The organism is Halobacillus sp. 12SKB, assembly GCF_052941655.1.
Map to the genome: position 1 here is coordinate 305686 of NZ_JBRFWR010000001.1, position 115343 is coordinate 421028.

105 protein-coding genes and 2 riboswitches (2 of these 107 only partly in view) are annotated in these 115343 nt (G+C 45.6%); of the genes, 35 read left to right on the plus strand and 70 right to left on the minus strand.

The annotated features are described in order from the left end of the window. The 8 genes from ACQ4XT_RS01555 to ACQ4XT_RS01590 form a co-directional block, all read right to left on the minus strand. Nucleotides 1-1138, minus strand: partial view of a Na+/H+ antiporter NhaC family protein gene (locus tag ACQ4XT_RS01555; RefSeq protein ID WP_446852207.1) — the 5' portion only. 182 nt of this gene lie to the left of the window's left edge; only the first 1138 of its 1320 coding nucleotides appear in the window; its start codon is at nt 1136-1138; its stop codon lies off the left edge, out of view. Nucleotides 1139-1275: 137 nt separating this feature from the next. Continuing rightward, nucleotides 1276-1383, minus strand: a riboswitch (SAM riboswitch). A 70-nt stretch (nt 1384-1453) separates the two neighbouring features. Next, complete coding sequence (locus ACQ4XT_RS01560; RefSeq protein ID WP_446852208.1) at nt 1454-2527, minus strand: ABC transporter substrate-binding protein; 1074 nt, start codon at nt 2525-2527, stop codon at nt 1454-1456. A 27-nt stretch (nt 2528-2554) separates the two neighbouring features. Beyond that, nucleotides 2555-3328 (minus strand): ABC transporter ATP-binding protein, encoded by a 774-nt coding sequence (locus ACQ4XT_RS01565; RefSeq protein ID WP_446852209.1) that lies wholly within the window; start codon nt 3326-3328, stop codon nt 2555-2557. 22 nt (nt 3329-3350) lie between these two features. Further along, nucleotides 3351-4172, minus strand: a complete 822-nt coding sequence (locus ACQ4XT_RS01570; protein ID WP_446852210.1) for an ABC transporter permease — start codon at nt 4170-4172, stop codon at nt 3351-3353. 205 nt (nt 4173-4377) lie between these two features. After that, the gene (locus ACQ4XT_RS01575; protein WP_446852211.1) at nt 4378-5082 is read right to left on the minus strand and encodes a hypothetical protein; all 705 of its coding nucleotides are present in this window, start codon (nt 5080-5082) and stop codon (nt 4378-4380) included. Then, nucleotides 5079-5825 carry a hypothetical protein gene (locus ACQ4XT_RS01580; RefSeq protein ID WP_446852212.1) on the minus strand — a complete coding sequence of 249 codons (747 nt, stop codon included), beginning with the start codon at nt 5823-5825 and terminating at the stop codon, nt 5079-5081. The genes ACQ4XT_RS01575 and ACQ4XT_RS01580 overlap by 4 nt, the downstream gene beginning before the upstream one ends. Continuing rightward, a complete protein-coding gene (locus ACQ4XT_RS01585; RefSeq protein WP_446852213.1) occupies nt 5797-6714 on the minus strand; it encodes an ATP-binding cassette domain-containing protein in 918 nt (305 codons plus the stop codon). Before ACQ4XT_RS01585 ends, ACQ4XT_RS01580 begins: the two co-directional genes overlap by 29 nt. Further along, entirely contained in the window at nt 6711-7088 is a 378-nt protein-coding gene (locus ACQ4XT_RS01590; RefSeq protein ID WP_446852214.1) for a GntR family transcriptional regulator, read from the minus strand. The genes ACQ4XT_RS01585 and ACQ4XT_RS01590 overlap by 4 nt, the downstream gene beginning before the upstream one ends. Nucleotides 7089-7256: 168 nt before the next feature. Here ACQ4XT_RS01590 and ACQ4XT_RS01595 point away from each other — a divergent pair, with 168 nt between their 5' ends. Beyond that, on the plus strand, nt 7257-8591 hold the full coding sequence (locus ACQ4XT_RS01595; RefSeq protein ID WP_446852215.1) for a short-chain fatty acid transporter: 1335 nt from the start codon (nt 7257-7259) through the stop codon (nt 8589-8591). A gap of 88 nt (nt 8592-8679) precedes the next feature. Here the strand turns inward: ACQ4XT_RS01595 and ACQ4XT_RS01600 are convergent, their stop codons facing one another. The 3 genes from ACQ4XT_RS01600 to ACQ4XT_RS01610 all read right to left on the minus strand — a co-directional run bounded on the left by ACQ4XT_RS01600 (nt 8680) and on the right by ACQ4XT_RS01610 (nt 10878). After that, nucleotides 8680-9459: an ion transporter gene (locus ACQ4XT_RS01600; RefSeq protein WP_446855545.1), complete on the minus strand. Its 780-nt coding sequence runs from the start codon at nt 9457-9459 to the stop codon at nt 8680-8682. A gap of 76 nt (nt 9460-9535) precedes the next feature. Next, a complete protein-coding gene (locus ACQ4XT_RS01605; RefSeq protein WP_446852216.1) occupies nt 9536-9916 on the minus strand; it encodes a hypothetical protein in 381 nt (126 codons plus the stop codon). Next, nucleotides 9913-10878, minus strand: coding sequence for a hypothetical protein (locus ACQ4XT_RS01610; RefSeq protein ID WP_446852217.1), 966 nt, complete (start codon nt 10876-10878; stop codon nt 9913-9915). The genes ACQ4XT_RS01605 and ACQ4XT_RS01610 overlap by 4 nt, the downstream gene beginning before the upstream one ends. Before the next feature lie 140 nt (nt 10879-11018). Between ACQ4XT_RS01610 and ACQ4XT_RS01615 the strand changes: the two genes are divergently transcribed. The 3 genes from ACQ4XT_RS01615 to ACQ4XT_RS01625 all read left to right on the plus strand — a co-directional run bounded on the left by ACQ4XT_RS01615 (nt 11019) and on the right by ACQ4XT_RS01625 (nt 15336). After that, nucleotides 11019-13436 (plus strand): putative bifunctional diguanylate cyclase/phosphodiesterase, encoded by a 2418-nt coding sequence (locus ACQ4XT_RS01615; protein WP_446852218.1) that lies wholly within the window; start codon nt 11019-11021, stop codon nt 13434-13436. Nucleotides 13437-13738: 302 nt separating this feature from the next. Continuing rightward, nucleotides 13739-14548, plus strand: a complete 810-nt coding sequence (locus ACQ4XT_RS01620; RefSeq protein WP_446852219.1) for a CAP domain-containing protein — start codon at nt 13739-13741, stop codon at nt 14546-14548. 515 nt (nt 14549-15063) lie between these two features. Continuing rightward, complete coding sequence (locus ACQ4XT_RS01625; RefSeq protein ID WP_244157096.1) at nt 15064-15336, plus strand: hypothetical protein; 273 nt, start codon at nt 15064-15066, stop codon at nt 15334-15336. Nucleotides 15337-15376: 40 nt separating this feature from the next. Here the strand turns inward: ACQ4XT_RS01625 and ACQ4XT_RS01630 are convergent, their stop codons facing one another. Beyond that, nucleotides 15377-15499: a Ger(x)C family spore germination C-terminal domain-containing protein gene (locus ACQ4XT_RS01630; RefSeq protein ID WP_446852220.1), complete on the minus strand. Its 123-nt coding sequence runs from the start codon at nt 15497-15499 to the stop codon at nt 15377-15379. A 479-nt stretch (nt 15500-15978) separates the two neighbouring features. Here ACQ4XT_RS01630 and ACQ4XT_RS01635 point away from each other — a divergent pair, with 479 nt between their 5' ends. Further along, entirely contained in the window at nt 15979-17076 is a 1098-nt protein-coding gene (locus ACQ4XT_RS01635) for an oxidoreductase (protein WP_446852221.1), read from the plus strand. A gap of 62 nt (nt 17077-17138) precedes the next feature. Here ACQ4XT_RS01635 and ACQ4XT_RS01640 read toward each other — a convergent pair whose 3' ends face one another. After that, the gene (locus ACQ4XT_RS01640) at nt 17139-18359 is read right to left on the minus strand and encodes a hemolysin family protein (RefSeq protein WP_446852222.1); all 1221 of its coding nucleotides are present in this window, start codon (nt 18357-18359) and stop codon (nt 17139-17141) included. A gap of 288 nt (nt 18360-18647) precedes the next feature. Between ACQ4XT_RS01640 and ACQ4XT_RS01645 the strand changes: the two genes are divergently transcribed. Both ACQ4XT_RS01645 and ACQ4XT_RS01650 read left to right on the plus strand, forming a co-directional pair. Further along, nucleotides 18648-20300: a DUF2207 domain-containing protein gene (locus ACQ4XT_RS01645; RefSeq protein ID WP_446852223.1), complete on the plus strand. Its 1653-nt coding sequence runs from the start codon at nt 18648-18650 to the stop codon at nt 20298-20300. Nucleotides 20301-20471: 171 nt separating this feature from the next. Next, a riboswitch (purine riboswitch) is annotated at nt 20472-20573 on the plus strand. A 130-nt stretch (nt 20574-20703) separates the two neighbouring features. Next, nucleotides 20704-21801 (plus strand): NupC/NupG family nucleoside CNT transporter, encoded by a 1098-nt coding sequence (locus ACQ4XT_RS01650; protein ID WP_446852224.1) that lies wholly within the window; start codon nt 20704-20706, stop codon nt 21799-21801. Nucleotides 21802-22031: 230 nt separating this feature from the next. Here the strand turns inward: ACQ4XT_RS01650 and ACQ4XT_RS01655 are convergent, their stop codons facing one another. The 3 genes from ACQ4XT_RS01655 to ACQ4XT_RS01665 all read right to left on the minus strand — a co-directional run bounded on the left by ACQ4XT_RS01655 (nt 22032) and on the right by ACQ4XT_RS01665 (nt 24511). Next, nucleotides 22032-22820, minus strand: a complete 789-nt coding sequence (locus ACQ4XT_RS01655; protein WP_446852225.1) for a SurA N-terminal domain-containing protein — start codon at nt 22818-22820, stop codon at nt 22032-22034. Between the two features lie 178 nt (nt 22821-22998). After that, the gene (locus ACQ4XT_RS01660) at nt 22999-23469 is read right to left on the minus strand and encodes an NUDIX hydrolase (protein ID WP_446852226.1); all 471 of its coding nucleotides are present in this window, start codon (nt 23467-23469) and stop codon (nt 22999-23001) included. After that, nucleotides 23462-24511, minus strand: a complete 1050-nt coding sequence (locus tag ACQ4XT_RS01665; RefSeq protein WP_446852227.1) for a MerR family transcriptional regulator — start codon at nt 24509-24511, stop codon at nt 23462-23464. Before ACQ4XT_RS01665 ends, ACQ4XT_RS01660 begins: the two co-directional genes overlap by 8 nt. Before the next feature lie 252 nt (nt 24512-24763). Between ACQ4XT_RS01665 and ACQ4XT_RS01670 the strand changes: the two genes are divergently transcribed. Further along, nucleotides 24764-25021: a hypothetical protein gene (locus ACQ4XT_RS01670; RefSeq protein WP_160914068.1), complete on the plus strand. Its 258-nt coding sequence runs from the start codon at nt 24764-24766 to the stop codon at nt 25019-25021. Nucleotides 25022-25580: 559 nt separating this feature from the next. Here the strand turns inward: ACQ4XT_RS01670 and ACQ4XT_RS01675 are convergent. The 3 genes from ACQ4XT_RS01675 to ACQ4XT_RS01685 all read right to left on the minus strand — a co-directional run bounded on the left by ACQ4XT_RS01675 (nt 25581) and on the right by ACQ4XT_RS01685 (nt 30842). After that, nucleotides 25581-28007: an EAL domain-containing protein gene (locus ACQ4XT_RS01675; RefSeq protein WP_446852228.1), complete on the minus strand. Its 2427-nt coding sequence runs from the start codon at nt 28005-28007 to the stop codon at nt 25581-25583. Nucleotides 28008-28120: 113 nt separating this feature from the next. Next, nucleotides 28121-30316 carry a Z1 domain-containing protein gene (locus tag ACQ4XT_RS01680; protein WP_446852229.1) on the minus strand — a complete coding sequence of 732 codons (2196 nt, stop codon included), beginning with the start codon at nt 30314-30316 and terminating at the stop codon, nt 28121-28123. A gap of 88 nt (nt 30317-30404) precedes the next feature. Continuing rightward, the gene (locus ACQ4XT_RS01685; RefSeq protein WP_446852230.1) at nt 30405-30842 is read right to left on the minus strand and encodes a YkvA family protein; all 438 of its coding nucleotides are present in this window, start codon (nt 30840-30842) and stop codon (nt 30405-30407) included. A gap of 259 nt (nt 30843-31101) precedes the next feature. Here ACQ4XT_RS01685 and ACQ4XT_RS01690 point away from each other — a divergent pair, with 259 nt between their 5' ends. Both ACQ4XT_RS01690 and ACQ4XT_RS01695 read left to right on the plus strand, forming a co-directional pair. Beyond that, complete coding sequence (locus tag ACQ4XT_RS01690; RefSeq protein ID WP_446852231.1) at nt 31102-32361, plus strand: ATP-grasp domain-containing protein; 1260 nt, start codon at nt 31102-31104, stop codon at nt 32359-32361. 29 nt (nt 32362-32390) lie between these two features. Next, nucleotides 32391-34352 (plus strand): hypothetical protein, encoded by a 1962-nt coding sequence (locus ACQ4XT_RS01695; RefSeq protein ID WP_446852232.1) that lies wholly within the window; start codon nt 32391-32393, stop codon nt 34350-34352. Between the two features lie 353 nt (nt 34353-34705). On the opposite strand, the gene ACQ4XT_RS01700 is transcribed toward ACQ4XT_RS01695, so the two are convergent. The 3 genes from ACQ4XT_RS01700 to ACQ4XT_RS01710 form a co-directional block, all read right to left on the minus strand. After that, the gene (locus tag ACQ4XT_RS01700; protein ID WP_089651440.1) at nt 34706-34903 is read right to left on the minus strand and encodes a cold-shock protein; all 198 of its coding nucleotides are present in this window, start codon (nt 34901-34903) and stop codon (nt 34706-34708) included. 172 nt (nt 34904-35075) lie between these two features. Next, entirely contained in the window at nt 35076-35396 is a 321-nt protein-coding gene (locus tag ACQ4XT_RS01705; RefSeq protein WP_446852233.1) for a hypothetical protein, read from the minus strand. A gap of 48 nt (nt 35397-35444) precedes the next feature. Beyond that, nucleotides 35445-36656: a GNAT family N-acetyltransferase gene (locus ACQ4XT_RS01710; RefSeq protein ID WP_446852234.1), complete on the minus strand. Its 1212-nt coding sequence runs from the start codon at nt 36654-36656 to the stop codon at nt 35445-35447. Between the two features lie 148 nt (nt 36657-36804). On the opposite strand from ACQ4XT_RS01710, the gene ACQ4XT_RS01715 reads away from it, so the two are divergent. Further along, on the plus strand, nt 36805-37767 hold the full coding sequence (locus ACQ4XT_RS01715; RefSeq protein WP_446852235.1) for a GGDEF domain-containing protein: 963 nt from the start codon (nt 36805-36807) through the stop codon (nt 37765-37767). 17 nt (nt 37768-37784) lie between these two features. On the opposite strand, the gene ACQ4XT_RS01720 is transcribed toward ACQ4XT_RS01715, so the two are convergent. Further along, nucleotides 37785-38648 carry a pirin family protein gene (locus ACQ4XT_RS01720; RefSeq protein ID WP_446852236.1) on the minus strand — a complete coding sequence of 288 codons (864 nt, stop codon included), beginning with the start codon at nt 38646-38648 and terminating at the stop codon, nt 37785-37787. Nucleotides 38649-38696: 48 nt separating this feature from the next. Next, nucleotides 38697-39125, minus strand: a complete 429-nt coding sequence (locus tag ACQ4XT_RS01725) for a MarR family winged helix-turn-helix transcriptional regulator (RefSeq protein WP_226593904.1) — start codon at nt 39123-39125, stop codon at nt 38697-38699. A gap of 144 nt (nt 39126-39269) precedes the next feature. On the opposite strand from ACQ4XT_RS01725, the gene ACQ4XT_RS01730 reads away from it, so the two are divergent. After that, a complete protein-coding gene (locus ACQ4XT_RS01730; protein WP_446852237.1) occupies nt 39270-39704 on the plus strand; it encodes a hypothetical protein in 435 nt (144 codons plus the stop codon). Between the two features lie 201 nt (nt 39705-39905). On the opposite strand, the gene ACQ4XT_RS01735 is transcribed toward ACQ4XT_RS01730, so the two are convergent. From ACQ4XT_RS01735 to ACQ4XT_RS01765, 7 genes are all read right to left on the minus strand, one after another. Beyond that, nucleotides 39906-41390 (minus strand): protein adenylyltransferase SelO, encoded by a 1485-nt coding sequence (locus ACQ4XT_RS01735; RefSeq protein ID WP_446852238.1) that lies wholly within the window; start codon nt 41388-41390, stop codon nt 39906-39908. Between the two features lie 126 nt (nt 41391-41516). Beyond that, nucleotides 41517-42365, minus strand: a complete 849-nt coding sequence (locus ACQ4XT_RS01740; protein WP_446852239.1) for an amidohydrolase family protein — start codon at nt 42363-42365, stop codon at nt 41517-41519. A 1-nt stretch (nt 42366) separates the two neighbouring features. Continuing rightward, a complete protein-coding gene (locus ACQ4XT_RS01745; RefSeq protein ID WP_446852240.1) occupies nt 42367-45444 on the minus strand; it encodes a GNAT family N-acetyltransferase in 3078 nt (1025 codons plus the stop codon). Nucleotides 45445-45666: 222 nt separating this feature from the next. Beyond that, the gene (locus tag ACQ4XT_RS01750) at nt 45667-46404 is read right to left on the minus strand and encodes an amino acid ABC transporter ATP-binding protein (protein ID WP_446852241.1); all 738 of its coding nucleotides are present in this window, start codon (nt 46402-46404) and stop codon (nt 45667-45669) included. Nucleotides 46405-46413: 9 nt separating this feature from the next. Next, entirely contained in the window at nt 46414-47112 is a 699-nt protein-coding gene (locus ACQ4XT_RS01755) for an amino acid ABC transporter permease (RefSeq protein WP_446852242.1), read from the minus strand. Beyond that, complete coding sequence (locus ACQ4XT_RS01760; RefSeq protein WP_446852243.1) at nt 47099-47929, minus strand: amino acid ABC transporter substrate-binding protein; 831 nt, start codon at nt 47927-47929, stop codon at nt 47099-47101. Before ACQ4XT_RS01760 ends, ACQ4XT_RS01755 begins: the two co-directional genes overlap by 14 nt. A gap of 140 nt (nt 47930-48069) precedes the next feature. After that, nucleotides 48070-49056: a DUF3231 family protein gene (locus ACQ4XT_RS01765; protein ID WP_446852244.1), complete on the minus strand. Its 987-nt coding sequence runs from the start codon at nt 49054-49056 to the stop codon at nt 48070-48072. A gap of 169 nt (nt 49057-49225) precedes the next feature. On the opposite strand from ACQ4XT_RS01765, the gene ACQ4XT_RS01770 reads away from it, so the two are divergent. Further along, nucleotides 49226-49399: a hypothetical protein gene (locus ACQ4XT_RS01770; RefSeq protein WP_446852245.1), complete on the plus strand. Its 174-nt coding sequence runs from the start codon at nt 49226-49228 to the stop codon at nt 49397-49399. Between the two features lie 54 nt (nt 49400-49453). Here ACQ4XT_RS01770 and ACQ4XT_RS01775 read toward each other — a convergent pair whose 3' ends face one another. From ACQ4XT_RS01775 to ACQ4XT_RS01790, 4 genes are all read right to left on the minus strand, one after another. Next, complete coding sequence (locus ACQ4XT_RS01775) at nt 49454-49597, minus strand: hypothetical protein (protein WP_446852246.1); 144 nt, start codon at nt 49595-49597, stop codon at nt 49454-49456. Between the two features lie 43 nt (nt 49598-49640). Further along, nucleotides 49641-50105, minus strand: a complete 465-nt coding sequence (locus tag ACQ4XT_RS01780) for a divergent PAP2 family protein (protein WP_446852247.1) — start codon at nt 50103-50105, stop codon at nt 49641-49643. 168 nt (nt 50106-50273) lie between these two features. Beyond that, on the minus strand, nt 50274-50702 hold the full coding sequence (locus ACQ4XT_RS01785) for a cell wall hydrolase (RefSeq protein ID WP_446852248.1): 429 nt from the start codon (nt 50700-50702) through the stop codon (nt 50274-50276). Nucleotides 50703-50772: 70 nt separating this feature from the next. Further along, nucleotides 50773-51468: a phosphatase PAP2 family protein gene (locus ACQ4XT_RS01790; protein WP_446852249.1), complete on the minus strand. Its 696-nt coding sequence runs from the start codon at nt 51466-51468 to the stop codon at nt 50773-50775. Between the two features lie 187 nt (nt 51469-51655). On the opposite strand from ACQ4XT_RS01790, the gene ACQ4XT_RS01795 reads away from it, so the two are divergent. Further along, entirely contained in the window at nt 51656-52111 is a 456-nt protein-coding gene (locus ACQ4XT_RS01795; protein WP_446852250.1) for a hypothetical protein, read from the plus strand. A 336-nt stretch (nt 52112-52447) separates the two neighbouring features. On the opposite strand, the gene ACQ4XT_RS01800 is transcribed toward ACQ4XT_RS01795, so the two are convergent. After that, nucleotides 52448-52909, minus strand: a complete 462-nt coding sequence (locus tag ACQ4XT_RS01800) for a UPF0158 family protein (protein WP_446852251.1) — start codon at nt 52907-52909, stop codon at nt 52448-52450. Between the two features lie 22 nt (nt 52910-52931). Then, nucleotides 52932-54122 carry a YecA family protein gene (locus tag ACQ4XT_RS01805; protein ID WP_446852252.1) on the minus strand — a complete coding sequence of 397 codons (1191 nt, stop codon included), beginning with the start codon at nt 54120-54122 and terminating at the stop codon, nt 52932-52934. A gap of 271 nt (nt 54123-54393) precedes the next feature. Here ACQ4XT_RS01805 and ACQ4XT_RS01810 point away from each other — a divergent pair, with 271 nt between their 5' ends. Next, nucleotides 54394-55452, plus strand: a complete 1059-nt coding sequence (locus ACQ4XT_RS01810) for an SDR family oxidoreductase (RefSeq protein WP_446852253.1) — start codon at nt 54394-54396, stop codon at nt 55450-55452. A gap of 130 nt (nt 55453-55582) precedes the next feature. Here the strand turns inward: ACQ4XT_RS01810 and ACQ4XT_RS01815 are convergent, their stop codons facing one another. Both ACQ4XT_RS01815 and ACQ4XT_RS01820 read right to left on the minus strand, forming a co-directional pair. Next, nucleotides 55583-56038, minus strand: coding sequence for a flavodoxin (locus ACQ4XT_RS01815; RefSeq protein ID WP_446852254.1), 456 nt, complete (start codon nt 56036-56038; stop codon nt 55583-55585). Further along, the gene (locus ACQ4XT_RS01820) at nt 56035-56382 is read right to left on the minus strand and encodes an IDEAL domain-containing protein (RefSeq protein ID WP_446852255.1); all 348 of its coding nucleotides are present in this window, start codon (nt 56380-56382) and stop codon (nt 56035-56037) included. The genes ACQ4XT_RS01815 and ACQ4XT_RS01820 overlap by 4 nt, the downstream gene beginning before the upstream one ends. Nucleotides 56383-56635: 253 nt before the next feature. Here ACQ4XT_RS01820 and ACQ4XT_RS01825 point away from each other — a divergent pair, with 253 nt between their 5' ends. Next, nucleotides 56636-58420, plus strand: a complete 1785-nt coding sequence (locus ACQ4XT_RS01825; protein ID WP_446852256.1) for a S9 family peptidase — start codon at nt 56636-56638, stop codon at nt 58418-58420. Between the two features lie 48 nt (nt 58421-58468). On the opposite strand, the gene mmuM is transcribed toward ACQ4XT_RS01825, so the two are convergent. The 3 genes from mmuM to ACQ4XT_RS01840 form a co-directional block, all read right to left on the minus strand. After that, entirely contained in the window at nt 58469-59398 is a 930-nt protein-coding gene (gene mmuM / locus ACQ4XT_RS01830) for a homocysteine S-methyltransferase (protein WP_446855546.1), read from the minus strand. Nucleotides 59399-59730: 332 nt separating this feature from the next. Then, nucleotides 59731-60318, minus strand: a complete 588-nt coding sequence (srtD, locus tag ACQ4XT_RS01835) for a class D sortase, LPxTATN-specific (RefSeq protein ID WP_446852257.1) — start codon at nt 60316-60318, stop codon at nt 59731-59733. 187 nt (nt 60319-60505) lie between these two features. After that, nucleotides 60506-62695 (minus strand): ATP-dependent helicase, encoded by a 2190-nt coding sequence (locus tag ACQ4XT_RS01840; RefSeq protein WP_446852258.1) that lies wholly within the window; start codon nt 62693-62695, stop codon nt 60506-60508. A 194-nt stretch (nt 62696-62889) separates the two neighbouring features. On the opposite strand from ACQ4XT_RS01840, the gene ACQ4XT_RS01845 reads away from it, so the two are divergent. From ACQ4XT_RS01845 to ACQ4XT_RS01855, 3 genes are all read left to right on the plus strand, one after another. Beyond that, entirely contained in the window at nt 62890-63063 is a 174-nt protein-coding gene (locus tag ACQ4XT_RS01845) for a hypothetical protein (protein WP_226593866.1), read from the plus strand. Between the two features lie 175 nt (nt 63064-63238). Then, nucleotides 63239-64399, plus strand: a complete 1161-nt coding sequence (locus ACQ4XT_RS01850) for a DUF4317 domain-containing protein (RefSeq protein ID WP_446852259.1) — start codon at nt 63239-63241, stop codon at nt 64397-64399. Nucleotides 64400-64722: 323 nt separating this feature from the next. Then, nucleotides 64723-65916 carry a cation:proton antiporter gene (locus ACQ4XT_RS01855; RefSeq protein WP_446852260.1) on the plus strand — a complete coding sequence of 398 codons (1194 nt, stop codon included), beginning with the start codon at nt 64723-64725 and terminating at the stop codon, nt 65914-65916. Between the two features lie 42 nt (nt 65917-65958). Here ACQ4XT_RS01855 and ACQ4XT_RS01860 read toward each other — a convergent pair whose 3' ends face one another. Next, on the minus strand, nt 65959-67332 hold the full coding sequence (locus tag ACQ4XT_RS01860; RefSeq protein WP_446852261.1) for a hypothetical protein: 1374 nt from the start codon (nt 67330-67332) through the stop codon (nt 65959-65961). Nucleotides 67333-67692: 360 nt separating this feature from the next. On the opposite strand from ACQ4XT_RS01860, the gene katG reads away from it, so the two are divergent. The 5 genes from katG to yxiS all read left to right on the plus strand — a co-directional run bounded on the left by katG (nt 67693) and on the right by yxiS (nt 71858). Further along, a complete protein-coding gene (gene katG / locus ACQ4XT_RS01865; RefSeq protein WP_446852262.1) occupies nt 67693-69927 on the plus strand; it encodes a catalase/peroxidase HPI in 2235 nt (744 codons plus the stop codon). A 255-nt stretch (nt 69928-70182) separates the two neighbouring features. Next, nucleotides 70183-70554 carry a group-specific protein gene (locus tag ACQ4XT_RS01870; protein ID WP_446852263.1) on the plus strand — a complete coding sequence of 124 codons (372 nt, stop codon included), beginning with the start codon at nt 70183-70185 and terminating at the stop codon, nt 70552-70554. Between the two features lie 16 nt (nt 70555-70570). Further along, nucleotides 70571-71086 carry an RNA polymerase sigma factor gene (locus tag ACQ4XT_RS01875; protein WP_446855548.1) on the plus strand — a complete coding sequence of 172 codons (516 nt, stop codon included), beginning with the start codon at nt 70571-70573 and terminating at the stop codon, nt 71084-71086. Beyond that, on the plus strand, nt 71067-71309 hold the full coding sequence (locus ACQ4XT_RS01880; protein ID WP_446852264.1) for a hypothetical protein: 243 nt from the start codon (nt 71067-71069) through the stop codon (nt 71307-71309). Before ACQ4XT_RS01875 ends, ACQ4XT_RS01880 begins: the two co-directional genes overlap by 20 nt. 249 nt (nt 71310-71558) lie before the next feature. After that, a complete protein-coding gene (gene yxiS, locus ACQ4XT_RS01885) occupies nt 71559-71858 on the plus strand; it encodes a protein YxiS (protein WP_446852265.1) in 300 nt (99 codons plus the stop codon). A 333-nt stretch (nt 71859-72191) separates the two neighbouring features. Here the strand turns inward: yxiS and ACQ4XT_RS01890 are convergent, their stop codons facing one another. Then, entirely contained in the window at nt 72192-72362 is a 171-nt protein-coding gene (locus tag ACQ4XT_RS01890; RefSeq protein WP_446852266.1) for a hypothetical protein, read from the minus strand. 196 nt (nt 72363-72558) lie between these two features. Between ACQ4XT_RS01890 and ACQ4XT_RS01895 the strand changes: the two genes are divergently transcribed. Beyond that, entirely contained in the window at nt 72559-73284 is a 726-nt protein-coding gene (locus ACQ4XT_RS01895) for a polyphosphate kinase 2 family protein (protein WP_446852267.1), read from the plus strand. A 1101-nt stretch (nt 73285-74385) separates the two neighbouring features. On the opposite strand, the gene ACQ4XT_RS01900 is transcribed toward ACQ4XT_RS01895, so the two are convergent. Continuing rightward, on the minus strand, nt 74386-74514 hold the full coding sequence (locus ACQ4XT_RS01900; RefSeq protein WP_446852268.1) for a hypothetical protein: 129 nt from the start codon (nt 74512-74514) through the stop codon (nt 74386-74388). 341 nt (nt 74515-74855) lie between these two features. On the opposite strand from ACQ4XT_RS01900, the gene ACQ4XT_RS01905 reads away from it, so the two are divergent. The 7 genes from ACQ4XT_RS01905 (at nt 74856) to ACQ4XT_RS01935 (ending at nt 82940) form a co-directional block, all read left to right on the plus strand. Continuing rightward, nucleotides 74856-75863 (plus strand): putative 2-aminoethylphosphonate ABC transporter substrate-binding protein, encoded by a 1008-nt coding sequence (locus tag ACQ4XT_RS01905; protein WP_446855550.1) that lies wholly within the window; start codon nt 74856-74858, stop codon nt 75861-75863. A 93-nt stretch (nt 75864-75956) separates the two neighbouring features. Beyond that, the gene (locus ACQ4XT_RS01910) at nt 75957-76997 is read left to right on the plus strand and encodes an ABC transporter ATP-binding protein (RefSeq protein WP_446855551.1); all 1041 of its coding nucleotides are present in this window, start codon (nt 75957-75959) and stop codon (nt 76995-76997) included. A gap of 10 nt (nt 76998-77007) precedes the next feature. Further along, nucleotides 77008-78774 (plus strand): putative 2-aminoethylphosphonate ABC transporter permease subunit, encoded by a 1767-nt coding sequence (locus ACQ4XT_RS01915; RefSeq protein WP_446852269.1) that lies wholly within the window; start codon nt 77008-77010, stop codon nt 78772-78774. A gap of 1 nt (nt 78775) precedes the next feature. After that, nucleotides 78776-79585, plus strand: a complete 810-nt coding sequence (gene phnX / locus ACQ4XT_RS01920) for a phosphonoacetaldehyde hydrolase (RefSeq protein ID WP_446852270.1) — start codon at nt 78776-78778, stop codon at nt 79583-79585. Next, nucleotides 79578-80951, plus strand: a complete 1374-nt coding sequence (pbfA, locus tag ACQ4XT_RS01925; protein ID WP_446852271.1) for a (R)-1-hydroxy-2-aminoethylphosphonate ammonia-lyase — start codon at nt 79578-79580, stop codon at nt 80949-80951. The genes phnX and pbfA overlap by 8 nt, the downstream gene beginning before the upstream one ends. Then, entirely contained in the window at nt 80938-82056 is a 1119-nt protein-coding gene (phnW, locus tag ACQ4XT_RS01930; protein ID WP_446852272.1) for a 2-aminoethylphosphonate--pyruvate transaminase, read from the plus strand. Before pbfA ends, phnW begins: the two co-directional genes overlap by 14 nt. 104 nt (nt 82057-82160) lie before the next feature. Beyond that, nucleotides 82161-82940 carry a DeoR/GlpR family DNA-binding transcription regulator gene (locus ACQ4XT_RS01935; protein ID WP_446852273.1) on the plus strand — a complete coding sequence of 260 codons (780 nt, stop codon included), beginning with the start codon at nt 82161-82163 and terminating at the stop codon, nt 82938-82940. 74 nt (nt 82941-83014) lie between these two features. On the opposite strand, the gene ACQ4XT_RS01940 is transcribed toward ACQ4XT_RS01935, so the two are convergent. Further along, nucleotides 83015-83176 (minus strand): hypothetical protein, encoded by a 162-nt coding sequence (locus ACQ4XT_RS01940; protein WP_446852274.1) that lies wholly within the window; start codon nt 83174-83176, stop codon nt 83015-83017. Between the two features lie 230 nt (nt 83177-83406). Between ACQ4XT_RS01940 and ACQ4XT_RS01945 the strand changes: the two genes are divergently transcribed. Further along, on the plus strand, nt 83407-84108 hold the full coding sequence (locus ACQ4XT_RS01945) for a hypothetical protein (protein WP_446852275.1): 702 nt from the start codon (nt 83407-83409) through the stop codon (nt 84106-84108). Nucleotides 84109-84214: 106 nt separating this feature from the next. Here ACQ4XT_RS01945 and ACQ4XT_RS01950 read toward each other — a convergent pair whose 3' ends face one another. The 17 genes from ACQ4XT_RS01950 to ACQ4XT_RS02030 form a co-directional block, all read right to left on the minus strand. Continuing rightward, nucleotides 84215-84502 carry a YkvS family protein gene (locus ACQ4XT_RS01950; RefSeq protein ID WP_160913950.1) on the minus strand — a complete coding sequence of 96 codons (288 nt, stop codon included), beginning with the start codon at nt 84500-84502 and terminating at the stop codon, nt 84215-84217. A gap of 292 nt (nt 84503-84794) precedes the next feature. After that, entirely contained in the window at nt 84795-84980 is a 186-nt protein-coding gene (locus ACQ4XT_RS01955) for a hypothetical protein (RefSeq protein WP_446852276.1), read from the minus strand. Between the two features lie 48 nt (nt 84981-85028). Further along, nucleotides 85029-86411, minus strand: coding sequence for a 23S rRNA (uracil(1939)-C(5))-methyltransferase RlmD (gene rlmD, locus ACQ4XT_RS01960; RefSeq protein ID WP_446852277.1), 1383 nt, complete (start codon nt 86409-86411; stop codon nt 85029-85031). 172 nt (nt 86412-86583) lie between these two features. Next, complete coding sequence (locus tag ACQ4XT_RS01965; protein WP_446852278.1) at nt 86584-87504, minus strand: diacylglycerol kinase; 921 nt, start codon at nt 87502-87504, stop codon at nt 86584-86586. Nucleotides 87505-87660: 156 nt separating this feature from the next. Further along, nucleotides 87661-89091, minus strand: coding sequence for an Asp-tRNA(Asn)/Glu-tRNA(Gln) amidotransferase subunit GatB (gene gatB, locus ACQ4XT_RS01970; RefSeq protein WP_394219494.1), 1431 nt, complete (start codon nt 89089-89091; stop codon nt 87661-87663). Beyond that, entirely contained in the window at nt 89091-90560 is a 1470-nt protein-coding gene (gene gatA, locus ACQ4XT_RS01975; protein WP_446852279.1) for an Asp-tRNA(Asn)/Glu-tRNA(Gln) amidotransferase subunit GatA, read from the minus strand. The genes gatB and gatA overlap by 1 nt, the downstream gene beginning before the upstream one ends. Nucleotides 90561-90572: 12 nt before the next feature. Beyond that, nucleotides 90573-90863, minus strand: a complete 291-nt coding sequence (gene gatC, locus ACQ4XT_RS01980) for an Asp-tRNA(Asn)/Glu-tRNA(Gln) amidotransferase subunit GatC (RefSeq protein WP_446852280.1) — start codon at nt 90861-90863, stop codon at nt 90573-90575. A 550-nt stretch (nt 90864-91413) separates the two neighbouring features. After that, nucleotides 91414-92925 carry a sodium/proline symporter PutP gene (gene putP / locus ACQ4XT_RS01985; protein ID WP_160916099.1) on the minus strand — a complete coding sequence of 504 codons (1512 nt, stop codon included), beginning with the start codon at nt 92923-92925 and terminating at the stop codon, nt 91414-91416. 495 nt (nt 92926-93420) lie between these two features. After that, nucleotides 93421-94971 (minus strand): L-glutamate gamma-semialdehyde dehydrogenase, encoded by a 1551-nt coding sequence (gene pruA / locus ACQ4XT_RS01990; protein WP_446852281.1) that lies wholly within the window; start codon nt 94969-94971, stop codon nt 93421-93423. A gap of 1000 nt (nt 94972-95971) precedes the next feature. Then, entirely contained in the window at nt 95972-97147 is a 1176-nt protein-coding gene (locus ACQ4XT_RS01995; protein ID WP_446852282.1) for a CamS family sex pheromone protein, read from the minus strand. An 89-nt stretch (nt 97148-97236) separates the two neighbouring features. Continuing rightward, a complete protein-coding gene (gene ligA / locus ACQ4XT_RS02000; RefSeq protein WP_446852283.1) occupies nt 97237-99237 on the minus strand; it encodes an NAD-dependent DNA ligase LigA in 2001 nt (666 codons plus the stop codon). Nucleotides 99238-99251: 14 nt separating this feature from the next. Further along, nucleotides 99252-101486 (minus strand): DNA helicase PcrA, encoded by a 2235-nt coding sequence (gene pcrA / locus ACQ4XT_RS02005; protein ID WP_446852284.1) that lies wholly within the window; start codon nt 101484-101486, stop codon nt 99252-99254. Then, nucleotides 101483-102193 carry a heptaprenylglyceryl phosphate synthase gene (pcrB, locus tag ACQ4XT_RS02010; protein ID WP_446852285.1) on the minus strand — a complete coding sequence of 237 codons (711 nt, stop codon included), beginning with the start codon at nt 102191-102193 and terminating at the stop codon, nt 101483-101485. Before pcrB ends, pcrA begins: the two co-directional genes overlap by 4 nt. Before the next feature lie 256 nt (nt 102194-102449). Further along, nucleotides 102450-103037: a YitT family protein gene (locus ACQ4XT_RS02015; RefSeq protein WP_446855553.1), complete on the minus strand. Its 588-nt coding sequence runs from the start codon at nt 103035-103037 to the stop codon at nt 102450-102452. 126 nt (nt 103038-103163) lie between these two features. Then, on the minus strand, nt 103164-103466 hold the full coding sequence (locus ACQ4XT_RS02020) for a YerC/YecD family TrpR-related protein (RefSeq protein ID WP_089651501.1): 303 nt from the start codon (nt 103464-103466) through the stop codon (nt 103164-103166). 13 nt (nt 103467-103479) lie between these two features. Next, on the minus strand, nt 103480-104547 hold the full coding sequence (locus ACQ4XT_RS02025; RefSeq protein WP_446852286.1) for a DUF3048 domain-containing protein: 1068 nt from the start codon (nt 104545-104547) through the stop codon (nt 103480-103482). Nucleotides 104548-104576: 29 nt separating this feature from the next. Continuing rightward, nucleotides 104577-106322 (minus strand): adenine deaminase C-terminal domain-containing protein, encoded by a 1746-nt coding sequence (locus ACQ4XT_RS02030; RefSeq protein WP_446852287.1) that lies wholly within the window; start codon nt 106320-106322, stop codon nt 104577-104579. A 73-nt stretch (nt 106323-106395) separates the two neighbouring features. On the opposite strand from ACQ4XT_RS02030, the gene ACQ4XT_RS02035 reads away from it, so the two are divergent. Together ACQ4XT_RS02035 and ACQ4XT_RS02040 are read left to right on the plus strand one after the other, a co-directional pair. Then, nucleotides 106396-106650, plus strand: coding sequence for a YgaP family membrane protein (locus ACQ4XT_RS02035; protein WP_115823670.1), 255 nt, complete (start codon nt 106396-106398; stop codon nt 106648-106650). A 168-nt stretch (nt 106651-106818) separates the two neighbouring features. Continuing rightward, nucleotides 106819-106935, plus strand: coding sequence for an EYxxD motif small membrane protein (locus ACQ4XT_RS02040; RefSeq protein WP_446852288.1), 117 nt, complete (start codon nt 106819-106821; stop codon nt 106933-106935). Here the strand turns inward: ACQ4XT_RS02040 and purD are convergent. The 7 genes in view from purD to purQ are tightly spaced (at most 18 nt apart) and all read right to left on the minus strand, a layout consistent with a single transcriptional unit that may run on beyond the window. Continuing rightward, the gene (gene purD / locus ACQ4XT_RS02045; protein WP_446852289.1) at nt 106897-108180 is read right to left on the minus strand and encodes a phosphoribosylamine--glycine ligase; all 1284 of its coding nucleotides are present in this window, start codon (nt 108178-108180) and stop codon (nt 106897-106899) included. The genes ACQ4XT_RS02040 and purD overlap by 39 nt on opposite strands. 18 nt (nt 108181-108198) lie before the next feature. Then, on the minus strand, nt 108199-109731 hold the full coding sequence (gene purH / locus ACQ4XT_RS02050) for a bifunctional phosphoribosylaminoimidazolecarboxamide formyltransferase/IMP cyclohydrolase (protein ID WP_446852290.1): 1533 nt from the start codon (nt 109729-109731) through the stop codon (nt 108199-108201). Beyond that, a complete protein-coding gene (gene purN / locus ACQ4XT_RS02055; protein WP_446852291.1) occupies nt 109728-110306 on the minus strand; it encodes a phosphoribosylglycinamide formyltransferase in 579 nt (192 codons plus the stop codon). The genes purH and purN overlap by 4 nt, the downstream gene beginning before the upstream one ends. Continuing rightward, nucleotides 110303-111307, minus strand: coding sequence for a phosphoribosylformylglycinamidine cyclo-ligase (purM, locus tag ACQ4XT_RS02060; protein WP_446852292.1), 1005 nt, complete (start codon nt 111305-111307; stop codon nt 110303-110305). The genes purN and purM overlap by 4 nt, the downstream gene beginning before the upstream one ends. A gap of 12 nt (nt 111308-111319) precedes the next feature. Further along, a complete protein-coding gene (purF, locus tag ACQ4XT_RS02065) occupies nt 111320-112732 on the minus strand; it encodes an amidophosphoribosyltransferase (RefSeq protein WP_220585861.1) in 1413 nt (470 codons plus the stop codon). After that, nucleotides 112708-114933: a phosphoribosylformylglycinamidine synthase subunit PurL gene (purL, locus tag ACQ4XT_RS02070; protein WP_446852293.1), complete on the minus strand. Its 2226-nt coding sequence runs from the start codon at nt 114931-114933 to the stop codon at nt 112708-112710. The genes purF and purL overlap by 25 nt, the downstream gene beginning before the upstream one ends. Continuing rightward, on the minus strand, nt 114917-115343 hold the 3' portion of the coding sequence (gene purQ / locus ACQ4XT_RS02075; protein WP_446852294.1) for a phosphoribosylformylglycinamidine synthase subunit PurQ. The gene runs 257 nt beyond the window's last position; 427 of the gene's 684 nt are visible here — the last part of the coding sequence; its start codon lies beyond the right edge, outside the window; it ends in the stop codon at nt 114917-114919. The genes purL and purQ overlap by 17 nt, the downstream gene beginning before the upstream one ends.

The following is a 115343-nucleotide window of genomic DNA, read 5'->3' on the forward strand; positions in this document are numbered from 1 at the left end:
TTCCCTGCACGGAACTGGCAAAGATGTCGAGAATACTCGCAGAACGTCGTCCTTCAATCCCATATTGATCAGAAATTTGTTTGGCCAGTGGGCCTGCTGTAATGATGGAGATTGTATTGTTCGCTGTAGAAAAGTTGATGGCGGTCACAATCCCTGCAATGCCGAGCTCCCCACCACGATTGGAGTTCACTTTTCTGCTCACGGCCTGCAACAAAAATTCGATGCCTCCATTCGCCCGGATCAATTCCACAAGACCCCCCAGCAAGATCGCGATCATCGCAAGCGTCTGCATGTTCGAAAAGCCATCACCAACGAAGGTGATGAATTCCATGCCGGAAAACTTACCAAGCAGAAGTCCGACTCCGCCGGCAAAAATAATGCCTCCGATCAATACATAGATGACGTTTACTCCAGCAATAGCAAATCCTAGTACACCTAAGTAAGGTGAAATTTCCAAAGTGTTGTACGTGTAGTTCTCATTCAGGCTGGCCGATGCATCCGCCGTCATCACACCAAAAATAACGGCCGTGATGATGGCTGCAGGTAGAACAATAAAGAAATTTGCTTTGAATTTCTCTTTCATTTCCGTACCCTGAGTACGTACAGCGGCAATGGTTGTATCCGATATGACAGAAAGGTTGTCCCCGAACATCGCACCACTGACAATCGCTCCCATGACTAAGGCAAGACCGATGTCTGTCTGCTCGGCTACGCCTACTCCAATCGGTGCAAGGGCAACAACCGTACCTGTGGACGTCCCCATGGATATCGAGATAAAGCAGCCGATGACAAACAATCCGACGACCATCCAGCCGCCAGGCAGGTAGGTTAAGCCGAGATTGACCGTCGATTCAACAGCGCCCATTCCAGACGCTACAGCAGCGAAAGCACCCGCAAGCAGGAAAATAATAACCATTAAGATGATATTGGGGTGCCCTCCCCCTTTCGTCAATTGGGATATTTTCGTTTGAAAATCTGTTTTGCGGTTCATGGCTAAGGCGAAGAGAATCGCAGCGAACAGGGCGACAAGAACTGGCATTTTATAAAAATCACCTATCACAATACCCGATCCGATAAATAGTAAAATAAAGATCGCAAATGGAATGAGTGCGAAAGCGTTGCTCAATGGTTTTGTCATGATTTGACCTCCTTTATTATATAACTCATCAGAATAGTTGGTTTTATCCTGAGAAAAGTCCCTGATCCAAAAGAAGGCGACCATTAAAAAAGAGCCTTCTCACATAAGAAGGCTCTTGAATCGTATCCGTTCATTCCTTCTTATCTCTCAAGCGATCATCACTTGCTGGAATTAGCACCGGCCAACCGATGTTGGTGGTTGCTGAAGCTTCACAGGACCAGTTCCTCTGCTTCTCTTGATAAGAAATATTCAATTGAGTTAATGGTAACTTTACAATAAAAACCATACGAAGACAAGCTTTTTTCAGAAAAAATGTTATCGATCGTAACGCCCGATCACTTCCATCGCTTCTTCCGAAAGAGAGGTGTCGATTGCATCATTGAAGTCAATATCTCCACGGATGGCGCCGTTTGCGTCATACATCTCGAACTGTTTCTTAATATCGTCAATAAACATTTCCCCGTTCGGATCAAGCCCCGTCACACCGACTTTCTTCCAAACTTCTGCGTCCTTCAGCGCTGTGTGTTTCGTCATGATATCAATCACTTCATCCAGACCTTCATCGTGAAGGAATGCATCATTGTAATCACGCACACCCTTCAAATAGGCAGCCATAAAGCGCACAGACACGTCGGTTTCTTTTTCGATGAAATCAGGCGATCCAAGCACCATGGCAATCTGTGCATCCGGAGCGAAATCTGTGGCGTCACCGAAACGAACGTGCAGGTTCTGTGCTTCCCCTTGAGTGATCAATGGCTCGATTTGAAGAGCGGCATCAATCGACTTGTTGCCCATAGCTGCAAGCATGTTTCCAAAGTCAGACATGAGGACGAATTCTACGTCGGATTCGGTTAGACCCGCGTGCTCGAGCATCCGCTGGAAGATATAATCATCCACGGCATTCCTTGATGAAACCGCAATCCGCTTTCCTTTCAAGTCGCTGTACTCTTTGATTTCATCCTGCAGATCTTCACGGATTACAAAGCTGAAATACGAGCTGCCATCAAAATAGTGCCCTTTATCAGCGATGATCTTTACGTCTATGCCCTGGGCGATGGCATTGAAAAAGGAAGCTGTGGAAACGCCCCCGGCAATATCCACTTCACCCGCTGCCAGCGCTGGAAGCATGTCGTCACTATTCGCAAACGTCGTGAACTTTATATCGATATTGTAATCATCAAAATATCCCTTTTCCTCGGCGATATAAAAGCCGGCTCCCGATGCAGCCCCGTCTTCGGCTATGACCACCGTCGCCTCCTTATCCAATGGAGCAAAATCACCGTCGATGATTTCACCGTTGCCCGTACCCTCCCCACTATCCCCGGAGCCACAGCCGAACAATATGAAAATGATAAACAAAAAAGAAAATAGATGACATACTTTTCTCATCATGGGATTCCAATCCCCTTTCTTCCACTATTTGCGCGAACGCTGCACTTCATCCTGAAGATGATTCCAAATCTCGACAAAATGTTCCGCCATCAAAGGATCTGCCCGTACCTGCTCCATATTCCTCGGCCGCGGCAGGTCAATACGCTTTTCATCAATGATAGTGCCGGGCTGCGAGCTCATTAACAGGATTCGATCGCTAAGTAGGAGCGCTTCATCTATGCTATGGGTAATAAATAAGACTGTTTTCTTCGTCTCTGACCAAATATTCAATAATTCTTCCTGCAAAATGAATTTGTTCTGCTCATCCAGTGCAGCAAATGGTTCATCCATGAGAAGGATTTCTGGATCGTTTGCAAACGCTCTGGCAATACTGACGCGCTGCTTCATCCCGCCTGACAACTCTTTTGGATAGAGTTTAGCGAATTTTTCAAGGCCCACTTTGTTCAAATAATAAGCCGTCCGCTCCTTGATCACATCTGAAGGCATATGCCTCATTTTCAATCCGAAACTGACATTGCCTTCAACCGTCAACCACGGAATGACCCCGCGTTCCTGAAAAACCATCGACTGCAGCGGACGTTCTTTTTTACTTTTCGCAATTGAAAACGATCCCCCGCTCGGCTTTTCTAAATCAGCTAAAATCCGGAGCAGCGTCGTTTTCCCACACCCACTCGGTCCGACGAGACAGACAAACTCCCCGTCTGCAATATCAAGCGAAATCCCTTCTAATGCCGTCACGCGGCTCTCTTTTTTATAAAACACTTTCGTTAAATCCTTAATCGATATTTTAGCCTCCATCCCCTGTCGCTCCTCTCATTAGTTAGCGCCATGGCAGCAGTTTGGTCTGCAGTCCCCGGAGAATGATTGAAAACAAGTAGCCGAAGAACGAAATGAGCACAAGCCCGACAAACATTTCCTTCAACAAAAAGGCCTTATACGACGTCCAGATCAAATACCCAATCCCTGAGTTGGCTCCCATCATTTCCGCTGCGACAATTGTCAGCAGTGCAATCGCCTGCCCCATCTGAATACCTTCAAGCATGACCGGAAGGGAACCCGGTAGAGCAATTTTGAAGAAGAACTGTTTCGAATCCGCTCCATAATTTTTCGCAACATCCAAATAAATGCGGTCAATGTTCACAACACCCGCCACCGTATTAATGACAACAGGAAAAAAAACACTCCCGGCGATCGTCACCACTTTAGATACTTCACCGACTCCGAATAAAATGATGATAATTGGCAGAAGCGCAAGCGTCGGAATCGGCATCAGTGCCATGATGAGTGGCGACAGGAAATGCCGGATCGGTCCGTAAAGCCCCATTAAGAGACCAATCACAATGGCCGGTATGACTCCGAGCAAAAAGCCTGCAAAAATACGAAACAAAGAAATCCCGACATGATGGAACAGCTCTCCGCTCATCCCCATCGCCCAGAACGTTCCGACAATCTCTGTCGGAGGCGGGAAGAACCGGGCATCGATCAGTCCCGTCCGTGATAAGAACTCCCACAGCAAAACAATGAAAATCGGCGAGGATATGGTTAGTATCTGCTTCAGCCGATGCTGCATCTGTCGCTTTTTCCACTCTTGTTTTTCCATTTGTAAAGGGTCCGTCATAGATTCCCTTATGGCATCTTTCATTCTCACCACCTCTACCGCTAATTTATGTGCGAACGCCCAATTGTGTGAAAAAGGGTCTGTCCTTGCTTTACAGATGGTTCCAACAGAAAAGAATTCATACCCATGTATCTGAAAAAGAAGAAGACTCCCCAAAAGTAACAGGGATTCTTCTTCTTACATCTTCAATATAATGAAAAAACAGCCTCTCTTAGAGAAGCTGTTTCTTTTATGATGGATTCACTTCGGTATAAGCACTTTGATCAGCAAATACATCTAGTCCTTCAGGTACACGGATATAAAGAGCAGAACCGTTCCAGTGGGAAACCATTGTATCCATCCACATCGATCCTTTCTCTCTATTAAACAAACGAAAAGGAAATTCTGAACCAAAGAGTTTGTAGTTTACGTCCATTGGCTCTCCTGGATAAATCGAGAGGGTTGTCATATCCATGTGAACTGCCGGTGTGTACTTTTCTTCCACTTCATATCCGTTGATCATCAGTGGCGTCTGGTAGTAAAAAACTTCTACGTTCTCTGTCAATTCATCCGTACGCTCTACAAAAATATTGACTCCGTTCACATCATTTTCTATGGCTTGAAGAATCAATTGTTCTTCATTAAAAGGAAAGGACCATTCATGGATGAGCCACTCTTCCATTTCGTCCATCTTCCCTTGATGAACGGCTTCATAAAACTGCTGGGACTTTTGTTCTTCCTCCTCATTCTCCTGTCCCTGCAACTCAATGCTTCCAATGGGAAGAGCAAGGAAAATAATAGCTGAGACCATTAACAGGAACGAATAACCGATCAGCATCCATAGTCCTGCTCTGCCCCTACCAAAACGGAATCGGGAACTTTTATTTATGAGAAGGATCAAACCGATGATGATAGCCAACAATAGAAAAATTGGCAAGAACGCTGCAACAATCATCGTTTCACCTCCAAACGATTGGAAACGAGGACAGCCAATGCATAGAAAATGGTAGTCACAGCAATCGTTTTCAGTGTAAAAAGCCATGCGTTGTTTTCTTCAAAAATGAATTGAAAAAAATACTCCTGCACTTGAAAGCCGCCTCTGGATAACAAAATCATCAAGCCCACCACCACGACAGGAAGAACAATGGTGAGCATTTTGTTTAACTGTATGATCATGCCAGCCAAGTAGCCTAAACTGCTGAACATAAAAACGATGAGAATGGTGGCAAGTATTCCCTGCAACCATGTACCCACATCCCCTACCTCTTGGGTGAGAAGCATTTCTTCTCCTGGCAGGATGACATACGCAAGCAGTTTCAGGGCAAAACTGGAGAGCAAAGCGGTCAACGCACCGATGACACAAATCGCAAACAAGAAAGCAATCGTAGACAGTGTACTCGTTTTCCTATTCGTCACAAATGCAAAATCATCTTCTCGATAAGCTTTCGTCGTTAATAAAAAGGCTGTTAGAAACCCCCAAAAAATCGTGAAGCCAACGACGATATCTGCGGTGAAATAGGTGATTTTAACATCGTATCCTGTTCTCCCGCTGCCCATCTGCCCTGTCCCGTTCAGGGAAAACAACAGGCCGAGAAGCTGGATAACGACAAGAGAAGTGAAGACGCCTGTATAAGCTCTCCACTTATATCCGATTTGCCGCTTGACGATTTCAGACGTCTGCACTTCGATCAAAGACATCATCCACACTCCCCTTCCCATTTTGGGATTCAGTCAGGTAGATACATAGATCATTCGCTTTAACGGTGGAGACTTGAATCCCAGATTCCTTCAGGCGCTGATAGTCATCACCCGTAAGATCATTTTTTATCACGGCATAACATGTATCAAACGCCTGCTCCTTTTTCCACAGAATCTCTCTTTCTTTCAGGAATGATTCAACCTCACCCTTCTTCCCATTGAGACCCACTCCATATTCCTTCAACTCATCCATCGATATGTGCAGCTTCAAAGCTCCCTCATGAATCACGAGTACCTCTTCAAGAAGATCTTCCATTTCTTCTAAGTGATGCGTCGATAATAGAATCGTTCTAGGGTGTTCCAAGTAATCCTTCAACAACGCACGGTAAAAGTCTTTTCGAACCGCCGCATCCATCCCTGTCGTTGGTTCATCAAAGATTGTAAGCGGTGACCTTGAAGCAAGACCTATAATCATGTTGAACGTGCTTTCTTTTCCTTTCGATAGTTCATTATGGCGCTGCTTCGAATGAAACCCGAAGTAATCAAACAAACGTAGTGCTAAATTATGATCCCAATGGTGATAAAAACGCTTCCCCTCCTCAAGAATCTCTTTCAAGTTGAGAGCCGTAGGGAAATTTATAGCATCATCGATATAAATCGTATTCGCAGAAACAAACAAATTGTTAAACGGTCTTTTCCCGTAAACTTCGATGACCCCCGATTTCTCCTTTAATAATCCCGAGAGGATTTTCAGCAGTGTCGTTTTTCCTGCCCCATTTCTGCCGATCACACCGACAATTTTATTCTCATCAACAGAAAAAGAAAGGTCGTTCAGCGCGGTTTTCCGATAAAAACGCTTATTTAAATCCTTACATTTAATGGCCTTCATCCCTTTTCCCCTTTCCAAGCATCCTGAACAAGCTTAATAGTGTCTTCCTCTGTAAGCTCCAGTCTTCCGGCTTCTGTGACCAGATCCTCGACTAAATTTTTCAGTGTCTGATTTTTGCGCTTTTCGACAATAATTCGTTTAGCGTTGGTCGAGACAAACTTACCGAGGCCTCGTTTGTCATATAGAATCCCTTCTTCAGCGAGCTTCGTCAGACCTTTGGCGGCTGTTGCCGGGTTGATGTTATACAAGTCGGCGAGTTTATATTGTGAATACACTTTCTCATCTGCCTGGAAATTCCCATGCAGGATTTCGCTTTCCAGCCACTCGGCAATTTGAATATAAATCGGCTTTAAACCGTCGGTATCGAGAATCAATGGATCACCTTCTCTCTGAATGGGTGCATTAGTGTTGTAATGTAGTATATGACTATTTCTAACTTTTTACAAGGAAAAAATTACACTTGGGTCTTGAAATTTCCTTCTCACTCAAGGACACTTAATAAGAAGGTTGAAAGCGATTACATAATTAGGAGGTTGTTTAGAATGCTTCGAGGAATTACAAACTTTTTCGACCGGATGGTGCAGCGTTTCTTACCCGATGCGTTTTTGTTTGCCATCATTCTGACACTCGTCGTTTTTGGATTAGGGCTTTTCTTCACAGGCAGCTCACCAGGGCAGATGGTGCAATTTTGGGGAGATGGCTTCTGGAACCTGCTCGCATTTGCCATGCAGATGTCTTTGATTGTTGTGACGGGATACATACTTGCCAATACTCCTTTGGTTAAAGCCGCTCTATCTAAAATTAGTACGCTTGCTAAAACTCCGGGACAGGCTATTTTATTAGTGACTTTCGTAGCTGGAATTGCCTGTGTAATCAACTATGGTTTCGGACTTGTAGCTGGTGCGCTCCTGGCCGTCCATGTAGCGAGACGAGTGCCAAACGTGGATTATCGTTTATTGATGGCCAGTGCTTATAGTGGATTCATTCTTTGGCACGGAGGGTTTTCAGGATCCATTCCATTGACTATTGCGACAGAAGACCATTTTCTAGCCGATTCGATTGGCTCCATCGCTATTACGGACACCTTATTCAGCAGCATGAATATTTTTATCATCGTGACTTTACTTCTATCTCTTCCTCTACTTAACTTGTGGTTACTGAAATCCAGTGGTGACCTGAGTAAAAACAATCTCGATTTCTTAGAAAACGAAGATAAGCCCGAGCAGCAAATGGCCGCCACAACGGCGGACCTGACCCCTGCAGAACGGATGGAAAACAGCAAGATCATCTCTTACTTGATTGGGGCTCTTGGCCTGGCATTCATCATCTATCACTTTATTAGGAATGGGTTTGACCTCAATATTAATATTGTGAACTTTATCTTCTTATTCCTCGGCATCCTGTTTCACCAGACACCAAGAAGATTTTTGAACAGCGTAAATGACGGAGTGAAAAATGCTGGCGGAATCATCATTCAATTTCCTTTCTATGCAGGGATCATGGGCATGATGGTTGCTTCCGGTTTATCTGAACAGATGTCGAACTGGTTTGTCAGCATTTCCACCGAATTCACGTTTCCTGTGCTCGCCTTCATCAGTGCCGGGATCGTTAACTTTTTCGTTCCCTCAGGGGGCGGACAGTGGGCCGTTCAAGCCCCGATTATGATTCCAGCTGCGATGGACCTTGGCGTAAGCACCGCCAAAACGGCAATGGCTGTCGCCTGGGGGGATGCGTGGACAAACATGATCCAGCCATTTTGGGCATTGCCTCTTTTAGCGATTGCCGGATTAAAGGTTAAAGACATTATGGGATTTTGTGTCATCATTCTGTTTTGGAGCTTCATCCCAATCTCCATCGCCCTTCTATTCTTCAACTAAGCCCACAATTTCAGTATAGGTGCTGCGGGAAAAGATAGGGGAATTAAAAAAGATCGCTGTCCAATGGCTGGACAGCGATCTTTTTGGGTTAACCTGTTTTATTATTCTTATGATCTTGCTCACGTATCATTTGCTTCAGCTCATCAAGGTCATTCATAATCTTCGCCATATCTTTACTTTCTTCCTCCGCATGTTCAGAAAGCTGCTGGGCATTGTTGACGATTTCACCAATAATCAGATTCAAAATGATGAAGGCAGAAATCACAATAAAGGAAACGAAATAGACCCATGACCATGTGATTTCAGCAAAAATGGGACGGAAGACTCCGCTTGCCCAACTCTCCAATGTAAACACTTGGAATAATGTCAACGTACTGAGGCCAACATTTCCAAAATATTCAGGAGCGATGTCTCCAAAGAAGGTGACCCCGATAATCGCATACACATAAAAGATGATGCCCATCAGAATCATGACAGACCCGATAGCAGGAATGGCAAGGAACAAGGCGCTCGTTAATCTCCTTAAAGAAGGGACAACTGAAATCGTCCTCAATACACGGAGCACCCGTAAAATCCTTAACACGCCGACGAAGTGAGTGTTATAAAGGACGAGACTTCCAAATACGATGACAAAGTCGAAAATGTTCCAACCATCTTTAAAGAAATGCCTTCGGTAAACGACAAGCTTTAAAATGATTTCAACCGTAAAGATGGATAAAACTAAAATGTCTAAGAATATGAATAACGACTGATTGCTTTGATAAATTCTGTCATCCGTAGAGATTCCGATAATGACAGCATTGATCAAGATAACCGTTAAAATAAAGCGTGAAAAACTTTTATGTTCAATGAAATGACGTAACTTGATTCTCTTCTCCCCACTTTCTCCCCAATAGAACTCTCTCGTCTTTTATATAGGATTTAAGCCCAGACGTCAATCACCTTTATGCCCACTTTTGGACATCGACACACAATTGCTGATAAGCTTTTGATTCATCCATCATTTGTTTATCTGCATACACTTTCGAAAGCCACCTGAGCGGCTCGGGTGTACTCGGTTTCAGCTCCATTTCCATTTGAAAGCATTCGATGGATTTCTCAAGCTGATGGAATCCGTAGTACAGTTCTCCGAGCTCCTGCATACAATCCAGGTCTTCCCGAATTTCGTTCATCCGTTCCACTTTCCTTATAAGCGAGCTCTTTTTTGGAAACGCCTGCAGGGCGACGTGGACCTGTTCAATCTCCATCGTTTCAAGCAATCTTATAACGAATGCATCCAACAACTCCCTCGTATGTCCCGGGTGCTGAGCTGTGATCCGTATCATAAAAGGGAGAGATCCTCAGGGTTCTCACGAAAACGATCTTGTTCGAGTAAGACCATCACCTGTTTGAATTGTTTATCATTCAGCATGAGCTCCCGTTCTGTGTATAGACGTGCCACTGCACTTATATTTTCATTTACTAGATAGTGTTGGAAAAGATCTTCTGTTACTAATGGAAAGGATGGAATTGTTTGAGACACTTGCTCAAGTAAGAAGGTTCGGCTATCGCAATCGAAATGCCTGGACAGAGCGGATTGATACAATTGGTAGTTTTCCGGGGTCGGTTGGTTGTAAAAATGAGATAAGAGATGAGAAGACGCTTCAATCCATCGATTTTCTTCTTTTAAAAGACGTTGATGGTCTTCAAATGATGCACACGTTTCCTTAAACAGAAGGTCGCGCTCCATTAGCGTGTGCGATTGTTCTAAGTATAGGTCCGCAAAATCCCGATAAGCGAGGTCGTTGGCCATTTCTTTCACGAATCGATTATTCGGTGCAAAGTCACGCATCACCCGGATTACACGATAAGCTCCGGACATGTTTCCTTCACGACGGTGTTGATAAAAGAGAGATTTCATATCTTGGAATAATTGTTTCTTAGGAATGAATGATTCAAAAAAAGTGAGGATTTTCGCCTGTTCCTGCCTGGAATATAGACGTACGATTTTCTTTTTCAGCTGAGGATAGCTGATTTTATGAAGAGGAGAATTCATTTCAATCAAAGCTTGTAAAAATGGATGCGGGGAGTCATAAACCTTACCTTCCTTGAATGCACGGGCCACATAAGATTTGAGCTTTAGCCGTGTTGTCCGGACGGTCGTAAGATATTTTTGTTTATAGAAGAAAAGCATGTAACATTCGGATTGATCATTGAACGTTTCAACCAGCTGCATCTGCTCGTAAAAAACAACACGGGATGGATCGAGCGCTAAATCTTTCTTTTGTTGCTTGACATGAATGGTCATAGAATTCATCACATCCGCCTCCCTCTTTTCTTCACTATATCACAACGGACGTTCTATGGTAAAAATAAGTCTTTATGTAGAATATTTTAAATAATACGATTATAATAGTTCTAAAGATCTATAAAAAGGAGTGAGAATACATGGGAGCCCAACTACTGTTTCTCATCGTAGGTACCCTCAGCTGTATCACACTGATGAAATTGATCATGTTTGTGACACGAGGGCAATGGAAACAAAAATTCAATGAAGTAAGCCTTTCTTTCATCCTTGCCTTCCTGTGTGGATTTATTCTGACATGGATTCCCACCCTTGCGATGGCGTTTCAACAATCTATTCCTTTCACCACATACTCTTTCTTACTCTTTGGAAAAACCATCCTTATTTTTACTGCTTTCTTTTTCCTTACCTTCCTCGCTATGAGTTTTATCGGAAACAAGAAATTAAAAGCGGATCCCCTTCAGCAAAAAAACGTACAGATGCACCTATTCTTAAGCTTGGCCATCAGTTTATTTCTACTATTCTATACATATATCCTGACGAACTTTTATACCCATACCCTTATGCTCAACAAAGAGAATATTGTTTCTTCGTTACTTTTGATGGTCGGCACCATCTATACGGCGACAAGAATTTTTGAACATATTCATATTGAAGAAGTATTCATTAGAAGGACGAAATCCTCGCTAAGCACTCATGCCCTTTTTGGCTTGATAGGCATCGCTCTCTGCTCGGTGCTCTATTCATTCATAGAACGCCTTTTCACTGAAAGCAGTTTTTTGATGACCACCGTAGAATGGACGAGTGTGCTCACCTTGTTCACGATCACCATCACTTATATCGAACATCAATTCACCCATCAGCAAGACCAATTACAAAGGAAACACGTAGAGCTTCAGGAACAAGAACAGAAATACCGGTCCCTGCACGATTACAATCCTGATGCCATTTTTCACTTGGACATGGAGGGGCGCTTTACAGCGTTTAACCATTATGCCTATGAACTTACCGGATTCCCTCATAAAGAATTGATCCAGCTCAGTATTCCGGATTTGATCGTTCCTGAGGAAGCAAAGCGTGTGGTTCACTTTTACGAGCGAGTGAAAACTGGTGAGACAGCCAACTTCGAGTCTACTTTATTGACGAAAAAAGGAGAACGGCGCTATATCCTTGTCACTGGAATTCCTATAAAAGTTCAACGTCGCGTGACCGGAGTATATGGAATTGTGAAAGATGTCACCGAAGAAAGAATGGCACAGGAGAAAATCAATTTTCTCGCTTATCATGATGAACTGACTTCTTTACTCAACCGAAGGGGAATGAAAAAGGAAATTGAAAAGCTGACCATGGATGAAAAACGCCCTTTGGCCACCATCCTGATCGACATCGACCTTTTCAAACACATCAATGATCATCTCGGCCACATGGCAGGCGACGAACTTCTTCAGCTGGTTGCCGAAAGACTAAAGACCATTGTCCGGGACGAAGATTTGATTGCCCGCATCGGCGGAGATGAATTTTTATTGTGTTTCCCCGAAATTGAGGATCGGTACATGGTCCGACAAACGATTGAAAATATCCACGAAACCATGAAGGAAATCTTTACGATCGGTGATTATTATAAGGATGTCACGTTAAGCGTCGGTGTTTCCTACTTTCCTGAAGATGGTAGAGATTTTGACACGCTCATCAAGCATGCGGATATGGCCATGTACGAAGTAAAACGCAACGGCCGGAACAACTATATGGAGTATGCCGCCGCTTTTGAAGAAAAAAACGTCTCTGAGATCGTCCTTCTTGAAGAGTTGAAAGCGGCCATCGACAAAGAAGCCTTCCACCTTCACTATCAGCCTAAGATTCATTTGAATTCTGGTAAAATCCAAGGTATGGAAGCACTGATCCGATGGGACCACCCGGAAAAAGGAATGATCAGCCCCGGATCCTTCATTCCACTAGCCGAACGAAGTGACCTGATTATCCCTCTTGGTTTGTGGGTTTTACAGGAAGCCTGCCGGCAATATGTCGAATGGGAAAAGAATCACGCCCTCGACTTCCATCTGTCGGTCAACATTTCAACAAAACAATTCTTACATCCAGACTTCACTCAAATGGTTCTTCATATCTTGAAGGAAACAGGCATCTCCCCACATAATCTTGATTTGGAAATTACCGAAACGCTGGCCATTGAAAACACCGAAGAAACGATAAAAAAAATAAAAATCCTGCGTGACATTGGCGTGCAAATTACGATGGATGACTTCGGGACCGGATACACGTCCTTAAGCTACCTCTCTATGTTTGCGCTCGACCGAATCAAAATCGACCGCTCCTTCATCAGCAGTTTATCCAGCAATCGTAATCACGCGGTTATCGTCCAATCGATCATCTTCGTTGCGAAGAACCTTGGAATTACGGTAATCGCAGAAGGAGTGGAAGACGAAGACCAGGTGAGGATCCTAAGAGATTGGAATTGTGAAGAAGCGCAAGGGTTTTACTACAGTAAACCATTGCCTGCAGAAGTCTTAGCAGGTGTCTTGCAAAAGGAGTCTATCCTCTCATAAAGGCTTTAATCCTACACTAATCTTTGTAAAACTGCTGTCACACTCGTAAAAAACAGACCTTTCTCAAAAGTCTGTCAACCCAGGTAAACTAGTAAAATATCTACACTAAGGAATTTTATTCCAAAAGAGCATTTTCCATGGATTTTAAAAAAACCCTGAGATAAAAGGAAGGAAAGGTCAACTTCAAATCTAACAATCTTCTCTTATTATCTTATGGAAATATCATCCTCCTATGTTACAAAAGTTCAGTGGTACGATAGAGTCGTTCCAAAAAACAAAGGTTTCAAGGAGGAATTTTCAACATGATGAAAAAATCATTGATTGTAACAGGAGCGCTTGCTCTATCCTTACTAGCATCACCAGCTACTTCCCTGGCATCCACAGGTGAATTTCAGCAAAACGTACAAGTAGAAACAAAGACCATTCAAATAGATTCTGGCCAATTGAACAATTGGATCACTGAAAATGAAGATGCTTTGAAGAATAACAACCTTCAACAAGTAGATTTCCAGTCTTTCTTTGATCAGTTCGCACAAAAATATCAACAAGAGTCACCAGAACAACCGAAACAGGAAGAACCAAAAGCAGAAGCACCTGTAATGGAAGAACCTAAGCAAGAAGAGCCTAAACAGGAAGCACCTGCTCCCCAACCTGAAGCTGAAAAAGCACCAGAGCAGCCTGCTGAAGAAGAAGTTCAAAAAGAAGAAAACACAAAAGAAGAAGCAACATCTGAAGTTTCTGCATTCGAAAAGCAAGTCGTTGAGTTGACGAACCAGGAACGTGAAAAACAAGGACTCGCTCCACTGAAACTAGACACGGAGCTAAGTACCGTAGCTAAAGACAAGTCTCTTGATATGCAGCAAAACAACTATTTCTCTCACAACAGCCCGAATTACGGTTCTCCATTTGACATGATGAAGTCTTATGGCATTGACTACCGTACAGCTGGTGAGAACATTGCCATGGGACAAACAACTCCAGAAGAAGTTGTCCAAGGCTGGATGAACAGCCAAGGTCACCGTGAAAACATCATGAACCCTGACTTCACTCACATTGGTGTAGGTCATGCAGAAGACGGAAACTACTGGACACAAATGTTCATCGGTAAATAATAGAATGATAGGCAGTCGCCACCGGGATTTCCCGGTGGCTTTTTTTGTGCGTTGATTCGAGGGCTCTTTGGCGCGATTCGAGGACTCTTTGGCGCGATTCGAGGACTCTTTGGCGCGATTCGAGGACTCTTTGGCGCGATTCGAGGACTCTTTGGCGCGATTCGAGGACTCTTTGGCGCGATTCGAGGACTCTTTGGCGCGATTCGAGGACTCTTTGGCGCGATTCGAGGACTCTTTGGCGCGATTCGAGGACTCTTTGGCGCGATTCGAGGACTCTTTGGCGCGATTCGAGGACTCTTTGGCGCGATTCGAGGACTCTTTGGCGCGAAATCATCCTCAAATCGGATGACCTTTCGCTTACAGAAATTCTTCTCCCACTAGACTAGCAGTAGGCATTTTTCACAAATCTGTGAACGAATGACTTTTTTTCTTTTTTATTTGTCCAAAACCTATTGCAATTAGTCTGAATATTCCATAAAATCAATCATAATTTAACTATATCAAATCAAAAGGATGTGTTCTTTTTGAATACAAAAACGGTGAGTCATCTTTACAACGTCTGTCCCCTTTGCCATGGAACCGGAACTTATAAGGAATATGATGACAGTAAAGCGAATATGATCATGGATCACTACAGCCGCGTGAATCATGCGAGTGAAAAGACAGCGTGGAAAATGGCGGTGGAAGAAACGAGTTACAGCACGGAATGTGGACGTTGCCATGGAAATGGCCATGTATTGAATGATGAAGGTGAGGAAATGTACCGCGCTTTGAAGCAATTTGCTTAAACAAAAATCCTGTGTGAGAAACTCACACAGGATTTTTTATTTAAAGCAATCCCCCTGTCTTCTCAACCTCCACTTCTACATTCATATTGATTTCCATCTCTTTATACTCTTTGTCCCAATTGAGTCCTTTCCATTCCTTCGGGTACTTCGCCGCTATTTCCATACCGATTCCTATCGCCTTCTAAAAATAAGACACAGCTTCCGCTTAGGAGTTCACAAACGAGTACGTGAACCGTTGCTGTCTGCTTGTCCTTAGAAACATGGAGTGCTTCCAAAGCATTTTTGACTTTGCTTGATTTTAGAGGTCGAATATTATCCATTACTTTATCTTTCGCGACAAGTGAATGGATATAAAGGATCTGTCCCTTTTTTATGTCCAAAAATAACGGATTCCACGACTAAATCTTCGGTGTGAAAAAAAGCTTGTTGAATAAGCTCGACGTTCTGATCCAAATTATTTGTAAGTACCCGGTGTTTGTTCTCCTCCTAAAGCAAATTTATACGGTAAGCAGTCGGCTGGAAGCTCGCTGAAAGTTCACATGTCTTAAGACCCGAATATGTTCAACATGAGCATTTACTTTGAAGTCGAAATAAAGATCAGCTAAGCTTTAAAACAATGATTTGAAGAAAGGTGGATGTTCCATGTTATTTGATTCCTATAAACTAGACAGCAAAAAATTAGACAACCGTTATGTCGTAGCACCAATGACTAGAATTAGTGCCGAAGCGGACGGCCGGGCGAACGAGCGCATGAAGAAATATTATCAGCGTTTTGCCCAAGGTGGTTTCGGTGCCATCATTACAGAAGGCATCTATACAGACCAAAGCTTCAGTCAAGGCTATAACAACCAGCCAGGCCTCGCGACTGATATTCAAGCAGACGCTTGGAAACCTGTAGTGAAAACCGTGCAGAACGAAGGTTCAATCATCATCGCACAGTTGATGCATGCCGGCGGACAAAGCCAGGGCAATGCGTACACGAATGAAACCATCGCTCCTTCTGCAATTGCTCCAAAAGGGGAGCAGCTAGGATTCTATGGAGGTTCTGGTCCTTTCCAAACACCTAGAGCGATGGATGACCAGGATTTTGATGAGGTGAAAATGAGTTTTGTCGATAGTGCTCGTCGGGCTAAAGAAGCTGGTTTTGATGGAGTGGAAATACACGGAGCCAACGGCTATCTTCTGGATCAATATTTAACCGATTACTTGAATAAGCGTGAGGATGAGTACGGGGGATCTGTTGAGAACCGTCTGCGTTTTGTATTGGAAGTCGTTGATGAAATCCTGGCAGAAGTTGGAGAAGACTTCATCATCGGAATCCGTATCTCTCAAGGTAAAGTCGCTGATCAATCTCACAAATGGGCCGGTGGTGAAAAAGAAGCCGAACAGATCTTTGGAGCATTAGGAAAGACGGGACTGGATTACATCCACGTCACAGATGGCGATGCGACAGCCCCTTCCTTTGGTGAAGGATCAAAGACGCTTGCCGGTGCAGCTAAGACTTTTGGCGGCATCACAGTCATTGCTAATGGGCAGCTCCAAGAGAAAGAACGTGCCGAAAGCCTTCTCGACTCAGGCCAAGCCGATTTAGTATCCATAGGTACTGGAGCACTTGCTAATCCAGATTTACCGAACAAAGTGAGGGACAATGTTGAACTGAATGCTTTCGATTTTGAAAAGATTCTGCTGCCACAGGCCGAAGTGAAAGACCACGAACTCGATGCACCTATAAGAGAATAAACGTCAAAAAGACCCGGTCCTATGCGATATCGACCGGGTCTTTCCTTTTTTTCATTCTAAAATCACTTAATGATTTGTACTTTCCGTACCATACGTCCTTCAATTTCCAACACTTTGAAGGTTAGATTATCTTGTTCCAATACATCCCCTTCGTCAGGAAAATCATTGAATTCCTTGATAAGATAACCCGCAAGGACATCTTCCTCTTCCGGAATTTCCGTGTCAAAGATAGAGTTCAGGCGGCGTAAAGTAATCTTCCCATCACAGATCAACTCTGTTTCTGAAATCTTTTCAATGATGGAGTCACTCTCTACGTCCATTTCATCTTCTATTTCCAAACCAATCATCGCTTCAATGACATCTTCATGGGTTAGAACTCCCTCGGTTCCCCCATACTCATCCAAAACAATAGCCATGTGCTTCTTCTCTTTCGTCATTTTCCTGAACACCCATTCGATCTTATGGAACTCATAAACGACCAGGGGATCTTTATACGTATAGTCCATAAACGGTTTTTCAGGTTCCATCGCCCACGAAATTAAATACTTCGAGTGGAAAACGCCGATGATATCATCAATGTCCTCCCCATAGACCGGGTACCGGGTGAATGGGTGTTGCACGACCATGTCCCGGACCTCCTCGAAGGAAGCTTCCTGGTCAATGGCAATCATGTCGACACGCGGTGTTTTCAGCACATCTTTTACGTTCAAATTATAAAAATCAAGCACACCTTTAATGCGGTGGGACTCCGCTTCATTGAACGTCCCCTCAGAGTCCGCAATGTCCACCATCGTGCGAAGCTCTTCTTTTGAAATGGAAGATTCATTCGCCTGTCCTTTTGATAAAGCATTAGTTATAAATCCTGTTAAACGATTCAGGACTATAGTAATGGGTTTGAAAAGGATCACAAAAAAACGAATGACTGGGTAAACAGTCAAAGCGATGCGATCTGGAAAAGCAGCGGCCACCGACTTTGGAATGACCTCTGAGAAAATAATAATGGTCACTGTCAGGATGGCAGACGCCAGCCCCACGCTGAACCCATATTGGATAGCTAGTGTTGTCACAAGTGTCGGAAGCAGGATATTTGCAATATTATTCCCGATTAAAATCGTAGTGATGAACTCACTGGGGTGTGAGAGTAAATCTAGTAACTTACCTGCTTTTTTATCGTCTTTCTTAGCTCTCGATTGGAGCTTCATTTTGTTAGCTGCCGTAAGAGCCGTTTCACTTCCTGAGAAGAAAAGCGACACAAACAACAAAAAGATGATCGCAATGATCACGAGACTATTCCTCCTTGAAAAATGGACATAGATTTTAAGTAAGAGGAATCGAAGTTAGCGCCCCTCTTCTTATTCACGTTTAGATTTCTAAAAGTCAAAAAAGACACAAACGAAACGTCAGTAGCACCTATTGTACACTACATTCTCTTCCCTTAGAATAAATATGATAACCAGCCTTCCGATTACTGGAGAGCTCAAGTTTTGGAGAGTCTCCCCTCATATAGGAGTTTTTCTATGAAACCTTTTATTGAAATGAAACGTAGAGAATAAGGAAAGCAGGTGACGGTTATGAAAAAATTATTGTGGAGCGTGTTTCTGTTTACCCTTCTCTTATTCATCCCCACACAAGTATTTGCGGTTGAATTTACGATCGAAGAATCAAACATCCATGCGACTCTAAAATCAGATGGGTCCGTGGAAGTGAAAGAGACACACACGTATGATTTCAGTGACGAGTTTAACGGCATCACCCGTACGCTCATTCCGAAAAAGACCTCCTCCATCACAGGTGTAAAGGCTACGGAAAATGGGTCAAAGCTTACGGTTGAACAAGAGGATAACCTGTATAAAATTCACAGGAAAGGCTCAGACGAAACCATCACGATTGATCTTTATTACACCATCAATGATGGCATAGAAGTTTTTACAGATGTTGCTCAGTTCTATTGGGCGTTTTTTGATAAAAGTAATGAATCGACTTACGAGGACTTGACGATCACCGTTGAACCCCCGGTACCTACGGAAGCTTTGTCCGCATACGGATTTGATGCTGCTTACGATACAGCCTCCCCTTCATCTGACGGGAAAGTCGTTTTTCATTTAGGTGAAGTCAGTGATGGATCAAATGGAGATATACGCGTGGCTTATGAAACTGCCCTCTTCTCTGATGCTCCTGTCACGAGTTTCGAAGCCATGTTAGAAGAAATACAAGCAGATCAAGCACAATTGGACGAGAAAGTAGCGGCAAGAGCAGAATCGAAGGAATGGTGGGGAAATTTCGCTGTTTATTTCAGTAGCGCTCTCGCTCTCGTTGCATTGGGACTTTTCATCTACGCCCTCCGGAAAAGAAACGAAGCGGGTAGAGAAGTAGAAAGGCAAAAAAGCAGTACGGGTAGCTTTCCTAAAGAAAAAATGAGTCTGCCTGCGTTGATGCTTTTTACCAATCATGGACAATTGCCCATATCTGCATTGACAGCTGCTCTGTTGGACCTCGTGCGTAAGGGGAATATCCAAAAGATATCGGATCAAGAGTTTAAACTGAGTCATCGGCATACCGAATATCCACACGAACAACGATTGATAAAATGGCTTTTTGATGACATCGCGAATTCAGATCACCTTCACCTGGAAGACGTTGAAGCCTATGCGGAAGAAAAGGCGAACCATGAGAAGTATCAAATGAGTATTCAAGCATGGCAGGAAAATGTGAAACAGGAATTCCGGCAATATGAGCTTAAGCAACAAGCACCCGTCCCACGCTGGATTGCAGGCATCGCATCCTTTGTGACGCTTCCATTCATAGGATTGTTTCCTTTATATGACCACTTCCTATGGATGTTTGTTTCTATCATGTTTTTCACCTTTTTCCTCAGCTTCAGCATCGCTTACCGACCTCTGAACGTGGAAGGACGCAAACTGAAAGAAGAATTAAAACCATTAAAGATCAGTGATCAGTGGAAAGAGTGGGAAAAAGAAGACCAAACCCTCGCCCTCCTTTACCAGGTCGGAATGGGAAAACGCAATCTGCCCCATCACTCCTCTGCTCCCCTATCGAACTCCAGCGATGACTGGATCATGTTCCTGGCACTTAGTGCAGCGGTGCAAACAAGCTTTGAAAGAGCTAGTGGGCACGCTTCCGTTTCCGCCTCTACAGGCGGGATCAGCGCCGGCGGTGGCGGCGCAGGAGTCGGTGGCGGTGGTGGTGGTTCCGGTGGTTTTTAAACTAGAAATGTCTCTACTTTTTCAAGTAGGGACGTTTTTTTTATGTAGACCAATCAATGTTGTAACCTTTTCAGTTATACCGGCATTTATATTCATTTAGAATATTCCGCATTTTACAACATTACACGATTGTCTTGTCACACTCTGCTTCGTCTGCTAGAATTTCAAACTATCAACTTCATACGGATTCCTTATATAAATGTGGAAATATGGTCCACAAGTCTCTACCCGGCTACCGTAAATGACCGGACTATAAGGAAAGATACACTCAGGCTGTTTATTTATAACCTGTTCTACCTCTTTCCTTTTTTCTATGGAAAGAGGTTTTTTATTTATCATAGGTTGTCAGACATCCTACCTCCAATGAAAGGAATCCGTAAACTATTCCAAGGAGGAACACATCATGAACATTCTTACAGGACTACTCTCTTTACTCGTCATCGTTGCTTTAGCTTGGCTGCTCAGCAGCAACCGGAAAATGGTGAAATGGCATACCATTCTTGTCGGTTTAGCTTTGGAAGGGATCTTTGTGTACACCATGCTCAATGTTTCTATCGGACAAAAGCTGTTAAAGAAAGCTGCCCTCTTTATCCAAAGCGTGATTGATTACAGCTCTGCGGGAATTGAATTTGTATTTGGTCCGTTATTTGCTCAAACAGATATCGACTTTTTGTTTGCGATCAACGTGTTAGGCGCACTAATTTTTATATCCGCCCTGATTTCTGCTCTTTATCACATCCGCCTGCTCCCTTTGATTGTGAAATTCTTAGGAACCGTAATTGGAAAGTTGCTGAAAACATCCAAGGTTGAGTCCTTCAGTGCTGTCGGAAATACGTTTCTCGGTGTGGCAGAGGCACCTTTACTCGTTAAGCCATATTTGGCACGAATGACCCGCTCTGAAACCTTTGCGATTATGGTAGGAGGAACTGCTTCAGCAAGTGGAGCCATCCTGGTCGGTTATGTAGGAATGGGTATAGATTTGAAGTATCTATTAATCTCTATTTTCAGCGTGCCATTCGTGTCACTGGTGGTAGCCAAGCTGCTTGAGCCTGAAGTGGAAACATCTGAACTGAATGAGGAAATACAGATGGCTGAATCTGGTCACGCCAATGTATTTGAAGCTATTTCCGATGGTGCCGTAAGCGGGGTGAAGCTTGCGTTAAATATCGGTGGACTATTGATTGCTTTCATCAGTATGATCGCCCTTGTCAACGGACTGTTAGGTTTCGTCAACACTGATCTATCGACTATTTTCGGATTCTTATTCTACCCTTTCGCCATTCTCATCGGAATTCCTATAGCAGATGCCTTCCAGGCCGCTTCCATAATTGGAACGAAACTTGCCGCGAATGAATTCATAGCTTATGGGAATTTAACAGAGATGGTTGATCAATTATCACCGAAGACCGTTGCCATCATGTCGGTCGCTCTATGTAACTTTGCTAACCTATCATCCATCGGTCAATTAATTGTCGGTCTTAGGATCTCTAGCCCCCAATAAACAATCACAAGTCGCCAAACTGGGACTAAAAGCTATCGTCGGAGGAACACTAGCCAGTTTCATCACAGCCATCTTCGTATCCATGTTTATATAACGAATTGGATATGTAAGAATATGTAAGACCTGATCACCCATAAAATGGGTGACCAGGTCTTACAATTTCATCCAGCATCCAAATGAAATTCATCAAAAAAACCAGACCCTGCTGGGTCTGGTTTTTGTATTTGGTTTTACAGATTAACTGTAACGTCTGCTTCTTCGCGAAGATTATCGACAAGTTTTTGAGTAGCTTGTCCTTCTTTTTGACGAGTCAACTGCTGCTCAATTGTTGGTTTTGCTTCTTCAAAAGATGGCACTTCTTGTTCGGTTTCCATGCTTTCTTGCTGTTCTTTCATTTTGTCATAAGCTTCCTTGATTTCTTTCTCGGAAGGTTTCACATCTCCAGCTTCTTCAGCAATCAACTTGTCAATTTTAACTTGAGTCTGAACCTGAGATCTTACTTCTTTCTCACTCATACCCTGTTCTTTAAGCGCAGCAAGAAATTCATCAGCAGAACCGACTTGCTGTTGTTTTGCATAATCTTCAAGCATCTGGTTTACCTCTTTTTCAGACGCCGTAAATTCACGATTGTTTGCTTCCTGTACCAACAGCTCTTGTCCTACCAGGCTTTCTGCTACTTGCTTCTTCAATTGATCCTGATCAAGTTCCTGCCCTGTCATTTGAGACTGCATCGCGGCTTGTTGGAACTGTCCTTTATAATTCGTTTCAAATTCTTCTTTTTTAATTTCGGTACCATTTACACTAGCAACAACTTCCGGTACACCTTCAAGATCTGGCTCAGGTGCTTCAGGCTGTTCACCGGATTCGGCTTGTTCGGTTTTCTCTTCTTTTTCTTTCTCGTTTTCCTTATCATCAGAAGCGCCTTCATCGTTACCGCAGGCAGCAAGTAAAGAAACGAACGCTACAAATAGTAAACTTAATAACCACTTTTTATTCAATGTCATTACTCCTTTATTCATCGTTGTGTTAGCCATTGTAACACGGAACCACCCTCTGTAAACACACCCATAACGGTGGTCACACCTTCCTGCCTGCACCAAACATCCATAGAACACTGTTATGACAAGGCTTTTTCAAGGAATATTTTGTCTTTCTTACAAATGTGGAAAATTTGTGGAAAGTAAGAAAAGGATTTCATTAGCGAATGACAGGTGGATGTATCCCTTTCATCCAATCACGTATAAACGGCGCCTGATGAGGGTTCAGGAGATTCTCATGTATCTCTTCAGCACGAAAGAAATCTTGCTTTTTACTCTCGTGATTGTTCGTCAGGGTACCTTCATAAGAGCTGGTGCGAAAGACGATCTGCACACCAAATACTCTGTCGCCATTCTCATAAGTAGCAAAGCCTTCTTCCCCTGAGTAAATGCCGAATAAATCCACCGACTTTATGTCCAGCCCGGTTTCTTCTTTCACTTCCCGTTTAACAGCCGAATCGAAAGACTCTCCAATTTCAAGAAGCCCGCCCGGAATCCCCCACACTCCATGATCAGAACGTTTTTGCAGGAGAATACGGCCATAAGCATCTTCAATGATTGCGCCACAACCGACTGTCAGCAATGTTTCGTTGCCGATCATTTGGCGCATCGTCTGAATATAGTCATTCATGAGGTGCCTCCTTTCCATGCTTTTGAGCATATAAAAGGTGGAGAATTGAATTGAACTGATGGGCTTTCACCTCATATCCCCGTTTTTCCCACCATCTGATTAAACGTGAACGATCGGCATAATACTCATCTTCAATCGCCTCCACCGCTTCTTCATTCCCTGATTCTTGATAGCTTTTGAGTACGTTTTTTCTTTGCGAATCATCTCGGAACATTAAATCCGCAATGACTACACGGCCCTTATCTGCCAAAATCCGGTCCATTTCTGCAAGGGCAAGCTCCTTATCCTCATCTGTTAAATGATGGAGTGCATAGCTTGAGACAACGAAATCCGTCTCTTTATCATTTAGAGGAAGAGAAAGGAAATGACCGAGACGTGTGTCCGTTTGAGGATGCTTCTTAGCACATACTTTCAACATCTCTTTAGACTGATCAACGGCTATCATAGAATTTTCCTGCCTTAGAAAAAGCCCGGTCAGGTTTCCAGTCCCTGCCCCAATATCTACACCCCGTTCCCCTGGAGAAGCACCCACCCATGCATGTACCTTGGCAAGTGCCTCCTCATAATGTTCATGAACATTAAAGCGGTAACCCGTCGTTTTTATGTTGTCATCATAATCTTCCGCTTGGTCGTCAAAATTCCAACGATCGCGCCAGTTGGTTCGCTTTTCTTTCAATCCCTTTAACTCACGTGCCATATCCATCATATGTTCCTCCTCATCTGTTTTCCCACTTTTCTCGATCATACGGTCTACCGTTGCCACCATGTCTCTGATCTGGAGCATTTCCTCATAAAGGAGTGAGCGCTGTGTATGTAAATATTCCGTGAAGTCATCATTTTCCGCCAATGCTTTTTTTATCGCGGCTGTCGAAAGACCGACCTCCCTCAAGGCCAAAATGGTATGCAATCCTCTTACATCTTCGTTTGTGTATATACGATATCCATTGCTTGCTTTTTCAGGTGAAATCAAACCTTTTTCTTCATAAAAGCGAATCGTTCTTGGCGTTGTTTCTAATTTCTTCGCTACTTCCGTAATCTTCATGAAGCATTCCCCCTTTTCAAACCCAACTATAAAGGGTAACGTTACGTAAAGGTAAAGTGTATTTTCAAAACTTCCCTTAAAAATAATACTCACTCAAAAACGACTAATAATCTAGTTCATATTCTCATAAGCTTTTAGAGGTTAAGGAGAGAGTCATATTTTTAGGATAGTAGTTGAAAATCACTGTGAGCTTTTATAGTATAATGGTAACAAACAGTTTCATAGCTTTGATTTCCTTAGAGGAGTGAGCAAATGTTAAAAGAATCTGACTTTCCAACAGAAGAACTAAGAGACCAATGGATCAAGGTACGGAATAAGAAACTGGAGGAAATGGCCCAGTTCATCCAAAGATACTTCCATCTCACAAAAGTCAGAGAAAACCCGGGCAGTTACGAGGTTCAGGGATATTTCTATCAACCTGGATTTGGTGAAGTCCGTATGGCGTTCGAATTCAGTTACGAGAACGTCGCCAAGTTTACAGATTTATTTGATGAGCCTATTGAGAAATAAGAAATAGAAAAAGACCCATGCGTTGGGTCTTTTTTTCTATCCTAAAACTTCAAGAAACGCCGCTCCCGTTTGTTGAAGACTCAGTTTCGAGACTTTTTTTGATTGGATGGGGGCTGCGGGGAATAGCTCGCTTTCCGCGGGAGCGCCATTCCCCTACGCCCCTTTGCCAAGGAGGATTCTCGAAACAGTTACCAAAAGGTCAGCTCATATAATTATGGGAAATGGATTATAGAACACCTCCATAACACTTAAAAGCTTAATCCGCAGCGCTTGGCACCTCTAACAGTTGGATAATGGGAGCCTCTAACTTCGTACAGGGGTTCGTTTCTCACTTACATCGAAAGGGGTGGTTGGGAAGCTGCGAGACTCCCGCGGGAATGGATGGACTGGCGAGACCCCGCAGTGCGTAGCACGAGGAGGCTTGCCGTCATCCCCGCAGGAAAGCGAGTAGCTTCCCAGCCACCCCTGACGCTCCACAAGGCAACGAACCCCAGACACACCTCGGAACTGAGTCTTCCACAATCCTGCCATATTCTTTAATAACATACCCATGCGTTTACTATATAGCCATCGAACGAGTTAAAAGAGCACTCGCTTCTGTTTTGTTTAACGGCTTGCTGAATACATAGCCTTGATACTCTGCACACCCACGGCTGCGGAGGTAATCCAGCTGGACTTCTGTTTCGACCCCTTCAGCGATGACACTTAAACCGAGGCGCTCTGCTAATTGAATGACAGTGTCCACAACCGCCCGGTCCTTTTCATTTTCATGAATGGTCTGAATAAATGAACGGTCCACTTTCAACGTATCTAACGGGAAGTCTTTCAAATAACTGAGTGATGAAAACCCTGTTCCGAAATCATCCAAGGCGAGTTGAATCCCCATGTTTTTCATCCGGTTCATAACGGGCAGTGCCTGTACGGAATCCTGTACAATACTTTCAGTAAGTTCAATCTCCAAATGTTCAGGTCGGATCTCCGTTTCTTTAACTACACGTTCAACCGTAGATACAATCGTTGGATCCATAAACTGGATCGCTGATAAATTGACGCTGATTCTTTCCAGTTCATGCCCTTCATCCATCCATTGGCGATATTGGTGACAAGCTTCGAACAAGATCCGCTCTCCAAGAGGAACGATTAATTTCGTCTCTTCTGCCAGAGGGATGAATTCATCCGGGCCTATGAAACCAAGCTCGGGGTGGTTCCAGCGAGCAAGGGCTTCGAAGCCAATGATTTTTCCGGAGGAAACGTCCACTTGCGGTTGGTAATACACATCAATACCTTCTTGTTCGACGGCTTTCCTCAGCCCGTTTTCCAGCTGGAGTTTCCGAGTGATGTGCTGATCCATTTCTTCCGTATAAAAACAATACTGTCCTCCACCATTCTGTTTTGCCTGATACATCGATGTATCTGCGTGCTTGATGAGCAGATCGGGAGTGGTGCCATCCTCTGGATAGAGACTGATTCCTATCGAACCTGAAATATAAAGATCTCTATCTTCTATTGTAAAGGGAGTGGCAATGGTCTCTATGATCAACTCCGCCACTTTTTCTGTCTCTTCCGCACCTGTGTCGGGGAGAACAATGATAAACTCGTCCCCACTCTGCCTGGCCAGGAGATCTCTTTTTGACAGGAGGGATTTTACCCGTAACGCCCCTTCATTCAGCAATAAGTCCCCCATCCTGTGGCCATACACGTCATTGACCTGCTTGAAGCGGTCAAAATCCAAAAACATGACAGCCAGGTTTTCTTGGACGTCCTGGATATACCGGGCCAATTGTTCATAAAGAGCTCGGCGGTTAGGTAAATGTGTCAGGTCATCTCTGTACACCAACTCACGGATTCGTTTCTCATTTTCGAAACGCTCCGTAATATCCCGGATCATACCTGTGAAGTACGTGCTTTTTTCATCTTCCACTGTTGATAAGGAGAGCTCCATTGGAAACGTCGATCCATCTTTATGTAAACCCTCAAGTTCAACGGTCTTTCCGATCACATGAGCATTTTTGGTTTGAGTATATCTCTCAATGGCTTGTTGATGCGCCTCCCTAAAATGGGCGGGCATCACTTTCGTTAAAAGATCACCGATCATTTCATCAGCCTTATATCCAAATGTTTGCTCAGCTGATTTGTTCCAGGCAAGCACAATCCCATTTTCATCAGAAGTTACAACAGCATCGTTGGCGGATTCCAAAATAGAACGATACATCTCGTTCGCCACTTCAAGCCGTGTGTTTGTCGTTTCCATCTCTGTATCAAATTTGATCAACGCAATGAGGAATCCGATGGTTAAGAGCACTCCCCCAGCGATCAACCAGGCGAGCATTGTTGGGTCAACAACAGGACCACTTATTGGCGATCGGCTTGATTCCATATAAAAGGTTGCCGATTCCATCCCCGTATAATGCATGCCACAGATAGCCATTCCCATGAAAGAAGAACTTCCCCACCCTTTTAGGTGGTCCTTTTTGCTATCACCCTTCTCTTTGTGCGCATACAAGGAAAAGAGTCGTAACCCTACGAAGGAAACAGCTAACGCAATGGCTCCGGATGCCGCCACCAGCCATGGATTATACTCGATCCAAGCATTCATCTTCATGGCATCCATCCCAATGTAATGCATGGACACGATGCTCAAAGCAATCAACAGCGCACCCGTAAAACGCCACACCTTCATATCCAATCCTTTACTTATAATAAAAAAGGCGATGAAACTGGAAGCAACAGCAGCTACTATGCTTAATACAACCAATGCAACGTCATATACAACGGGCATTCCCATGTCATATGCAAGCATGGCTATAAAATGCATCGACCAAATGCCACCACCGAAAGTCAGACTTCCTAGGATCAGCCATTTATACCTCGTACGCTGAACGGAGGCCATGCGGTTCACGATTTGTAAAGCTGTATAAGAAGACAAGATCGACACGACTACTGACAAAAGCACCAACCATCCGTTGTATTCACCAACCACTTCCATTGCTTCCACCTCCATCCTTTTTTCGACATTATTATTCTCCTATTATACAACAACCCGTATGAACGGAATAGAAAAAAGCCTGTACCAATCGTCCCATTGGCCAGACTTCTTTCCTAGTCCTGGATCGTCTTATTCGCGTACACAGTTGGAGTTGTCTCTGCCTGAGCAACGAGGACCGGCCACCAGAATGGAGCCCCACGCCAACCATGTTCTTTTTTCCCTTCCTGACGAAGCATGATCAAAGCCGGATATTGTTGAGCGACTTTTCTTGCCACTGTCAGTTCTCCTGTTCCTTTACCTGGGGTATCAGGGGAATTTTCGAACTTTCCATCCTGTTTGAAGCGACGAATCTGCCTGTTTGTTTTTGTAAGCAGCCAGACAAAGGCATCTCCCTGCGCTTCCGAACTCAAGTATTCGAGAACCCCTTCATATTCATCGAGATGAAAATCATGGCCTGTTTCCATTTCCAGCGTGTCATGAACGAGACGGAGTATTTCCTTAGCACTTGTTACTGGAATAAGATAGGCACCATCTTCGGTTGCACGGGCATGATTCACAGCTTTTTTAATTAGCTGATCTATCCTGCGTATCGTTTTTTCGATATGCGTTTTATACCCCGTTTGGAAACCAACTGGCAGCATCCGCTTGTGTGGTTTAATCATCGTAAGGCTTGATAATAATATCTTGTTCGGATTGCAGGGCATAATGGTATCGTTTAGATCTCTTTGTATAAAAACAACACCTTTATGATGCCCGCCACGTTCAAAAGCGTTCCTCAGTTCCCTGTCGAACTCATGAATTCGTTTCATAACAGCGTAGATCTTTTGTGTCGTGTAAAAACGAGTGACGGCAAGATCCGCGACTGGTCTTGCTCCATACATTCGGGAGTGCTGCAAAACCGTATCCTGCTGAAATGATTTCGGGTTCCTTCCATAGAAAAAGCCGATCAGATTGTGAATCGTCACTCCACGGTCCAGGATTTGTCCGCCGATAAAAATGTTCATCGGCGCTCTTAGCTTCAGCTCCCCCTTATGATCGAGCAGCTCCGTCACATCTTTTTCAGAGTTGACGACACTGCTCACTAAATATTCTTCATCTAAAGAATAACGGACCTCTTCATAAACATCGTCAAAAGTAGGAGCCGGTGTCTTTTTCAGTGTGTTCACTGATCGGATAAGGTCGTCATACGACTCACGGACGAGCCTTCGAAACTCTTCTGACTCCGATCGGGCAGCCTCAATAAGTAACGTTTCGAATCCTTGGATCAGTTCGGCCTGCCAGGCGTGTGCATTTTTCCCGCGTTCGGTGTGGATGATAAAGGAATACTTTTGCTCTCTCCGGCCTTTCATCCGCTGCTGAAAACGACGGATGCTCGTTCCTACGATGAAGTTCACAACCGCCCTCCGAATGTTTGCAATATTTTTCTGACTTAACAAACGATCCATCTTCACACGACGGCCATCCATCTTTTTCATAACCTCAAGCTCTTTTTCCTCGACTTCATGATAAAGGTAGGAGGCAAGGTGGCCGCCTTTCTCACTTTTGTCAAAATAGACATTCCCACCGATATAACGGTCATGGACAGGAACAAGTTCTGTAAACGCCGGTCGGATCGGTTCGAACACTTTCCCTTCATGGACCTTCATTTCTTCCGGCTGCAAATAAAGGGAATATGGGGTCGCGGTTACTTGTAAAAACGCGGGGCGATCGAGCGCATTTCTAAGCGTATTGATTTTTGATGCGATCACACGCATTTGTTTCACATTTTGCTCCCGTTTGTATTCGTAGGCGACACTTGCGAAGTCGGCTTCATCATCTATGAAAAGCACGCGTTTCTCTTGTAAGGATGGATATTTTTCCATCACCGCCTGTTGCAGGCGATCGAGATTATGAGTCTCCTTTTTCACGATAAGGGCCAGTTTTTGAGACAATTCGTATTTTCGTAGATTATCAGGCATGTTCATAATATCAAAAACCTGTAAAGCATCCTGTTCGATGGCCCCTTCGAATTCTTCGTGAAGACGGGCATACGTCTGTTTGACGAGCGCATTCGTCCCTTTTGTAAGAAGAATCACTAGATCAAAGCCATGATCATAAGCGAGGCCCATCACACCAATGAATGTACGTGTCTTCCCGGATTGGATCTTTCCGAGCAGCATCCCTGGGCGGTGCTCCGTCGTGTTTGTATCTTGGAGCTTCGCCATTGTCCGCAGCATACACTCCCGGACAGGCTGTTTATATTGATTCTTTTTATTTAAATACTTGAAAAAGGCTCCATCCGTTTTCAAGTGCTGGAATGTAGTTGTCATTCTATCTTCTCCCTTTTACAAAACACGCTTATTATACATGATTGTGGAACATGAAAAAAGCAAGGCAACCTGGAAATGGTCTCCTTGCTTACTCTTCTTTCTGTACGGGATCTTCTAGATCTTCGACATCCACTTGTCCGTTAAAGATTTTTAATAGCCTGGCTTTCGCCTGCTCTTTCACCTGTTCATCAATATGAGAGATGACTTGATAGACAGCATATATGATAACTGCACTATCATCTGTAAAACCAACCACCGGAATGAAGTCTGGGATGACATCGACAGGTAAGATCAAATACCCTAATGCGCCTGCTATCGTCAGCTTGGCTTTTTTCGGTGTATCTGGACTTTTGAAGGCATAATACAAAAGCAGGCTGTAATAGACGATTTTAGTCCCGATTCTACTGCTGTACGTACGAAGCTTTTCTCCATACTCTTTCTCAGAGAAATAGGCCCGCCCACGCTCCACTGCTTTACGAGGGTCCAGGTTCTTCAAACGATCCTGATAGGTCTTTTGTTTATTCATAGGCACCTTCCTTTTTTCAGTATTATACTTTTTACTTAAACCCCTTCTTCTAAACTTCCTGAACGATCATTCGGCTTATTTCCCGGGAAATCGACTCTCCGTAGAGGCAGATTTATAAACCAGTACATTGTAGAAGGAACACTAGTTTTGTCGAATGGGCGGTTAAAGCTTACAGTTTTTGGCCTATTCTGATACTTTAAGAGTAACAGTGTCAAAGTTTCCTATACTTATATTTTCACTGACAAAGGAGAGGTTCGTAATGGATTTAGATCAACTTGAACTGAATGCGACTGTAGATGAGACGGTTCAAACAAAACCGTATTACACGGCTTTAGTCGGCTGGAGTGTGCAGGCCATCGAGGCTGCAGCTCGCATGAATCGTCCATTCGTGGTTGTCGGACCTGCAGAATTCGAGGGATATGCAGAAAAGCACGAGATTCCGTTTGTAGGATGGGACTTTAACAAGCTCAATGAAAGCTCTGATCACTTGTATAAACAATTGAAGGACATGGGTGTTGAGCTTGCTGTTCCTTTATATGAAGAATGTGTGGAATGGGCGGGTGCTCTCAACGCTCGTTTCCGAGAAGATCCTCGTGTATTCAACCGTTCTTTATTGCTTCGTGACAAAGGAATGATGAAACGGAAAGCACAAATATCCGGCATCAAAGTCGGCGTATTTGAAGAAGCCCGTGACAAAGATGATGTCCAGCGTTTCCTGAAACGCGTCAACGAAGCTTTGTTGAAACTAGAAGGCGATCACCTCGATCCGATACACGTCAAACCATTGGACAAGGCAGGTTCTGTCGGCCACTTAGCGATTTATAACAATGAGGATATTGAACGTATTCAAGATGTTGATTTCCCATTATTGATGGAAAGTCACCTTGACGGACAGGAATTCTCCTGTGAAGCGTTCATCCATAAAGGCAAGGTGCGCTTCCTCAATATTACGGAGTATGTGAAGCTTGGCTATTCCAACTTCGTCCCGGCCTCCCCGAGCTTAGAGGAAAAAAGGCCGCTGATTGAGCGCGCAGTCCAACAACTGGTCGATGCTTTTGAGATCGAGTACGGAGTCATCCATCCGGAATATTTCATTACCCAGGACGGAACGCTTCACTTTGGAGAAGTAGCCGCCCGCGTACCTGGAGGTCATATTTTCGAGTTGATTGAGCGCGCTTATGGATTCAGCGCATACGAAGCTCAAATCCTTTGCAGTGATCCGAATACAACAGAAGAAGAAATCCGCGAATTTTTCCCGGATCCTTACGATTATCAAAACTATGCCGGGTGCCTAATGGTACATCCGAATGTGGATTATGTCGAAGACTTGAAGATTCCTGAAGAGCTTGAGGACCACCCTTACTTTGAGAAGCATGATATGTTCACACCACCTCAAGGAAAAGTCGCCGAACGCGTCGGCTTCGGAAACCATTATGGAACGATCTTTTTCTATGGCCGTGACAGTGAAGAAATGACCGATTTGCTGAAGACGTACGAGCAATACAATTTCTACGTATAAGCGCAAGCGATAGAGAAAGGAGAGGTTTTATGCCTCAAACGACGAGTGCCCTTGTCGAACGTTTCATCTATGCTTTAGATCAATTAGATAAAGCTCCATCCTTCGCCAAATCCAAGTATCAGACAGATGTCTACCAGGAAGCGAACCGCCTGATTGAAGCAGAGGAAGGTTTTGAAAGTTTATATCAACATGCAGGACGGCTGGAAGAAGCCGGAGTGTTTCAAGATGGTCCATGGGAATCAGCAGAGAAACTGCAGCCCCCACTTGTCGCAGGTTCTTTGAAAGCGAAAGGGCTGCCTATGATCATCGAAGTCCTCAGCGAACTTCGTATGCTTGCCCTTGCCAAAGGACAAGCGACAAACCCGAATGTTTCGCCTGAAATGGCGGAGGAATTTTTGAATGAAGTGATGGTCCTGAACCTGAACCTGCTCTTCCCGGATGCCAGTGAAAGTTCCAGAATCGAAAAACATGAAAATGATGAAAAAGCAGGGAAATTGTTTCAATTCCTATCTAATCACCTTTCATCAAGCGCTCTGATCCAAACCCTTATCAATGAAATCAAGCGTCTGACTGCCCAACGTCCGATTATGGTGAAGCGAATTGTATCCATGATTAAGATGGCCAAGGAAATGCTCGATCACGATTCGGATGATCAAGGGAAGAACGAACTGAAACAATTCATCGCAGCCATTGAGGGTCCTTCTAAATTGAGTGCTCAATTTAATGATGTCCATGCGTATCGGTCCCAGTTGAAAACCCTTACGCGTACGGATCTTATTTCTGAAAGTGTCGCACTCGCTCAATCCATGCGGGAAACGGGACTGGTAGCTCCGCATCACGCGACGCTGATTCGCTTTTTGAGTAAAAGAAACCCTGCACTTCTCGCCTACGCACTCAACTTGAACAGCAAAGGCAGTGCGAACCTTGAAGAGCATCGTGAACTCGTTATCCAGTTGATTCGGGCTTCCATTTTCCCTGGTACTCGTCAAGCCGTTTATGGCCTTTCGATGTTACTTGAGCGTGGGGTTCTGTCACACTCCCCTGTCGCACCAGGTCTAAGACGATTGGTCGAGCTTGATATCCGCCCGGATGTACGAAACGCTCTATATTCGACGACCAATACGGGCGAAGGTGTCACAGCGAACAGCATTCTCGTCGCTGGCACCATCCAGGTACTCGGTCAACCGCTCGGCGTCGGGCAGGGATTCAATCCGACCTGTCAGGCCGCCCGCGGCATCAGCTTATGGGCACAGCATGCGCCAGGATTTTTACTCGAAATTATCCCGCGTGCAGCACGTGATGGCGACCTTGATTTCACGTTTGAAGGAACGCCTATTCATTCCAAAGAGCTAAAAGGTGGACTTGCTCCGGACCTTGATAAAGAGCTTGATCCTGTCTCCCTTGTCCTCGTGCCACATTTGGACAAGATCTACAGTGAAATGATGACAAGGGTAGCTTTGCGAGGAGAAGACGGTCATCGCTGGGTCAACCCGGCTTTTTATGGAAACTGGGTACAGAAAGGATTCAGCTCCGTGTTCGATCCAATTACCGGATATGTGCTGGATTACCCTGGATTCGTTAAACTTTTCTATGCCACACATCACCCGGAATACAATGATGACTATGAGTTGATCTATCCAAACCCTGTGGGCATTTTCATTACCAATGTTCACGGCAAACTGCTTGGTCTCCACGCTGTTTCGATTACGAGAATTGCGAAAGACCCAAGTGGTGAGGAAAGGATCTACTTCTATAACCCAAATAATGACGGCTCCCAAAACTGGGGTCAGAACATTGAACCAAGCGTCATCGGGAATGGCGAAATGGAAGGCGAAAGCTCCCTTCCTTTCCACGAATTTGTTTCCCGATTATACGCCTTCCACTACAACCCTTACGAACAAGGGGATGCGTATGCAGTGGAAATTTCCATTGTTGATGGCATCCGCCAACTTGCTCAGGAAAGCTGGGGAAAAGATTATACGTGGGTGTAAACAGAATGAAGCCAGACTCTTAATGGAGTCTGGCTTTTTTGTTGGAGCAATAGGGGTGTAGGGTTTATTAGCAGGTTTGCGCCATATATTAGTAGCTTTAGCCCTTTTATTAGCAACTTCAGGCCAAATATTAGCAGGTTTCGCACTTTTATTAGCGACTTCCGACCTTATAGTAGCAACTTCTGATTCTATCAGTGACTTTTGTCCGTTTATCGGTAGGTTTCCGCCATTTATCCGTTGGTTCGGCGTATTTATCGGTGGGTTTTGCGCTTTTATCAGTGGCTTCCACAAATATATCAGTATTTTGCCAAAAAAAAAGACTTCCGAACGAGTCGGAAGTCTTTTTCACTTACTTATTTTTGAACGTTAGCCGCTTGTGGGCCACGGTCGCCTTCAACGATTTCGAAAGAAACTTGTTCGTTCTCTTCTAGAGTTTTGAACCCTTCGCCTTGAATAGCAGAGAAGTGTACGAATACGTCGTCTTGACCTTCTACTTCAATAAATCCGAAACCTTTTTCTGCGTTGAACCATTTAACTGTACCTTGTAACATGTTGTTACCTCCTGCGTGGATGAAAATCCACATTGTATTACTATAATTGCTCTGCCTATTCATTCAAGACGAAAGTCACTTTCAAGTTCCTTTAGCTTTCATTCCTAACCGAACAAGAATAATTAACTTTATTATATACCCATATCCACCCCTCGTCAACCTTTGGGCAATGTTATTTATCATCCGAGAGTGGAACGGTTTCCTTGCCAAAATACACGCTCAGCAACTGTTGAAGCTTTACACCGGGGTATTTTGTCTGCAATTTTTCTTCAAAATTCTTTATAGAAAGTTTCCTTTGTAAATCCAAAGCGTACACACTCACATCCATAAATTCGGCCAGTGCAGCAAGCTCTTCATATGAAAGCGGGGTCGTGTAAATGGTTCCTGCTGCCTCCCCTATGCTTTCATACCGTATACGGATAGCCTCGAGCACTTTTTCAAAAGGGCCCTTTTCCAAATACTCCACAGCTCCTACTACATTTTTCTTTCTCATCGATCCCTCTCCTCATACCTTTCACATGTTATATAGGTATGGTTTCAGTTAGAAAAATGTCCAGCTTTTCGGCTGTTCCGGATGTTGAAAAAGGGAAACGGTACGTCCATCACTGACAGCCGCCCCACTTCTCTCCAGACTTGCAAGCGAGACGCAGCCCATCATTAGAGAAGAAAAATGGCCGATATCCATCTCGATCGTCACCTCAGCCTCTCCATCAGCAGCCTCCGGTTTTCCGTTCGTAAACTGCCAGACCGCATCATACGTTTCATTTAGAAAAGAATCCTTCACTTTCCAGCCTACTTTGACTGTATCCGTTCCGAAGCTGACCTCACCTATTTTTTCAAGAAAAGCAGGAATATCCAAGATTCGATACATCAACCCCCGTCCTTCTTCACTGACTTTATGGTAGATGGAAAAGATGAGCTGTTCATCCATATGAACAGGGTCATTCAATGAATAAGCAAATTCCTGATCAAATGTCGGGAAATAAATGGTGCGCACCTGGTCTTTTTGATTATGTAGATAGTGAATAAGCGCTCGATAGGATTTTGTCGACGTGTAAAAAAAGTTTTTGACGAGGACATCGTTTTGTAAGAAGTGATCGCCTTCCTTAAATTCAAGCGTCACATACCCTGTCAGCCTGCCTTCTTCTCTCACTCCGAATGTGTGAAACTCTTCTTTCTCGAGGAAAGCAAATCCGTACGGAGGAATGGCTGTTGCCCCATGATTTTCTTTTGCCCATGTGTGATAACATACCTGTACTTCATCCTGATGATCCATATTCAATACTTCGACCTTCTCTACTTCACTGTAGGATGGAAGCTGTGAGGGATGAAAATGATAGGTCGACAACCGTGGCCCCAATCCAAAGCCCATTCGCTTATAAAAAGACGGCTGAAACGGGTATAGGTGGGCGATGATTTGCCCTTTATCTCTAGCTTCTGAGATGAAATGCTGAATGATCCGCTTCGCATGCCCTTGTTTTTTGCAAGGAAGATCGACCGCTACGGTCCCGATGCCACCAGCTTGTACTTGTTGATTATATACATTCATGACGTGATCATAAGCGATGTATCCACCTATGAGCTGTTCTTTTTCATAAAGACCGATCGTGTGAATGTCACTCTTCTGAGACATTTTCCTCCGGTGTTCTGCGTATCTTTCCTGTTCTTCTCGAGTATTCAATTTCATTCCAGGGTAACAGCGTCGCGATAAGTTTGTGAATGCGGTGAAATCTTCTACTTTTGAAAACCCCATCCCATTTCCTCCTTTGTGAACAATTCTGTACATCAAACCTAGCATTTTCCAAATATTTCATCTATTCTATTATAAAGAACATTATATAGAACTTGTGCTCAAGTCTGAAGACCTTAGAAATAAAATCCCTTTCAGGCAGGTGAAAAAAATGGAAAGTTCCATCGCATGGGACATGTTAAGCCACACTTACGCTCATGCTTTACACGCAAACATACCGGAGGCTGTTGAAGATCATCTACTGGATATGAGACATATCCATGAATTTATGGCTTATGTGGAACATTATCCAGAGTACTCCAGTCACTTGACTCAGACCTTACATAGATCCTGCGATGCCTTATTCCTACCAGAAAAAGAGTATGAGATGTATATAGAGAGAGATTATGAAGAAGGCGTCAGCGTAGGGATTGCTTTCGCTGAACGGAATTATTTTACGATTGATTTGATGTTCCACCTGACACACAGCACCCGAATGTCCAGCATCCAAAACGTATTGAAAGCTATCAAAGAGGCGGACTCGGAAATCGATCCCTCTCCATTAATTGAGCGTTTTTTTGATATTACGAATAAGAGGCAGAATTCTTTTTTCCAAGGGTACATAGGAGAGCAGAGCAAAAAGCTGAAGCAGCAAAGCATGAAAGATCCGCTAACCTCGCTGTATAACCGCAGGTATTTTTATCCCTACGTAAAAGAAGAACTGGTACGAGCTCAGAAAGAAGACTTCCCTGTCACCCTGGTCCTTGTTGACTTTAATAACTTTAAAGAGATCAATGACCGCCGCGGTCATCAGGAGGGGGACCGTGTGTTGAAGAAATTTGCCCGATGCCTTTCAAATATTCACGAAGGTTTTGAGGGCGCTTTCCGGTTCGGGGGCGATGAATTTGTCCTGGTCCTGTCCGGGAGCAAAGAAAGTGGGGCAGAAAAATTTGCCCAGGACCTTAATGAAACGATTAAACAGATGGAAGAAGGTGCCTCCATTTCCTATGGATTGATTCAACTTCCCACGGACACTTTTATTGAAGAGGTAAATTTGGATCTGTATCTCAATCTGGCTGATAAGCGAATGTATGAAAATAAACAATACGTCAAAAAAATAAAGACTCCTGAATAAACAGGAGTCTTTATTTATCATACAGCAGGAGGTCCGAACTTCCCTCTGCGGAAGTCATCATACGCTTGTTTTATTTCTTCCATTGAATTCATGACAAACGGTCCGTGCGGGACAATTTCTTCCCGAATCGGTGCGCCGGAATAGACAAGCACTTTCGTCCGTCGTTTTTTTGAGACGAGCTTTAGATTGCTCGTTCCATCTCCTTCTTCATTGAAAGAAAGGGTACCGACGCCGTGCTTTTTCAAGCCCACTTCATTTTCCCCTGCCACGACATCACCTGCAAGGACGTACATAAAAGCATTGTGGTTCTCAGGTAGGTCAAGAGTGAATGCTGCGCCTTCAGATAGGGTGATTTCGCTGAGCGTAATGGGAACAATGGAGTTCAGTGGACCTCTTGCACCGGCAACATTCCCAGAGAACACTTTCACGGACCCTCCATCAAAAGGAACGACAGGAGCATCTTCACCATAAACATTTTGATAGATGGTTTCGGAATTCTTCTTATCCTTCGGAAGGTTCAACCATAATTGCAGCGTATGAGCGACATCATCTTCCACGCCGTCTTCTGCGTGTCTTGCCGCCCAGCCGGCATTCATGTATTGCACGTCACCGGGCTCAAGAATGTCCCGGCCTCCTGCATTATCAATATGTTCCAAACGTCCATCGACGACATAGGTGACAGTCTGAAATCCACGGTGTGGGTGATCGGGGAATGTTCCTTTTTTGAACCAATCCTCAGCCATCAGAATGAATGGGTCGAAGTCGCGCCACCTGTCCACGGGCAGGACCCATCCTTTTTGAATCGCTGGAAATCCCATCTCTTGATACTTGACGTACCAATGATCCTTCACTTCTCTTTGAAAGTGTGCCATTTCAACCATCCTTTCAATTAGTTGCTACATCTACTATTAGGTTAAAAAAAGGGCTCCTCACCCTTCAATGTTGTTTTGCATTTTCGTAAGGAGCCGGTCCAATTCTTGCAGTTCTTCTTTTGAAATCCCTTCAGTCACAGCGTCATTGAAGGCTTCAGCGACAGGTAAGACCTGTTCTTTCAACTCCCGTCCTTCTTTCGTCAAATAAAGTTCCAAAGAACGCCTATCCTCTGTGCAGAAATTCCGTTTGATGAACCCCTTTTTTTCAAGGTTCGAAGCCATCCGGGCAATGTTCGTCTTATCCTTTTTCAAATGATAAGCCAGCTGATTTTGCGTCATCCCGTCTTTTTCCCAAAGCAGCATCATGATCAAGTTCTGCTCGGGTGCAAGATTGTAAGGCTGCAACTGTGCTTTCACATAGCTCGTAAGCTTCAAATCCGTCTGATGCAGCTTGATGCTGATATAATCTTGAAAACTTAAATTCATATGCGATCTCCCTAAATAGTTGCTATACATACTATTATAATCAGACCAAAGTCCTCTGTCAAAAGCGCTGACCATAGATTACCAAAACATAAATCCTATAGCTATGCTAAACTTCTAACGAATAGCCGAAAGGAAGTCATAGTTATGGAAATCATCCCTTATCTGTCTGCAGGACCACTAGTACTTAACATGAGAAAAGAAGACGTAAGAAAAGTCATGGATGAACCACCTCAAGAATTCGTTCGTAATACAGATGAGCCCGCTGCTGACCATTTCGTGAAATCAGGGGTTTTCGCGTATTACAAAGAAGATGAAGAAACAAACAACGCCTATGAATTGACAGCTCCAGCTGAGGTTACCTACAAAGGAATTCCCTTTCTCAATATGAGGGAAAGAAAAGCGAAGAAACTCTTCAGGAAGCTCGATCCAGGTTTTGTCGACTTTGAGGAAACTGTCATTTCCCTTGAACACGGAATTAGCCTGTTCTTCATGAATAATAAGGTCGAAACCGTCCTCGTCTTTGAACGAAACTATTATGATGAACTGTTTGAAGAACTGAAAAAGTTAGATGAGATATAATCGGCCAGGACTTAATCCTGGCCGATTTGTTTTTCAATCGTCGTTCATTCGATTGAGTTAAGGCACTTTGATCTCGAGTTAAGTCACTTTCGCCTTGAGTTAGGGCACTTTCATCTTGTGTTAGGACACTTTCACCTCGAGTTAGGGCGCTTTCATCTTGTGTTAGGACACTTTCACCTTTTCCGCTATGACGTAATTCGCTCAAGTTCCGCAAAATGTCCGATAAGGTTGATCGCTTGGCTCAGGTAATTCCGCATAAGCTTCCTGATCTTCCGAATAAGCGTAAGGGTCTGCTAAGACAGAAAGCAGTTGTTTCACACCACTGAAGTCCCCCTCTTCCACCGCAGCTTCAAGCGCTTCTTCCACTCGGTGGTTACGGGGAATAACGGAAGGATTCGATTTTTTCATCAAGGCGTGGACATCCGCTTCCCTGCTTTCCTGACGCTCCAAACGCGCCTTCCACTGCTTGTACCAGTTGGTGAACGCCGGCTTTCCATACAGCTCTGTTTCATTTGGCCGCCCGAGCGTCAGTGCCCGGAAGGTGTTTGTATAATCTGCTTCGTTCTTTTCCATCATCTCTAATAAATCTTCAATTAAAGGCTGGTCCTGAGCTTCCTCTGTCATCATTCCCAATTTTGCACGCATCCCGTTCAGCCAGTATGTGTGATAGAGCTTTTCATAGTTGGCATGCGCTTCCTGCGCCAGCTCCACAGCCGTCTCCTGATTTTCATGGAAAAGCGGTAAGAGAGTTTCTGCGAAACGAGCCAGATTCCAAGCTCCAATCGGGGGTTGGTTCATATAGGCGTAGCGACCCTGGCGATCAATGGAACTGAAGACGGTTTTTGGATTGTAGGTGTCCATAAACGCGCACGGACCGTAGTCGATCGTCTCTCCACTGATGGTCATATTATCTGTATTCATCACACCGTGAATGAATCCGACGAGCTGCCACTGAGCGATCAGGGACGCCTGACGCTCGATCACTCTTTTGAAAAATATCAAATAAGGATTTTCAACATGAAGGAGATCAGGGTCATGACGTTGGATTGCATAATCGGCAAGGGCCTTCAGTTGGGCGTGGTCCTGAAGACCAGCTGCATATTGGAATGTCCCGATACGCAAATGACTGGAAGCGACTCGAGTCAATACAGCACCAGGAAGCAAATCTTCCCTCTGGACGTATTCCCCTGTGGTCACAACAGCGAGGCTTCGATTTGTCGGGATTCCTAATTCGTGCATCGCTTCACTGATAATATATTCCCTGAGCATCGGACCGAGCGTCGCTCTTCCATCACCCCGGCGGGAAAAAGGCGTACGTCCGGAACCTTTCAATTGGATATCGAAGCGCTCATCCCCGGGGGTGACTTGTTCGCCAAGCAATACAGCTCTGCCGTCGCCAAGCATCGTAAATTGACCAAACTGGTGGCCGGCGTAAGCTTGTGCAATGGGCTCTGCCCCCTTCGGAATTCCATTGCCTCCGAAAATAGCAGGGTCAGGTTCAGTATTTAAGCCCAGCTTCTCTGCCAGCGCCTCATTATAAAGCACGAGTTCAGGCCTCTCGACTTCTGAAGGTGTCGTTTTGGTATAAAAAGAATCCGGCAGCTCCGTATAACTCTGCTGCAAATTCCATCCTTTGTGTGTATCCATAAAAATCTCCTTTATCGCTTCATTCGTTGCCTCTACCATATCATAAGTGTTCCCTCGTTTTCTTTCTCTTAGGCACGGCAGTTGTCTAGTTCATGAAGATGCTGCTCCGAGACCAAAACGCTTCAAAACCAAAGAAAGCCCGCCCCTGCTCAGGGACGGGTCTTCTTATATCAGCTTTTCAATTTTAGGAAAAACGCGGCAGGCATTGTTATAAAAAACATCTTCCACATGCTTCGAAGGAATAAAAGCAGCGATAAAATCTGCGTAATCTTTGATTGGAACAAGCGGCCAATCAGACCCGAAGAGCAGCTTGTCGTAATGATCACAATAGGTCAACGCGTGGCGGACATGATCGAAATGATTGTCCACCAGGCGAGCATCCAATTCTTTTTTCGTACCGACGAGCCAGCCGGATAGATCGGCAAACATGTTTCTGTTTTTATAAACGACTTCAGCTCCAGTCAGCACCCAGGGATCTCCAAGGTGAGCCATGACAAAGTTGACGTCTCGCCTCGCGACTGCGACTTCATCTAATGTGAGCGGATGAGAATATTTTAATAACCCTCGTTCCGAATACGTATCTCCGGTATGAAAAACAACAGGCAGCTCGTAAGCAGCCGCAAGATCATAGACAGGCTGATAGATGTCGTCATAGGCGTAAAAAGGATAGTATCCGAGATAGATTTTCACACCAACGGTCTCAGGCTTTTGAAGCTCGGCTTCTAGTCGATCCAGTGCATCCTGCCCCAGGCAGAAAGGGTTGATTCCTGGACACACACCCAATCCAGGCGGAAAAACTTCATCCAAATCAAGTCCCATCGGCGTCGTGACACGGCGGTCCGGAAAGCCTTCTCTACCTTCGGTCACACCCATCCCGATGGCAAAAGCAATGTCCCCACGTTCCATCTCTTCGCGAAGACCTTGTTTTGTATAGTCGACACGGGATAAGTTCTGTCCCGTGTCTTTAAAGCTTTGGATGCTGGAGAAGTGAATATGGGCATCAATGATTTTCATTTTATTTCCCCTTAAAAGAAATCCGGTGGAATGGATGCTGCTTCCACGGCTCCTCATGCTCGCCAATGATGAAGAATGTAGGCTCAACAGCCGCTGCCTTTTGTGAGGAAGCGGACCATTCGTGAACAGATGCAGCGAGGAAAACGTCCTGATTCATATACATTTCTGAAAGCTTCCGCGTCTCGGGGTGAACCATCATCAGGTGATCACGTTTCCCATCTGAACCAATGACAACAGAAGGACCGGATTCCAGCTCATACTCTTCCACTCCAGCATAATACGTATGGAAAACCCCTTCTGTCGGGACTCGAGCAAAGCATGAAGATAAGTTTTCATCCGGTTTCAAAAAGGCTTCCAGCGTTATGTTCTCAGCTGCAAAGGTACGAGGAGCCCCCTGCTCCATTTCTGCATAGACCGCTACGATCGGCACTTCAGGCAATGTCAGGGCGTATTGTTTCAAGGTCAATCCTTTCATCTTTTCATGCTCATGGAAGGTTGTAGAAAGACAAATCCCCGTCCAGTGATTGCCGTCCTGATCTTCCTTCGTGATGGATTCCACTTCCGTTTCTTCTTTCATCATTGAAAAAGGACTCACACCATCCAGGACATAACGCAGCCCTCCGCCCCATGGATTCCACCAGCTTCTCGGACCTGCTTCTGGATATTGGTGATGAAGGAATTCGCGCCCTTGATGATTTAGAGAATAGAACCCAGGAAAATAAGAAGTCGAGGCTGTAAACGTCAGTATTCCGTTATCGACCGTCCATCGATCTTCTTTTTGGCTGACATTCACCTTTTGATCGCCCTGGACAAGCTGATAAGTTAAAAAATCAGCGCTTCTTCCCTCAGAGCGGAAGGTGCCGGACAAAGCAGTGAACCCCGGCCGTTCATGGATGACCGGTACATCGATCGCGGTCACACCGTCCTCCCGTTTCGCTTCTTTCCTATAGGAATTACCGGCACTTTCAACTGTCAACGCCCCATACAAATAAGGAGTCAGTAAAGAGCGGAACGAATGTGTCACTTCTTGTCCTGCTTTTGAAACAAAGCCTTCTTTCGGTACCATCTCAAACACAGGCTTTTCCGGAAGTGGCTCCGCTTCTCCTATCACCATGTCACGCCACTCGGACCAATGAGCAGCAGCATTCACACCGATTTGAATGGGGCCATGACAGCTTTTTTGTCCCGAACAAAGTCTGTCGAGTTGGTATTCAAAAGCGAATCGCCAATCATCTTTTCTCCCCGTCGCTTCTTCCGGCCAAGCCATCCCGAACGTATCTCCAGCGCGGTTCGTCGTGTAAAGCCATCGTTCTGAAAGATCCTTGTCACGTAGGTATTCGGTATAAGGGATCAACGCTTCCGTACCAATGACCACGCCGTCTTTCTCCGGAAGTGCCAGAGCTTTATATTTCGGAAAAACAGGCTGCAGCAAATGAAGGTTTTCGTAATCCTTCTCCCCGTTATTGATCAGCTCGTGATGAACTTCTACAAGTCCATCCCCATAAATCTTGTAATAACTGTTCAATAATACGCCCGCAAAAGCCTCAGACTCAAGGGAGGTTTTCACTACAAAAGCTTCGGCCAGCTCAATATATTCGACCGCCGTCGCCATTTTTTTCGAAAACTCTTCACTGAACGGATGACCAAGCTTTGGAGTCAGGAGGAGCAGCGGCTCTTCTTTCGACCTGATCGATCCTACAGACACCATATGATTCCTTTTTTCGATTTTCACAAAATAGGGACCGTTATATCCGTACCAATCCGTATCGGTATCTCCACCAAATTTCCCGCCGAACCCTGGAAAAGCAAGCGCGACCTTTGTACGGAAAGAAAGAGTCTGCCCACCCTCTGTACGTCCCTCCACTTCTATTTCCTCATTCAAAAAGCCATTTTTCAACAATTCCACAGACACAGGAATGGTTGTGCGTCCCTTGCCTTCCACCTCAAATTCCACCGATGGCTCGGACCACTCGACAACTTTTTGGTGAGGCCACTTGACCGACAAAACAGCCTTTTCTTCCATACGGCTTTCCACATCCAAATACAGCGTGCCCTTTTGCCGTGGACGCCAATATTTCTGCACCGTACGGATATCCAGCTTCCCGGCTTGGAGTGGAAAAACACCCATTCTCAATGGAATGCATTCGCCATTGATTGTGAAGTCAGCTCCGATGACGGGGTGGGTCTTCCATGGGCTTGGTTCTTGATCAGGTACTTGCACCCGGACACTGGACGAAGTATCCCATTGAGACTTCACACTTGCTTCTTCGGCCAAATTTTCTCTTACAAGGGTGGAAGACTTCCCGGACAAAGATATGTCCAGTGGTTCACTCGTAAAATTCTCCACCCGATAGGTCACAGGGTAATCTTTATTTTCCAATAGTTTAAAATCAGGCACTTCCATTTCTATCCGCCAGTCATTCGTTTCGATGAGAGTGACACCACGACCCGTGCGTTCGAACTGGACCCGCACAAACTCGTCACCTGCTTCCCACCGATATTCATAAAAGGTAAACCCTCTATCTTTCGTTCCATCAGGCTTGATTTCCATAGGTCTTACGCTCGTCGAGTACCAGTCATGCTTCTCGAAAAATGGTTTCAATGCTTCGATTCGAAGGACTTGCGGCATGAAGTTCATCAGATGAGTCGCATCATCCCGGTCCTCCCAGAAGAAGCCGCACTTTTTATAAAGAGGTACCGCTTTCGTATTTCCCGGCCATGTAAAAAGATCAAGCCGCGGCCACCCGTATTCGACCGTTTTATCTATGGCTTGAAGGAGCAATTTCTTGCCGATCTTCAATCCTTGATACCCTGGATGAACATTCAAGAGCGGGATGTAAAGGGCTCCTGTATCTTCCTTATATTCCGAAAGCCCGCAGTACCCCACGACTTCGTCTTCTACTACAGCAAGAAACAAATGAAGATTCGTAGATTTCGATTCTTTTTCCACGACGTCCTCTGCCGTTGTGACCACTGCATCCCCACCCCAGTTATCACGGCTCTCATTCCACATTTTCGCAACGGCTGCTGCATACTTGTTTTCATATTCTACAATGTTTACGCGCTCTAGTGTCTTCATAGCATTTCCTCCAACGTATGTAATGGAAAATACTTGCTCACTCACAGTTTATGAGTTTATGACCAGGAAGTAAAGAATATTCAAACAAATCCATACCCTGTAACAGTTTAAAAGGAATAACGTCCTGAACTCTAGGGAATAGCGACTTAACGACCAAGCACCTCTCCCTGGATCAGCCCATGAGATTCAACCACAAAAAAAGCCAGGCATTAGCGCCTGACTTTACTTTCGTATCCGGTTCAAAAACTGCTGGGTACGCGGTTCTTTCGTTTGTTGGAAAATCTGCTCCGGCGTCCCCTGCTCGACAACTTTCCCCTGATCCATGAAAATGACCCGGTCAGCCACTTCTTCTGCAAAGCTCATTTCATGGGTGACCACGACCATCGTCATCCCTTCTTCCGCAAGCTCCTTCATAACATCAAGAACATCGCCGACAAGCTCAGGATCGAGAGCCGAGGTAGGCTCATCAAACAAGATGACTTCCACTCCAGTAGCTAAGGCACGAGCAATGCCGACGCGTTGCTGCTGGCCACCGGAGAGTTGATGCGGATAGACATCCAGCTTCTCACCAAGACCGACCTTCGTTAAGATATCCGTCGCTCGTTCGCGTGCTTTCGCTTTGGATACCTTTTGAACAGTCACAGGTCCTTCCATCACATTTTCCAGTGCGGTGAAATGTGGGAAAAGGTTATGGTTCTGGAACACCATGCCGGTCTGTTTTCTGAATTCGACGATTTGTTTTTTCCTAGATGGTTTGGAAAAATCCATCGACTGGTTTCCTATCGTGATTTCTCCCTCTTCCGGCGTCTCCAGAATGTTCAAAGACCGGAGCAGCGTCGTTTTCCCCGAACCAGAGGGACCGATGACAACAACCACTTCCCCGCGGTCGACATCCATATTGATATTCTTCAGTACGTGTAAATCACCAAAAGATTTGTTGAGGTCTTTGACGGTAATCATGGCAGCCTCCTATTTTGCGACATATTGATCCAACCTGTTCTCTACACGATCCTGTACGAAGGAAAGTCCAATACAAATGATCCAGTAAATCACGGCTGCTTCGGTATAGACGAGCAGAAAGTGATAGTTTGTTGCTGCGATTTCCTGAGCTTTTCGGAACATTTCTGTGTACGTAATCGTTGATGCTAACGATGTATCCTTGATCAAGCCGATGAACGAGTTGGACAATGGCGGGATCGAAACTCTCGTAGCCTGAGGAAGTACAACCCGGCGCAGAGCCTGGAAATTTGTCATTCCGATGGAGTGAGAGGCTTCCCACTGCCCTTTTGGTATGGACAAAATGGCCGCACGAATAATTTCAGAATTGTAAGCTCCCATATTCAAGGAAAAACCGATGATGGCAGAATACAATGGGTTAATCGTCACTCCCACAGAAGGGAGCCCGAAAAAGATGATGAACAACTGCACAAGCAAAGGTGTTCCGCGGATGATCGACACATAGGCACGTGCGATCCACTGGAGCACTTTCATATTTGAAAGCCTCATAAGAGCAGTAAGCACAGCCAATACCAAACCAATAGCAAATGTGATCAACGTCAACGGAATCGTATAATAGAAAGCCCCTTTCACCAAAGGGAGAAAAGAGCTCACAATAATATCGATATATTTTTCCATCTCAGGGTCTGTAAAGATATTACTTAGATACATCTTCACCAAACCACTTCTCAGAAATCTCAAGGTATGTGCCATCGTCTTTCATTTCCTGAAGTGCTTCATTGACCGCTTTTACAAGGTCTTCATTGCCTTGACGGAAAAGCAGGCCACTTTGAGAAGCATCATCCTGACGGGCAGCGATCTTCACAGGTGCATCCTCTCGGTTGTTTAAATAATCAAGGACGGACAAACGATCATTGACAGTCGCTTCCACTCGTTTCGTCGCAAGCAGCTGCATAGACTCGTTGAATCCTTCCACACTTGTAATTTCTGCTCCATTTTCACGGGCAATGTCCGCATAATTACTTGTCATCGATTGGGCAGAGTTGACACCTTCCAAATCCTCAAAGCTCTGAATGGATTCGTTGTCTTTATGAGTAACAACCACGGCAGAAGATTGAATATATGGATCAGAAAAAGAATACTCCGCCTGACGTTCTTCTGTAATACCGACTTGGTTTGCAACCATATCGAAACGTTCCGCGTTCAGACCCGCGAACATAGAGTCCCATTTCGTTTCGTTGAATACAGGTTTGACGCCAAGACGATCCGCTACTTCGCGCGCAATCTCTACGTCAAAACCAGTCAATTTATCATTTTCATCGTGGAACGTATATGGACGATATGTGCCTTCTGTACCAATCACCAATTCTCCACTTTCTTTAATCTGTTCAAGCAAGGTCTGCTCAGAAGCATCGGAATCATTTTCTCCCTCGGAAGAAGAAGCCTGATCGTTTTCTTCACTGCTTCCACAAGCAACGAGAACCATCGCTAAAAAACCTATAGATAAAAGCAAAACAAACTTTTTCACTTTAAAATCCCCCTTAATTCCAAGTAAGTTGATATGTTTTAATGACTTTTATGATGTTAAAGGATAGTGGAGAGGATGTCAATATATAAATCTTGACATAAGAAAACCTGACGAACGAGATCGCCAGGTTTACATTTCATTCAATGTTTAATGGTTTGAGGTGGTTCCTCCATCCAACCATGTTCAATCATGATTTTGGCACCTTTATGAGCATACTCAAAGATATCCTTCATAAATACAGTTAACTTTGCCGGCAGGTCATTACGCAGACTGAACGCCGTTCCTAAAGAATTTCCCCCTAATGAAAAACTGCAGAATAAGCTCACACAGTACATCATGATTTTATCCGAAAACGGAGGAATTTTAGATGTCGTCACATTCCCGCCAGCTGTTGCTGGGGTTTGAATATCGTTCTGCAATAAAATCTCACTCATTTCTTTAACCAGGCCTTTCGCCAATTCTCCACCTCTGTAAAAATAATCGCTGGCATCTTTATGGGTAGCAGATTGAGCGAATCCCAAAATCATATGCATCCCTGTAACATTCGATTCGATGGAGTGGTGGATATGAGCGATTTCGACCGTGTTCAACGCCCGCTTCCCTTTTACAGGATTGATCATCCCTAAGTAATTCGGCCCTTTTGCATGCTCGACCTGCTTTTGTACGGCCACATAAGGAGCTTTTGGCAGATAACCTTTAGTCAGTAAAAATTGCGTACAATCGTCATAACACTTTTGAGTGATCCGGGTCAGTTCCTGATACAGCAATGTGACGTCTGGACGATAAGACATCGTTAAATTCAATGTGTGCATGCCCATGCTTATTTCTTTCACCAAACGCAGAAACATAATATCAAAACCGTTATCATAAAGCTTCGGTACCCCTTTATTTACATCGTCATGTGTAAATCCGATGGGAACAGGGACGTCTTCCGCCCGGAACATAGATTCAATTTTTCCAACATACGGCTGAATGCTTGATCTCAAATTCGTCATGATCTGTTTGGCTTCTGCATCATCCGCTTGTTCTATAAAATACTCAAGCATTGTAAGAATCATCGTCTTCTGCTGATAAGTCATCCATAAAGTTCCGATTTCCGATGAGGATAAACGAGGGCTTTCTGGCATTTTGAACTCCTCCAATTTGGATTGCATTCAGTCATTCACTGCAATAACCGTGCTTTTTCCTTAGTCTTTTCAAACTGGTCTAAATCATTCATGAATAAGGATGAAAAGTGAGACATAGGGAAAGGATTCTTGGAGAAATTAATAAAGAACCATCAGGAGGAGGATGATTATGAGTAAAAATAGTGAAAGCAGAAAGAAAAACAACCCAAAAGGCAGAGACCGCGGATCAGCCAATCAGAAGCTGCAAGCAGCTCTCGAGGGTCGGAACAAAGAAAACGATCATTTATCCGCTGCCTATATGAATAACAATACAGCAGCAGTAGATGTGAACGAAGATCAATAAGAGCTGGACGTAAGAAAAGGCCTGTCCCTATTTCGGGCAGGCCTTTGTTTATCATCATTTATTATCTTGCTTACGAGCAAGCATTTCTCTCACCTGATTGTAGGAAAGTCCTGATTGCTCATTTCGCCTTTTCACTTCACTCACATTCGTTCCAGAACGTGCAAATACATCTTTCCCAGGATTGTTCGGTCGGTTCATTCGAATCACCTCCTGGTCTTACTTTTCGCTCAACCGGTTTTTCTTATCCTTCCAGCTTTGCAGAAAAATACCCAAGAGCCGCTCCCAGAATGGCTCCGCCCAGTACTTCAATCGGTTGATGTCCGAGCAGCTCCTTCAGTTCCTTATCACGCTCTACGAAATCAGAGCTCGGAAAATCAACAGAAATCGCGGCAAAGTTATCTTCGAGATCGTTGACCAGTTGAGCAATTTCACCTGTATGACGCCTGATCCCTTGAGCATCATACATAACGATGACACCAAAAATCGTAGCGAGGGCTGTCTCCGTATGGCGTGATCCCTTGTTCGCGGCGATATAAGTCGCAAGCGCTGATACGCCAGCCGAGTGGGAACTTGGCTGGCCGCCTGTCGTGGCTATCTGCTTCACATCCCATTCGCCGGTCACCTTTTTATGGGTGACAATTTTTAAGGCTTGTGCAATTCCAATCGCCGATAAAGCTGTAATAATTCCTCGATTCATCTTCTCCATTCTTGACCCTCCACTTCATGAACATCTATATATGTTCATACCCTCTGTATATGGTTTTATTCAGGAGGATGTAAGAATCATAAAAGCTTCTATTCCCTTATCAGGATTTTCAATGGTTACATAAAAAAGCTGACAGGCTCCACTTACGCCTATCAGCCTTACTCATAATTAGAATGTATTATAAATCTCATCACATTCGCCCGCGACAGGTTCATAAAAACAGTGAGATTTATATCGTCCGACCTGACTTTGACCATACCATGTCGGCGGACAGTTCCCATCCGGTCTGAAGTACCACAAACTGTACTTCGCCGGCCAGCTCCTATATCCCTTCACGTTTCTCCTTGCCAGACGCCTTTCACTTTCCCGGGCTCTTTGGTAGTACATGCCGTGCTGCAAGGCTTCAAATGCTTTCGGTTGATTGATCACCTCCGGCAGGGTACTGACACCTTTGAAATCAGAACAGTTCACTCTTGCGCGATTTACGGTCACAGCCCCTACATGCAGCATGCCCTGCTTCCCTTCCCCCACAGCCTCCGCGCGGAGTAACCGTGCCAACATGTCGATATGTTTACTTGGAGCTTTAATTACACCCATGTGATCGCCCCCTTTTTGCTCGCTTCTTTATATCTATTCAAAAAAAGAGGAAGCATGAAAAAAGAAGGGATTATGACAATCGTTGTCTCCTTCGCTGATGCCATAACGTCACTTCAAGAGCAGTAAGACAAATGAGCAGCCAGGCTAAACCAAACAAATAACCTGCCACAACATCTGTAAAGAAATGAACCCCTAAATATACACGGGTTACGCCGATCAAGATTGCGATGAGGGCCAAGACTACATTGATGGTCCACTTCCACTTAGGTTCAAGCTTACTGATTGCGAAAAGATAAATAATGAAACCATAAAAAACGAGAGCACCTGAAGCATGGCCACTCGGAAAACTGGAAGTCGCGCCGTGATAATCGCCTTTGAACGTTGGTCGGTCGCGGCTGGAGAATGATTTCAACCCTGCCGTAAGCCCACTGACTCCCCCCATGGCGAGAATGAAATACACACCTACCCAGCGACTGAATGGCGAAAAGAACAACAAATACACAGCAATAATAAGTGAAACAATCACCATAAAAATAACGGAACCAGCTTTAGATATCCCTTTTGCAAGCGGTTCTGCCCCTCCAAAGGAAGACGCACGCACTAAATCAAAAGCCTGCTGGTCAACAGCGAATTTTTCTTTCTGTAAAATGCTGGTTGTTAAATCAATGAAGAAATAAATGCTCACCCCGAGTGAAATAAACCCGATTAGAATAAGTAGTACAGATGTGATAGATAAATCCGATAGTTTCGTTCCAGAAAATAGCATACCTTCGTCACCTTCTTTTTCTTTCGTGATAAACCATTTCCCTTACCGGTTGAAAATAAACAGCTCATCGCTGAATTTCTCTGATTTTCTCCATATTTTAAAGATATATGAAGAAGGTAAGTATTCAGATGGGCTGCATTGTATCGACAGGGAACCCGGAACATACCCTGGGAGAATGAGGCGCGAGTTGGATCAACGAAACGCGCGCTGGATCGACGAGACGCGCGCTGGATCGTCGGAACGCGCGCTGGATCGTCGAAACGCGCGCTGGATCGTCGGAACGCGCGCTGGATCAACGAAACGCGCGCTGGATCGTCGGAACGCGCGCTGGATCGTCGGAACGCGCGCTGGATCAACGAAACGCGCGCTGGATCGTCGGAACGCGCGCTGGATCGTCGGAACGCGCGCTGGATCGTCGGAACGCGCACTGGATCAACGGAACGCGCGCTGGATCGACGAAACGCGCGCTGGATCAACGGAACGCGCGCTGGATCGACGAAACGCGCGCTGGATCGACGAAACGCGCGCTGGATCAACGGAACGCGCGCTGGATCAACGGAACGCGCGCTGGATCAACGAAAAGCTGGTGGAAACAAAAAAGGAACTCCCTGCTAAGGAAGTTCCCCTTTTATCTTCACGGTAATGATCGGCCATGCCACGCATTTCGAACAGCAGGGTTGAGATGCCATATTCGACAGCCAGGCCATTATGGCTGATCGTTTGTGCCGTTCCACCAGGATTCTTGGAAAGAAGACCATACCCTTTGGACTCTACGGCTTTATAGACAATCACTCCCAATCAATAGGTTATTTACCAAATCCTTTATTCTTTCAGCAAAAAAACTGCTAAATGAACAAAAGTGACTAACTGTTTTTACGACAAAGTCCTATATGTACACATTCCGAACTAGGATCTCCCACCTTTTTTTACAAAATAAAAAGGATCAGACTCTCTTCGGGAATCCTGATCCTTCCTTCACCTATTCTTCATAAGGAATGTCATTATCTTCGCACCATTCCCTTGCGATTTCCACGTAACGACCTGTCTTATACTTGTACCAATCATCCAACAAACCGTGATATTCTACATGCTCCCGGAAGCGGCGGAAAGCCCCGCGTCCACGGATGGCATTGAGAACCTGTTTCCTGACTTGTTCATCTTCTATTGAATAAGAGAAATCCTCCATGATTTCGTAATCATTAATGTCCCATTTGCTGGGAAGTTTCACAAACCTCCCTTCATTATGGACCACCATCTCCGCACTTTTCCAGTCCTCTTCTATCCAATCGATGCGTGTCTCGTATGGCTCACCCATTTCGACTTCGTCATACATCCCCGGAGGAAAATGAACGACAGCAAACGTTTCGCGATCAAAAAAAGTCATATATTCTTCCATAAGAATTTCCAACTCACCAGCAATGTTGTTCAACTTTACCGGCATAAGCACTCCTCCTCCCCCCATGCTATTTTGGTGATCCACAGCATTTTTTATATTTCTTTCCACTTCCACACGGACAAGGTTCGTTTCTACCGATTTTCCTGTCCTGTTTAAAAGGGACGACCTTCTCACGAGTTTCTTCTTTAAAAGCAGCTTGCTTCTGCCGCGACAGTTCTACAGGCTTATGCCCTTTCAACATCCACAACCGGGTATGATTATTGGCGTAAACAAGTGTGTCTGCTACTTGCTGCATGACCCGTTGATCAGGGATTTCAAATACTTCTTGAAAAACCTCAAGCAGCTCATTGATATCCATTCCTTCTTTCAGAAGCCCTTCCAACAAACTGGCATGATCCAAAATCTCTTCTTGATCCACGTCATACGAGGTTTTGACCATTTCTATCAACGGCTTCATCGACTCCGACGGTTCGATCCCTCCACCTGACGCTGCTTTCATTAACTGTTTCTTCGAAAATGGATAATACGGGATTTCAGGGCGAGTTTCATGATGGGTAATCAGTTCTTCTTTTTCTTCAAAATCCAGACCAGCGCTCACAAATCCTCCCGTAACCATATTTAATTCATAATAAGAACAAAGCCGCATCACTTCAAAATAACGCTGGATATCTACTTCTGCCCCGCTAACTCGTTCCAATGTTGAAATAGCGGCACCGTGTTCGATATACCCATAATTATGGAGCATCCCTTTAGTCAAAAGAATCCACTCCGTATTTTCACGGACCTGCTGTTGAAGCTTTTGTCCATCTGCTTCATGGAAAGCTGCTCTTAGTTCTTTCGGAAGGATCCATATCCTTCTCCTATCCTGAATTGCCGGAAACGCCCAGGCTCGACTTACAATTTTACTAGCATAAAAAAAAGAGTGGTCTTCCCCACTTACTCCCTTCTTCCCATCAGCCAACTTTTTTACAAGCTCATAGGCATCTTCATTCAAATAAGATAGAGTCCGATGCAAATGTACGGGAAGAAGTTCTTTCAAATGATCAATTAGCTCCCTCTTATTCATCGAACTCATTCCTTGGAACCCGAAGTTCTTTCTCATCTCATCCAGTTCCATTTTCGTCCGTTGTTGCAATACACCCTCGAGATCATCGAAATCAGGGGAATGATTCCAAAATTTTTGTTCCTGCTTTCTTTGCCTTATCTCTTCACGCTCTTGATCTTCCCTCAAATTCTGAATCATCTGTTCATAATTCATAGATGGCACCTCCGTGGATGAGCTCTTTATGTGTTCATTCTAACATGTTAGATCCCTCATATTCAGGAACGATACAAGGAATAACGACCAATGGACTGTTTCCAATGTTTTCTCATACTTTTTTCACAACATTCCGTTTGCTATATGTTATCCTTGTATGCACTACGAATAATAGTAAGAGCGGTCCATTGTTATAGATTTGGAAATCTAATTCTATTATGAACACCAAGGTTTTATATAGACTGATGAATAAGACATCGGAGGAACTGACATGAACATTTTAATCACAGGAGCGACAGGTTTTTTGGGAAAACAACTAGCACTGAAACTGCTGAAAGAGGGACATAGCGTCTATGCCTTAGTAAGAAGTCTGCGGAAAGCGGAAAACCTTAAGGATGAAGTTCCCTCACACGCCATGGGAAACCTTCACATCATCGAAGGCGATCTATCTCTTAAACATGCGGGAGTCAAGGAAGAACAACTCCAGGATTTGAGAGAGAAGATTGACACGGTTTATCATAGCGCAGCCTTCCTATCCTTTGATGAAAATGAACGGGAGAAGACTTTCAAAGTCAACGTGGACGGAACAAAGAATGTTCTTCATCTGGCGAAGGAAATAGGGGCTGCAAACTTTTATTATGTAAGCACTGCGTACACGCTTGGAATGAAACGCCATGCCTCTGAGCAGTTACACGAAAAAGAGCAGACGTTTGTGAATGCTTATGAAGAAAGTAAGTGTCACGCCGAACATCTTGTACTGAGCTATAATCATACGTTAAATATAAAAATCTTCCGCCCATCCATCATTATTGGAGATTCGAATACCGGGGAAGCGGACACAAGTTTTGCCTTGTATGGAGTCATTCGCGGCCTGGAAATTCTTAAGAAACGCACGGAACGGAAAAAGGAACTTCAAAACCAAACGTTTAAGTTTCTATGTACAGGAGATACGAGTCAAAACTTCGTCCCTGTCGACTATGTGGTCGATGTACTCACGGCGGCTCTGAAAACAAATCATCCAAAAGCCATCTATCACATTACCAATCCTCATCCGCCGACCAATCGTGTGTTATTTGAGATGATCAAGGAGAAACTTGATTTTCACAATATCGAGATGGTTCCGTCTGATTACGATGGTGAACTGAGTAAAGAAGAACAGGTATTCAATGCTCCGATGAGCGTATTCCGTCCTTATTGGAATAAAAACATCAGTTTTGACGATACGAACACCCAGGACCTTCTTATCAAAAATGGAATCTCCCATCTGAATATGGACAAAGCGATGATTGAACGAATTCTATACGGGGAAAGAACTTCAGTCAAAGCATAAAGGCGGGACAATAAAAACGCAGAGGAGTTACTGACTCCTCTGCGTTTTATTATGGTAAAGACTCTTATTTAAAAATGCTGAATCTGTACAAAAATGTTTATAAAATAACACTAGTGTTTTCTTAACCTGACTATGTTTTCACGTTCAAAAAATGGGTGGATACACGCTCTGCAAACTGTGAACATGCCTTCATATCTTCCTCTGTATCCGGATTCATCTCAATCTTCAGCCCTTCCGCTATAATCATCGCATCAGAAGCTTTCAATTGATCTTCCAACAGGTGGACAGCTTCACAAAAACGCGGATAAACGGGATCACCGGAACCAAACACCGCTGCAGCGATTCCTGTTAAATCCACATCAGCCAAATCATCGTAAAAGTCCTCTACCTCATAAGGTAGATCTCCATCATTCCATGTATAAGAACCAATAAGTATTCCGTCATATTCTAATAGCGAAGAGGCTTCTATGTCTTCCAGCTCCTGCATATCTACATCGAAATCTGAATCTAAGTGGGATTTTAAATGATCAGCCATATCCTCTGTATTCCCGGACATACTGGCAAAGCCAATCAGTATTTTCGTCATGATTGACTCCCTTGTGCCACAGCCTCATGATCATATAAATTTTTAAGTTTTTTATACTCCTCTGTATAAAATTGAAATGACTGCTCATTCCGATCATGCAGCGCCTTATCAATTTGGTGCTTTTGGTAATTCATATGCAGCTCTAAGTCCATCCAAGTCATAACGGCCTGCTTTTGATAGAGTTCATCAATAAAATGTGCAGACATGTTGAACGGCTTTTCTCCATTGATTTGGACGATGACATACCAGCCGTTGTTCTCTATATAAAAAGGGTCATTCAATACATATAAACGCTGACCTTTACCAAAGCGAATGGTTTTATGACAGCCACAATGTTTATTCATTCTTTCATATCGAAAAGGTTTGATGACATATAGGCAATTCCCCATGCTTGTGATCACTCCCTTTTGTAAGTATAAGAACATATTAATTGAAAACGATTATCATTGTCAATTATATTTATGTTTCTACTTAAAATCTTCATAAACTTTACGGGAATGGGGAAGACCGTGAACGGATTACAAAAAAAGGGAAAAAGCTAAGTTATGTCGAAAAAGTGTCATATGAGACGAAAATACTCGATTGGAGTTGTGTGCATTGTTAGAATTCCCAAAACCTGATGTAGAACAATTTTTTCAAACGTATGGAATAGAGACGTTTGCTGTAAGCCCGGATGAATCCCAACTTGTCTTCAGTACGAATTTGAATGGCAAGTACAATTTATGGGCGATGGACTTACCCAATGCTTTCCCCTACCCATTAACGTTCCACAACCAAAGCTGTCAGTACATAACCTACGATCCCACAGGCAAATTCGTAATCGCCGTCGTTGATGAAGATGGTGATGAAAATGGACAAATTTACGCGATCCCGCCAGAGGGCGGCCCTTTTCAAACGGTCAGAGAAAAAGAAGGCGCCCAGCACATACACCCTTTCCTATCAGAAGACGGAAAGCAACTGTACTATACGTCCACGAAAGATGATGAAACGTTCATGAAAGGGTATCGTTACAACTTGGAAACCGAAGAGGAAGAAGTGATTGTCCATGGGGAAGACGCCATGACAATTCTCATCGACAAAAGCCCAAAGGAAAAGAGCTTCCTTTATATGAAAGCTTTTTCGAATACATACCGATTGTTTTATGTAAGAATCGGAGACAAACACCTTCTTCTGACTCCTTCTGCCGAGCCACAGCACACGGTATCCGAAGCTGTCTTCGTTTCCGAAAAGGAGATTTACCTGCTTACCAATTATGAAAGCGACTTTTCCTACCTCGCCCGCTTCGACCTTCACACGAAAACTTTTGAAAAAGTCGCGCAGGTGGAGGCGGAAGAATTTATGCAGATGAAATATGATCAAACGACGAATTCGTTGTATATTGTCAGTGAAAAAGGTGTGCGCGACCATCTCTATCGATATAAGCTAGAAGAGAAACAACTGGAAGAATTAACATCTCCCGTCGGTGTCATCGATCAATTAGTCATTGCTGAATCTGGAAATGTGTATCTTCGCGGTGACTCAGCGACTGTACCTGCCAATATATATAAACAAACGGAAAAAGACTGGGAACCATTGACTAAGTACGGCGTTCCAGGCGTGAATGATAAGCATTTGATTACACCTGACTATGTCACCTATGAATCTTTTGATGGGTTAGAAATTGAAGCCTTACTATTTCGCCCGAAACCAGATAGAGATAACGGTCATATGATCCTTTGGCCTCACGGGGGCCCCCAAGTAGCAGAGCGTGACTCGTTCCGTTCTCTTTTCCTGTTTCTCGTTCATGAAGGATACAGCCTTTTCGCTCCGAACTTCAGAGGATCGACGGGCTACGGTCAGACGTTTGCAAAAATGATCGAAGGCGATTGGGGACATGCTCCAAGGCTCGATAATGTCGCTGGTCTCGACTGGTTGATTGATGAGGGATATGCAACGAAAGATCAAATTCTCCTGATGGGCGGAAGTTACGGAGGTTACATGGCACTCCTTCTTCACGGAAGGCATCCGGAATATTTCAAAGCGGTCGTTGATATCTTCGGCCCGTGCAACCTGTTCAGCTTCATAGATTCCGTTCCTGAACACTGGAAGCAGGCCATCGCCCAATTTGTCGGTGACCCTGAAAAGGATAAGGAAAAGCTACAAGAAGACTCACCGATCAACTACCTTGATTCGATGACAAAGCCGATGCTCGTCATCCAGGGCGCAAAGGACCCACGCGTAGTCAAAGCAGAATCCGACCAAGTCGTTGAAGCTTTGAAAGAGAAAAGTAGAAATGTGGAATATATTGTCCTTGAGGATGAAGGACATGGGTTTTCCAAGAAAGAAAACGAAATTTTTGTGTACAGGAAAGTCCTCGACTTCCTGCAACGGCACACTAAATAGAAACAAGAAAAGAAGGGCTGACTTTAGCGTCACCCTTCTTTTTCATCTTTATTTCCACTTCAACGCCAACCCACGAATATGCTCAGGAGTCGTCCGGCAGCATCCACCAATGATCGATGCCCCTCTTTCAATCCAACGCTCAGATGCGTCATCAAAGCTCACCGCGGAACCCTCTCCATGCCACGTATTCGAATCTGGATCATACGTTTCGCCGGAGTTCGGATATATAAGTACGGGCTTGCCTGTATGTTCTTTCAGGACAGCCACTGCATCTGCAGCTCTCTCCATTGGGGCACAGTTCACTCCGACTGCAGCGATTTGCTTGTTGTCATCCAGCTCTTCAGCAAAAGTTCGCAGAGCCGTCCCATCGCTGATTTTCTTTCCATCTTTTAATGTAGAAGACATCCAGGCATACGACTCAGGAAATTCCTTTAATAATGCAGCCAAAACTCTCACCTCCTGGTAAGAGGGGATCGTTTCCATCGCTAAAAGATCTGCTCCTGCTTCAACCACTGCTTTCATTCTCGGACGGTGGAAATCGATCAACTGTTGATCCGTCACCCCGTAACTTCCGATGTATTCCGACCCGTCTGCAAGATACGCTCCATAAGGCCCAATGGAAGCGGCCACAAGCGGCTTCACTTTCTTCATAGAAGACGCTTCTTCCCAATATTCGTCTCTTGCGCTTCTGGCAAGCTCCACCGTTTTCTTAATCAACGATATCGATTGCTTTTCGGAAAAGCCCCGCTCGGAAAAACCAGGAAGCGTCGCCTGATAACTGGCGGTAATCGCACAATCCGCTCCCGCTTTGAAATATTCTTTATGTACGGCCTCGATAGCTTCTGGATTATCCAGCAGAACCTTCGCTGACCACAAAGGATCATCCAAGTCACATCCATATGCTTCAAGTTCTGTCGCTAAAGCCCCATCCAGGACCATAATAGAATCCTGCTCTAGTATTTGTTTGATCGGATCCATATTCATCCGTGATTCCCCCTTCTCCATTATCTTTAATGCTTTTAGGACCTTTCGACAGTGCAGCGTTGCATTCCTGCAAGAGCAATAGACCACCTTCTTCTTAAAAATAGAAGGCAGCCCTCATTGTCATGATTAGGTCCTCACTATTTTTGAATTTCTCCTATGGAACTTTTCCCCTTGTTTTGAACAAAGAGTGGGACCAGGATGGCGCTAAAACTTTGAGTGTTTTCCATGCTTACATTTATTCTAAAGATCGGCCCCTTAGTTCTTCATGTAATGAAAAGCAAATGAAACGCCCCCTCCTTTCATCACAAAAGGAGGGGGGGCAGTCTTTATTGTATTTCCTGCTGTTTCACTAAATCTGCTTCTACGATAAAACGCTCAGGGGCAGCACCTGTAAAGTCGAACGGATAACAGGTGGTGAACGTCAAAGTTGGAGATGATGTGGGAACAAGGAATGAGGTATCCTCCGAGTCCGCCACCCATATTTTATTAATTTGGTATTCATACTCGATGTTGTTTTCCGTCAGATAGATAAAATCCCCTTCCACTAAACCACCAAGACCGGCAAACGTCGTCTCTCTGTGACCAGCAAGAACCGTGTGCTCCCCTTCAGAAGGGGATGATGCAAACGATGGATCAAACATCCCGATTCCTTTCTTTAAGTTATCTGGATCAGCATCGTAATACACAGGATACTTTTTTCCAAGCTTAGGAACTGTCAGCTCTCCGCCCCCTTCATACGTTTCAGCATACACATAGTCCATTGGATAGGAAGAGTCACTCAACTCGTCAGAAACCGTAGAATTTCCGGGCGCCTCCGTCTGCAATCCAGCATCATAGGAAACGAGCTGACTTTGTTTCCACAAAACCACCAAGAGTCCCATTGTTATGAAGATGACGCTAAGTTTTCGGATCATCAGACTTCATCTCCTTTGCGATCAAGTAAACTTCCCTTCTAGGACCTATGTTAAATACTTTTTATTAAGTAAACGATAAGAAGAGATAAAAGGGTTGTAAAAGAATGTAAATGCTTACTGAATGAAATAAAAAAGATGCCAAGATCTCAAAGACCCGGCACCTTCCTGGTGGTTTTAACGTTTCATTTCAACCCTTACTCAATAACCCATTGTCCAAACAAACCTCTAACAAGAGTTCCTTGTAACCGGCTTCTTCAAATTGGATGCCGATCTGGTCGCTATCAAATTCCTTAATCATACCAGGACCGAACTTCCGATGATTGATGTGCCTGCCAATCTCCACATCATCCATTCGAAGCAGGTTTTCGTCTGATAAATCAGGAGCCTGCCGCTTCCGTTTTTTCAGCGTCTTCTTCTCTCCTTCCGGCTGAAGGATCCTTCTCACGTTCATCAGGAAGATCGATTCTGTCACACGTTCACTGCCTTTGTAGTTGTACGTCAGCAACTCAAGGTTTGTTCGTGCGCGCGTCATGCCGACATAAAAAAGACGGACAGCTTCTTCCATCGGTCCTGCTTCTTTATTCCGGTACGTTTCCATATCATCCTTTGATGGAATGACGCCATTGACGAGGTCGATCATGTACACTTTGTCATATTCGAGACCTTTGGCACTGTGGAACGTCGTCAGCGTCAGGGTGCTTTGATTTTTATTGTACTTCGAAGTTTGAAGGAGCTTCTCCAACTCCTTCAAGCGGTCAGCAAATCCTTTCAGTGACCCTAACCCCTCAGCGATCTTTTCCAGAGTGTTCAAGATATTCATCAAGTGTTCCGCATTGAAGCCAAACTTTTCGGACATCTTCTGCAGGGCATGATCGTAACCGAGCTTTTCCCTGATCGTGCGGATGGCCTGGGCGGGCTCCATTTCGTTGATTTCTTTAAAAAGCTTTTTCGCCTTCTTGATGTTCTTGGATTGATAGTCAGGAATGTCCCTCTCCAAAAGCCGATCAAAAACGGACGCCTGGCTGTTTCTCTTTTTCAAAAAGAAGATCTGCTTTTTCGAAATGTAAGCATTGAATTTTGTATGAATACGTTCGAGAATATCGACACGACGGTCATTATAGGAAAAACGCATAAAGTTCAGGATATCCTCTACGACCCAGTGTTTAAAGAACTTCGGATCGATGTCTTTCATGTAAAAATCGATGCCGGCCTTATCAAGCTGATCAGCAATCGGTACAGCCGAAGCGTTGTTGCGGTAAAGGACAGCCACCTCTTCTCCATGTCCTCTCTTTTTCAGCTGCTCAGTGAGATACTTCAATTGCTTTTCATAATTACTTAAGTTTTTGATCTCGATGGGAGTGTGCGCCTCATTTTCCGTGAACATTTCTTTCGCATAACGCTTCTTATTGCGTTTGATGAATTGATTGGATACTTTCACAATATCCTCGGATGAGCGGTAGTTCTGGGACATCGTCAGCACCGTTCCATTCGGATACGTCTCTTCAAAATCCAGAAGTTTATCGACATCGGAGCCGCGCCACATAAAGATCGACTGATCATCATCCGCTACAACACAAAGGTTGTTCTGGGGTTTTGCCAGCAATTCAACGATTTCGTGCTGGACCAACGAGTTATCCTGACTTTCATCCGTCAACATGTACTCAAACTGCTGCTGATATTTGGATAGGATTTCTGCATCGTCCAATAAAATGTGATGACAATACGTAAGCATGTCATCAAAATCAAGCAGCAGCTTAAACGGATCTTTCTTTTTGAACGCTTCATACGATTGATAAATGGCTGAGGCCTGTTTCACCTGACAAGAGACACGTTCAAGCTCTTTCCCTTCAATCATCCGGTTCTTCACAAAACTGATATACCTCATCAGCTCGTCCATCTCATCATCTGTCATCTGCACACCATTGGTATCTTCATACAACTTCTTCAAAATGAACTTCTTATGAAGGGGAACTTCCGGGCCGTCCCAGCCTTTTTTCAATTCTTCATCACTGATGTTTCCTTCAATCAGCTGAAAATCCTGACCATTCTTTCGCAACGACTCTCGGACCACCTTGTATGCGAAACTGTGGATAGTGGAAAAGTGGACCTTTTCATTCGTCAGACCGGAAAAGAAACGATCGAAACGTTCCGACATATCCCGGGCTGACGCTTTACTGAATGTGACCGCCATAATCCGGTCCGGGTCCACTTTTTTCTCAAGAATCAAATAACCGATCTTCATATTCAGTGTTGTCGTTTTCCCTGACCCGGGCGACGCAAGCAAAAGCAGCGGCCCATCCGTGTGCACCACCGCCTGTTGCTGGACCTCATTTAAAAGGACTCCCGTCTCCTGTTCCATTCGCTCAAAAAAATTCATACCTGCTCCTCCTTCCCCATTGCCGTACAACGAAAAAATAGATGGAAGAAGGCACACACGCTTCTTCCATCTATTTTTTCAACTTCACTTATTATACATTGGATTTCGTATCGTTTCTAGATGAATTTCTTCCCTGACTTACATGAGAAATTCATTTCCGATTCATAATAAGAAGGAGACGGAGGTGAACAATCATGGCGAAAAGAACTAAGAAACACGACGCTGAGCAAAAGAACAAAAAGGGATTTGACCCTAAACAAGCCGACACTGAATTTTCTCAGGAATTCGGCAGCGAAGCAGCTAACGAAGCTCACAAACAAGAAGCTAAAAAAGCACGCAAGTCCAAAAAAGCAAAACAAGACAACTAATAAGACGAGGGTTCCTTCATTTAGGAGGAACCCTTATTGTTTAACCATACAAAAGAATAAGGGGTGGAAATCAGTTCGCTCCAATCTGCCTTAGATGACCCGAAATTCTCCATCGGTTCTATCTCTCTGTGTTAAAATGAGATCATCATGGAACGAATTTAGGAGTGAACGATAGATGGACAAAAAAGACATTGCCGGCATCCGCAGGCAGCTTAAAGTCGACAACGACCTACTCAAGATCAAGAACATCTTCAACGTCTATATCATGAAGGAAACGACAGAAATTTTTCATCACCAAAGCCAACCATTTGAAATGCTGGATAAAGACCAGCAAGAGCTGTATATGAACAATTTTAAAAAGCTTCTCACCGGACAGCTTGACGAAAAGTTATTCGAACTGAAATTTCAGCGTGAAGCCGAAGACAGCAGCCAGCTGATTTTACATAAAGGCCTTCTCAGTAACCATGTGGACGACTGGAAGGAACAAATGCTTCAGATGACGGAAAAAATCATCCGTGACAACCCTTATGAGAAGGATGTCGTCATTTCCTTCATCCGTGCAGAATATATGAAACCTACGAGACGCCGCAGTGAAGAGTCAGAGGAAAGCAGCCGCGACGCTGTGTATTCAAACCCATTCATCCTCTGCAGCATCAATAAAACCGAAGACCCGAAAAAAGAAATCCAGTTCGACTATATCGAGAAAGAGTTCAAATATAAAATTGAAGTCGATCCTGTCATCGATCTGAAAAACCCGATGACCGGATTCCTTTTCCCAGGTATTACGGACGGTGCTTCCGATGTGAACCATATCCTCTACTCTGCCGGAAAAGCGAACGAACCGGACTATCGTTTCATTGAAGACGTCTTGAACGGAGAAGAAATCATGACGGCGAAAGAGGATAAAGCCATTTTCGAAGAAGTCATCCGTGATGTCGTCGGGGACCAGTTGAGCCCTTCCACCCTTGCCAATGTGTATGGTGAGATCAACCGTACCGTGGAAGAAAACGAAGACGATGCTCCGCCAAAGCTCGACTACAGAGATGTCGAGCGCGTATTGAAATCGAGTGGTGAAGAAGTGGATTCTGAAAAAGTGAAGCACGCGTTCGCACAGATCACCGACAATGAAGGCTATGAGTTGAAAGCAAGCAGTATCGTACCGAAATACAACTCCAAGTCAATTAAAATCAATACGAAGATCGCCAATATTTCAATCAGCCCCCAGGACCTGCAGTTTGTAAGACAGGTCAATTACAAAGGGAAACGCTGCATCATGATTGAAGTGGAAGAAGATGCAGAAGTGGATGGATTTAAAATGCTGCCGGAGGCTTTCTGAGAGTAAGGATGGCCGTGTCTCGGTTGATATATTTCATTTTTGATTGATATATTTGGATTTAAAGTGATATATTCGAAATTCAATGGATATCTCATAACTTCAATTGATATCCGTAATTTATCCTCAGTGATGAAGGCCTGTGCATTCTTTGTACGGGCTTTTTCTCATACGCAAATCAACCCTGAATCACATGACCGACACCTGTGTGCCTTTCCCCTTCGGTCCGGTCGGCTTCACCTTAGTATCCAGCCATGTAGAATGAGGTTTAATTATTTTTCCCAAAGGATAATGGCAAACCATACATAGAAGAAGGAGGCTCGACCATGTCCATCATTCAAGGAATCCTGCTCTTATTCATAGGCTTTTTCATTTTCACCCTCGATAAAAAGCAAGAAAACATACCTGTACCTACAGTTCTTGTTTTTATTGGAATCGGTTTATCCTTCGTTCCTTACTTTTCTTCCATCGAAGTAACGGAACATATGATTTACCATGCATTTCTGCCCGCTCTCTTATTTGTTTCCGCCTACCGGTTTCCGGCGGAGCAGTTTAAGAAACATATGGGTTTCATCCTTTTTCTAGCTACTGCCGGACTCTTGTTGACGCTCGGAATCTTAGGGGGGCTTGTTTATGCTGTCAGCGGACCTTTCTTCTCTCTCTCTTTGATCGGTGCTTTACTACTCGCTTCCATCCTAACGCCCACCGACCCTGTATCCGTAGTATCCATCCTGAAGAACTCTACCGGAAATGAAAAAATAGCGGATGTCGTAGAAGGAGAATCACTGCTTAATGATGGGACAAGTATCGTAATGTTTTCTGTGCTTCTCGGCATCTATACAAACCGGGAGGAGTTCTCACTCTTGTCATTTACGGGCGAGTTTCTAGTCGTTTCCTTAGGAGGCGCAGGACTGGGCATCTTATTCGGATGGTTGATGAGTAAGGGCATCCATTACACCCACAACAAAGAATATCAGGTGATGCTGAGTATCGTTCTGGCCTATGGCATATTCAATTTGGCCGAAGCCCTTGGAGTATCAGGTGTGATTGCCACCGTATCCGCTGGTCTTATGCTCTCTTTTGAATACGGTCGAACCATAAAAGAAGAACACTTTAAGGATACCTTGGATGGATTTTGGGGAATCGTTGAAATTTCGCTGCTTTCTCTATTATTCCTACTGATCGGTATCAAGTCCGCTCCCTATCTAAGCTCGCCTGTCTGGGGGTTCGCTTTCCTGATCTTTATCCTGTCGATGATCGTACGTTTCCTCATCATCACAGGGAGTACAACCCTTTTCCCCCATTGGCGCAAGGAACTTTCCTGGCGGGAATCTGCTGTCATTTCATGGTCCGGCCTTAAAGGAACGATGTCCGTGTTTCTCATTTTAAGTTTTCAAGTTCAACACACGGGTGATCATGAACCGTTTCTTTCCCTAGCTTTTGCTACAGTGCTGATCTCCCTCGTCATTCAAAGCCTGGGGGTATATCCGTTGTCCAAAAAATTGTTACAAAAAAGCTGATCGGTGGCTTCCGATCAGCTTTTTGCACGATTCTATTTTGATTTAATACACAAGCAGTGTAAGCAATGACACCCCTATGCCCAAGAACCCCAACAAAATACTGTATGGCAGATTTCTCAGCACGATCTGATATGGATTCATCCGTAAAGCTACAGAAGTAATCGTAACAATCAGACCATAAGGGGCGGATGGTACGGTCGCGATCGCACAGGCAGACAGTAGAATCGTCAGCGTGACCTCCGGGAACGTACCGATTAACAGTTCACTGACACCACCAAAGATCCCCATCGTCGCAAGTGGATGAACGCCTAACAGCGTCATCACAAGGAAAGCGGCCTGGATGAAAAGCATAATGAGAAGCGGACTTCCCTCAAGCGCAATCAGAGGATCCTGCAAATACTTCAAGTATGGTGAAGCATTCAACGTTTCCGTCAAAAAGGAAAGCGACAACAGGAGAACGATGAAGTTACTCAAGTGGTTCGTCTTCCATTTCCAAGTCGGCCAGCCGATCTGCAGGAAGCTCCGTTTCCGCTTCACAAGCACCGCCCATGTGAAAGCGAATGGGAAGATCGATACGGTCACAGCAAAAAGAAAGTCCAGCTGGATGACGTTACCTAAAAATACGACCACGGATAAAAACAGGACGAGCGCAACAATGAACTGGACCAGTTTCTTCCCGCTTTTCCCTGTCCCTTTTTCTATGGAAGATGCAGCTTCAATCTCGTATTTACGAAACATCATTTTTCCAATGAATGAATCCATCGAGATACCAAGAACGGCAATCAGCAGCATCCATGGCAGCACCTCTAAATAATTCGCTCCTGTAATGAAAATCGAAGTCGCCAGCAGAATTTCAAGTGGGCTCCACAACAAAGCAAGTGAATACCCACGAAGTGTCGCCATTAAAATGAAGCTGTTCTTCACCTTCGTTTTCACATCTTTCAACTGTTCCTTCAACAAGTCCTGGGAAATGGTGGCGGAAGACAAGTTCAGGAAAGCGGCGAGAGAAACCATGGTGACTTCACTCCGGACATATAAAGAACCAAGTCCTTTGGCGTTACTTCCTAATAAGGATTGCAGGAGTTTGTTATACCTTCCCGCTTTCACGACACTGTTCATCCACGGAAGCATGGATAATAAGAAGAGAAGTCCAATATTCCCCGCAAAAAACGAGGGAATCTCTTGAAAGGTCGTCTCACTCGAGAAAAAGAAAAACGCTCCAGCAAATAAAAGCACCATCCCTAAAATCTGGAACACGCGGTCCGAACGAGGAAAACTGATGGCCAGCATGACGATCCCAAGGATCCCTATGATGGTGTACAAAGTCGAATTGTTCCAAAACACGTGAACGACATTCAAGGCGAACACGAAAGAGTAGAATATGTATAAGTAGTTTGATAGATGACGCACTTTCATTCCCCTATCTCATCGACTGGATTTCTATGTTTGTTTGGGTGCCTCGTTTACTAGAATCAATGCTTTCATGCTATACACAATGGGAATATTTTTCAATGAATTTGTATTTGAAATTCGAAGACATTTCCTTAAATCTACGCGAATCACCCATACAGGCCACTCACTAATAGCCCCCGCTCCTCACTGATTCATCAACAACACAAATCTATTAAAATATGATTCACTTACATACCACTATTAATGAAATAAAATTTTTCCAGCAAATCAGAGGGTTCTTCCTTTCAAAATTCACCCTTTTTTATTATAATTATAATCTGAGAGCGATTATAATTTTTTCACAAATATAGGAGGGTATGATTCATGGACAAGAATGAAATGCATGACAGCCAAGCTGGAAAGTGTCCCGTCACCCACGAAAAAACGAAAGAAGAAAGCGCCGTAACGACAACGAAAGTCGGCACAACGAACAAAGACTGGTGGCCCAACCAGCTGAATCTGCATATTTTACGTCAGCATGATAAAAAGTCGAACCCGATGGGAGAAGACTTTGATTATGAAGAGGAATTCAACAAACTCGATTATTACGCTCTGAAGCAGGACTTGCATGAGCTGATGACTGACAGCCAGGACTGGTGGCCGGCAGACTATGGCCATTATGGACCCCTTTTCATTCGTATGTCCTGGCACGCAGCCGGTACGTATCGTACAGGAGATGGACGCGGTGGTGGTGCCACAGGAAACCAGCGTTTCGCTCCCCTGAACAGCTGGCCGGATAATGCGAACCTCGATAAAGCCCGCCGCCTGCTGTGGCCGATCAAACAGAAATATGGCAATAAAATTTCATGGGCAGACCTGCTCGTACTTACTGGAAACGTCGCGCTTGAATCCATGGGCTTGAAGACCTTTGGCTTTGGCGCAGGACGCGAGGACATCTGGCATCCAGAAGAAGATGTCTATTGGGGAAATGAAAAAGAGTGGCTCGGCGACAATCGTTATTCCGGCGACCGCGAACTTGAAAGCCCACTCGCTGCTGTGCAGATGGGACTCATCTATGTAAACCCGGAAGGTCCAAACGGCAACCCGGACCCACTTGCAAGTGCACGCGATATCCGCGAAACGTTCGCTCGTATGGGAATGAATGACGAAGAAACTGTCGCTCTTGTCGCTGGTGGTCACACCTTCGGTAAAGCTCACGGTGCCGGGGATCCTGATCAAGTCGGCGCTTCACCAGAAGCGGCTGACATCGAGGATCAAGGCTTAGGCTGGATGAGCTCTCACGGAAGCGGGAAAGGCCGCGACACGATCACAAGTGGTGTCGATGGTGCATGGACAGCGAACCCGACCGTTTGGGACAACGGCTATTATGATCTATTGTTCGGCTACGAATGGGAATTGACGAAGAGTGCAGCAGGTGCGAACCAATGGGCACCGGTCAATCCTAAAAAAGAGGACATGGCTCCAGATGCGGAGGATCCATCGGTAAAAGTCCCTACCTTTATGACGACAGCCGATATGGCTCTTCGTATGGACCCTGATTACGAAAAGATCTCCCGTCGTTTCCATCAAAACCCGGATGAATTTGCCGATGCCTTTGCTCGTGCATGGTTCAAGCTGCTTCACCGTGACATGGGACCAAAAACAAGATACCTCGGACCAGAAGTGCCGGATGAAGACTTGATCTGGCAGGACCCGATTCCTACAGTGAAATATGAATTGACGGACGCAGAAGTGGCAGAGTTGAAAGAAAAAATCCTCGACTCCAACCTTTCTGTCAGTGAACTTGTGAAAACGTCATGGGCTGCAGCAAGCACGTACCGTGGATCGGACATGCGTGGGGGCGCGAACGGTGCCCGCATCCGACTCGCTCCACAAAAAGACTGGGAAGTGAATGAACCTCAGCAGCTTTCCAAAGTGCTTGCGGTCTATGAAAGCATTCAAAAACAGTTCGACAAAGAAGTCAGCCTTGCTGATTTAATTGTCCTTGGAGGAAGCGCAGCCGTAGAAAAAGCGGCCAAAGATGCAGGTGTCGAAGTTACGGTTCCATTTGTATCCGGACGCGGCGATGCCACCCAAGAACAAACGGACGAAGAAAGCTTTGAAGTTCTTGAGCCGATGGCGGATGGCTTCCGTAACTATGAGAAAAAGCGATACACGTTGAGCCCTGAGGAACTGCTTGTCGATAAAGCACAGCTCCTTGGTCTTTCCGCTCCGGAAATGACTGTACTCGTCGGTGGTATGCGCGTACTTGGTGCCAACTACAAAGACACTGACTACGGCGTATTTACAGACAAAGTCGGCACACTGACGAACGATTTTTTCGTGAACCTTCTTGATATGGGCATCGAGTGGAAGCCGAGTGATTACAACGAATATGAAGGTCGCGATCGTCAAACAGGCGATCTTGTCAGAAAAGCAACACGCGTCGACCTCGTCTTCGGTTCCAATTCTGTCCTGCGTTCGCTCGGTGAAGTGTATGCACAGGAAGATAACAAAGAGAAGTTTGTCCACGACTTTGTGGCTGCCTGGGTGAAAGTAATGAACGCGGATCGTTTTGATTTGAAGAAAAAGAAAGATTTAGCTTACCATAACGCGTAAGTAAAAAGCAGGAGGCTTCCCGCCTCCTGCTTTTCTTCGTTCATATCTACTCCTCTCCCTCTTTCGCCTCCGTTAACGCTTTACCATAGTTAGGGGACAGGCCCGATCTACATGTATGTTGTAGTGGTTTAAATCACCTCAAAAAACCCCTCTCTTTTACTTGACACCAACCATTTCCACTTTTTTCAATTTTATGTGAACCATCCCGCTGTCTCATTGGTATAGTTAGTAAAAGAACCTTTGGAGGTGTTCGCAATGGATGCAGGCTGGATCGTCTCATTAATTGTTGTTGGAATTTGGATGGTTATTATTTTAGGGATTATGATTCCTTTGGAAAGAAAACACATCATAAGGAAGAACGGAAAAATTGATTATCATAAAACGACGATTTTCCTAAGGTGGAATGTGTTCGATACGCTGACGCTCGCTTTGGTCATTTATACCATCATTTGCGTACAGGCGCTTAACTTGCTGATTTCATCAGGGCAGACGGTAGACAATGTTTATGTCCAATTCTTCACGAATCAATCGCAAGCTTGGACGATCGTAGCTTTCATCTATCTGCTTTTGCGACTATCGAACACCCTGAAATCCATCCGCGCCCGCTATGGAGGAACCCTTGAATAAAACGGCTGAAGACTGGATGAGGGATTACCAGCATGGAAACAAAGATGCTCTTAAATCACTATATCAGTTGTACAAAGAGCCTCTGTACTCGTTTATTTACCGCTATACCCGAGACGAACCGTTCAGTGTGGACGTTGTTCAAGATACCTTTGTGAAACTGCAACTTAACAAAATGCAATACAATTCAGAGCGAGGCACACTTAAAGCGTACCTCTTTCAAATCGCTTACCGCATCATGATTACCAAATTGAATCGCCGTAAGAAATGGAAATCCCTTCTACCATTTTTAACACCACAGCCGGCCGACACCTTTTCCCAAGAAGACAAAATGACGGTACAGGAAGCGGTTTCCAAGCTACCTGCCATTCATCGGGCAGTTATTCTCTTATCCTACTACCACGACCTTCCACAAGCAGAAATCTCTAGTATTCTGGATCTTCCCATTGGTACGGTCAAGTCACGATTGTATACAGCTATTCAACTACTAAAAAAGGATCTCGAGGTGAAAAGTAATGAAGAAAAATCCATTTGAACGAGAAGAACAATTGAAGCATCAGTTAAACCAATACAAGGTGGACGTTCCAAATTTCGAATGGGAAAGCAGCCGCAAGAGCCGCTGGATTCATTACTTAGCTTCCCCGACGAACAATCCATTAGACCCTCTTATGGAAACGATGCGGGGCTGGACGTTGACGAAGGTTATTCCGGCTGTTCTTTCCATGTGTCTGGCCGTTTTGCAGGTCATTCTCCTGTAGCCCGCAGAAGAATAGCCTGCCCCCCTCCCCTCCGTTAATCCAGGGATACAATAGGAACAGTCACCGATTTACTATTTGTCATGTGGATATCGATTCCACTTCAAGACAAACCAATAAATGCGGCTTTAGACAATGGACCACGATTTAATAGATATCTGCTATCATGGGAGGTATGAGGTAGATGAAAATAGTCTACTGCTGAGAGTGGACGAAATAAAAAGTCACCCGCTTACAAAGGAGGCATGCCATGTGGATCGGAACAATGAACAAGAAGTGATTCGTAATTATCAAAAAGGCGAAAAAATGATGATTCTGCTTTTTGCCCAGTGGTGCATCAACCATGACCTGGATCCTGTAGCCATTTATCAAGAGGCCTATCCCTATCAAGATAAAAATAAAGAACTGATCGATGCCCTGGAGCTGACCGTACCGAAGCAGGAGTCCGATCACGTTGATCCTGAGACTCTGCTTGAAGTATTGTCCCTCTATGGAAATGACGACCTAGCTTTTGTCGTATCTGAATACATCACCCGTAAAAAAATACAGTAAGCGTTGGTTCCCCAGGGATAAGAAATGAGAAGGACCAGTGCTGGTTCCATCAGCGTATCCAGCACCAAAATATTGAAATGAAAAAGCCCTGGCACTGTAGAGTGCCAGGGTGAAACTAAACAACTTAGGTGACCCAACCATGTAAGAATCATCCTTGATTCTACACATTTTTTGAAATTCAGACTAACTTGAAGGACAATTCTTCTGAGAATCCGTTTCCTTTTCCGGTTAAGCCGAATTTGCCTTCCTTCCACCTCTCGTGATTTGCAAAGGAAAGGTGAACACCAGCTAATAGAATTCTCTTTGTTTCCTTACGCAACGCTCAATCTCATTTCATTGGGGGGATTGTCTTACACTGACCTCTCCACGACCTGCCATCCGCAGGTCTGTTTTTTCACCTGCCCCTTCTTTCAAGACTTTCTCATCCTTATTAAATGGATGAATGTCCTTCCATTGACGGGGCCTTTCGTTCGTTTGGAAACGAACTCGCGATGGTTGAGCCACCTAAGTTGTTTATGCTTGTTTGTTATCTTCTTTACACTCTTATTATACCACCGTATACGGGTTTTAACGCTGAAAGTTGTGTCCGTTTTGTAAACGTTTACTTATTTGGAATTGTAATTAAAAGGTTTCAGGTTATTCCTGATGAATAGGGAGAGAAAGGGATTTTAAAACCAAATACTTCAAAGGAGAGAACGGTATGCTGGAATCTGTAGATCTATCCTTGAACATAGACAAAAAGCAATATAAAGAGGGAATGAAACAGTCACAGTTGAAGTTACTCCAGTTGCAGCGATCCATCTACGATAACCAGTTAGGCGTTATTGTTGTTTTTGAAGGCTGGGATGCATCAGGAAAAGGAGGCGCAATCAAAAGGCTGACCAGCGGACTCGACCCACGCGGTTTTGAGGTCCATGCCATTGGCGCTCCTTCCACGAATGAAAAGAGACACCATTACCTCAAACGCTTCTGGAACAAGGTTCCACCGTACGGGAAAATAGCGATCTTTGATCGTTCCTGGTATGGCCGCGTTCTTGTGGAAAGAGTCGAGAAGTTCGCTTCTGTATCCGAATGGAATCGAGCCTACAACGAAATCGTTCAATTTGAACATCTCCTTGCTCAAGATCGATATGTCGTCATCAAAGTATGGCTGCACATTTCTAAAGAAGAACAACTGAAACGATTCCAAGAAAGAGAACAAGACCCTTTAAAGAGATGGAAAATCACAGATGAGGACTGGAGAAACCGTGCAAAGTGGGATATTTATGAAGAAGCTGTAGAGGATATGTTTCAGCACACGTCTCCCCCAGAAAGTAAGTGGCACATTGTAGAAGGGGAAAATAAACATTATGCAAGAGTAAAAACCAATCACATTGTAATACAGGAGATTGAAAACAAGTTAAGGCAGCTAAGCTCCTCTAATTAACCGTGATGTCTAACATCTCAGGAAATCCAGGTACATAAAAAAAAGCCCTGGCACTTAAGGAAGTGCCGGGGCTTAATTAAACAACTTAGGTGACCCAACCATGTAAGAATCATCCTTGATTCTACACTTTTTTTAGATTCCAGACTTTCTCGAAGGACAATTCTACGAAGAATTCGTTTCCTTATCCGGTTAAGTCAGATTTTCTTCCTCTTCTTCCTTAACTTCAACAGAAGAGAGAATGCACCAGCTAAGGAAATGCTCTTTGTTTCCTTACTCAACCCTCGATCCAACTTCAAATGGGAATCGTCTTACAAAGCCTCTCCCCCACTACCTACCATCTGTAGATAGCTGTAACACCTGCCTCAATCAAGAATGGACTTTCATCCCATACATCGGATGAATCTTCTTTCATTGGCTGTGATTTTCGTTCGCTTGGAAACGAACTCGCGATGGTTGAGCCACCTAAGTTGTTTATTTGTTTTTGTTATCTTCTTTACACTCTTAGTATATCACCATTTCCTGATTTGAACGAAGTCAGTTGTGTCAACTTTGCAAACGTTTACAAATAACCAGCAATGAATTGCTTAGTGGTGCTGATCCAGTCCGTATAGGATTTACTGCAGGACCGTCAACTTCATTGGGCAGAAAGAAGCCCGGCACTTAAAAAAGTGCCGGGGCAAAGTAAACAACTTAGGTGACCCAACCATGTAAGAATCATCCTTGATCCTACACATTTTTTTTGGATTCCAGACTTTCTCGAAGGACAATTCTTCAAAGAATCCGTCTCCTTCTCCTGTTAAGTCCCATTCTCTTTCCCCTTCTTCTTCCATTATTTCAAAAGAAGAGAGAAAGCACCAGCTAAGGAAGTCTCTTCAATTCCTTACTCCTCCCTCGGTTCAAACTCTAAAGGGAATCATCGTATCAAGACCTCCCCGTCACCTATCCTCTGTAGGCAACTGGATCACCTGCCCCTTTCAAGACTGCTTTTCACCCTCATTGTACGGATGAACATTCTTTCATCGGCGGTAATCTTCGTTCGCTTGGAAACGAACTCGCGATGGTTGAGCCACCTAAGTTGTTTATTTGTTTTTGTTATCTTCTTTACACTCTTAGTATATCACCATTTCCTGATTTGAACGAAGTCAGTTGTGTCAACTTTGCAAACGTTTTCCATAATGTTGAAATGATCGGAACTCTCCGATTGGCCGTCATCGAAACTCTGATTGTCACCCACTTAAAACACCCGCTTAAAAAGCTAACCGTTTCTTATTGATTCTAACCTTACCGTTCATCCCCCCGCCTTTTCATCATCAATTACCTTTCTAAAACATCCCTTATTCTCCACGGATTACATCAATAAACCACAATAAACAACATAAAAACACAACAAAACACACATTTAACACATCATTAATACTGGTTTTACAAACAGGCTTTATAGTGAAGATGCAGTAAGAGATAGGAGGGATTAGCGAAGAATCAATCACATCTTCAAACGTTGTCGTTATTTTTATAGATTGTGGAAAATTAAGGAGGATTTCAAAATGATGAAGAAATTAATGTTGACTGTTATGACACTTTTGTTGATTTTTGTGGCAGCCTGCTCAGGTGGAAACGCAGAAGAGAAAGAAGAAATTACGGTGTACACCGCGCTCGAAGATGACATGATCGAAACATACTTAACCTCTTTCCGTGAACAAAATCCAGACATTAAAGTCAATATCGTCCGCGACTCCACAGGTGTCATTACCTCAAAGCTTTTGGCTGAAAAAGATGCACCTGTCGCTGACGTTGTTTGGGGAACAGCCGCAACGAGCCTGCTTGTCGCTGATCAGCAAGGGATGCTTGAAGGATATGCACCGGAAGGAATCGACCGTGTAGCTCCTCAATACAAAGATTCAAAGGAAACACCGCACTGGGTCGGTATCAACGCCTGGATGACCGGATTCGCTGTCAACACAGTGGAAATGGAAGAAATGGGACTGGATATCCCTCAAAGCTATGAAGACTTGCTTGATCCACAATACAAAGATTTGATTGTTATGCCTAACCCGGCTTCCTCAGGTACAGGATTCTTAACCGTATCTGCCTTCATGCAGCAAATGGGCGAAGAAGAAGCGTGGAATTACATGGACAAACTTCATCAGAACATCGGCATGTACACACACTCAGGTTCTAAGCCGGCAAAACTTGCTGGACAAGGGGAATATCCAATCGGAATTTCTTTCGGTTACCGTGGGATCACACAGGCGGAAAAAGGAGAGCCGATCAAGACCATTTTCCCTGAAGAAGGTTCTGGCTGGGATTTAGAAGCAAACGCTCTTGTGAAGAAAGAGGAAATCAAACCAGCGGCTAAGACGTTCCTGGACTGGGCCATTTCTGATGAAGCGATGAAAGAATACAGCGAGAACTTCGCGATCACTTCCGTACCAACGGACAAGCCGGTTCCTGAAGGTTTCCCTGAGAACCCTGAAGAGCAGTTGATTGAAAACGACTTTAACTGGGCAGCTGAGAACCGCGACGTCATTCTTGAACAATGGACAAAAAAATATGACGGAAAGAGCGCCCCTAAAGAGTAAGGTACAACGGAAGTCGGCAAACTTTTTGTACCAAAAGGGGCGGGTCTTCCCGCCTTCGGTCTCTTATTATCTCATGAAAAAGGAGCGAGTCCAATCATGAATCATCTCGCTGTCGAACAGATCACCAAAACGTTCCAAAACTTTACCGCTTTGAAAGATATATCGTTCTCGATTGAAAAAGGAGAATTCATCTGCTTGCTCGGACCAAGCGGTTGCGGAAAAACGACGCTCCTTCGCATCCTGGCAGGACTGGAAATGCCAAACGCGGGAGGCGTCCTGATGAATGGCCGGGATATGACACACCTTCCTCCGGCTGAGCGGAATTTCGGCATCGTCTTTCAGTCGTATGCTTTATTCCCGAATTTAACAGCAGCTCAAAACGTCGCCTATGGATTGAACCCTAAACAATTTTCCAAGAAGCAGCGCAAAGCAACGGCACTGGAAAACCTCAAGCTCGTCAATTTAGAAAAGATGGCTGACCGTTACCCTGCCCAATTATCCGGTGGACAACAACAGCGTGTCGCTTTAGCGCGTGCCCTGGCGATGAACCCGGAATTCCTTTTGCTGGACGAGCCGCTGTCCGCCCTGGATGCTCAAGTCCGCTTGCAGTTAAGAAACGAAATCAAACGTCTGCAGAAACAGTTAGGCATTACGACGGTGATGGTTACGCACGATCAGGAAGAAGCCCTATCCATGGCGGATCGGATGATCGTCATGAACAATGCCTTAATCGAACAGGCCGGAACACCGCAGGAAATCTATGACCGCCCCAATTCCCCCTTTGTTGCAGACTTCATCGGGGCGGTCAATTTCGTCGGCGATCAGCTCATCCCGAACGGGGAAAAACAAGATGTAGCGGTCCGCCCGGAGCATGTGACGATTCACATCCAGCCGTCCGCCTCTTCCCTCCCCACCCGGGTTGAGAATTTAGAGTACCGGGGCAGCTCCTATCGTGTCGTGCTGAGACAGACGACGAAGGACAACGTTCTCTATGCTGATATCGATACCGATACGTTCAAACAACAGCCGCTTGCTGTGGGCGAAGTGGTCTATGCCGAACTGCAGGAAGATAAGGTCATCTTCTTTCACGGCCAGCCCGAGCCCATAACAACGATGCAGCCTGTGCTCACCTAGGAGGTCCATCATGATTACAGCACTACAATCTTTATTCAGCCGGGAACCTGTCGTGAGGCAGTCCTTAAGTAAAGATGCGCACATCCAACGCATACTGCTCCTGCTCATGTTCGTTGGACTCGGAACGACCATCATCCTCCCCGTCATCGAGCTGTTGAAACGTGCGATGCAGAACACCCAGGGAGAATACATCGGAGCGGAGAACTTCATCACTTACTTTTCCTCTCCCAGCTTGTTTCAATCGGCCGTTCATACATTGTCGGTCGCATCGATCACGATGATTCTCTCGGTCAGTCTTGCCTTTCTTTTCGCCTATGCGATTGAACGGACGAAGATGAAAGGAAAAACGTTCTTTACGTATATGGCCCTGCTGCCTTTATTCGCACCGACCATGATGTACGGCATCGCTCTCGTCTATTTACTCGGAAACAACGGCGTATTCACCACCGGGTTCTTTGGACTATTCGAGCAGTGGTTCGGCTGGCAGGAGTCCGACTTTGATATCTATGGATTCAAAGGCATTGTGATATCCGAGGTGATTTTCACCTTTCCGCAAGCCTTCCTGATATTAAAAGTTTCGCTATCCACCGCCGATCAACGTTTATATGAAGCGGCGGATACGATGGGCGCAGGAACATTGAAAAAGCTATTTACAGTCACCATCCCAAGCATCAAATATGGACTGGTAAGCGCCTTTTTCGTCAGTTTCACACTCAGCTTCACCGATTTCGGTGCTCCGAAAGTCGTCGGTGGGCAGTACAATGTGCTCGCAACTGATGTGTACAAGCAGGTGATCGGCCAGCAAAACTTCTCCATGGGAGCAACCGTCGGCATCATCTTAACCATTCCAGCCGTGATCGCCTTTATCGTCGATCAGCGGATCCAACGGAAGCAGTCGAGCATCAGTTCGAAGGCAACTCCGTACAAAACACCAGTAAACCCTGTGCGCGACCGTCTGTTCACGGCGTACTGTACAACTATTACGATCGGCATCATCACTTTGTTCCTTGCGATTATCGCTGCCGCTTTCGTAAAAGTCTGGCCTTACGACTTCTCGCTGACGCTCCGTCACTTCGGGTTCGGATCAGTGGCGGGAGACGGGCTGCAGCCTTTCTACAATAGCCTGATCGTTTCCGCGGTCACGGCTGTCATCGGAACGGTGATCATCTTTATCGGCGCGTACTTAATTGAAAAATCGCGTCACCTGGCATGGGTTAGAAAAGTATCATACTTTCTATCAATTCTGCCGATTGCCCTGCCTGGACTGGTCATTGGTCTTGCCTTCATCTTCTTCTTTAACCAGTCGGCAATCAGCATCCCGTTTACGTCGATGGAAATCACCAACCCTTTTCAGTGGTTGTACGGAACGATGATCATTCTCGTCCTCGCGAATATCATCCACTTCTACTCGGTGTCGTTCATCACAGCGACGACATCTCTTAAGAAACAAGATGCGGAATACGAAGCCATCTCTGAGACGATGAAGGTTCCTTTTTACAAAACGTTCGCCAAAGTGACGGTGCCTCTGTCCTGGCCGGCGATTCTCGAAATGATGATGTACTTGTTCGTCAACTCGATGACGACGATCAGCGCGGTCGTCTTTCTGTACTCCTCGGAGTGGAAGCTTGCCTCTATCGCCATCGTCAACATGAACGATGCTGGGGACATTGCACCGGCAGCAGCGATGTCTTTACTGATTATCGTTACCAACATCATCGTCCGTGTTGCGTATGAAACAATTGTCAAATCTATTAAAAAAAGAAAAGTAGGGATCTAATATGAAAAACATTCAAGCCATCATTTTTGACTGGGCCGGAACAACGGTCGACTACGGCTGCTTCGCCCCCGTCCAAGTATTTATCGAGGTTTTCAACAAGCGTGATGTTCAGATCACATACGATGAAGCGCGTAAGCCGATGGGATTATTGAAAATCGATCACATCCGCGCCATTACTGAAATGGAGCGCGTGCGCACCGAATGGACGAACACCAATGGAAGTGAGCCGACAGAGGAAGATATCAAAGCGATGTACAAAGATTTCGAAGACCTGTTATTCCGCGGCCTCTACCAATTTGCCACACCGCTTCCACACGTGACCGAAGTGATGGAACAATTGAGAGAGCGCGGCATTAAAATTGGATCCACCACAGGGTACACAGAAGAAATGATTGAAATCGTCGCCCGTGAAGCGAAGAAACAAGGATACGAGCCGGACACGATCGTCGCTTCCACCGAGGTACCTGCCGGACGCCCTTATCCATGGATGATCTATGAAAATGCGAAACAACTGAACGTCTTCCCGACAAGTCAGATGATCAAAGTCGGCGACACGGAAACGGATATGCAGGAAGGTCGTAACGCAGGGACGTGGACCATTGGGGTCGTCAAAGGAAGCAGCACGCTTGGCCTCTCCCAACAGGAAGTCGAAGAAATGGATCCCGTCCTCCTTCAGACGAAAATCGAAGCTTCCAAGCGAACGTTGCTTGAAGCCGGTGCCGATTATGTCATAACCGACATGAGTGATCTTCCTGAACGTATCGATGAAATTGAAAAGCAGATGAATGAAGAAGTGAGTGCGTATGCCTAAGCTGTACCGCGGCGAAGGGGACGTCAACCAGTCCCCTCTCCGCCAGGCTTGGAACGAACATCTTTCAGACAAAACCACTCAAATCCTTCAAGAGGATGAGCACTACTTTTTACATCAATCGCTATCAACACCCTGCCTGGATGTCATTGAGCGTGCAGAGGGTTCTGCCTTTTACAATATCGAAGGAAAACGATACTTGGACTTTCACGGCAATGCCGTCCATCAAATCGGCTTCCAACACCCGAGGGTCATTGAAGCGATGAAACAGCAGCTCGATACTCTCAGTTTCTCAACACGACGTTACACGAACCGTAACGCCATCGCACTCGCGAAACGATTGACCGAACTTGCGCCGGATCCTTTGAACAAATCGTTGTTCGCACCTGGAGCTACCTCTGCCATCGGTATGGCGCTGAAGCTTGCGCGGATCGCGACAGGGAAACACAAAACCGTCTCGATGTGGGAATCGTTTCACGGAGCTTCGATGGATGCCTTGTCTGTTGGAGGTGAAGCTCATTTCCGTCGCCAAATAGGTCCGCTCCTTCCCGGCGCGATCCATGTTCCCCCTATTCAGAACTACCGGCCGAACTGGGAGGGGGCGGGCCTTGATGATCGACAGCTCGCTTCACATATCGAATACCTGTTCCAACAAGACCCAGACATCGGCGCATTCGTGATGGAAACCGTACGGAATACAGACGTACAACTTCCTTCCCATGCGTTTATGAAAAAAATAAGAGCCCTGTGTACGGAATATGATGTGAAACTCATTTTCGATGAGACCGCCATCGGTATGGGAAGGACCGGCCGCTGGTTCGCATTCGAGCACTACGACATCGTCCCTGACATGGTCGTACTCGGAAAAGGATTAGGCGGAGCCGTCTATCCAATGGCAGCCTTACTCGTCGATGATTCCTTAGATGTCGCAAAAGATACATCGCTTGGTCATTACACCCACGAAAAAAGCCCACTCGGGGCTACAGCAGCTTTAACGATGATCGACGTTATTCAAGAAGAACAGCTACTGGAGCATCTTCCCCTCCTGGAACAAAAAATGAAAGCGCGTTTGGAAGAATGGAAACAACGCTATTCTCTTATAGGAGATATCCGGCACATCGGTTTTCTTTTTGCCGTAGAACTTGTTACCGACCGTACAACGAAAGAAAAAGCAACAGCTGCAGCAGAAGCGGTCATGTACCACTGCTTAGATCACGGACTCAGTTTCAAAGTTTCAAAAGGAAACGTCCTGCAGCTCTGTCCGCCATTAAACCTATCACACGAAGATTTAGACGAAGCGCTGAACATTCTGGAATCAGCGATTGAAGACGTGCAGCTAAGAGAGGAGAATACGTATGCAAAATCATGATCACTATCTACTGCTCACTCCAGGTCCTTTAACAACGACCGCTTCAGTGAGAGAATCCATGTTGAAAGACTGGTGCACGTGGGATGAGGACTATAAGTCCCTCGTCCAGTCGATCCGCTCCGACCTTTTATCCCTCGCCGGAGTATCAGAACAAGACTACACCAGTGTGCTCATGCAGGGAAGCGGCACGTTCAGTGTTGAATCCGTCATCTCCACCGCCGTCCCTGACGATGGAAAACTGTGTGTCCTCGTCAACGGCGCGTACGGAAAACGCATCGCTGAGATTGCCGAACGGCTCAAGCTGAACGTATGTACGATTGAATACGGAGAGACAGAAAAGCCTGACTTAGAAAAAATAGAAACCGCTCTGAAGGAAGATGAAGCGATCACTCATGTAGCCGTCGTCCATTGCGAAACGACGACCGGTCTCCTGAATCCGATCCACGACATCGCAGATATTGTCAAACGCTACAATAAGGTGTTCATCGTCGATGCCATGAGCAGCTTTGGCGGGATCCAGATGTCGATCACGGACATGGACGCCGACTATGTCATCAGCAGTGCCAACAAATGCATCCAGGGCGTTCCTGGTTTCGGTTTTGTCATCGCTAAACGACAGGCCATCCAGCAGTGCGAAGGTCAGGCCCGCTCGCTGTCGCTCGACTTGTTTGAACAATGGAAAACAATGGAGGACCAGGAAGGGAAGTGGCGCTACACGTCCCCGACTCATACTGTTAGGGCGTTCAAACAGGCACTCGAAGAATTAAAGGTGGAAGGCGGTATTCCGGCGAGACAGAACCGCTACGAGCAGAACCAACGGACACTCGTCGATGGGATGCGTGCGCTCGGCTTCACGCCCCTTCTCCCCGATGAGTGGCAGTCGCCGATCATCACACCGTTTTATTATCCGGAAAATGAGTCGTTCCAATTTGACCGCTTCTATGAAGAGTTAAAATCCCGCGGTTTTGTCATCTATCCGGGAAAAGTAACCGACCTGAAGACATTCAGAATCGGTAATATCGGGGACATTCACCCCTCAGATATAGAAGCATTGCTTGAAGCTACAAGAGAGAGTATATACTGGCTCGAACCCGTTACCAAATAAAGAACCCTTCGACTTTTCATGCATGAAAGAGGAAACCTAGCGTACCCCTCTTTCATGTATAATGGAAAGAAAGGAAGGTTTTTGTCACGTTAGGAGGGACGACGTTGTCACTCGTCGCAGAAGAACGGAAACAAAAAATACTACAAATGCTCGAACATCAAGGCAAAGTCCGAGTGAGCGAACTTGCCGAACAACTGGACGTGTCGACCGAAACCATTCGACGACACCTGGATGACCTGGAAAACCAACAGAAACTGAAAAAAGTGTATGGCGGAGCTGTAAGAAACGAAACGTCCAACGAACTGCCGCACTATGAACGAGAATCGATACACATCGAAGAAAAAAGAACCATCGGCCAAGCAGCCGCTGATCAAGTCGAAGATCACGACACCATCGTCATCGACGAAGGAAGCACGCCGCTGCAGATGATTCCTTTTTTAAGAGGAAAGAAAAACTTAACCATCATGACCAGCTCCATCCCGGCCCTGAACCGGCTGATGGAATACACGAAACGCAGAGAACTCGAAGCCCGCGTCATCTTCATCGGCGGTGAAGTAAGCGTCGACCACCTGCGTACATCCGGTCCAATCGCTGAAAAAATGATGGAAGACTTCTACGTCAATAAAGCATTCATTGCCACAGATGGTGTCGACATCGATCATGGGATCACAAGCTTCGACCCGAACAAGGCGCTTTTCACTAGGAAGCTGATTGAACAGTCGGGGAGATCTTACATTCTGGCGGATTCTTCTAAGATCGGTATGAGGACGTATGTGAAGATGTCTAATTTGGAAGATGTTTATGCTGTTGTTAGTGATGTGCCGCCGCCTGAGGATTGGGGATCTAACTTGCAGCGTGTAGGTACGGAATGGATTTCTATGTGATAACGCAGGTCGGTCCTAGTGCTTCGTTACCTTTAGAAACACTAGGACCGACCCTATTATCATTCAAACTTCTTTTATACATTTTCTTTATTGATATTATTTACTATTTCAGATAAAACAACATCTTTCCAATCGTTTCTCCATTCTGAGTAAAAATCTATATCATAAGATTTAGGAGTAGGACAATCATCTTTTATATTTACCATACAAGGGGTAGGGACTGCATCACCTACCAAAAGTGCCTCCCTTTTTTCTAGTGATGATAAAGCGTCACCATAACTTACTACGGCTTCAGGTAAAAAGTCTTTTAACGTAACTTTGATCCTCAGGGTTATACAAAAGTTGAATAGTAAAAGACCCGTACTTCTCCCCAATGCACTAGTATGTCAACTACAGATTATTCCTATGGTAATTTATGTATCTTGAGTATATAATTAACTGAGTATGACGATATGGGGGAGTATATATGTGGAAGAATTTAAAATGGTCAAGCTTGGTTGTTGTAATCCTAATCGCATTAGTTGGATGTGGGAGTACGGAGGATACAGCAGCCAATAACGAAGATAAAGAAGAACCGAAACAGGCAGAGCAAGAACCTTTGAAGAAGGAAGAGGAACCTTCGGAACCAAAGAAAGACGAAGATGGAAACATTGAATTGTTAGAAGTGGGTCAGACTGCTGAATCAGAAGCAGGGAAGGCAGAGCTGACTAAAATAAAGCAGGTTAATGAAACTGTTGACATCGCACCTTTAACCATCACTGTCCAGGATATTAAAGTTATTGAATTTAGTGAAGTGAATGATGATTTTGCAGAGGATTTGTCATTTATGGCAGATGTGGAAGCCTCAAAACTAAAAGAAGGTTTTTCCTATGTCCAAGTTCAATATACGGCTGAAAATACATCAGAAGATAACGTGGAATGGTATGATCTAATGAATGTTGTGACCGATAAAGGTGAGCAAATCGATGGACAGTTAAAAGATTTCTTAATTGATGATGCTGACATGGATTCTATGTTTATTGGTAAAGTAAACAAAGAATACCAGGATGCCTTCTTATTAAAGCATACGGATATAAACAAGGTGAAATTAGTTTTTGGGGAGTCTATGAATGGTGATTCTTACGAAACGATAACCGAAGAACAAACCGTCGAATATACTTTGAATTAATACAAGAAAGGGAGCTGACCAGCTCCCTTTCTTTTTTTGGAAATGTGTTTTTTGCTCGTTTAGTTATAGAAGAATAGCTATGATTTATATATTACTATTGTTGACCTTACACGTCGCGACGTTTTTTAATGCTGTAGTTTGTATGAGCAACTACGGTTTTTTCGAAATCTAAATTGCGTTCGTGGAAATCATCCATAATGGTCATATCGCAAACAACCGAGTTTTGTAAATTAGCAGAAGTTACGACAGCTTCAAACTGTTGGCCGTCTTTTTGGAAAGTTATAATATCGCCTACGGTCGCTTTTTCCTCTTCTTTTACTTCCTCTTGTTCTTCTGATTCTTTCTTTTTAAACGCAGCATCTACTAAACCTTTGCTTATATTTTCATCAGCCATGAGAAATTCCCCTTCCTAGTGAGTGAATGTAATGTAGTTTTTGTAGTTTCGCTTTCGTTGGTGTCAAGATTCTGGCCAAGGGTTTCCTTATCTATACCCTTAATTAAGTGCCCTCATTCACCTAAGCGTATTACTCTATCACGATTCTTTTTTATAAGAATGGGACTACACTTCCTATATAAAGTTACCCTGCACTTCAAAGAATATAACATGTAAAAAAAAGACGGTTGTTGTGTGGTTACCTCCCAACACAACAACCGGTCACTTATCGGCTTAAGAATTCACTTTCACTTCATTCATCCATCTCCACTACTCTCGCTACTTTACTGCCACAGTTTTCGCATTTGCCATCCAACATAACACCCATAGGATGATCAACGATGATGAAGTCAGTGATTGTGACCATATCACTACAGTTTGTACAGTAGACATTGGCTATCAGTTCTTTTCTAAAATCCTTTGGTAACGACAACCACATTTTGTTCGCTTCCACTTCAAAAACTCCCTTAAGAAATACTACTGAGATTTACTTTTCTTTCTTCTCTAACCATGTCACACACTCTACGTGACTTGTCTGTGGGAACATGTCAACAGGCTGGACTTCCTTCGTCTCATACCCACCATCTTCTAAAATACGAAGATCACGAGCAAGCGTCGACGGATTACAGGAAACATAGACAATACGCTCCGGTTCCATATCCAGCATCGCCTTCAACAGCTCTTCGTCACAACCTTTACGTGGAGGATCGACGACAATCACATCCGGACGCAGCCCTTGGTTACGCCACCAAGGCATAAGCTCTTCTGCTTGTCCGACATAGAATTCTGCGTTTTCCATCTTGTTCAGACGCGCATTCTTTTTCGCATCAGTAACCGCTTCAGGAACGATTTCTACGCCGTACACTTTCTTCGCTTTTTGAGCGAGGAACAAGGAAATGGTTCCAATACCGCAGTAAGCGTCAATGACGGTCTCCCCACCTCTTAAATCCGCATAGTCCAGCGCCTGGTCATAAAGTTTCTTCGTCTGGGTCGGATTGACCTGGTAGAACGACTTCGGTGAGATCATGAATCGGATATCGCCGATCGTGTCATAAATGTACTCATCGCCCCAGATAATGTTCGTTTCTTTTCCAAGGATGACATTTGTTTTCGCACTGTTCACGTTATGGACGATTGATTTCACGTTTGGAAAAGCATCACGGATCTCATCGATCATTTTATCTTTGTGCGGAAGCTTTTTCGTCTTCGTGACAAGAACGATCATGATGTCCTTCGTATTCTGACCGGTACGGACCATGATGTGTCTCAGCACGCCGCGATGAGTCTGTTCATCATAGGCATCTATACCATGTTTAGATGCGATGCGGCGGACGGTTTCGACCATGCGATCGTTCATTTCGTCCTGGATCAGGCATGTGTCCATGTCGATGATGTTGTGGCTTCGCTTCTGATAGAAGCCAGTCATCAATTCGCCGTCTTCTTTCTGCCCGACAGGAATTTGTACTTTGTTCCGGTAACGCCATGGATCCTCCATGCCGATAGTCGGGTGGACAGGGACATGTTCGAGATGACCGATTTTCTTCATGTTGTCTTTCACTTGCTTCTGTTTCATATCGAGCTGCATTTGATAACTCATGTGCTGAAGCTGACAGCCGCCGCACTGGTAGAAAACATCACATGGCGGCTCAACGCGGTCTTCACTTGCTTCTGTCACTTTCACCAGCTTGCCAAAGCCGAAGTTCTTTTTCACTTTGACGACTTTCACTTCGGCCTTTTCACCCGGAAGGCCATACGGTACGAAAAGTGGATAGCCATCGACTTTCCCTACCCCATTGCCTTCGTGAGTCAAATCTTCAAAGCTCAGTTCAATCGTCTCGTTCTTCTGTACCGGCGGTTTCGGTTTCGCCATTGTTCATCCGTCCTTTATCTATATACTCTAACCGTAGTTTATCATATCTCTAAGTTCGGAGTCGCCCCGGGTAGCTGCTCGAGGTCATAAATGTGAAGTCGACCCGGTAGGCTATGTACTCCCCTTAAACAAAACAAAAGAACGCCACTGTCTCACACAGCAGCGCTCCCCATTATTCTTCTTCGTCAGCTTCTTCTTCTTTAAATTTATCTTCTGGAACATAAAAGTCCAGATGTCTGTATAAATTGACAAATTCCCCGGGCAATAATCCACCGAATTCCCCGTCAATATTCAACTGCATCTTTTCATCTGTCTTCACTTTCACACGGCTTGCGGTCGTGTGGATGAATTTCGGATGATTCAAGTGGTTGCCCTGGATGGCAAGTGTCGCTAAACGGACGAATTCTGCGATGTTCATTTTTTCAATGATCATCAGGTCGAAAAGTCCGTCATCCATACGGGCAGAAGGTGCCAGTTTTTCAAGGCCGCCGACAGAGTTGGTGTTACTGACGAGGAAAAGCATGATCTCGCCTTCATACCATTTGCCGTCATACTCCATCTCGACATAAGTCGGACGAATGGATGGCAGCATCTCAATACCTTTTAAGTAATAGGCGAGTTGCCCAATCATTGTTTTCAGCTTACTTGGTACTTCGTAAGAGATTTCGGTTATTTTACCGCCACCGGCGATGTTCATGAAATATTGGTCGTTGACACGGCCGATATCGAGCGGATGGCTGTAGCCTTCCAGAATGATATCCACCGCTTTATGAATGTTTCTAGGCACGTGTAAGGCACGGGCGAAATCGTTCGTTGTCCCGACTGGAATGATGCCGACTTTCGGTTTGTGTGGTTTTTCGGCAAGTCCGTTGATCACTTCATTGATGGTTCCGTCTCCCCCTGCAGCGACAACGAGATCGAATTCACGATCGACGGCGTATTCTGCTGCTTTGACGGCGTCACCCGCACATGTTGTGGCGTGAGTGGAGGTTTCATAACCGGACTGTTCGAACCGTTGCAAAATGTCCGGGAGAACCTTGCGTATGACTTCTCTTCCAGAGGTCGGGTTATATATAATTCGGGCACTTTTCATCGTGTATGACCCCCTTTTCTATCCAAGCATGTTCCATTCTACATCATAGCGCTTTTTCCTGGATTTGCAAACCATTTCTATAGTATATGATGGCAAGTCCTAAACCATACGAAAGCACGCACCAGCAAGTGCGTGCTTTCCTTATTATTCAAGCGTTTAGCGCTTTTCCATTTCTGCAAGGATGATCTTGTTGACCATCGGCGGGTTCGCTTGTCCTTTGGTTTCTTTCATCACCTGACCGACAAGGAATCCAAGGGCTTTGTCTTTTCCGTTCTTGAAGTCTTCGATGGACTGCGGGTTGTTGTCCATGATGCCGACGACGATTTCGGTCAGCTGTCCTTCGTCGGAAATCTGAACAAGTCCTTTATCCTTAACGATTTTCTCAGGATCGCCGCCTTTTTCTACCAGCTCTGTGAAGACTTTCTTCGCGATCTTGGAACTAATCGTTCCGTCTTCGATCAACTGGATCATCTTCGCAAGAGAAGCAGGTGTCAGCTCAAGCTCATGAAGTTCTTTATAGTGCTTGTTCATGTAAGCAGAAACCTCACCCATCAACCAGTTGGATACCTGCTTGATGTCCGCTCCTTCGGCAATGGTTTCTTCGAAGAAATCAGAAAGCTCTTTGTTGTTTGTAAGAACCATCGCATCGTATTCTGGGAGCTTCAGTTCTTCGATGTAGCGCTTCTTACGGGCATCTGGAAGCTCAGGAATTTCGGCACGGATACGTTCTTTCCAAGCTTCATCGATGTGTAGAGGCACAAGATCCGGTTCTGGGAAGTAACGATAGTCGTCAGAACCTTCTTTGACACGCATCAGAATTGTTTCTTTCGTCTGCTCGTCGTAACGACGAGTTTCCTGAAGGATTTCTCCTCCGGAAAGCAATTCTTTCTGCTGACGCTTCTCTTCGAATTCCAGTCCTTTTTGTACAAAGGAGAAGGAGTTCAAGTTCTTAAGCTCTGTCTTCGTACCGAACTCTTCCTGACCGATCGGACGTATGGAAAGGTTGGCGTCACAACGTAGGGAACCTTCTTCCATCTTACAGTCAGAAACGCCTGTGTACTGGATGATGTTTTTCAAGGCTTCCAAGTACGCGTATGCTTCTTTCGGTGAACGGATGTCCGGCTCAGATACGATCTCAACAAGCGGCGTTCCTTGACGGTTATAGTCGACAAGGGAATATCCGTCATCGCTGTGTGTCAGCTTACCTGCATCTTCTTCCATGTGAAGACGGGTAATTCCGATACGCTTCTTCTTGCCATCGACTTCGATATCGATGTAGCCATTTTCACCGATCGGCTTATCAAACTGGGAAATCTGATATGCTTTCGGGTTGTCCGGATAGAAATAGTTTTTACGGTCGAACTTCGTGTCTGTTGCGATGTCACAGTTCAATGCCATCGATGCTTTCATCGCAAAGTTTACGGCTTCTTCGTTCAACACCGGCAGCACACCTGGGTACCCAAGGTCGATCGGGTTTACGTTCGTATTCGGATCATCTCCGAACATGTTCGGAGACGGGCTGAAAATTTTCGAGTCTGTTTTTAATTCTACGTGGACTTCAAGTCCGATAATCGTTTCAAAGTTCATTAGCGCGCACCTCCAAGGGACGGGCGTTGTTTATGATAATCAGTCGCCTGTTCGAAGGCATGAGCGGCACGGTAAACAGTACCTTCCTCAAAGTGTTTTCCAATGATCTGAAGGCCGATCGGCAGACCGTCTCCAGAGAAACCGCAAGGGATGGAGATTCCTGGTACGCCTGCAAGGTTAACCGGAATCGTCAAAATATCGTTCGCATACATCGTCATTGGATCGTCGACTTTGTCCCCTACTTTGAAGGCAGGTGTCGGTGTTGTCGGCCCGATGATGACATCGTAGTCTTCGAACACTTTTTCAAAGTCGTTCTTGATCAATGTACGAACCTGCTGGGCTTTCTTGTAGTATGCATCGTAGTAACCAGAGCTCAGCGCGAAGGTTCCAAGCATGATGCGGCGCTTCACTTCGTCACCGAAACCTTCGGCGCGGGAACGCATGAACATATCGAGCATGTTTTTCGCATCTTCGGCACGCTTACCATAACGGACACCGTCAAAACGGGCCAGGTTCGCAGATGCTTCTGAAGACGAAATCAGGTAGTACGTGGATAGCGCGTACTTGGAGTGAGGAAGAGAAACTTCTTCCCACGTCGCTCCCATTTTTTCATATTCTTTAAGAGCAGCTTTGACCGCTTCTTTTACTTCTTCAGAAACCCCTTCAGAAAGGTATTCTTTCGGTACACCGATCTTCATGCCTTTCACATCACCAGTTAGAGACTCTGTGTACTTCGGCACTTCAACGTTGGCAGAAGTAGAGTCCATCTTGTCATGACCAGCAATCGTCTCAAGTAAGAACGCGTTGTCTTCGACACTGCGAGTAATCGGTCCGATCTGGTCAAGAGAAGAGGCGAACGCGATGAGTCCGAAACGGGACACACGACCGTATGTCGGCTTCAATCCGACCACACCACAATAAGCGGCTGGCTGACGGATCGAACCACCTGTATCAGAACCGAGGGAGTAAGGAACTTCTCCTGCGGCTACAGCTGCTGCAGAACCACCACTGGATCCGCCTGGAACGTAATCGGTATTCCAAGGGTTACGAGCCGCTGCGTAGCTGGAGTTTTCGTTGGAAGAACCCATCGCGAATTCATCCATGTTCAATTTTCCGATGGTAACGGACTTGGCGTCATTCAGTTTGTTGACAACGGTCGCGTCATACAAAGGATCATCCAGGTTAGAGAGAATCTGGCTTCCTGCAGTTGTACGCAGTCCTTTTGTTACGATGTTGTCTTTCACACCGATCGGCAGACCGAAAAGCTTCGCATCGTCGTTGCCTCGCTCCTGATCAAGCTCTGCTGCCTGCTTCGTGGCTGCTTCTTTGTTCAGCGTGATGAAAGCCTGGACTTCTTCATCCACTTCTTCGATACGCTTGTAAGACTCCTCCACTAAGTCCGTGACGGAAATCTCTTTGTTATGTAGCTTCTCTTGAAGCTCACGTAATGTATAGTCAAATAAAGACATCGTCAAACCTCCTTATTCCAATACGGATGGCACTTTAAACTGTCCATCCTGCTTGTCCGGTGCATTTTTCAGTGCATCATGCTGAGAAATCCATTTCTTCGGCTCGTCCTTACGCATGACGTTCTTCAAGTCGAGAACGTGGGTCGTAGGCTCGACGCCTGTTGTATCTAATTCATTCAACTGTTCGGCATACGTGATGATGTCATCAAGCTGCTTCGTGAATGTCGTTGCTTCTTCTTCCGTGATCGCAAGGCGCGCGAGATTCGCGACGTGCTTCACTTCCTCTTTGCTAATTCTGGACATAATGCGACCTCCATTTCGATCTCACATAATATATGATCATACCAAATATCAGAATCCATTTTCAACGTACGGATACACCTTTTTTAGTTTAACACATCAGAAGGGCGCTGTCTTATCGTGAAAGCTCCCTTATTTGGAAGGGTTAGTTCCGAGACTTTGTAAGTGGATGTGGTGGCTGGGAAAAAGGCTCCCTTTCCGTGGGCGAGTGATGAGCCTCCTCGAGCTGAAGCTCTCCGGGGTCTCATCTACTACGCACTTCCCACAGGAGTCTCCCCCTTTTCCCAACCACCACATGAAAGAGTAATTCTCGAAACTACGGTAAGATAAGGCGGCATTCTAACTGGAGGTGTTGTGAATACAGTAATCCAATACACGCTGATTTCATTTAACAAATTAAAGGAACCGATCTGGGAAAGGAACTAAGGAAATCAAGCCATCAGCAAGGAATTTTCTGACCTTCCATTCGAAATCTGATATAAATCATCCTCTTTCTTATAAAAACAAAAAAATTCCCGGCCAAGAGACCGGGAATTTTGTAATGAAGAACTTCTTACATTTTCGTAACTTTATCGAATTCTTCAGCAATATCTTTCGGTGGTGTACCAGAAAGACTGACAAGAATAGCGACAAGTCCACCTAGGATGAAACCAGGTACGATTTCATAAAGGTCGAAGAATCCGCCACTCAGGAAGTCTCCCCAAATGACAACGGTAACGGCACCGACGATGATTCCGGCAAGCGCACCATTACGTGTGATGCCTTTCCAGAATAGGGACAGAATGATAACGGGACCGAATGCGGCACCGAAACCTGCCCATGCGTAGGATACAAGACCAAGAACGGTACTGTCCGGGTTACCTGCTAGAAGCACGGCGATCAAGGCGATACCGGCTACGGCAGCACGACCAACCCATACCAATTCTTTTTCAGTCGCGTTCTGACGGAACAGTGCTTTATAGAAGTCCTCTGCCAGTGCAGAAGAAGATACAAGCAACTGAGAGTCAATGGTACTCATGATAGCAGAAAGGATCGCTGCTAGTAGGATACCGGCAATGACAGGGTGGAACAGGATTTGAGAGAACGTAATGAAAATTTTCTCAGAGTCGACAAGCATCTGGATGCCGCCTTCTGTCATCACTTCTGCATTAAAGGTAGAAAGATCAGCTACATCTGCTGTGTTGATGTAAGCAAGTCCGAATAGACCTGTGAAGATGGCACCGTAAAGACCTAGAACCATCCAGCCAATACCAATCAAACGTGCTTTTGGAACGTCCTTAGGAGAACGTAGAGCCATGAAACGCACAAGGATGTGCGGCTGACCGAAGTAACCAAGTCCCCATGCAAGAGAAGATAGAATCGCAAGGGCACCGACACCTTGAACCATGTTCAAGTGAGATGGGTCGATTTGGGCAACTGCGTCTGTCGCAGCATTCCAACCACCAAGTTCAGTAATCGCAACAATCGGCACAGCGATTAAGGCGAAGAACATCAGGATACCTTGAACAAAGTCTGTCCAACTTACGGCTAGGAATCCACCTAAGAAAGTGTAAGAAATAGTAACAATTGCACCTAACCATAGAGCTTGTGTATAGCTCAAAGCAAAGGAAGCTTCAAACAGCTTCGCACCGGCAACCATACCGGAAGATGTATAGAAGGTGAAGAATAAAAGAATGACAGCTGCAGAAATGACACGTAACACGTGGGAATGGTCACGGAAGCGGTTCTCAAGATAGTCTGGAACAGTAATCGAGTCATTTGCAATCTCCGTAAATACACGAAGTCGGCGTGCGACGAACTGCCAGTTTAAGTATGCACCAATAGCTAGACCGACACCGATCCAAGCTGCGGATAGTCCTCCAGCGTAAATCGCACCAGGTAAACCAAGCAGCAACCAACCACTCATGTCGGATGCACCGGCAGATAGTGCGGCAACTCCTGGACCTAAACGACGACCACCTAAGACATAGTCAGATAAATCACTTGTAAGACGATATGCAGCAAAACCGATTCCCAGCATACCGATTAAATAGACAATAAACGTTATTAACGTAGCAGTACTCATGTTTTGTTATTCGCTCCTCTCAGTGAATAGTGTAATGATAGATAGAATGATTAAAATTGGCATTGGTACAAATAACCAGAACCATGTTGCTCCAGCGATGGATGCTGATGTTGCAGTAGCGAGTTCAAACACATTTCCACCTCCCAAATGTTGGTTTATACAATCCTATGCAAGTCGTACCGACGCATGGTTCTTAAGTCATATTGACTTAAAAAAACCAAACACAGGTACAACTATATCATATAACTTTTATACGAACATTGCAAAAATTGTGTGAATAGGTCATAATTGAATACTTATTCGTTCATATAGTATAAAAATACATATATGTGACATTTTTATGATATTCATTCACAAAATTTATTTTAAAAACTTTTCGAGCTCATAGAAAAATGGGGAAATGTTCCCTTTTCCCGACAGCGTTAGTATGTTCCATTTTTCATGAAAAAATCCCTTTCCACATACATGTGGATGAGGGATTTTTTGGTCGTTCTATTACAGCATTTCAGACGTTGTTTTTCCTTGCATATGATGAATAAGGTAATCAGGACCACCGGCTTTTGAATCCGTTCCTGACATGATGAAGCCACCGAATGGATGATAACCTACGATTGCTGCCGTGCACCCGCGGTTGAAGTACAAATTACCGACATGGAAGTCTTCGCGTGCTTTTTCAATATGCTCGCGATTGTTGGAAATCACAGCCCCAGTTAAACCGTATTCCGTATTGTTTGCGAATTTGATCGCCTCATCAAAAGATTTCGCCTTCGTAAAGCCTACGACAGGACCGAAGATTTCCTCCTGCATGAGACGTGCATCCGGAGCAAGGTCAGCAAAAACAGTCGGTGCGACGAACCAGCCTTTGCTGTCGTCTCCTTTTCCACCTGTCATCAACCTTCCTTCTTCCTTACCAATTCCGATATAACTCATGATCTTATCATAAGCGCCTTGGTCGATCACCGGTCCCATGTAGTTGCTGTTATCGGTTGGATCACCATAGTTGACCTGTTCCTTTGTCTTCTGAACGACTCGATCCAGCAGCTCATCATACACATCTTCATGAGCAATGACACGCGAACATGCGGAGCACTTCTGTCCGGAAAAACCGAAAGCCGAGTACGTAATCGCATCAGCCGCAAGCTCGAGATCAGAATCGTTGTCGACGACAATCGTATCTTTCCCGCCCATTTCAATGATGGTACGCTTCAACCATTTTTGACCTTCGTGAACTTTTGCCGCACGCTCGAATAAACGGGTACCGACTTCACGTGAACCTGTAAAGCTGATAAAACGCGTACGAGGATGATCGACAAGATAGTCGCCGACTTCCTTTCCGCTTCCAGGGATATAGTTGATAACCCCTTTCGGCAAGCCCGCTTCTTCCAGCACTTCCATCATCTTATAGGCGATGATCGGAGTCGCACTCGCCGGTTTCAGAAGAACCGTGTTCCCGGATACCATAGCAGCAACCGTCGTTCCACACATGATGGCAAAAAGGAAGTTCCATGGGGAAATAACAACCCCTACTCCAAGAGGAATATAATGGAAACGGTTGTTTTCAATCGGACGGGAATTGATTTCCACGCCTTTGTCAATTTCAAGCATTTGTCGCCCATAATACTCCATGAAGTCGATCGCTTCCGCTGTATCCGCATCCGCCTCTTTCCATGGCTTCCCGCCTTCTTTGACGAGGTGTGCCGTAAACTCATGCTTACGACGACGAACGATCGCTGCAGCACGGAAAAGGATGTCCGCACGGAACTTCGCTTTCGTTTTTCTCCACCAGTCAAACGTTTCATCTGCCACCTGGTGAGCTTTCTCAGCCAGATCCTGGTTCGCCTTCGATACATAGCCGATGACTTCTTTCTTGTTAGCCGGATTGACGACCTTGATCTTGTCATCCGTCACAATTCTCTCCCCGCCGATGATGAGAGGGTACTCTTTTCCAAGGTCCGCTTCTACCTGCTTGATCGCCGCCTGCAGAGCTTTCCGATTTTCTTCCACTGTGAAATCAGTAAATGGTTCGTGTTTGTAAGGGACTACCATGAAAAACCGCCTCCTTGAAAAGTAAAATGGGTGACGCTATGTAATATTTTGAAAATTACCACATTAAGCGTTTCCAAAACTATTCTATCGTAACTACGCAACTAGTTCAAACGATTGAGGCTTATTTTTTCGCAAATATTCTACTGTGTAGAACTTAGTCCAAACATTTGCGTATTTCATCAAAATCCCTCAACATTTTTCTACTTTTGTCGAAATTACACTTCCCTTCACCACGCCTCATTAAGAAAGCTCTCGTTTGTTGAAGACTCAGTTTGGAGATAACCGGGCTCCGTTTACCATATTGGGTGTCAGGGGTGGTTGGGAAGCAGCTCGCTTTCCTGTGGGGGAGTGGCGAGCTTCCTCGGGCTAAGGCCCTGTGGGATCTCGCCTATCTCCTTTCTCCCACGGAAGTCTCGCGGCTTCCCCACCACCCCATTCGATACTGGTGAGAAACGAACTCCTATACCAAGTTGGATTGTTTTCCGCTATTCCGATTGAGGCATAAAACGCTCTTTATCAAGCTTTCAGGATTTTAATACCTGAGCATAGAAGTTTTATCCTTATACTCCCATCAAACTAAGTAGCAGATTATTCGGGAAGTGGTTTCGAGGCACTGATATAGAAAAGGGGCGGAGGGGAATGGCGAGACTCCTAACTTAAGTGTGCAGGCGCCTCGATCAGCGGCGTATGGACTGGACTGAGCTGGAGGAGATAAAGGAAACACGAAGAGCGGAGCGATTCGATGTTGACTTATCGTACAGAAGCGAGGGAAGTCTCACTAGCCGCTAGGTGCCGGAACCGGATATCGAAGAGGAAAAAAGTGCAGGGTAAGACCCCACAGGACGCAGTCCGAGGAGGCTCACCGCGCTCCCGCGGAAAGCGAGTCATTCCCCGCAGCCCCTATCCAATCACCAAAAATCTCGAAATCAAGTCTTCCATAATCCTGCCATTATGTTTAATAACAAAGACCGCATAGGTTAGAGGCCCTGCGGTCTTTTTGTTATTCGTAAACATGAACGAAAGGTTCCTGCTCGCCGGCTTTTTTGACAATCAGACTCTCCGGTTCATCCATGCTGTGGATATTCACTTGGACATTATAATGATCTGCAAACATTTCGTTTACAAGACTGTACACATATTGCGTGAAGCCGACAACTTCCGATTCGGATTGGAACTGGATCGGTATTTCAATCGATACTTCGCGAAGTTCATTATTCACATAAAACCCATTCGCGATCATCCCCACAAAGTTCGGGAAGTAGTCGGATACTTCTTTTCTAAAGTCGTTAAAGATCTGCGCATCATCGAAGTGGTCCTCCTCTGCTTCCTTGGAAGGAAACAGGACGTGTTTTTCTTCGATACGATCCCAACCATTGACGGTCATGTCAGACCCTTTGACGTACGCTTTACTTAAAAACTTACCTGGAACTTTCGAGCTCGCTTCCTCTTCTTCATATAAGGCAAAGACGACAGGAACATCATTGAGCTCTTCTCTTTTACGAATTCTTTCTAATATTTCATCCGCATATTCTTTTCCTTTTTTGAGGAGCTCCTCCGTCGAATGATCTTCGGATAAGCTTTTTCCTTCTACCGTGAAATTATATACCGTTCGTAAGGAAATTCCGATGGTTAACCCACTCAGTTCCACCTTATTTTCATTTTTTCGAACTAAGTAATTCTGTTCTATGATGTTGGAAATATAGCGGGGGCTCTCACGGAAATCTTCCTCTGTTGCTTCGTCCTCATTCAATTCAGGATTCAATCCATCTTCTACTTCTTCCGGATCCTGATCTTCATCTACCTGCACATTTCCATCACGCCCCAACCATGTAAGGAGCGTATCTCCATCTAAGTATTGGCCGGGCTGGAAGAAGTATTTGTCCGGATCGAAGTATTCTTTAGAATGACGGCGCAGGCCGCTTTCAAATTCATCGATGTCCATCCGGTTCCCCATCTGGTTCGTCGTCACAGCACGGGCGGTTGAAACCTTCGGGCTGCTCTCTGTCAGGATCATCCGGTAGTCCTGGTCCGACATGTTGTAGTTCGGAATGATGGCGGATTGGTTATTTTTTTCGTCTTTCGTTTCTTGTATGACTTCTTCTCTGTTGTCAAAAACGGGCGTACACGCGCTTACAACGAGCAGTGAACTAAGCAACAGTGCGTGCATCTTCCTCATGCTTTCCACTCCCTTAATGAGACCAGCCGGAGCGTGTATGTTCTCTCACGCTCCGGCTCCTCTTGTATAACCATAAAACGTTCGACATATCAGGATAGAGCGTTTTTGAACTGCTCTTCATCCCAGATTTCAATCCCCAAGTCTGATGCTTTCGTGTACTTGGAACCGGCGTCTTCGCCAGCGATGAGAAGGTCGGTTTTCTTACTGACACTTCCTGTCACTTTCCCGCCAAGTTCCTCGATCATTTTCTTCATTTCCGAACGGCTGTATTCTTCCATTTTCCCTGTAAGGACTACAGTCTTATCACTGAAAGGAGAATCGACCGGCTGATCGCTCTTCTTCGCACCCTTATATTCCATGTTCAGTCCGAGCTGCTTCAACTCTTCCAATAACTGGATGACCTGGTCTTCATCAAAGTAGCTGGCGATCGATTCGGCCATCTTGCTGCCGATTTCAGGAATGGCTTCAAGCGCAGCGGCATCTGCTTCGACGAGCGCGTCCATATGTTCAAAATGCTGCGCAAGCGTGCTCGCCGCTTTCGAACCGACGTAACGCACCCCAAGACCGAACAGCAGCCGTTCGAGGGAATTCTCCTTTGAAGCTTCAATCGCATTCAAAAGGTTCTCCACTGATTTTTCACCCATACGGTCAAGCTGCAGCAGCTCTTCACGGTCGAGCTTATACAAGTCTGCGATCGTGTGAATCAAGTTTTCCTGGAACAGTTGGGCGATCACTTTTTCCCCAAGACCTTCAATATCCATCGCATTCCTTGAAACGAAATGGATCAAGCCTTCCCGTAGTTGAGCCGGGCAGTTCGGGTTCACACAGCGTAAAGCGACTTCTTCATCAAGACGGACGAGCTGGCTGCCACATTCCGGACATTCTTCCGGCATGCGGTACGGCTCTTCCTCGCCAGTCCGCTGATCTTCAACAACACGGACAACTTCAGGGATGATGTCTCCGGCTTTCTTGATGACGACCGTGTCTCCGATACGGATATCTTTTTCGATGATCAAATCTTCATTATGCAAGGACGCACGCTGGACCGTCGTTCCTGCCACTTTGACAGGATCAAGAATTGCTGTCGGTGTCACGGCACCTGTACGGCCGACACTGAGTTCAATGTCCTTCAGCTTCGTGATCGCTTCTTCTGCCGGGAACTTGTAGGCCGTTGCCCAGCGCGGACTTTTCGCAGTAAAGCCTAAGTCTTCCTGTTGATCAAGGCTGTCCACTTTGATGACAATCCCGTCAATCTCATAATCAAGATCGGCACGGTGTTCGACCCAGCTATTCACATAGTCGATGACCTCTTCGATATCGTTACACTTTTTCCATTCCGGATTGGTTTTCAATCCGAGCTCTTTCATTTTTTCCAGGCGTTCACTGTGGGCTTCTGTCGGATCGTTCTCCCACACACCGATGCCGTAAAGGAAAATATCCAGGTTACGCTTGGCTGCGATTTTCGGATCCAGCTGCCTTAAGGAACCAGCAGCAGCGTTACGTGGGTTGGCAAAAGGCTCCTCCCCATTTGATTCTTTCGCTTCATTCAATGCCATGAACGACTTCTTCGGCATATATGCTTCACCGCGGACTTCGACGGTCACCGGCTCTTTCAAGCGAAGAGGGATGTTTCGGATGGTCCGCAGGTTTTTCGTAATGTCTTCCCCTGTCGTCCCATCTCCACGCGTCGCTCCCCGCACGAAGATCCCATCTTCATATTTCAAAGAAACCGCAAGGCCGTCGATTTTCAGTTCACATACGTAATTGACCTCTGCATCGGTGCCATTTTTGACACGACGGTCGAAGTCGCGCAGTTCCTCATCATTAAAAGCATTGCCGAGGCTGAGCATCGGGATGTCGTGCTGCACTTTAACAAAAGCGTCCAGAGGCTTGCCGCCGACCCGCTGGGATGGCGAGTCCGGCGTCTGCAAGTCCGGGTATTCTTCTTCAAGCTTGATCAATTCCTGCATTTTTTTATCATATTCATAGTCCGAAACACTCGGATCATCGAGCGTGTGGTATTCATAGCTGTACTGCTCAAGGTCCTGTCTGAGTGTTTCGATCTTTTGCTTAGCTTCCGTTGCGTTCATATCCATCCACTTCCTTACGCTTTCGTAATCGGAGCAAAACGGGCAAGCAGGCGTTTGATGCCTGTCGGTGCCGGGAAGGCGATATCGAGTTCCATCGCATCTCCTTCGCCCTGCACTTTGACGACCGTACCTTCGCCCCACTTCTTGTGCTGCGCTTTGTCCCCGGGCTGCCAGCCGATTTTCTCGCCGCCTGAAGATTTTTTCTCAGGCTTCTTCGCGGCCCGTTTTTTCGGAGCGGCTTGAGGCTTCGTGCCGAACGGCGTGCTTTCCCGTTTTTTATTAAAGAATGGCAGCTCTTCTTTCTGTTCTTTGCCTTGTATGAGCTCTTCCGGAATTTCATGGATAAAGCGGCTAATCGGATTCATGTTCGTACGGCCGTAGAGGGTACGCATTTTCGCGTGGGAAATAAACAGCTCTTTCTCTGCACGGGTGATCCCGACATAAGCAAGACGGCGTTCTTCTTCCATTTCCTCTTCATCCATAAGCGCACGACTATGCGGGAAGACGTTCTCTTCCATACCAATAAGGAAAACAACCGGGAACTCAAGCCCCTTCGCTGAGTGCAGTGTCATCAACGTAACCGTGTCGTCACTACTAGGGTCTTCATTCATAGAATCAATATCCGCAATCAAAGCAAGGTCGGTCAAGAAAGCGACCAGTGTCTTATCTTCCGCATTTTCTTCAAAGTTCTTCGTAACGGATTTGAATTCTTCAATGTTTTCCAGACGGCTTTGCGCTTCGATGCTCTTCTCGTTCATCAGCATCTCTTCATAGCCTGTTTTATCAATGACTTCCTGTACCATATCCGTCGCAGAAAGGAATTCCTGCTGTTCGGCCCAAGTCTGAATCATTTTACGGAAGCTCATAATCGCTTTCGCTGCTTTTGCGCTGACGCCGACGAAATCGACTTCAGCAGCGGCTTCGTATAAGGAAATGTCATGATCTGCGGCATACGCAAGCATCTTATCCATACTCGTTTTTCCGACCCCGCGCTTCGGTTCGTTGACGACACGCTGGAAGCTTAAGTCGTCGTTCGGGTTTGCGATGAGACGCAGGTAAGCAAGCATGTCCTTAATCTCTTTACGATCATAGAACTTCGTCCCACCGATCATCTGGTACGGGACCCCTGCTTTGACGAACGTTTCCTCAATCGTACGGGACTGCGCGTTCGTACGGTACAAGATCGCAACATCCTGGTAGCGGAACTTTCCTTGGCGAACGAGGTCTTCAATTTTATCTGTAACAAAAAGACCTTCTTCACGTTCCGTGCCTGCCTGGTGGTAATGAATCTTCTCTCCACCTTTGTTGTCTGTCCAAAGACGCTTCGGCTTACGGCCGCTGTTTTTATCAATGACGTTATTGGCAGCGTCCAGGATTAATTCCGTTGAGCGGTAGTTCTGCTCAAGCAGAATCGTACGTGCTTTCGGGTAGTCACTTTCAAAGTTCAGGATGTTTTGAATGTCCGCTCCCCGCCATGCATAAATCGACTGGTCGGAATCACCAACGACGCATAGGTTCTGGTAACGGCTCGCCAAATGTTTGACGAGTTGATACTGGGCATGGTTCGTATCCTGATACTCATCGACGTGAATATACTGGAAACGGCGCTGGTAGGATTCCAGCACTTCCGGCACTTCATCGAAAAGTCTCAGTGTCTGCATAATCAAGTCATCGAAATCGAGCGACTGATTTTTGCGAAGTTTCTTTTGATAGCCTTTATAGATTTGGGCGATTTGTTCTTCGTGCATGTTGTTCGCCTGTTTTTCATAATCCTCTGCCGTCATCAATTCGTTCTTCGAATTACTGATGGCACCGAGCATCGCACGAGGGTCCCATTTTTTCGGATCAAGATTGATCTCTTTCAACACTTGTTTAATGACAGAAAGCTGATCGCTCGAATCGAGGATCGAAAAGTTGCGGTCATAACCGATCCGGTCAATGTCACGTCTCAGAATTCGTACACACATCGAGTGGAACGTGGACATCCAGATTTTTTCTCCGTCTTTGCCGACCAGAGATTCGACACGCTCCTTCATTTCGCGTGCCGCTTTATTTGTAAACGTAATCGCTAATATATTCCGTGGCGCAACATCTTTTTCACTAAGGAGATAGGCGATGCGGTGTGTCAGTACACGTGTTTTACCACTTCCGGCACCTGCCATGATGAGCAGCGGGCCTTCTGTGTGGGTCACCGCTTCTCGTTGTTCTGTATTCAAGCCTTGAATCAATGCGTTCAATGCCTGTGTCATGAGGGTCCACCATCCTTCATCTTCATTGATTTAACGGCTTCGACCGTTTTAAGAGCAACCTCTAGGTTATCATAAATCACATTGCCGACAACGATGACATCTGCATAGGCCGCCATTTCTGCCGCCTGTTCTTCCGAACGGATGCCTCCGCCGTAGACGAGAGATGTATTTTTCAATTCACGGGCCACGTCTCTAACCAAGCCGGGGTTCCCGTATGTACCACTGTATTCCATGTAAAAGACAGGGAGTCGGAAGATATGTTCCGCCATCCGGGCATAGGCAAGGACATCGGCATGATCCGGAAATGAGCAATCGGTTCGTTTGAACACCTTCGCTTCAGGGTTCAGTACACAATATCCTTCCGTCAGCATATCCTGCCACTCGATCACATCTGCATACTCTTTAATCGCCTGGTGCTGCACATCAATCAACCATTTTTTATGTCCACTGTTCAGGACCAGAGGGATGAAATAAGCATCAAAGCCGGGCGCAATCGCTTCAATATCCGACACTTCCAGCACAAAGCTGGTATCGTATGCTTCGATGCGTTCCTGTAAATCCGTCACGTTTTCGAACGTGACGCCGTCTGTGCCGCCGACGATGATCGCATCTGTCCCTGATGTGCATATCTTCTCTAAGTCTGCGTCTGTGATCGTCTTATTCGGATCAAGCTTGAACACATGATCCCACTCGCTTATATTGTACATTTCCGTCCTCCAAAACAACAGTTATCCATCTACCCATTATAGCAAATTTTCATCCCCGGGTTGAGGGGCACACCCAAACAAATCTACGACCATGATAAGAAGAGGTTGTGGAGGGTTGTGGAAATATATGTATGACCTGGTACACCATAAATTGTAAACACACAAAAGCCCGTCCTCTCTCGCTCATAAGAGAGGCGGGCTTTTAGTTCTAGTGCTGTAAAATTATAGATGACCAGGTCATACATATATTCCCAGGTCACGATGGCTGTTCGGGGAGGAGGCGGGTGGATGTGAAGGTCATGGTGACGAGCCCGACACTTAGGATGGTGATAGCGGAGAGCATGAGGGTTTCTAGTGAGAACAGGTAGCCACTGGCACCGATGACAAGAGCGTCGATCGCGAGGATGACGAAGCCGACATTTACTTTGCACCAATCGGCGATCATTTGGGCGAGGAGGTCGGTTCCGCCCGTGCTTGTATGGACCCGCAGCATCAATCCAATCCCTCCACCTACAAGCGCCCCTCCAATAATAGAGCTGATCGCTGGATCGAGCGGCAGGTGATGGACCCGTAACCCTTGAAGAACATCAATGAAAAAAGAAGAGATCAACAATCCGTGCAGACTGTTGTAGAAATAGGAACGGTAAAAGAACCAGGCAAGCGTAAAGATCGGAATGCTGAAACAGATGATCGTCAGTCCTACTTCAAGTCCCCATATGTAATTGGCGATCATCCCGATCCCGATAATGCCTCCATCTAACACATGATCCGGAATCAGGAAAAAGTTGATGCCGAGTGAAAGTATCATACTGCCGAGAATGATCATAGCGCCTTTTTTCAACATCGTTTTCATCGGACAGCTCCCCTTCCATAGTACTAGCCTATGCCTGTCCGTATTCTCTTAGAATCATGGAAGTCTTCCACCTTCGCCAACAAAAAAAGACTGCCCACAGTGGCAGCCTCTCATCACTTATTCAGTTTGCTTCGCTTGGACACGGTCAAGCGCTTGTGTATAAGCGTCATTGCCATAATTCAAGCAGCGTTTCACACGGGAAATCGTCGCTGTCGAAGCACCTGTTTCCGTTTCAATTTTATGATAAGTGAAGCCTTCGCGCAGCATGCGCGCTACTTCCAGTCGCTGAGCGAGTGATTGGACTTCATTCATCGTCGCGAGATCATCAAAGAATTCATAGCATTCTTCTACACTTTGCAAAGATAAAACCGCTTCAAACAGTTGATCGAGCGTCTTTCCTCTCAATTTATCGATCTGCATGCCTTTTCCCTCCTTACTCCGTTTCTACTGCGGCGTTTCCTGGAATGATGTTCACCCAGGTCTTCCCGGGCGTAAATGCCAGAGGGCTGCCGTCTTTATAGGGAAGCAAACGTCCATCGACGTTCTTCCACTCCACTTCTTTCATTTGTCCGTTTTGTAAAAGATACCCGTTCCCGCCTGATGTGAGATCAATGTCACGACGGCCGGCGTTATCGATAATCCGGTGGTCTGTTTCTATGATCCAGACATTCTCTACGGCTACACGTTCTTCATTCAGACGGTCGATGGTCGGCTCTCCATCACTGGAACGCAAAAACTGACTGTTCTCAGAATCATACGTAAAGCTCACATTCGTTCGACTGCCGTAAGTGATCTGGACGTCATCCACCGGGGTTCCAGCGAAGGAGTCTTTCTTAGTAAAAGGCAGCGCTTCAGGTGCCCCTTCAGCATCATAGCCTTTAGTTGCAGCCTCCTGCTCGATTCCTTTTGTTAGAAGATAAGAATTGTGAGGAGCTGCACGATCAGAGGACCGTTCAAATAACCAGCCGTTGTTATCATACATCGCTCCATCCAAATAATCGACACCGCTGCTGGCTACTTTTTGATTAATGGCTGTCGACGCACCGTGGTACGTATAAAACGCATCAAATCCATCAGCGATTTCGAAATAGTATGGACGTGCACTTCTTACCGGACCTATTGTATCAGGAATCTCACTATGGAACAAAGCGAGGAAGCGTGTGATCTGCCCCTCTGCCAAAACTTCATAGACGATGTCGGCCTGACTCAACCCTGATTGAGGTCTCGCTCTCGGGTGGTTGTTCACCATGACAGACAAGGCACGATGGTCTGGTTTATCAGCCGTCGGTTCGCCCGTCAGTGGAAACGTTTCTGTATAGGCTTGTTCGGTTTCTTCCTTTTCATCAACGGTCATGTTCTCTTCTATCTCTATTTGTTCTTCGACCGCTGTTTCTTTCTCTTTCGTTTCTTCAGGTTGTGCGGCCCCTGCTTTCTCATTACAAGCAGTGAGTGAAAGGACGATAAGCAAGCTGAAGAATGTAAGCTTTCTCAATAACAGCACTTCCCTTAATCTGTATTCCCTCTTTTATTTTAACGCATTATTGAAGGAAAGAGTACCTCTTTCTTCTTCACGTCCATAATTCCAAGCGGAGTAATCCGGATGAATGGCAGATGCATGGACGATAAGAAAAGAAGCGTATAGACGGGGTCATTGAACGTAAACCCATGCTGTAGCAGGCATTCTTTTAGTTTCGCTTCTTCCTCCATGAGCTCTTTCATCGGCAGATCGGCCATCACACCACCAAGGGACAATGGCAGTTCATAAAGGACTTGCCCTTCATTGACCAGCACAATCCCACCACCGATTTCCTTCATGCGCTGAAAAGCCTTCTCCATATCTTTACGTGATTTTCCTGTCAATATGATATCCCCTGTATTGCTGTAAGAGCTGACGAGGCCGCCTAAGGTCTGTGTAAATCCTTTCAGCATCGTATTGACCATCCATTCTCCTTCCCGGTCTATCAGCATGAGGTAGGATTCTTTATTGTCCTCACTCAGCCGGTCGGTGGAAACGTCCGTGTCGATGGCATATGGTTTCATGATGACATCATTCACCATCTCAAGACCGATCGGCATGGAGAACTGCATATCCGCTTCCGTCACTTCCCAATCGAGATCAAGCGGCTTCACACCATTTTTTTCCCATTGGATCGGTGTTACTTTTTTCAAAACTTCACCATCACGCTTTGTCCACTCCCCTTTAGCGATGACGGAGTGCGGCATCGGATCTTTCGGGTCGGATAAAAAGTTCAGATGAGCGACGCGCCCGGCATTCAAGCTTCCTACACGATTCTCGATTCCAAAATGACGAGCCGCGTGGTACGTAGCCATCATGTACGCATCAATGTCCGGGACGCCCGCATCCAATGCGATTTGAATACATGGATTGATCAGTCCTTCACGATAAAAGCCAGGCGTCGACCCATCTGTTGTGTACATCATGTGGTCGAAGTGGGTGTGCCCTTTTTCAACAAGCCCCTGTAAAATATCCGGAAGATCCGGGCGGATGGATGAATAGCGCAACCCCGTATGATAACCGATTTCCAAACGTTTCAGTACATCATCAGCCGTCATCGATTCATGCTCTGAATCCATGCCGAGCAGGCGCATTTTCACAAGCGTCTGTTCGGAAGCACCCGGAAGGTGAGCTTCCAAAGGCTTTCTAGAGCGTTTGGTCTCCTGCATAAAATGTAGAATTTGCTCGTCTCCATGATGAAGGACATCCGGCCATGCGGTCAGCTCCCCGCCCTGAATCACCGCATCATGACTGATCCAGTCCGGAATCTGTGAATCGAATGCATGACGATCTTCATCCCGAAGCACGGACTGCGGGTCAAAACGGGCCCACCAGTACATCGTTGCCGGCAGATCCATGAATTCTTCCAATAAAGAAAACGCTTTCTCTTTTTCCGTTAAAAAAAGCCACATCAAGTTATCGTTGACGAGCGTTGTCGTCCCTGTCTCTGCCGCATATTCTGCAAAGCTCTGGGGATTATATAACTGAAATGGGTGGGCATGCGGTTCAACGTAGCCAGGCACAATATAACTGTCTGAGCCATCAATGATATCCGTGCCTTCTGTATGGGAAGGAAGCTCTTGGCCGGTGTATATGATGCGATCATCATACAACCAAATGTGGCCATGCATCCATTTCTTCAAGTAAACATTCAAGTAAGTTGTATTTTTGATTAATTTCGTCGGCGCCGTTTTACCATCAATGATGGCTGCATGTTCACGCAGCTGACGGTTCCGCCAACGGAAACGTGTTTCGTTCATGGAGCGTACCTCCCTGAGATCATTATGTTCTATGGTAACACAGGATATTCCATTCTGGTAAGGAGGAAGCACAATGAAACCGAATATCGGAATCATCAACAGTATGGTCCGCATCACCGCAGGTCTTAGTATGCTGACCTATTTGACGATCCGCGGTGCACGCAGAGAGTGCGATTCTTCCCACCCGCTTCTGATCATGTTATCTGCATTGAAGGTTGCGGAAGGAATTGTACGCTTCTGTCCTTTGACAGCCGTCTATGAAGAGATGTCTACAGAAAAAGACGGCATCGAGCAAAGCTGGCAGCAGAATATTCCGCAGGACCAATAAACGCGGAGGTGTACGGCATGTTTCTGCCGATGATTTTCTTGTTCCGTCGGTATATGAAAAGTTGGGCCGATAAAAATAAAGTGTAACCGATCACCGATCTATCTAGATTTTGATTGATAAATTTCAATAACCAAAAAGAGCGGGATGCCCCGCTCTTTCTTCAAAAGGATGAATCATATGGATTTTATGGAGTACTTCACAGACGTCGGTTTCGTCATCGTCACCATCATCGGTTCAATTGCCGCTTTATTCTATGTCGGCATGCGAAGCCGCCGAAGAGACTGATGAGCGTCCGATATCTCTTCGATAGAAAAAGTCGCCATGATTCTCAAATGGGCGGAGCGATTGATACGTACGGTCCAGCGCTTGCGGCAAGTCTTTTCCTTTATTTCCAATTAAGAGGACGCGTCCGCCGCTGGATACATACTTCCCGTCTTCCCAGGCTGTCCCCGCATGGACGACAAAACCGTCTTCATCCATTTCCACTTCAGGTAACGGACGCCCTTTTTCATAGGCTCCCGGATAGCCCTCGGAAGCAACGACAACTCCCGCACAAACTTCCTCCGACCATGTCAGGTCAGGATTCTTCCCATTCAGCACATCCATCATTACTTGTACAAGGTCATTTTTCAGTAGAGGTAAAACCACTTGCGTTTCAGGGTCTCCAAATCGCGCGTTGAACTCGATCACCTTCGGACCATCCGATGTTTCGATCAGTCCCGCATACAAGATCCCTGTAAACGGACGCCCTTCCTCCACCATTGCTTCGGCTACCGGTTTGACGATCGATTCGACAGCGAACACGTATGACCAATTATTCAATGCCTGCACAGGAGCGAAGGCACCCATACCGCCTGTATTCGGACCTTGATCTCCATCATAGGCCCGCTTATGGTCTTTCGCAGGGATCATCGGATAGACATTCGTACCATTCACAAATGCCATTAACGAAAACTCCTCCCCTGCCAAAAACTCTTCTACGACGATCTCCCGGCTCGCATCGCCGAACTGCCCATTTTCAAGCATATCTTCTGCTGCTGCTAACGCCTCGTCTACGGTTTCAGCTACGACGACACCTTTTCCTGCCGCCAGACCGTCTGCCTTCACGACAATCGGTGCGCCTTTTTCTCGAATATACGCTTGAGCGGCTCCCACATCTGAGAAGGCTTGATATCCAGCCGTCGCAACCCCATATTTGTGCATGAGCTGCTTAGCAAAATGCTTGCTTCCTTCGATAAGAGCAGCCGCTTTGGACGGACCAAACACCGGCAGCTCCGCTTCCTGGAAAGCATCCACTAAACCATCAAGCAAAGGGTTTTCCGGTCCTACCACGGTCAGTCCCACATTGTTTTCCCGGGCAAAAGCAACCAGCCCGCCAAAATCCTGCTCGCTCGTATCGATGCATTCAGCCATCTGACTCATCCCTGCGTTTCCAGGGGCAGCGAAAATGCGTTCCACCTGATCACTTTCTGCGAATTTTTGCACAAGGCTGTGTTCCCGGCCACCTCGGCCGACGACCAATACGTTCATAAGACTCCACCCTTTCGATTAGTGTTTGAAGTGACGCATTTTTGTAAAGACCATCGCGATGCCATGTTTGTTGCAGGCATCAATGGAATCTTGATCACGCTTGGAACCACCAGGCTGGATGATCGCGGTCACGCCTGCTTCCGCTGCAGCTTCAACGGTATCCGGCATTGGGAAAAAGGCATCGGAAGCCATGATGCTGCCTTCTGCTTTCTCACCTGCCTGCTCAAAAGCGATTTTCGCTGCGCCGACGCGGTTCATCTGTCCCGCACCAACACCGAGCGTACGGTCACCTTTCGCAACAACGATTGCGTTTGACTTCACATGTTTTACGACTTTCCAACCTAGTTTCAAATCTTCAAGCTCCTGTTCAGATGGCTTACGCTCTGTCGCCACTTCAAGCTCCACATCCTCAAGCGAACCTTCATCGGCATCCTGGACAAGTAGTCCGCCATTGACGGTCACAAGCTTATGAGCCGGACGATCCGCTTTCTTCATATCCACTTTCAACAGGCGCAAGTTTTTCTTCGTTGTCAGGATATCAAGCGCTTCTTGACTGAAGGACGGCGCAATGATGATCTCAAGGAAAATCTCTTTCAACTTCGCCGCCGTATCGGCATCGACTTCCCTGTTCATGGCAACGATTCCACCGAAAATCGACACAGGATCGCCTTCGTACGCTTTTACATACGCGTCATGCAAGTTCTCACCGACTCCGACGCCACATGGGTTCATGTGTTTGACTGCGACGGCTGCCGGCTGGTTGAACTCAAGTACAACTTCAAGAGCCGCGTTGGCATCCTGGATGTTGTTGTAGGAAAGTTCTTTTCCGTTCAGCTGTTCCGCTTCCGCGAGAGACGTGCCTCCGAAGTTCGCTTTCTTATAAAAAGCAGCGTTCTGGTGCGGGTTTTCTCCGTAACGTAAGGATTGAACTTTTTCATAAGTGACGGAATACGTCTCTGGAAATGGCTCTTCTGTCAAACCGGAAAAGTATTCCGCGATCATTGCATCGTAATTGGCGGTGTGACGGAACACTTTGGCTGCAAGCTTACGGCGGGACTCATAAGAAAGGGCATCGTTCTCAAGACCTTCCACGACCTCATCGTAATCGGCCGGGTCCACCACGACTGCGACGTCTTCAAAACTCTTCGCAGCAGAGCGAAGCATCGTCGGGCCGCCGATATCGATGTTCTCAATCGCATCCGCTTCTGTGACGCCTTCCTTCGCGATTGTTTCTTTGAACGGATACAAATTGACGGCCACAAGATCGATGGTCTCAATCTTTAGTTCCTCGAGCTGCTTCCTATGTTCTTCATTGGAGCGCTTAGCAAGCAGTCCACCATGGACCGAAGGATGAAGCGTCTTCACACGTCCGTCCATGATTTCCGGGAATTCAGTTACATCGGAAATGGATTGCACCGGGACTCCTGCTTCCTCAATGGCTCGTTTCGTGCCACCTGTAGAAATAAGTTCAAAGTCGAGTTCATGTAGTTTTTTTGCAAAATCAGCCAATCCTTGTTTGTTGGATACGCTCAGTAGGGCACGTTTCTTCATTGAGATTCCTCCTTGATGAATAATGATTGAATCACTTGTGGGTAGAGACGGTGTTCGACCGCCTGGATTTTGTCTTTCACATCGTCCGCTGTGTCGTTCTCTTTGATATCGATGGCTTCCTGAGCGATGATTGGTCCTGTATCCATGCCGGCATCGACATAATGGACCGTCACGCCGGTCACTTTCACCTTTTTCTCGAGAGCCTGACCGATGGCATCTTTTCCAGGGAATGCAGGAAGCAGAGACGGGTGGATGTTAACGATGCGACGCTCATAAGGCTTCAATAACGTCGGTCCGATGAGTCTCATATATCCGGCGAGTACGATGAATTCAATTCCCCGCTGCTGGCAGTCATCGAGCACGGCCTGCTCATAGGCGGCTTTATCAGCAAAACTTTTCGCCCGGTAAACGACGGTATCGATTTCATACTTCTGTGCCTTTTCGATGACAGGGGCACCGATGCGGTCACAGACGAGCAGGGCGATGTTCGCTTCAAGCTCCCCGGATTCTACTTTACTGACGATCGCATCGAAATTCGAACCCGTACCGGAGGCGAAGACAGCGATGTTGGTCATATCCCCTGCACTCCTTCCTCGTTGGTCACTTTCCCGATGACAACCGCATCGTCACACGCACCGAAAGCGGCGTTCACATCAGAAGGATCAAGCACGACGACCATGCCGATACCCATGTTGAACACACCGAACATTTCCTCATCGCTGATTGTCCCTTTTTCCTGTAAAAAGCGGAACACCTCAGGCACCTGCCAGCTGTCGGTGTCGATTTCACACCCAAGTCCTTCGGGCAGTGTTCGTGGAAGGTTTTCGTAAAAACCACCTCCGGTAATGTGCGCGATACCTTTGATGGTGGTGTTTTTCTTCAGCGATTGAATCTCAGGAACATAAATACGCGTCGGTGTCAGCAGGACATCTCCAAGCGTCCGGGCCCAGCCTGCAGGTACCGTAGCGAGATCAAGGTCTGCGATGAGTTTCCTGACAAGAGAGAAGCCGTTCGAATGAACACCGGTGGAAGGAAGACCGACTAAAACGTCTCCTTCTTTGATCTCATCCCCTGTGATAATCTGCTCCTTATCAGCCATTCCGACGACAAAGCCGGCGAGGTCATATTCATCCGCCTCATACATGCCGGGCATTTCCGCTGTTTCGCCACCGACTAAAGCAGCACCGGACTGTTCACAGCCATCCGAAATCCCTTTGACGATCTGTTCAATTCGGGCAGGGTCATTTTTTCCACAGGCAATGTAATCCAAAAATAAAAGCGGATCTGCGCCCTGGGCGACGATATCGTTGACACACATCGCGACGACATCTACGCCGATTGTATCATGCTGATCCATCTCAAACGCGAGCTTCAGCTTCGTTCCGACTCCGTCTGTACCTGTCACAAGGACGGGCTGTTCATAGCTCATGCCACTGAGGTCAAACAATCCAGCGAAAGAGCCGAGCCCTCCCATCACTTCCGGACGCATGGTGCGGGCGACATGCTTTTTCATCCGTTCGACCGCTTCGTAACCAGCTTCAACATCGACTCCCGCCTGTTTATACGATTGACTCATCTCGCTTCCCTCCTATGCTTTTTCATATGGATGCATCGTGTTCGGATAAATTTCTGTCGGGTAATTACCTGTAAAACACGCCATGCAACCGCCGTGTTTCAACGACTCTTCTCCTTGATAAATGCTGTCGTTCAAGCCCTGGACCGATAAAAAAGCAAGGCTGTCCGCGCCGATCTGCTCTTCAATTTCCTCGACGGAATTGTTCGCAGCAATCAGCTCACCGCTGTTTGAGGTATCAATGCCGTAGTAGCAAGGATTTTGAATAGGAGGAGACGCTATTCGCACATGGACTTCCTTCGCTCCCGCTTCCTTCAGCATCTTCACAATTCGGCGGCTCGTCGTTCCCCTCACGATCGAATCATCGACCATGACGACCTTCTTCCCCTCGACGATCCCTCGAACGGCAGAGAGCTTCATTTTTACTCCTTGTTCGCGGAGCTCCTGGGACGGTTGAATGAAGGTACGGCCGACATAGCGGTTTTTGATCAATCCAAGCTCATATGGAATGCCGGATGCTTCCGCATATCCGATGGCTGCAGAAATGCTTGAGTCAGGCACACCTGTTACGACGTCCGCATCAATCGGAGCTTCTTCTGCCAGCGATTTGCCCATCCGTTTGCGGGAGGCGTGAACATTCTTTCCATCAAGGTTGCTGTCAGGTCTTGAAAAGTAGACATATTCCATGGAACAGAGCGTGCGTTGAATGGGAGCAGAGAACCGTTTGGATTCTATGCCCTCATCCGATATGATCAAGAGTTCACCAGGGTCGATTTCCCTGTCATACTCAGCCCCTACTACATCAAAAGCACACGTTTCTGAAGAGACGACCCATGATTCACCAAGATGGCCAAGACTGAGCGGACGCAATCCACGCGGGTCATTGGCAACAAACATGCGGTCCTCCGTCATGACAAGAAACGCATACGCGCCTTTGATCATCGATAGAGCTTCCATGATCGCCTGCTCAAGAGGCAGATGGCGCGCTCGTTTGATCAAGTGGGCGACAACTTCGGTATCCGACGTCGTCTGCAAAATGCTTCCCTGTGCCTCCAGCTGGTTTTTCAGTGCCTGGGCATTCACGAGGTTTCCATTATGAGCAAGGGCCAATCCGCCCGTCTGGGAGCGGAAAAGCAGCGGCTGAATATTTTCATAGCCGCCATCCCCAGCCGTAGCGTAGCGCACGTGACCGATCGAAGCATGGCCACTCAAGTCCTCGAGTTGATTTTCAGAGAAAACTTCATTGATCAGACCGTGTCCTTTAGCAAGTTTCAACTGTTCCCCGTCCGTTGTGACAATTCCAGCTCCCTCCTGACCGCGGTGTTGGAGGGCATGTAAACCGTAATACGTCAGCTGGGCCGAATCCTGATGACCCCAGACGCCAAAAATGCCGCATTCTTCATTTAAACCTTTGATTTCAGCAAGCATCCGATCGCTCCTTTCCACGCTTCTTTCAGCACTGATGTCTTTTCTTCCAGGACGACGCCTTCCTGCTTGATTCTGTACACCCCGTTTTCCGTGACGGTTCCGATCAGACGAGCGTCTGTGACACTCTGTTCGAACGCTCCCTTTTGTTCCGGCGCGACGGTGACGATAAAGCGTGACTGCGATTCTGCAAATAACACTGTGACCGGTTCACCATCGAGAGTCACTTCACAACCGAACTCGTTTTCAAACAGCTTTTCTGCAAGGGCGACCGCTAAGCCGCCTTCGGATACGTCATGAGCAGAGACGACATGTCCTGCGCGGATCGCTGTCAGCAGCTGCTTTTGACGGTTATACTCTGTCTTTAAATCGATGGAAGGAGCTTTTCCGAAATGCTTTCCTTCAAGCAAGCCCTGCAGTTCACTCCCACCGAATTCTGCATGCGTCTCTCCGATCACATAAATCAAATCCCCGGCGTTCTGAGCATGAGAACGCGTAATGTGGGCGACATCATCAATCAAGCCGACCATACCGACGATTGGAGTCGGGTAAATCGCCTGACCTCCGAATGATTCGTTATACAAGCTGACATTCCCACCGATGACAGGCGTTTCAAGATCACGGCATGCCTCACTCATGCCATCGACGCTTTTTTCCATCTGCCAAAAGATTTCCGGATTTTCCGGTGACCCGAAGTTGAGACCGTCTGTAATACCCAATGGGCGGCCACCGGAGCAGACGATGTTTCTCGCCGCTTCAGCGACTGCAATTTTCCCACCGACTTCAGGATCCACATAGAGATAGCGGGAGTTGCAGTCGGTCGTCATCGCAAGTGCCTTGTTCGTTCCGCGTACGCGAAGCACAGCCGCATCGGACCCTGGTGTAACGACGGTATTCGTCTGGACCATAGAATCATACTGATCGTACACCCATTCTTTGCTGGCGATTGTCGGCTGTTTCAATAGATTCACCAATGTCTCCCGGTAGTCTGTGATTTCCGGAATGTAACCTTCCATCCTTTGAAACTCCTCATAATAAGCAGGCACGCTGGACGGTTGATGATAGACCGGCGCATCCTCAGCAAGAGAATCAACAGGAACATCAGCGACCATTTCCCCGTGATGCTCGAGACGGAAGCGTTTCGTATCCGTCACTTCACCGACCGCTACCGCTTCAAGGTTATACTTACGGAATACTTTCGCAATCTCTTCTTCGCGTCCTTTTTCTACGACAAGAAGCATGCGTTCCTGAGATTCCGAGAGCATCATTTCATAGGCTGTCATATTTTCTTCACGCTGCGGGATGTGATCGAGATTCATCGTCATCCCCGTCCCTGCTTTACTTGCCATTTCACTGGCTGATGATGTGAGACCTGCTGCCCCCATATCTTGAATACCGACAAGAGCATCGTGCTGGATGACATCAAGACAAGCTTCGATGAGCAGTTTTTCCATGAACGGATCCCCTACTTGTACATTTGGGCGCTTTTCTTCGGACTCTTCCGACAACTCTTCCGATGCGAAGGTAGCACCGTGGATGCCGTCACGCCCGGTTTTGGCTCCGACATACATGACCGTGTTACCAATGCCTGCAGCGATTCCTTTTTGAATATCCTTATGATCGATCAATCCGACACACATCGCATTGACGAGTGGATTTCCGTTGTATGCATCATCAAACTGGACTTCACCGCCGACGGTCGGCACGCCGACACAGTTGCCGTAACCGGCGATGCCACGGACGACTTCTTCAAAAAGATACTTCACACGCGGCTGTTGCAATGAACCGAACCTGAGTGAATTCAAAAGCGCAATCGGACGGGCCCCCATCGAGAAGACGTCACGCAGGATGCCGCCGACGCCTGTAGCTGCGCCTTGATAGGGTTCAACGGCAGACGGGTGGTTGTGGCTTTCAATTTTGAAAACGACGGCCTGATCATCACCGATATCAATGATTCCTGCACCTTCTCCGGGACCTTGGAGCACGTGTGCACCTTCGGTCGGAAACTTTTTCAAAAGCGGTTTGGAGTTCTTGTAGCTGCAATGTTCCGACCACATGACGGAAAACAAACCGGTTTCCGTGTAATTCGGACGGCGGCCTAGAATCGAGCGGATGGAAGCATACTCGTCATCCTTCAGCCCCATCTCTCTATAGATGTGCTGTTCTTCGATTTGTTCTGGACTGATCTCAAGCATTGATGGCATGGTGTTCCCTCCAGTGTGTCAAAATCGATTCAAATAGACGAAGACCGTCATCATGACCAAGAAGCGCTTCGACCGCCCGCTCCGGGTGTGGCATCATGCCGAGCACATTTCCTTGTTCATTCGTAATACCGGCAATATCTCCGACGGACCCGTTCGGGTTCTGGTCATACGTAAAGACAATCTGCTTGTTGTTTTGAAGCTTCTGAAGCGTTTCTTCGTCACAAAAATAATTGCCGTCTCCGTGAGCGATCGGAATTTGGATTTTTTCCTTTTCCTTGTATTGACGAGTGAACATCGTGTCGGCATTTTCAACCGTCAAGGTTTCAAAGTGGCACATGAATTTAAGCTTTTCATTCGGAAGCATCGCACCTGGCAGAAGACCCATTTCGAGAAGGATTTGGAATCCGTTG

Coding starts and splice junctions, on each gene's coding strand:
- ACQ4XT_RS01895 (WP_446852267.1), top strand. CDS start 72,559: ATGCTGGAATCTGTAGATCTATCCTTGAACATAGACAAAAAGCAATAT.
- purN (WP_446852291.1), bottom strand. CDS start 110,306: ATGACCAACATCGCTGTCTTCGCCTCCGGTACGGGTTCGAATTTCGAT.
- ACQ4XT_RS01880 (WP_446852264.1), top strand. CDS start 71,067: ATGAAGAAAAATCCATTTGAACGAGAAGAACAATTGAAGCATCAGTTA.
- ACQ4XT_RS01605 (WP_446852216.1), bottom strand. CDS start 9,916: ATGATACGGATCACAGCTCAGCACCCGGGACATACGAGGGAGTTGTTG.
- srtD (WP_446852257.1), bottom strand. CDS start 60,318: ATGATCCGAAAACTTAGCGTCATCTTCATAACAATGGGACTCTTGGTG.
- ACQ4XT_RS01820 (WP_446852255.1), bottom strand. CDS start 56,382: ATGAATAAACATTGTGGCTGTCATAAAACCATTCGCTTTGGTAAAGGT.
- ACQ4XT_RS01815 (WP_446852254.1), bottom strand. CDS start 56,038: ATGACGAAAATACTGATTGGCTTTGCCAGTATGTCCGGGAATACAGAG.
- ACQ4XT_RS01610 (WP_446852217.1), bottom strand. CDS start 10,878: ATGACCATTCATGTCAAGCAACAAAAGAAAGATTTAGCGCTCGATCCA.
- rlmD (WP_446852277.1), bottom strand. CDS start 86,411: ATGGCGAAACCGAAACCGCCGGTACAGAAGAACGAGACGATTGAACTG.
- pbfA (WP_446852271.1), top strand. CDS start 79,578: ATGCCTAAGCTGTACCGCGGCGAAGGGGACGTCAACCAGTCCCCTCTC.
- ACQ4XT_RS01995 (WP_446852282.1), bottom strand. CDS start 97,147: ATGAGGAAGATGCACGCACTGTTGCTTAGTTCACTGCTCGTTGTAAGC.
- gatA (WP_446852279.1), bottom strand. CDS start 90,560: ATGTCTTTATTTGACTATACATTACGTGAGCTTCAAGAGAAGCTACAT.
- ACQ4XT_RS01805 (WP_446852252.1), bottom strand. CDS start 54,122: ATGAATTATGAACAGATGATTCAGAATTTGAGGGAAGATCAAGAGCGT.
- ACQ4XT_RS01560 (WP_446852208.1), bottom strand. CDS start 2,527: ATGAGAAAAGTATGTCATCTATTTTCTTTTTTGTTTATCATTTTCATA.
- ACQ4XT_RS01745 (WP_446852240.1), bottom strand. CDS start 45,444: ATGAAGACACTAGAGCGCGTAAACATTGTAGAATATGAAAACAAGTAT.
- ACQ4XT_RS01905 (WP_446855550.1), top strand. CDS start 74,856: ATGACACTTTTGTTGATTTTTGTGGCAGCCTGCTCAGGTGGAAACGCA.
- purD (WP_446852289.1), bottom strand. CDS start 108,180: ATGAACGTATTGGTCGTCGGCCGAGGTGGCCGGGAACACAGCCTTGTG.
- ACQ4XT_RS01770 (WP_446852245.1), top strand. CDS start 49,226: ATGAGTAAAAATAGTGAAAGCAGAAAGAAAAACAACCCAAAAGGCAGA.
- ACQ4XT_RS01955 (WP_446852276.1), bottom strand. CDS start 84,980: ATGTGGTTGTCGTTACCAAAGGATTTTAGAAAAGAACTGATAGCCAAT.
- ACQ4XT_RS01680 (WP_446852229.1), bottom strand. CDS start 30,316: ATGACAACTACATTCCAGCACTTGAAAACGGATGGAGCCTTTTTCAAG.
- ACQ4XT_RS01580 (WP_446852212.1), bottom strand. CDS start 5,825: ATGTCTTTGATCGAAGTGCAGACGTCTGAAATCGTCAAGCGGCAAATC.
- ACQ4XT_RS01670 (WP_160914068.1), top strand. CDS start 24,764: ATGTTAAAAGAATCTGACTTTCCAACAGAAGAACTAAGAGACCAATGG.
- pcrA (WP_446852284.1), bottom strand. CDS start 101,486: ATGACACAGGCATTGAACGCATTGATTCAAGGCTTGAATACAGAACAA.
- ACQ4XT_RS01850 (WP_446852259.1), top strand. CDS start 63,239: ATGGACAAAAAAGACATTGCCGGCATCCGCAGGCAGCTTAAAGTCGAC.
- ACQ4XT_RS01775 (WP_446852246.1), bottom strand. CDS start 49,597: ATGAACCGACCGAACAATCCTGGGAAAGATGTATTTGCACGTTCTGGA.
- ACQ4XT_RS01785 (WP_446852248.1), bottom strand. CDS start 50,702: ATGGGTGTAATTAAAGCTCCAAGTAAACATATCGACATGTTGGCACGG.
- ACQ4XT_RS02020 (WP_089651501.1), bottom strand. CDS start 103,466: ATGCAGATCGATAAATTGAGAGGAAAGACGCTCGATCAACTGTTTGAA.
- ACQ4XT_RS01765 (WP_446852244.1), bottom strand. CDS start 49,056: ATGCCAGAAAGCCCTCGTTTATCCTCATCGGAAATCGGAACTTTATGG.
- ACQ4XT_RS01655 (WP_446852225.1), bottom strand. CDS start 22,820: ATGAATAAAGGAGTAATGACATTGAATAAAAAGTGGTTATTAAGTTTA.
- gatB (WP_394219494.1), bottom strand. CDS start 89,091: ATGAACTTTGAAACGATTATCGGACTTGAAGTCCACGTAGAATTAAAA.
- mmuM (WP_446855546.1), bottom strand. CDS start 59,398: ATGGATCCGATCAAACAAATACTAGAGCAGGATTCTATTATGGTCCTG.
- ACQ4XT_RS01950 (WP_160913950.1), bottom strand. CDS start 84,502: ATGGCTGATGAAAATATAAGCAAAGGTTTAGTAGATGCTGCGTTTAAA.
- ACQ4XT_RS01595 (WP_446852215.1), top strand. CDS start 7,257: ATGCTTCGAGGAATTACAAACTTTTTCGACCGGATGGTGCAGCGTTTC.
- ACQ4XT_RS02040 (WP_446852288.1), top strand. CDS start 106,819: ATGAATCATATGGATTTTATGGAGTACTTCACAGACGTCGGTTTCGTC.
- ACQ4XT_RS02030 (WP_446852287.1), bottom strand. CDS start 106,322: ATGAACGAAACACGTTTCCGTTGGCGGAACCGTCAGCTGCGTGAACAT.
- phnX (WP_446852270.1), top strand. CDS start 78,776: ATGAAAAACATTCAAGCCATCATTTTTGACTGGGCCGGAACAACGGTC.
- purF (WP_220585861.1), bottom strand. CDS start 112,732: ATGCTTGCTGAAATCAAAGGTTTAAATGAAGAATGCGGCATTTTTGGC.
- ACQ4XT_RS01810 (WP_446852253.1), top strand. CDS start 54,394: ATGAACATTTTAATCACAGGAGCGACAGGTTTTTTGGGAAAACAACTA.
- ACQ4XT_RS01710 (WP_446852234.1), bottom strand. CDS start 36,656: ATGGGGTTTTCAAAAGTAGAAGATTTCACCGCATTCACAAACTTATCG.
- ACQ4XT_RS01800 (WP_446852251.1), bottom strand. CDS start 52,909: ATGCCGGTAAAGTTGAACAACATTGCTGGTGAGTTGGAAATTCTTATG.
- ACQ4XT_RS01585 (WP_446852213.1), bottom strand. CDS start 6,714: ATGAAGGCCATTAAATGTAAGGATTTAAATAAGCGTTTTTATCGGAAA.
- ACQ4XT_RS01665 (WP_446852227.1), bottom strand. CDS start 24,511: ATGAAGATTACGGAAGTAGCGAAGAAATTAGAAACAACGCCAAGAACG.
- ACQ4XT_RS01685 (WP_446852230.1), bottom strand. CDS start 30,842: ATGAATAAACAAAAGACCTATCAGGATCGTTTGAAGAACCTGGACCCT.
- ACQ4XT_RS01695 (WP_446852232.1), top strand. CDS start 32,391: ATGCCTCAAACGACGAGTGCCCTTGTCGAACGTTTCATCTATGCTTTA.
- ACQ4XT_RS01740 (WP_446852239.1), bottom strand. CDS start 42,365: ATGAAAATCATTGATGCCCATATTCACTTCTCCAGCATCCAAAGCTTT.
- ACQ4XT_RS01945 (WP_446852275.1), top strand. CDS start 83,407: ATGTGGAAGAATTTAAAATGGTCAAGCTTGGTTGTTGTAATCCTAATC.
- ACQ4XT_RS02015 (WP_446855553.1), bottom strand. CDS start 103,037: ATGTTGAAAAAAGGCGCTATGATCATTCTCGGCAGTATGATACTTTCA.
- ACQ4XT_RS01735 (WP_446852238.1), bottom strand. CDS start 41,390: ATGGTAGAGGCAACGAATGAAGCGATAAAGGAGATTTTTATGGATACA.
- ACQ4XT_RS01615 (WP_446852218.1), top strand. CDS start 11,019: ATGGGAGCCCAACTACTGTTTCTCATCGTAGGTACCCTCAGCTGTATC.
- ACQ4XT_RS01645 (WP_446852223.1), top strand. CDS start 18,648: ATGAAAAAATTATTGTGGAGCGTGTTTCTGTTTACCCTTCTCTTATTC.
- putP (WP_160916099.1), bottom strand. CDS start 92,925: ATGAGTACTGCTACGTTAATAACGTTTATTGTCTATTTAATCGGTATG.
- ACQ4XT_RS01705 (WP_446852233.1), bottom strand. CDS start 35,396: ATGAGAAAGAAAAATGTAGTAGGAGCTGTGGAGTATTTGGAAAAGGGC.
- ACQ4XT_RS01790 (WP_446852249.1), bottom strand. CDS start 51,468: ATGCTATTTTCTGGAACGAAACTATCGGATTTATCTATCACATCTGTA.
- phnW (WP_446852272.1), top strand. CDS start 80,938: ATGCAAAATCATGATCACTATCTACTGCTCACTCCAGGTCCTTTAACA.
- ACQ4XT_RS01915 (WP_446852269.1), top strand. CDS start 77,008: ATGATTACAGCACTACAATCTTTATTCAGCCGGGAACCTGTCGTGAGG.
- ACQ4XT_RS01630 (WP_446852220.1), bottom strand. CDS start 15,499: ATGGAAATAGCGGCGAAGTACCCGAAGGAATGGAAAGGACTCAATTGG.
- ACQ4XT_RS01845 (WP_226593866.1), top strand. CDS start 62,890: ATGGCGAAAAGAACTAAGAAACACGACGCTGAGCAAAAGAACAAAAAG.
- katG (WP_446852262.1), top strand. CDS start 67,693: ATGGACAAGAATGAAATGCATGACAGCCAAGCTGGAAAGTGTCCCGTC.
- ACQ4XT_RS01700 (WP_089651440.1), bottom strand. CDS start 34,903: ATGTTACAAGGTACAGTTAAATGGTTCAACGCAGAAAAAGGTTTCGGA.
- ACQ4XT_RS01620 (WP_446852219.1), top strand. CDS start 13,739: ATGATGAAAAAATCATTGATTGTAACAGGAGCGCTTGCTCTATCCTTA.
- ACQ4XT_RS01780 (WP_446852247.1), bottom strand. CDS start 50,105: ATGGAGAAGATGAATCGAGGAATTATTACAGCTTTATCGGCGATTGGA.
- ACQ4XT_RS01660 (WP_446852226.1), bottom strand. CDS start 23,469: ATGAATGACTATATTCAGACGATGCGCCAAATGATCGGCAACGAAACA.
- ACQ4XT_RS01565 (WP_446852209.1), bottom strand. CDS start 3,328: ATGGAGGCTAAAATATCGATTAAGGATTTAACGAAAGTGTTTTATAAA.
- purL (WP_446852293.1), bottom strand. CDS start 114,933: ATGCCATCAATGCTTGAGATCAGTCCAGAACAAATCGAAGAACAGCAC.
- ACQ4XT_RS01750 (WP_446852241.1), bottom strand. CDS start 46,404: ATGATTACCGTCAAAGACCTCAACAAATCTTTTGGTGATTTACACGTA.
- ACQ4XT_RS01840 (WP_446852258.1), bottom strand. CDS start 62,695: ATGAATTTTTTTGAGCGAATGGAACAGGAGACGGGAGTCCTTTTAAAT.
- ACQ4XT_RS01720 (WP_446852236.1), bottom strand. CDS start 38,648: ATGGTTGAAATGGCACACTTTCAAAGAGAAGTGAAGGATCATTGGTAC.
- ACQ4XT_RS01875 (WP_446855548.1), top strand. CDS start 70,571: ATGAGGGATTACCAGCATGGAAACAAAGATGCTCTTAAATCACTATAT.
- ACQ4XT_RS01635 (WP_446852221.1), top strand. CDS start 15,979: ATGTTATTTGATTCCTATAAACTAGACAGCAAAAAATTAGACAACCGT.
- gatC (WP_446852280.1), bottom strand. CDS start 90,863: ATGTCCAGAATTAGCAAAGAGGAAGTGAAGCACGTCGCGAATCTCGCG.
- ACQ4XT_RS01675 (WP_446852228.1), bottom strand. CDS start 28,007: ATGGAAGTGGTTGGTGAATACAACGGATGGTTGGTGCTTTTGTCAGTA.
- ligA (WP_446852283.1), bottom strand. CDS start 99,237: ATGAACGCAACGGAAGCTAAGCAAAAGATCGAAACACTCAGACAGGAC.
- ACQ4XT_RS01860 (WP_446852261.1), bottom strand. CDS start 67,332: ATGAAAGTGCGTCATCTATCAAACTACTTATACATATTCTACTCTTTC.
- ACQ4XT_RS01570 (WP_446852210.1), bottom strand. CDS start 4,172: ATGAAAGATGCCATAAGGGAATCTATGACGGACCCTTTACAAATGGAA.
- ACQ4XT_RS01855 (WP_446852260.1), top strand. CDS start 64,723: ATGTCCATCATTCAAGGAATCCTGCTCTTATTCATAGGCTTTTTCATT.
- purM (WP_446852292.1), bottom strand. CDS start 111,307: ATGAGTCAATCGTATAAACAGGCGGGAGTCGATGTTGAAGCTGGTTAC.
- purH (WP_446852290.1), bottom strand. CDS start 109,731: ATGAAGAAACGTGCCCTACTGAGCGTATCCAACAAACAAGGATTGGCT.
- pcrB (WP_446852285.1), bottom strand. CDS start 102,193: ATGTACAATATAAGCGAGTGGGATCATGTGTTCAAGCTTGATCCGAAT.
- ACQ4XT_RS01715 (WP_446852235.1), top strand. CDS start 36,805: ATGGAAAGTTCCATCGCATGGGACATGTTAAGCCACACTTACGCTCAT.
- ACQ4XT_RS01965 (WP_446852278.1), bottom strand. CDS start 87,504: ATGAAAAGTGCCCGAATTATATATAACCCGACCTCTGGAAGAGAAGTC.
- ACQ4XT_RS01650 (WP_446852224.1), top strand. CDS start 20,704: ATGAACATTCTTACAGGACTACTCTCTTTACTCGTCATCGTTGCTTTA.
- ACQ4XT_RS01755 (WP_446852242.1), bottom strand. CDS start 47,112: ATGTATCTAAGTAATATCTTTACAGACCCTGAGATGGAAAAATATATC.
- pruA (WP_446852281.1), bottom strand. CDS start 94,971: ATGGTAGTCCCTTACAAACACGAACCATTTACTGATTTCACAGTGGAA.
- ACQ4XT_RS01870 (WP_446852263.1), top strand. CDS start 70,183: ATGGATGCAGGCTGGATCGTCTCATTAATTGTTGTTGGAATTTGGATG.
- ACQ4XT_RS01730 (WP_446852237.1), top strand. CDS start 39,270: ATGGAAATCATCCCTTATCTGTCTGCAGGACCACTAGTACTTAACATG.
- ACQ4XT_RS02035 (WP_115823670.1), top strand. CDS start 106,396: ATGAAACCGAATATCGGAATCATCAACAGTATGGTCCGCATCACCGCA.
- ACQ4XT_RS01690 (WP_446852231.1), top strand. CDS start 31,102: ATGGATTTAGATCAACTTGAACTGAATGCGACTGTAGATGAGACGGTT.
- ACQ4XT_RS01725 (WP_226593904.1), bottom strand. CDS start 39,125: ATGAATTTAAGTTTTCAAGATTATATCAGCATCAAGCTGCATCAGACG.
- ACQ4XT_RS01575 (WP_446852211.1), bottom strand. CDS start 5,082: ATGATTGTTGCAGCGTTCTTGCCAATTTTTCTATTGTTGGCTATCATC.